This window comes from Micromonospora aurantiaca ATCC 27029 (assembly GCF_000145235.1).
In the GTDB taxonomy this organism is placed as follows: Bacteria; Actinomycetota; Actinomycetes; order Mycobacteriales; family Micromonosporaceae; genus Micromonospora; species Micromonospora aurantiaca.
Genome location: NC_014391.1, coordinates 951,511 through 1,064,523 on the forward strand (window position 1 = coordinate 951,511; position 113,013 = coordinate 1,064,523).

Genomic DNA, 113,013 nt, shown 5'->3' on the forward strand with positions numbered 1-113,013 from the left:
GCTGGCCTGCCGCAAGGCCGGGCTGGTGCCGCGCGAGGTCGCCGACATGTCCGCGGTGCGCGGCCTCGGCTCGACCGGCGCGCCGCTGCCGGCCGAGGGCTTCACCTGGGTGTACGAGAACGTGAGCGACCGCCTCCAGCTCCAGTCGCTGTCCGGAGGCACGGACGTGTGCACCGGGTTCGTCGGCGGCGTGCCGCTGCTGCCGGTGTACGCCGGGGAGATCGCCTGTCGGGCGCTGGGCGCGAAGGTGGAGGCCCGCTCGGCCGACGGCAGCGCGGTGATCGGGCAGCTCGGCGAGCTGGTGATCACCGAGCCGATGCCGAGCATGCCGGTCGGGTTCTGGAACGACCCGGACGGCGCCCGCTACCGGGAGGCGTACTTCGAGGTCTATCCCGGGGTGTGGCGGCACGGCGACTGGATCACCGTGAACGAGCGCGGCGGGTGCGTGATCACTGGCCGGTCCGACGCCACGCTCAACCGGGGCGGCGTACGCCTCGGCACCGCCGAGTTCTACTCGGTGGTCGAGGGGCTGGACGAGGTGGTCGACTCGGTCGTCGTGCACCTGGAGGACGACGAGGGCGGCGCGGGCGAGCTGCTGCTGTTCGTGGTGCTCGCCGAGGGCCTGGAACTCGACGACGAGATGCGGCGCAAGATCTGCCGGGAGCTGCGTACCGCGCTGTCGCCGCGGCACGTGCCGGACGAGATCCACCAGGTCCGGGCCGTGCCCCGCACGCTGAGCGCGAAGAAGCTGGAGGTGCCGGTCAAGAAGATCCTGACGGGCACCCCGGTCGACAGCGCGGCGGCCAAGGGCGCCTTGGCCAACCCCGAGTCCCTGACGGCGTTCGCCGCCCTGGCCCAGCGCCGGGCCACCGCCGACAGCCCCGCCCCCCCTCGCTGATCTCGCACTCTCCGCCCCGCCGCCCCGCCGCCCGCCCGTTGATCTTGCACTTTCCGCCCCGGCGAAGGGGGCGAATCACCCGTCCCGAGGGCCGAAACTGCAAGATCAACGGGGAGGGGAAGGGGCGGGCGTCAGGCCAGGGTGTGGGTGGTCTTCTCGGTTTCGGCGCGGGAAGGCAGGCGGGCCGGGTCGGGGTGGGCGCACGCGACCACGCTGGCGCCTGCGGTCAGCGGGGTGAGCAGCCAGTCGACCGGGTCGGGGTGGGTGGTCACGTCGACCAGGAGGCGATCGCCCTGAGCCAGGCCCAGCTCGGTGGCGCGAGCCTGTGCGCGGGCCAGCAGCGCCGCGTCCGCCTCGCCACCGGCCGGGTACGGCGTGAAGTGGTCGCCGTGTCCGCGTACCGCGGAGACGAAGTCGGTGCAGCCGGCCGGCACCTGCCGCATCGGCAGCGCGAACGGGTCGAGCGCCAGCGCGTACCGCTCGCCGGCCGGCCACCCGGCCGCCTCGTCCACCCGGCCGACGGCCACGAACAGTGCCTCCACCGGGCCCGGCGTGCCGGTCACTGTGAGCTTCGCCGACCAGCAGCCGAGCAGCACCGCGGCGGTCTGCCAGTGCGGCGGCAGCAGCACCCCGGCCGCGTCGCCGGGCGCGGCGCCGACCTCGTCGGTGAGCAGGTTCGCGGTCTTCGCCACCCAGTTCGCGAGCGTCGCTCCGGAGAGTTCGGTGCGTTCGCCGGTGGCGTCGTCGTACCAGGTCAGCAGCGGTCGGGTGGGGTCGGTCGCGATCGCGTCGGCGAACACCCGGGCAATGTTGTCGGCCATCGGCGCGAACGATACGCGCCCCGCGTGCGTACTCGATGACAGCGACAAGTCGGCGTACCGTCGGGTCGCGGTCAGCGCCTCGCGCCCGGCCCGGCGTAGGCTTGCCGAGAGTGTTATTCCCCACAACTGCGCCACCTGAGGAGTCGCCCCGTGACCGCCGGTCGCCCGCCCCGCGTTCTCATCGACGCCACGAGTGTCCCCGCCGACCGTGGCGGCGTCGGTAGATACGTCGACGGACTGCTCGGCGCGCTGGGCCGGGTCTGCGGCACCGGCGTCGACCTGGCCGTGGTCAGCCTCCGCACCGACCTGGAGCGCTACACCCGGATGCTGCCCGGCGCGGAGGTGATCCCCGCCCCGGCGGCGGTGGCGCACCGGCCGGCCCGGCTGGCCTGGGAGCAGACCGGCCTGCCGCTGCTGGCCCAGCAGGTCGGCGCCGAGGTGCTGCACTCGCCGTTCTACACCTGCCCGCTGCGGGCCGGCTGCCCGGTGACTGTCACCGTGCACGACGCGACGTTCTTCACCGAGCCGGAGCACTACGACAAGTCGCGCCGGACGTTCTTCCGCAGCGCGATCAAGACCTCGCTGCGCCGGGCGAACCGGGTGATCGTGCCGAGCAAGGCCACCCGCGACGAGCTGATCCGGCTGCTGGACGCCGACCCGACCCGGATCGACGTCGCCTACCACGGTGTCGACCAGGACGCGTTCCACGCGCCGGGTGACGAGGAGAAGGCACGCGTCCGGGCCCGCCTGGGGCTCGGCGACAGCAGCTACATCGCGTTCCTCGGGGCCAAGGAGCCGCGCAAGAACGTCCCCAACCTGATCCGCGGCTGGGCCCGGGCGGTGGCCGACCGGCCGAACCCGCCCGCGCTGGTGGTGGCCGGCGGCCAGGGCCACGACGACGACATCGACCGCGCGGTGGCCGAGGTCCCGTCGCACCTGCGGCTGCTGCGCCCGGGTTACCTGCGCTACGCCGACCTGCCCGGCTTCCTCGGCGGCGCGCTGGTGGCGGCGTACCCCTCGTACGGCGAGGGCTTCGGCCTGCCGATCCTGGAGGCGATGGCGTGCGCCGCCCCGGTGCTCACCACGCCGCGCCTGTCCCTGCCCGAGGTGGGCGGCGACGCGGTGGCCTACACCAGCGAGGACCCGGACCAGATCGCCACCGACCTCGGTGCCCTGCTGGACGACGAGCAGCGGCGGCTGTCGCTGGCCAAGGCCGGTTTCGACAGGGCCAAGGAGTTCACCTGGGAGTCCAGCGCGGAGGTCCACATCGCGGCGTGGCGACGGGCCCGGTCCTGAGCGTCGGCTGCCGGTCCCGGGCGACCGACCGTGACGGCTCGCCCGCTTCGGGCATGATGTGCTGATGTTCTACGCCGTCATCCCGGCGGGCGGCAGCGGCACGAGGTTGTGGCCGTTGTCCCGTGCCGGCCATCCCAAATTCCTCCACCCGCTGACCGGCACCCCCGCCTCGCTGTTGCAGGCCACTGTCGACCGGTTGTCGCCGTTGACCACTCCGGAGCGCACGCTCGTGGTCACCGGGGCCGCGCACGCCGCGGCGGTGGCTCGGCAACTGGCTGGCCTGCCGGAGGAGAACATCCTGGTCGAGCCGTCACCGCGCGACTCCTGCGCGGCGATCGCGCTGGCCGCCGCGGTGATCGCCGCCCGGACCCCGGACGCGGTGATGGGCTCGTTCGCCGCCGACCACCTGATCGGCGACCCGGCCCGGCTGGCCGAGGTCGTGCGGCAGGCCATCCGGGGCGCGGAGCAGGGGCTGCTGATGACTGTGGGCATCACCCCGACGCGCCCGGAGACCGGCTACGGCTACCTGGAGACCGGCGAGCCGGCGGGGGACGGCCCGCTGCGCCCGGTACGCGAGTTCAAGGAGAAGCCGGCCGCCGAGGTGGCCGAGGTGTACGTCCGCTCCGGCCGGCACCTCTGGAACGCCAGCATGTTCGTCTGGCGGGTGGACGTCTTCCTGTCCGAGCTGGCTCGTCAGCAGCCGGAGCTGCACGCCGGGATCACCGCCATCGCGGCGGCCTGGGGCACCCCGGAGCAGGACGACGTGCTCGGCCGGATCTGGCCGACGCTGCCCCGGATCTCCGTCGACTACGCGGTGATGGAGGGCGCGGCGACTGCGGGCCGGGTGGGTACGGTGCCCGGCGACTTCGGCTGGAACGACGTGGGCGACTTCCACACGCTCGGCGAGGTGCTGCCCGCCGACGGCGCCGGCAACGTGGTGCTGGGCGGTGACGCGAAGCCGGGCGTGCTGCTGCACGACACCACCGGCACAGTGGTGGTGCCGCACTCCGGGCGGCTCGTGGCCACCGTCGGGGTGCACGACCTGATCGTCGTGGACACCCCGGACGCGCTGCTGGTCTGCCCGCGTGACCGCGCGCAGGACGTGAAGAAGATCGTGGACGAGCTGAAGGAACGCGGCGAGGAGGGCCTGGTCTGATCCGCCGGGCCGCCGGGACGCGTCCGGCGGCGCGGCGCGGTAAAGCCGCTCAGCCGCCGGCGCGGCGGGCCAGCACCGCGAGCGCCGGCGGCACGAGCTGAGCCGTGGCGTGGGCGAGCGGCTCGGGCAGCCGGTCCGGCGGGAACCAGCCGAGCGCCTCGGACTCCGCGCTGACCCGCTCGACCGCGCCCGCCGGGGCCAGGGCGGCGTACCGGACGTCGTAGTGGAACGACCCGCCCTGGCAGGCGACCTGGTGGATGTCCACGTCGATCGGCTCCGGCTCGACGGTCAGGCCGGTGATGCCGGACTCCTCGGTGGCCTCGCGCAGCGCGGCGGCCACGAGCGTCCGGTCGCCGGGCTCGCAGTGCCCGCCGAGCTGCATCCACCTGCGGATCTTGCCGTGCAGGCAGAGCAGCACCCGGCCGTCCGGGTCGAGCACCAGCGCGCTCGCCGTGACGTGCCCGGCCCGGTGCGTCCGGCTCATCGCCACCGGCCCGTCGGCCAGCAGCGCCAGGGTCCGGTCCCGGGCGGCGTCGGCGGCGGGGCTGGTCGCCGTCCAGCGGCTCAGCGTCGCGACGGCGTCGGCGTGCAACTCGGTGTACGGGATGAGATCGGGCACCCGGACACTCTACGAGCGCGCCCTCCGTACCCTGGCGCGGTGACCCTGCGACTCGTCGAGTTCCTGGTGGCCGGCAACGAGGCGAGCGACCTCCTGCCGGTGCGGTCGGCCGCGCTGCTGCGGGCGCACGGCGCGCGCCGCGGCTTCTGGACGGTGCTGGACGAGGGGCCGGTCGAGCAGTGCCTGGCGCTGCTGTTGGAACGCGACGACGGCCACTGGGTGGCGCACCACGTACCTGCCGATGCCGGCCGCGAGAACGGCCGCACCGAGGACGGCGAGGCGCTCGCCCACCACGACGGGTGGGTGTACGTCTTCGGCTCGCACTTCGGGTCCAAGCGCGGCCCGCTGCGGCCCCGGCGCGCGTTCGTGGCCCGGTTCCGGGAGGACGAGGCCGTGGCCGGGCCGCTGCCGGTGCACGTGGTGCGCAACCGCTTCCGGCTGCACCGGGCGGTGAACGACGCGCTCGCCGCCGCCCCGCTGACGCTGCTGCCGCCCGGTGACCGGGTCCGGGAGCGGTTCATCGTGGAGACACTGGCCCGGGGCACCGCCCGCGCCAAGAGCTGGGTGACCCGGCTCGCCGCGGACGACCTGCCGGTCAACGTCGAGGCGGCAGCGTTCACCCCGGCCGGTACGGCGCTGCTGGGGCTGCGTTTCCCGGTGACCGCCGCGGGGGAGCCGGTCTACGTCGAGCTGGCCGGCGTACCGGAGATGTTCGACGACCCGGAGCACTCGGGTGACCTGCGGGCGCTCGGGGCGTACGCGCTGACCGGTGTGACGCCGCCCGGGGCGCTCGCCGGCTTCCGCGCGATCACGCCGACCGGCGACGGCGGCTACGCGGCGGTGACCGGGTCGATCGACGCGCTGGGCAAGGGTTCGGTGCTGTTGGACGACCATCCGCACGGTGGTGAGGTGACCTCCCGGCACGTGCGGTTCCGGCACGACGCGGGCGGGGGCGCCCTGGTGGCCGGGGAGGTGGTGGCGGAGCTGGCGCCGTTCCATCACGTGGAGGGGCTGGCCGAGCTGGCGGGACGCTGCTACTACGTCACGGACGAGGACCACCGGGTGGCGCTCTGGATCGGATGAGCGAGGGCCGGGCGGCACCCCTGCGACTGATGTCGCAGACCCTCGTGGTGCCACCCGGCCACGCCCGTCAGCCGGCGTCCGGGTCGACATTGCGCCCCGGCGTCGGCGGGCAACAGAGAGTTTGCCGAACCGGCCCGCCCAGCGTCGAGGTTTTTCACCTGACGCTTAAAGATGGAGATTAGTACCGGCGGGTACAGTGCGAGGTGTGGCGGGCACCCCCGCCGTCCGCACGGGAGCAGCAACCCATGTTGAAGATCATTTTCTCGGGCGAGGACGTTCTGCGGACCCGGGTCGCCCCGGCCGCGGACCCGCTCTGGGAGCTGGTCCTCAGCCTGCACCTGCTCCAGGGGCGCAGCCGGGATCCGATGATGACCACGTGGCGGCGCACAGTGGCGCACGGCCTGCGGACCGACACCGACGCCGAGCAGTACCGCCTGCTGCTCGCGCTCAACCCGCCGCGTGGCTACTTCCCCGACTTCCTCACCCCGTTCGCCAGCCGCGAGGGCTTCCAGGCCGGGCTGGACGCGATCCGGGGTACCTCTGTGGACATGCTGCGCCGCGACCTGACGCTGCTCGCCGGGGAGACCACGCTGCCGTCGTCGGCCACCTCGCTCGCCCGTGGCGAGCCGGATACGCTGCACCACCTCACCGACGCCATGGCGCGGTACCAGTCGCTGGCGGTCACGCCCTACTGGTCCCGCGTGCAGGCGGCGGTCGAGGCGGACCGGGCCCGGCGTGCGCGCGCCATGCTCGACGGCGGCGCCGAAGGGCTGCTGGCCAGCCTGCGGCCGAACATGCGCTGGGTGTCGGGTGTGCTGGAGGTGCTCGACTACCCGGACACCCGGGAGCTGCACCTGGACGGCCGGGGGCTGCTGCTCGTCCCGTCGTTCTTCTGCTCGCGTACCCCGGTGGCGCTGGTCGACCCGACGCTGCCCCCGGTGCTGGTCTACCCGGTCGACCGGCTCGCCGGCCTGACGCCCGCGTCCGGCGCCGCCGCGTCGCCGCAGGGCGAGGCGCTCGCCGCCCTGCTCGGCCGTACCCGCTCCCGGGTGCTCCAGGCCGCCGACGAGGGCTGCACCACCGGCGAGATGGCACGCCGGCTGCGCATCTCCGCCGCCGCGGCCAGCCAGCACACCACTGTGCTGCGCAACGCGGGACTGCTGGTCAGCCGGCGGGACCGCAACACCGTCCTGCACACGCTCACACCGCTGGGCCGGGCCGTCCTCGACGCCTGAGCACGCCCGCCGGAGTCAGAGCGCCAGCGTGGCGCTCGCGGTGCTGCCGGACGGGGGCGGGAGCAACGTCGAGTCGACGCCCTCGGCGGCCAGCGCGGCGCGCAGGCGTTGCAGGTCCGCGCCGACCCGGACCAGGTCCGCCGGGTCGACGGGGGCGGGCGCCGCGCCGAGTAGCAGGCCGGTGGCCGAGGCGGGCCAGCCGGGCACGGTGGCGGCGAGTCCGGCGCGTACCTCGTCGTCGGTGACGTGGGTGAAGACGGTGCCGGGCGCGACCACGTCGGCCACCGCGTCGATCGCCCGCCGCACCGCGGCCGGATCGGCGGGCTCGGGGCCGATCCGGTCCGCGAGCGTCGCCGCCGCCCGCAGACCGGCGGCGCGCGCCTCGGCCGTGCCGAGCGAGAACAGGTCCATCGAGGCGTCGCGCACGAGCGTGCGGGCGCCCTCGTCGTCGTCCCGGGTCGCGGCGAGGTAACCCCGGACCACCGCGACCGGCACCTGGTCGCACTTGCCCTTGATCAGCTCACCGGCGGCGGCGAGTTCGTCGACCACCGCCATCTGGGTGACGGACAGCTCGTTGCCGTACGGGTCGACCTCGCCCCGGTGGTCACGGATCGCCGGCATGCCGGCCACCCCGAGCGCCACGTCGGTGAGCCCGTTGCGCCACGGGCGTCCCATCGTGTCGCTGACGATCACTGCGACGTCGAGGCCGTACCGGTCGCGCAACGCGGCGCGCAGCGCCCGGGCGGACGCGTCCGGGTCGACGGGCAGCAGCACCAGCCTGGTCTTGTCCACGTTCGAGGCGTCGATGCCGGCGGAGGCCATCACGAACCCGTGGTGGGTCTGCACGATCCGGGTCGCGCCCCGGGTCGCCACCACCCGGGCGGTCTCCCCGGCCAGGATGCGGTCCCGCTCGGCGAGCCGTTCCGGGCCGTCGGCCGGCACGTCGACCAGCCGGCCCTCCGCCTTCGACACGATCTTGCTGGTGACCACCAGGACGTCGTGGTCGCGCAGCCAGGGCGCCGCGCCGGTGATCAGCGCCGCCAGGTCGTCGCCCTCGGTCACGTCACCGATGCCCTGCACCGGCAGGATCTCCAGCCTCACATCAACTCCAGCGCGGCGCGCACCATCGCGGCGGTCGCCGCCTCGTCGGTCATCCGCAGCGGCGCCGCGCGGACGGTCACGTCCGGCACCACAGTGCCCTCGTCCTCCGGCGCGACCAGCCAGCCGTCGAGCAGCCCGCCCGCCGGCCGGGCGCCGTAGAGGCCGCCCACGCCGGCCGCGCTGCACTCCACGCCGAGCACGGCGAGGCAGCGGTCGGCCATGCCGCGTACCGGCGCACCGCCGATGATCGGCGACACCCCGATCACCGGGGCCGGGCCGCCGGCAACCGCGTCGCGCAGCCCGGGCACCGCCAGCACCGGGGCGATGCTCACCACCGGGTTGCTCGGCGCGATCAGCACCACGTCCGCGGCGGCGATCGCCTCGACCACGCCGGGCGCGGGCTTCGCCGCGTCCGCGCCGACGAAGACGAACCGGTCGGTGGGTACGCCGGCCCGATACCGCACCCACCACTCCTGGAAGTGGATCGCCCGCCGGCCCTGCTCGTCGGTGACGACGGCGTGGGTCTCCAGGCGGTCGTCGGTGGCGGGCAGCAGCCGTACGCCCGGCTGCCAGCGGGCCGCCAGTGCCTCGGTGACCTGGGACAGCGGATAGCCGGCGTTGATCATCTGAGTGCGCACCAGGTGAGTGGCGACGTCCTTGTCGCCCAGACCGAACCAGCTCGGCTCCGCGCCGTACGCGGCCAGCTCGTTCTTCACCGTCCAGGTCTCGCCCGCCCGGCCCCAGCCCCGCTCCGGGTCGGCGCCGCCACCGAGCGTGTAGAGCACGCTGTCCAGGTCGGGGCAGACCTTCAGCCCGTGCAGCAGCAGATCGTCGCCGACGTTGACCACTGCGGTCACCTCGGCGCCCACCTCCCGGGCGTACGCCCGCACGCCGAGCAGGAAACGGGCGCCCCCGATGCCGCCGGTCAGTACCACGATGCGCATGGCGTCCATCCTTCCGCACGCGCCGCCGTCGATCGTCCGGTGGCCGGAGAGACTACGCTCACTTCGGCAACTGTCCGCTTTCGTCCCCTGGGGGAGTCCGTGACCAGCCCCGCCGAGCCCGCGTCCGGCGACGCCGCGCAGGCCAGCCAGTTGATCAAGCCGTTGCGCGAACTGGCCGCGCTCGTCCTTCTCGGCGCCAACGCCGTGCTGCTCTTCGTCGGCCTGCTGCGCCTGCTGCCGATCGACGACTACAGCACGTCCACCGGCCGGGCCGGGAGCACGTATTTCACATTCATCGGCCTGGAGTCGACGGTCCTGCCGGTGCTCGCCGTCCTGATCGCCACAGTGATCCTCCCGGTCGTGCCGAAGGCCAAGCTGATCACGCAGGTGGCGCTCGTCGAGTACGCCGTGTCCGCCGTGTTCGGCGCGCTGACGTTCCTGATCTGGCTGGTCGGCCGGCTCGCCGACGGCGAGGTGCTGGACGCGTTCCTCGGCCTGCTGACCCGCGCGGCGTGGCTGGCGATCTTCGCGGTCGCCGCGTTCGTGGTGTTCAAGATCTGGCGCACGCTCTACTACGTGCCGAAGCCCAAGCCGCAGCCGGGCGTGTACGGCCAGGCCCAGCCCGGCTGGCCGCAGCAGCCGGGTCAGCCCGGCGGCTACCCCGGTCCGGGTGGCTACCCGCAGCAGCCCGGCCAGGGCTACCCGCAGGCCGGCTCGCCCCCGCCCGGCTGGCCGCAGCAGCCCGGCCCGTACGGCCAGCCGCAGTCGGCGCCGCCGTTCAACACCGCCCCGCCGCACGCCCCGCACTCCGGTCCGCCGTCCGCCGACCCGCAGTCCGGTGTCCCGTTCGCCGGGCCGCAGCAGGCGCCGCAGTACGGCTCGCCGCACCACGCGCCGCCGTTCGGCCAGCCGCCGTCGGCCGACCCGACGCAGGCGATCCCGCGCCAGTCCGCCGAGCCGGGGGCGCCGTCGCCGGCCGCCGACGACGAGCGCACCCAGCGGTTCGACCGCGAGGACCCGAACCAGCCTCGCTGAGCCCCGCGCGGCGGGCGACGGAGATCGTCGTCCGCCGCCACCTGGGCCGCCACCGTCGCCCGCCGCTGTGCGGCAGCTCACCCGGGTCGTCCCGGTGCCCGGACCGCGGCCGGGGGCGGGCATCCGGCCGTCCGGCAGCGCTTAGGCTGGGCGGATGGTTGATCGCAGCGACCCCGAACCGACCGAGGCGAGCATCCGGCGGGCACTCGGGCGGGCCGCCACCGGCCGGGCGCTCGACGCCGGCGAGGCGGGCGCGCTGCTCGCCGCTCGCGGGCCGATGCTCGACGACCTGCTCCGGATCGCCTCCGACATCCGCGACGCCGGGCTGCGCGACGCCGGGCGGCCGGGCGTGGTGACGTACTCGAAGAAGGTCTTCATCCCGCTCACCCGGCTCTGCCGGGACCGCTGCCACTACTGCACGTTCGCCACCGTGCCGCACCGGCTGCCCGCCGCCTACCTGGAACGCGACGAGGTGCTGGCGATCGCCCGCGAGGGCGCCGCGCAGGGCTGCAAGGAGGCGCTGTTCACGCTCGGCGACCGGCCCGAGGAGCGGTGGCCGGCGGCCCGCCGGTGGCTGGACGAGCGGGGGTACGACTCGACGCTGGACTACCTGCGCGCCTGCGCGGTGGCGGTGCTGGAGGAGACCGGCCTGCTGCCCCACCTCAATCCGGGCGTGCTCACCTGGTCGGAGTTGCAGCGGCTCAAGCCGGTCGCGCCGAGCATGGGCATGATGCTGGAGACCACCGCCGGCCGGCTCTGGTCCGAACCGGGCGGCCCGCACTTCGGCTCACCGGACAAGGAACCCGCGGTACGCCTGCGGGTGCTCGACGACGCCGGCCGGGTCGGGGTGCCGTTCACCACGGGAATCCTGATCGGCATCGGCGAGAACCGGGCCGAGCGGGTCGACGCGATCTTCGCGATCCGCCGGGCGATGCGGGAGTACGGCCACCTCCAGGAGGTGATCGTGCAGAACTTCCGCGCCAAGCCGGACACCGCGATGCGCGGCATGCCCGACGCCGAGCTGCACGACCTGGCCGCCACAGTGGCGGTGGCCCGGGTGCTGCTCGGCCCGAAGGCCCGCATCCAGGCCCCGCCGAACCTCATCGCGGGCGAGTACGACCTGCTGCTGCGCGCCGGCATCGACGACTGGGGCGGCGTCTCCCCGGTCACGCCCGACCACGTCAACCCGGAGCGGCCCTGGCCGCACCTGGACGAGCTGGCGGCGCGTACCGCGAGTGCCGGGTTCACGTTGCGCGAGCGGCTGACCGTCTACCCGGAGTACGTCCGGGCGGGCGAACCGTGGCTCGATCCGCGCCTGCTGCCGCACGTCACAGCGCTCGCCGACCCGGCCACCGGGCTCGCGGTCGAGGCGGCCCGCCCGGAGGGACGGCCCTGGCAGGAGCCGGAGGAGGTCTACGGCGGCCGCACCGACCTGCACGTCACCATCGACGTCACCGGCCGGACCGACGACCGGCGGGGCGACTTCGACAGCGTGTACGGCGACTGGGCCGAGGTGGCCGGCAAGGTGGCGCCGGAGGCGCGCGCCGGCGTACCAGTGGGCGGTGGCGCGGACGCCGATCTGCGCGCGGGCCTGCGGCTCGCCGCTGACGACCCGGCCGCGCTGCTGACTCCGGCGCACGAGGCGAAGGCGCTGGCGCTGTTCGGCGCGGACGGCCCGGCGCTCGACGAGCTGTGCCGGCTGGCCGACGACGCGCGCCGGGACGCGGTCGGCGACGACGTGACCTACGTGGTCAACCGCAACATCAATTTCACGAACGTCTGCTACGTGGGCTGCCGGTTCTGCGCGTTCGCCCAGCGGGAGAGCGACGCCGACGCGTTCCGGCTCTCGCTGGAGCAGGTCGCCGACCGGGCCGAGGAGGCGTGGACGGCCGGCGCCACCGAGGTCTGCCTCCAGGGCGGCATCGACCCGAAGATGCCGGTGACCGGGTACGCCGACATCGTCCGCGCGATCAAGGCGCGGGTGCCGGACATGCACGTGCACGCGTTCTCCCCGATGGAGATCGTCACCGCCGCCGCGAAGGCCGGCGTGCCGGTGCGGGAGTGGCTGCTCCAGCTCCGCGAGGCCGGGCTGGACACCATCCCGGGCACCGCCGCCGAGATCCTCGACGACGACGTGCGCTGGGTGCTCACCAAGGGCAAACTGCCGGCCTCCGCCTGGGTCGACGTGGTGAGCACGGCCCACGAGGTGGGCATCCGGTCCAGCTCCACGATGATGTACGGCCACGTGGACCACCCGGGCCAGTGGCTCGCCCACTTCCGGGTGCTGGCCGGCGTGCAGGACCGTACCGGCGGGTTCACCGAGTTCGTGGCGCTGCCGTTCGTGCACACCAACGCGCCCATCTACCTGGCCGGCATCGCCCGCCCGGGACCGACATGGCGGGAGAACCGGGCGGTGCACGCGATGGCCCGGCTGCTGCTGCACGGCCGGATCGACAACATCCAGTGCTCCTGGGTGAAGCTCGGCGACGAAGGCACAGTGGAGATGCTGCGCGGCGGCTGCAACGACCTGGGCGGCACGCTGATGGAGGAGACGATCTCCCGGATGGCCGGCTCGGGCAACGGGTCGGCCCGTACCGAGGAGCAGCTGCGGGCCATCGCCACCGCCGCCGGGCGGCCGTTCCGCAAGCGGACGACCGCGTACGGTCACGCCCGCGCCTGAGGTCGAACCTTTCCCCGCCGCGCGCCGTACCTGTGGATGCCGGCGGCGGTTTCGGCGAGGACCGCCGCCGGTGACCCCGAACCGGGGCCCGGCGGTGTCCGGGCGCCCGGCCCGCTGCGGCGCTGCGGCGCCGGTCCGGAAAGGTTGCCGATGAGCACTGACGAGACCACCGACGCGCCGAAACGGCGGACTTGGCCGCGATTGACCCGCAGGCAGACGCTCACCGCCGCGGCGAGCGCCACACTGGGCGCCGCCGCCCTCACCGTGCCGGGCCTGTCCGCCGCCCAGAACGCCCCCACGGCGAGCCGGCGCGACGAGCCGATCGTGGTCCACCTCCGCGACGCCGCGGCCGGCGTCATGGACGTCTTCGTCGGCACCACCCGGGTCGAGGTACGCGACCGCGGCCTGGCCGACCGCCTGGTGCGCGCCGCCGGCCGGCGCTGATCCACCCTCCACCGGCGCGGGCTCCCGGCGCCGGTTCCGACTTCCGTTCCCCCGACGAAGGTGCGTCCGCCATGTCCTCTCACCGCGAGGCCCCGGAGATCGCCAAGGATCCGGTCGCCGACAGTTCCGACCTGTACGCGTTCGTCACGCCGAGCCAGCCGGACACGGTCACGTTGATCGCCAACTACGTGCCGGTGCAGCTCCCGTCCGGCGGCCCGAACTTCTTCGAGTTCGGTGACGACGTCCGGTACGAGATTCACATCGACAACGACGGCGACGGTTATCCGGACGTCACCTATCGTTTCGAATTCACTACCGAGATCACGAACCAGAACAGTTTTCTCTACAACACCGGGCCGATCGAGTCGCTGGAGAGCAAGAACTGGAACCGGCGGCAGTTCTACCGGCTGACCCGGATCGCCGACGGCCGCGCGCGTGTGCTGGCGCACAAACTGCCCTGCCCGCCGTGCAACGTCGGGCCGCTGTCCACGCCGAACTACCAGAACCTGGTCCGGCAGGCGACGTTCAAGCTGTCCACCGGTGAGAAGGTGTTCGCCGGGCAGCGGGCCGACGGTTTCTTCGTCGACCTGGGCGCGGTGTTCGACCTGGGTACGCTGCGGCCGTTCCAGCAGCTGCACGTCGCCGGCAAGAAGCTGTTCCGGGACGAGGGCGAGCCGGTGAACGCGCTGGACCGGCTCAACGTGCACAGTCTCGCCGTGCAGGTGCCGCTCAACCAGGTACGCCGCAAGGCGGCCCGCTACGGCTACGCCGACCGCGCCTCGACCATCGGGGTCTGGACCAGCGCGTCCCGCCAGCAGGTGCGGGTGCTGGGTGACCGGGTCGCCGCTGATACCGCGGCCGGACCCTTCACGCAGGTGTCGCGGCTCGGTAACCCGTTGTTCAACGAGGTCATCGTGCCGATGTCCAGGAAGGACGTCTGGAACACGCTGCCGCCGTCGGAGGACAAGCGGTTCGCCGGGTTCGTGGAGCGGCCCGAGCTGGCCGGGCTGCTGCCGGCGCTCTACCCGGGTGTGTTCCCCAATCTGGACGCGCTGAACAAGTCCAAGAAGCCGCGTGCCGACCTGGTGGCGATCCTGCTCACCGGCGTCCCGGCCGGACTGATCGACGGCTTCGCCAACACCACCGGTGACGTGCAGGCGGACATGCTGCGGCTGAACACGGCGATCCGGCCCAGCCGCAAACCGGACCGGTTCGGTGTGCTCGGCGGCGACCTGGCCGGCTTCCCCAACGGCCGCCGTCCCGCCGACGACGTGGTGACGATCGCGCTGCGCGCCATCGCCGGGCTGACCGTGCCGCTCGTCGACAAGACGTTCCGGCCGGACGCCGCCGCCGCGGCGGTGACACCGGGCCTGAGCGCGGCCGACGTGACAGCGCCGTTCCTGGCCGACTTCCCGTTCCTCGGCACGCCGTACGACGGGTTCGGCAACCCGCAGGCGAAGAAGTCCTGACGGGAGCCGGCGAATGTCACACCATCACGATCTCGGCCCGTCGGAGGTCGGCAGCGTCGTGCTCGACCTGGGCGGCGACCGGGGCGCGCTGATCATCCACACCGGGCGGGACCTGCACGGCCGGGAGATCGAGATCAGCCGCGTGGACCTCGACGGCCCGCGGACCCACTCCGCCGTACGCGAGCGGCACGTCCGGGACGGGGTGTTCCACAGTGCCGTCTACCCGGATCTGGAGGCGGGTGTGTATACCGTCTGGTGGGACGAGAGTACGTCCGCCGGCGCGATCTCGGTCACCGGTGGGTCGATCGCCGAATTCGTTTGGCCCACCAGCTCACCAGCCCGCTTGGACTGATCCGTCAGTCGCGCCGGAACCCGCGCCCCGTCCACATGATGGACGGGGCGCGGTCGGCGTTGGACGGCTCGACGGGCGGTACAGCGGGAAGCGGGTTACCCTTTGCCCCACCAATTCTGATCTTGGTGCGAGCGGCCGGCGGGGGCGTCCGGCCGGCCTGCCGGCGATGCGCCACGGCAGAAAACTTCCGGCAACTCGCCGGGGAGGGCGTTACTCGTCCGGGGTCTGAATCGATAGGGCAGGTTGCGAGGCTACGGGCGACCGCGGCGGTCGTCACGGACGTGTCGGGAGGGCGACTCCATTATCAAGTTTGGCTTGACGGCGCACGCATTACACGCGTGTAATTTGAATGGGGTTGTTCGCGCGGAACGCAACAAATGGTGACCGTACGGACAGGCACGCCTTTCGCGTGGGGGGTTGCAGCGGCGAATGACGCCGGTGCGCGACAAGGAGGCAATCGATGGACGGCCAGCTCGAGGTGGCCGACCTGCTCGGGAACGCGCCGGAGTGGCAGGAGCGAGCGCTCTGCTCGCAGACCGACCCGGAGGCGTTCTTTCCCGAGAAGGGCGGCTCGACCCGCGAGGCGAAGCGCATCTGCTCGCGGTGCGAAGTGAAGACGGAATGCCTGGAGTACGCGCTCGGCCACGACGAGCGGTTCGGGATCTGGGGTGGCCTCTCCGAGCGGGAGCGGCGCAAGCTCAAGCGGCGGGTCGCCGCCTGATCCACGTACGGGTCCACGGGCGGTGGGGGCCGCCCGGACCCGGGTCGCTGTCCGGCCGGCGCGTCCGGCCGGGTGGCGGCGCCTGTCCGGTCAGCCGGTCAGGCCAGCTCGTCCGGGTCGACCCCGAGCAGATTCGCCACCTGCTCGATGATCACGTCATGCACCAGGTCGGCGAGGTCCTCGCGATCCATCGCGCGGAACTCCAGCGGTCGCCGGTAGAGCACGATCCGCGGCGGCACCTCCTGGCGGCCGGGCCGCCCGGGCAGCAGCCGGGCGAGCGGCACCTCGCCGTCCTCCAGCACGTCCGAGTCGTAGACGTTCAGATCCGGCGGGACGTCCTCGACCGCGAACTCCACCCCGGCCAGCTCCTTGGCGAACCGGCGTTCGAGCGTCTCCACCGTGTCGAGCACCAGATCGTCGAAGACCTCGGCCTTCGTCCGCGCCAGCGGCACCGTGGCCGGCACCAGCCGCCCGCGCAGCCCGCGACCGTGCCGGTCACGGTGGGTGCGCCGGCCGGAGCCGGGGCGGCGGTTCTGGGGGCTCGTCATGACGCACAGGGTAGCCCGCATCGGCGGTCCACCCGCCGTCGCGCGGCCGTCCGGCGTGCCGCTGCGCCGATCGGAGGAATTGTGATCACCATGACGGGCGTGTCGTAACGCGAAGCGGTGCGCCGGACCCGGTAATGGGGATACCCTGCCGCCGTGAGGTCACCACGGCGCTGCTCCCGTAACGGCTGCCCCCGGCAAGCGGTCGCCACATTGACCTATGTCTACAACGAGTCGACGGCGGTGGTGGGCCCGCTCGCGGCGTTCGCCGAACCGCACACGTACGACCTGTGTGAGCCGCACGCCCGTAGCCTGACCGCCCCGCGCGGCTGGGACGTGGTGCGGCACGAGGGCGAGTTCGAGCCGCCGCCGCCCACCACCGACGACCTGGTGGCGCTGGCCGAGGCGGTACGCGAGGCCGCACGCCCCGCCCCGCCCCGTCCTCCGGAGGACGAGCCCGCCAAGCCCCAGACCCCCCAGCAGGGCCGCCGGGGCCACCTCCGGGTCATCCCACCCCACCACTGACCGACCGCCGTTCAGGCCCGCGGGCCCCGGCCCTCCACCGGTCGATCATGAAGTTGACGGCGTTTTCGATCTCCCTGAGTGCCGCTAACTTCATGATCAACGGGGTGGGCGCCGGGATGGGTGGCGCGGTCAGTGGCCCAGGAAGCGGTTGAAGAGATCGGCTCGGCGGGACGGGCGGGCGGTGCGGTGCTCGCTCTGGTCGGCTGAGGACATCACCCTCAGGCCGGTGTTCATGGCCAGCCAGCGCAGCGGCTCCGGTTCCCAGTGGGGGGAGCGGTGCCCGACCCAGGGCAGCGCCGTGAGGTCGCTCTCCACGCCCCGGATCAGGTCGGCGAGCGTACGCCCGGCGAGGTTGCTGGTGCCGACGCCGTCACCGACGTAGCCGCCGGCCCAGGCCAGCCCGGTACGCCGGTCCAGCCCCACCGACGCGGCCCAGTCCCGGGCCACGCCGAGCGGCCCGCCCCAGGCGTGCGTCACCGGCACGTCCGGCCCGAGCACCGGGAACAGCTCCCCGAGCGCCCGGCGCAGCGCCGCGAACACCCGCGGCTCCCGGTCGAAGCCCTGCCGGACCCGGGAGGCGTAGTGGTAGGGCGCGCCCCGCCCGCCGAACGCGAGCCGGCCGTCGGCGGTGCGCTGGCCGTACACGATGACGTGCCGGTAGTCGGAGAACGTCTCCCGCTCCGCCAGCCCGATCCGCGCCCACGTCTCCTCGGGCAGCGGCGGGGTGGCCACCATCAGCGAGTAGACGGGCGCCACGGTCCGCCGCTGACCCGGCAGCCCCGGCGTGTAGCCCTCCGTCGCACGCACCACCACGGGCGCCCGGACCACGCCCGCCGGGGTCACCGCCGCGCCCGGCCGCAGCGCGGTCACCGGGGTGCGCTCGTGGATGCGTACGCCCCGGCGCTCCACCGCCCGGGCCAGGCCCCGGACCAGCTTCGCCGGGTGTACGGCCGCGCAGTGCGGGGTGTACGTGCCGCCGCGTACCCCCTCGGCGTTGCAGCGCGCGGCGGCCTTGGCGGCGTCGAGCAGCGTCAGGTCGTCGTCGGTGAGCCCGTGCGCGTGGGCCTGGGCGACCTCGGCGCGGGCCCGCTGGAGCTGGGCCTCGCCGCGCGCGAGCATCACCGTGCCGCCGGCCCGCCAGTCGCAGTCGATGCCCTCGGCGGCGGCGACCCGCCCCACCTCGGCGACCGTGTCGTGCATGGCCCGCTGCATGGCCAGTGCCCGGTCCCGGCCGTGCCGCCGGGCCAGCGCCGGCAGCGACGTGGGGAACAGCGCCGAGCACCAGCCGCCGTTGCGCCCCGACGCGCCGTACCCGGCGATCTCCCGCTCCAGCACGACGACGCGCAACGTGGGGTCGGCCTCGGCCAGGTACCAGGCCGTCCACAGCCCGGTGTACCCGGCGCCCACGATCGCCACGTCGGCGTCCGTGTCGCCGGGCAACCCGGGTCGCGGTGTCAGCGGTTCGTCCAGGCCGGACAGCCAGTACGACAGACGCCGGTAGTCGGTCATCGGCGTCAGAGCCGCGACCACGCCTCGGTCAGCACCGCGCGCAGGATCTGCTCGATCTCGTCGAAGTGCTGCTGGTCGGCGATCAGCGGCGGGGCGAGCTGCACCACCGGGTCGCCCCGGTCGTCGGCCCGGCAGTAGAGCCCGGCGTCGAACAGCGCTGTGGACAGGAAGCCGCGCAGCAGCCGCTCGGACTCGGCCTCGTCGAACGTCTCCCGGGTCGTCTTGTCCTTCACCAGCTCGATGCCGTAGAAGTAGCCGTCGCCCCGGACGTCGCCGACGATCGGCAGGTCGTGCAGCTTCTCCAGGGTGGACCGGAACGCGCCCTCGTTCGCACGGACGTGCCCGATCAGGTCCTCCCGGGCGAACACCTCCAGGTTGGCCAGCGCGACCGCGCAGGAGACCGGGTGGCCGCCGAACGTCACCCCGTGCGCGAACATGCCGGTCTCGGTGAGGAACGGCTCCATCAGCCGCTCGCCGGCGATCATCGCGCCGAGCGGGGCGTAGCCGGAGGTGATGCCCTTGGCGGTGGTGATGATGTCCGGCTGGTAGCCGTAGCGCACGGCGCCGAAGTACTCGCCGAGCCGGCCCCAGGAGCAGATCACTTCGTCGCTGACGAGCAGCACGTCGTACGCGTCGCAGATCTCGCGTACCCGCTCGAAGTAGCCGGGCGGCGGCGGGAAGCAGCCGCCGGAGTTCTGCACCGGCTCCAGGAAGACGGCGGCGACCGTCTCCGGCCCCTCCCGCTCGATCGCCCGGCCGATCTCGTCGGCGGCCCAGCGGCCGAACGCCTCGGCGTCGTCGCCGTGCTCGGGGGCCCGGTAGAAGTTGGTGTTCGGCACCTTGATGCCACCGGGTACCAGCGGTTCGAAGTCGGTCTTGATGCCGGGCAGGCCGGTGATCGACAGCGCGCCCATCGAGGTGCCGTGGTAGGCGATGTAGCGGCTGACCACCTTGTGCTTGGTGGGCTTGCCGGTGCGCTTGAAGTAGGCCCGGGCCAGCTTCCACGCCGCCTCGACGGCCTCGGAGCCGCCGGTGGTGAAGAAGACCCGGTTCAGGTCGCCGGGGGTGAGCGTGGCGATCTTCTCGGCCAGCTCGACGGCCTTCGGGTGGGCGTACGACCAGAGCGGGAAGTAGGCCAGCTCGCCGGCCTGCTTGGCGGCGGCCTCGGCCAGCTCGGCGCGGCCGTGACCGGCGTTCACCACGAACAGCCCGGCCAGCCCGTCCAGGTAGCGGCGGCCCTGCGCGTCCCAGACGTACGCGCCCTCGCCCCGGACGATTGTCGGAACCTCGCCGGCCGGGTAGCTCGCCATGCGGGTGAAGTGCATCCAGAGATGGTCGGTGGCGTTGGCCATGTCAGCCCCATCGGGTCTCGGGCCGGTCAGGGGTGACACCGGCCGCTCTGCCCACGGTTATCCCACAGGCGATGCCGATAAGGCAAGCGAACAAGCTTCAGCGCGACGGATTCAGCGCCATATCACTTTCCTGCCGACGGAATCCGCATCAGGCGGTGCCCCAGCTGTAGGTCTGCTTGCGCAGCTTCAGGTAGACGAACGCCTCGGTGGAGAGCACCCCGGGCACGCCGCGCAGCTTCTGGAGGATCTCCAGCAGGTGTGCGTCGTTGCGGCAGACCACCTCGGCCAGCAGGTCGAACGAGCCGGCGGTGATGACCACGTAGTCGATCTCCTCGAACTCGGCCAGCCGGTCGGCGACGGGTTCCAGGTCGCCGTCGGTGCGCAGCCCGATCATGGCCTGGCGGGGGAAGCCGAGCTGGAGCGGATCGGTGACCGCGACGATCTGCATGACGCCCGCGTCGAGCAGCCGTTGCACCCGCTGGCGTACCGCCGCCTCGGAGAGGCCGACCGCCTTGCCGATGCTCGCGTACGGGCGGCGCCCGTCCTCCTGGAGCTGCTCGATGATCTGCTTGGCCACGTCGTCGAGCAGAGCGTGATTGGCTCCTTCACGCACCGTGACCCGGCGGGCGCCGTTGGAGTTCTCCTGGTGCCGGTTGACCATCGACGCTCCTCGTGTCCGATTCTCCGTGTTGAGCGTAGTGCCCCGCGCAGTCTGGCGTATTTCGTGGCGACTGGCTATTCCGGCAACGGAATCCCTTGTGAGAGAGGTTTTCTCATGTCAGGATCAGTCGTCCATCGCCACTGACCCTCCCGCCGGCGCGCCGCCCCCGTCCCGCCGCCGACGATGCCCCCCAAGGAGTCGTCACATGCGTAGTCCCCTCCGGCCCCTCACCCGGCGTGGTCTGCTCACCGGGACCGTCGGCTCGGCCGCGCTGCTCGCCACCGCGGGCACCCTGGCCGGCTGCGGGACCAATGGCGCCCAGCAGACCGAAGCCGGATGCAAGAGCGAGGATCTGTCCGCCACCGAGAAGAAGGTCGCCTTCTCGAACTGGCCGCAGTACATGGACACCGACGAGAAGGACGAGTCCAAGCGCCCCACGCTCGATGCGTTCGTCGCCGCGTCGGGCATCCAGGTGACGTACACCGAGGACGTCAACGACAACAACGAGTTCTTCGGCAAGGTGCGCAACCAGCTCGCCGGGTGTCAGAGCACCGGCCGGGACATCATGGTGCTCACCGACTGGATGGCCGCCCGGATGATCCGCCTCGGCTGGGTGCAGAAGCTCGACAAGTCGAAGATGCCCAACGTCGAGGCGAACCTGCTGTCGTCGCTGCGCGGGCGCTCCTTCGACGCCGAGACCCAGCTCGCGGTCCCGTGGCAGTCCGGGCTGGCCGGGCTCGCGTACAACGCGAAGGTCGCCAAGGAGATCCGCACCGTCGACGAGCTGCTCACCCGCCCCGATCTCAAGGGCAAGGTGACAGTGCTGTCGGAGATGCGCGACACCATCGGCCTGCTGCTCCAGTCGCTCGGCCACGACCCGGCCAAGTTCACCCCGGCCCAGTTCGACGACGCGCTGAACAAGCTGAAGAAGGCGGTGGACAGCAAGCAGATCCGGCGGTTCACCGGCAACGACTACGCGCCCGACCTGGCCAAGGGCGACATCGCCGCGTGTATCGGCTGGTCCGGCGACGTCGTGCAGCTCGGCTTCGAGGACGACAAGATCAAGTTCGTGGTGCCCGAGTCCGGCGTGATGCTCTGGTCGGACAACATGCTGGTGCCGAACAAGGCCACCCACAAGGCCAACGCCGAGGCGTTGATGAACCACTACTACGACCCGGCGGTGGCGGCGAAGCTGGCCGCGTACGTCAACTACATCTGCCCCGTGCAGGGCGCGCAGGCCGAGATGGAGAAGATCGACCCGGATCTGGCGACCAACCCGCTGATCTTCCCGGACGACACGATGCTGTCCAAGGCCAAGGTCTTCATGGCGCTCGACGAAGCGCAGGAGAAGGAGTACGAGACCAAGTTCCAGCAGGTGATCGGCGCGTGAAGGGGCAGCAGACCCCGGCCGGTGACCTGCGACTGGTCGACCTGACCAAGCGGTTCGGCGTCTTCACCGCCGTCGACGACCTCACCCTCACGATCCCGCAGGGCTCGTTCTTCGCCCTGCTCGGCGCGTCCGGCTGCGGCAAGACCACCACACTGCGGATGATCGCCGGGCTGGAGCAGCCCACGAGCGGGCAGGTGCTGCTCGGCGAGCAGGACATCGCCGGGCTGCGGCCGTACAAGCGGCCGGTGAACACCGTCTTCCAGAGCTACGCCCTCTTCCCGCACCTGGACATCCACGAGAACGTGGCGTTCGGGCTGCGCCGCCGCGGCATCCGCAAGGTGAGCGACCAGGTGGAGCGGATGCTCGCCCTGGTGCAGCTTGAAGGGTACGGGCGGCGCCGCCCGGCCCAGCTCTCCGGCGGCCAGCAGCAGCGCGTCGCGCTGGCCCGGGCGCTCATCAACCACCCGCAGGTGCTGTTGCTCGACGAGCCGCTCGGCGCGCTCGACCTCAAGCTGCGCCGGCAGATGCAGATTGAGCTGAAGCGGATCCAGACCGAGGTCGGCATCACGTTCGTGCACGTCACCCACGACCAGGAGGAGGCCATGACGATGGCCGACACGGTCGCGGTGATGAACGCCGGCCGGATCGAGCAACTCGGTGCGCCCGCCGACATCTACGAGTACCCGGCCACCGCGTTCGTGGCGAACTTCCTCGGCCAGTCCAACCTGCTCGCCGCCGAAGCCGGCGGTCGCGCCGCCGACGACGTGCTGGTCACGGCGCACGGCTCGCGCTTCTCGGTGCCCGCCGGGCGGGCCCGGCTCACCGACGGGCCGGCCTTCCTCGGCGTACGTCCGGAGAAGCTGCACCTGGCCGACGGCCCGGACGGGGTGCCGGCCGGGCACCAGCACGTCGGCGGCATCGTCACCGACACCTCCTACGTCGGGGTGAGCACCCAGTACCTGGTGCGCACCGCGTGGGGCAGCGAGCTGTCCGCGTTCGCCGCGAACAGCGGGCTGGGCGGCCGCCTCGCCGTCGGTACGGCGGTGACCGCGCACTGGGATCCGCGGCACGCGTTCCTGCTGCCCCGGGCCGCCGGTGAGGACGACCAGACCGCGCCGCTGCTCGACGAGCCGCCGGTGGGTGCGTCGGCATGAGCGCGCTGGCCCACGTACCGACCTCCGCCGGGAAGCCGGTGCCGCCGCCGGTGCGGCGCGGGCGCAGCCGCCTCCTGCCGTACCTGTTGCTGCTGCCCGGCGCGGTCTGGCTGCTCGTCTTCTTCGCGCTCCCGCTGGTGCAGCTCGCCTCGGCCAGCCTCTACGACCCGGCCGGCTCGCTCTCCACCGGGTACGCCATGACCTGGGCGTTCAGCAACTACCCGGACGCGTTGCAGGCGTACTGGCCGCAGTTCTCCCGGTCGTTCCTCTACTCGGCCATCGCGCTGGTGCTCGCGTTGCTGATGGGCTATCCGCTGGCGTACGCGATCGCGCAGAAGGCCGGCCGGTGGAAGAACCTGCTGCTGGTCGCGGTGGTCGCGCCGATGTTCACCAGCTTCCTGGTGCGCACGCTGGCCTGGAAGACCATCCTGTCGGACAACGGCGCGCTGGTCGGGCTGCTGCGCGACGTGCACCTGCTCGGCCCGGACGGCCGGCTGCTCGCCACCCCGATCGCCGTTGTGCTCGGCCTGACGTACAACTTCCTGCCGTTCCTGGTGCTGCCGCTGTACGCGAGCCTGGAGCGGCTCGATTCCCGGCTGCTGGAGGCGGCGAGCGACCTGTACGCGAGCCCGCTGCGCGCGTTCGCCAAGGTCACGCTGCCGCTGTCGATGCCCGGTCTGATCGCCGGCACGCTGCTGTTCTTCATCCCGGCCACCGGTGACTACATCAACGCCGAGCTGCTCGGTACGCCGAACGAGTACATGATCGGCAACGTCATCGACTCGGCGTTCCTGGTCCGGCTGGACTATCCGCAGGGCGCGGCGCTGTCGTTCCTGCTGATGGCCGCGATCCTGGCGATCGTCTTCGTCTACCTGCGGAAGGCCGGCACGGAGGAGGTTCTGTGAGCGCGAGGAGCGCAGCGAAGCGGAGCCCCGCAGTCGCGAACGAAAGGCGGGCGCTGTGAACGGACTCAGGCGCTGGCTCGCCGACCGGTGGGTGATGGGCGTGGCACTGCTCGTCCTCGGCTACCTGACGCTGCCGATCATGGTGGTCGCCGGCCTGTCCTTCAACCGGCCCTCCAGCCGGCTCTCCTACGACTTCAACGAGTTCACGCTCGACAACTGGAAGCAGCCCTGCGCCACCTCGGACATGTGCGACGCCGTGGTGCGCAGCATGCAGATCGGCCTCATCGCCACGGTCGTCTCCACGCTCCTCGGCACGCTGATGGCGTTCGCGCTGGTCCGGCACAGCTTCCGCGGCCGCTCCGGGCTCAACGGGCTGATCTTCCTGCCGATGGCCACCCCGGAACTCGTGATGGGCACCTCGCTGCTCGCCCTCTTCGTGGCCGCCGGGGTGCCGCAGGGCTTCTGGACCATCGTCATCGCGCACGTCATGTTCTGCGTGTCGTTCGTCGTGGTCACCGTGAAGGCCCGGCTCTCCGGCATGGACCGGCGGCTGGAGGAAGCCGCGATGGACCTGTACGCCAGCGAGTGGCAGACGTTCCGCCGGATCACGCTGCCGCTCGTGCTACCCGGCATCGTGGCCGCCGCGCTGCTGGCGTTCTCGCTCAGCTTCGACGACTTCATCATCACGAACTTCAACGCCGGCACCACTGTCACGTTCCCCATGTACGTCTGGGGCGCCTCCCAGCGGGGCATCCCGCCGCAGGTGAACGTGATCGGCACGGCCATGTTCGTGATCGCGTTGCTGCTGGTCGGGGCCACCTCGCTGCGCGGGCGGCGGGCGCGACGGGCCGCCCTCGCGATGGTTGCCACACCGGCGGGCAAGCCATGACACTCCCGCATACCGGCCGGGCGCTGGCCGACGCCGCGCCCGTGTCGTACTGGCTGGACCGCCCGGCTCGCCCCGACCCGCTGCCGCCGCTGACCGGGACGCACACCGCCGACCTGCTCGTGGTCGGCGGCGGGTACGCCGGGCTGTGGACCGCGCTGCTCGCAAAGGAGGCCGACCCGGACCGCGACGTCCTGCTCGTCGACGCGGGCACGTGCGGCTGGGCGGCGTCCGGGCGCAACGGCGGGTTCTGCGCCGCGTCGCTCACCCACGGGCTCGCCAACGGCGTCGAGCGGTTCCCCGGCGAGATCGGTGAGCTGGAACGGCTGGGCCGGGAGAACCTCGACGCCATCGCCGCCACCGTGGCGAAGTACGACATCGACTGCGACTTCGAACGCACCGGCGAGCTGGCGGTTGCCGTCGAGCCGTACCAGCTCGACGGGCTCGCCGCCGACGCCGAGCTGGCCCGCCGGTACGGCCACGACGTGCGGCTGCTCGACCGAGACGAGGTACGCGCCGAGGTGGCGTCGCCGACGTACCTGGGCGGGATGTGGGACCGCGACCGGGTGGCCCTGCTCGACCCGGCGAAGCTCGCCTGGGGACTGCGCCGGGCCGCGCTCGACCTGGGCGTACGCGTGCACGAGCACACCCGCGTCACCGGCCTGGCCAGCGACGGCGCCGGGCTGCGCGCCACCACGGCGGGCGGCGCGGACGCGGCGCCCGGCGCGGTACGGGCGCGGCAGGTCGTGCTGGCCACGAACGCGTTCCCGCCGCTGCTGCGCCGGCTGCGCTCCTGGATCGTGCCGGTCTACGACTACGCGCTGATGACCGAGCCGCTGACCGGGGCGCAGCGCGACGCGATCGGCTGGCGGCACCGGCAGGGGCTCGCCGACACCGGCAACCAGTTCCACTACTACCGGCTCACCGCCGACAACCGGATCCTGTTCGGCGGCTACGACGCCGTCTACCACTACGGCAACCGGGTGGCGCCCGTGCTGGAGCAGCGCGAGGCCACCTTCACCACGCTGGCGTCGCACTTCTTCGCGACCTTCCCGCAACTCGATGGCCTGCGGTTCAGCCACCGCTGGGGTGGCGTCGTCGACACCTGCACCCGGTTCTGCGCGTTCTTCGGCACCGCGTACTCCGGACGCCTGGCGTACGCCGCCGGGTTCACCGGGCTCGGCGTCGGCGCGACCCGGTTCGGGGCCCGCGTGACGCTCGACCTGCTCTCCGGCACTGACACCCCGCTGACCCGGCTCGACCTGGTGCGCCGCAAGCCGCTGCCGTTCCCGCCGGAACCGGCCCGGTCCGTGGGCATCAACCTCACCCGATGGTCGCTCGCCCGCGCCGACGCGCGGGACGGACGGCGCAACCTCTGGCTCCGTACTCTCGATCGTCTTGGACTGGGGTTCGACTCCTGATGCGTATCCTCCTCGTCGGCGCCGGTGGCGTCGGCTCCGCCGCCGTATCCATCGCCGCCCGCCGTACCTTCTTCGAGATCATGGTGGTCGCCGACCACGACCCGGCGCGGGCGGCGCGGGCCGTCGCCGGACACGGCGACCGGTTCGTCGTCGCCACAGTGGACGCCGCCTCCGCCGACGCGGTGGCCGCGCTGTGCCGGGAACACCGGATCACGCACGTGCTCAACGCGGTCGACCCGCGCTTCGTCATGCCGATCTTCGACGGCGCGTTCGCCGCCGGGGCCGACTACCTCGACATGGCGATGTCGCTGTCCCGGCCGCACCCCGAGCACCCCTACGCCGAGACCGGGGTCAAGCTCGGCGACGAGCAGTTCGCCGTCGCGGAGCGGTGGGCCGCCGCCGGACGGCTCGCGCTCTGCGGCATCGGCGTCGAACCGGGCCTGTCCGACGTCTTCGCCCGCTACGCCGCCGACGAACTCTTCGCCGAGATCGACGAGATCGGGGTACGCGACGGCGCGAACCTCACAGTCGCCGGGTACGAGTTCGCGCCCTCGTTCTCCATCTGGACCACCATCGAGGAGTGCCTCAACCCGCCGGTGATCTGGGAGGCCGGGCGCGGCTGGTTCACCACCGAACCGTTCAGCGAGCCGGAGGTGTTCGACTTCCCGGCCGGGATCGGCCCGGTCGAGTGCGTCAACGTCGAGCACGAGGAGGTGCTGCTCATCCCGCGCTGGGTGCCGGCGAAGCGGGTCACCTTCAAGTACGGCCTCGGCGCCGAGTTCATCGAGGTGCTGCGCACGCTGCACAAGCTCGGGCTGGACTCCACCCAGCCGGTGCGCGTACGCGGGGTCGACGTGTCGCCGCGCGACCTGGTGGCCGCCGCGCTGCCCGACCCGGCCACGCTCGGCGACCGGATGAGCGGCAAGACCTGCGCCGGCACGTACGTCACCGGCACCGGGCCGGACGGGCGGCCCCGCCGCGTCTACCTCTACCACGTGGTCGACAACGAGTGGTCGATGGCCGAGTACGGCCACCAGGCGGTGGTCTGGCAGACCGCCGTCAACCCGGTCGTCGCGCTGGAACTGCTCGCCACCGGCGCCTGGTCCGGCACGGGTGTGCTCGGCCCGGAGGCGTTCCCGCCGACCCCCTTCCTGGACCTGCTCACCGGCTACGGTTCGCCGTGGGGGATGGAGGAACGATGACCCGGTACGGCCCGATGTACGGTCCCGACATCACGTTCCTCGGCGTGCCACCGTGCACAGTCGAGGAACCGGTCACGTACGCCGACGCGGACGTGGTGGTCATCGGGGCGCCGTTCGACGGCGGCACCTCGCACCGGCCGGGCACCCGGTTCGGGCCGTCCGCCATCCGGCAGGCCTGCTACCTGCCGCACGACGGCTCCCGTCCGTCGCTGGCGCTGCGCGTCGACGGGCTGAAGGACCTGTGCGTCTACGACGCCGGCGACGTGGAGATGTTCAGCGGCGACATCGAGCGCTCGCTGGCCGCGCTGGAGACCGCCGTGCACGCGGTCGCCGCCGCCGGGGCGATCCCGGTGGTGCTCGGCGGTGACCACTCCATCGCGCTGCCCGACGCCACCGGCGTGGCCCGGCACCACGGGCTCGGTCGGGTGTCGCTCGTGCACTTCGACGCGCACGCCGACACCGGCGACGTCGAGTTCGGCTCGCTGCACGGCCACGGTCAGCCGATGCGCCGGCTCATCGAGTCCGGCGCGGTACGCGGCGACCGCTTCCTGCAGATCGGGCTGCGCGGCTACTGGCCCGGCCCGGACACGCTGGCGTGGATGGCGGAGCAGCGGATGCGCTCGTACGAGATGACCGAAGTCGTGGCGCGCGGCCTGGACACCTGCCTCACCGAGGCGTTCGGCATCGCGACCGACGAGTGTGAGGGCGTGTTCCTCTCCGTCGACGTGGACGTGGTCGACCCGGGCATGGCACCCGGCACCGGCACGCCCGAGCCGGGCGGGTTCACCTCCCGGCAACTGCTCGACGCGGTGCGCCGGGTCTGTTACGAGCTGCCGGTGGTCGGGCTGGACGTGGTCGAGGTAGCCCCGCCGTACGACCACGCCGACATCACCGCGTACCTGGGCAACCGGGTGGTGCTGGAGGCGTTGTCCGCGATAGCCCGCCGCCGCCACGACGCCGCCGGCGGACCCCCGTGGAACCCCACCCAGCCGCTCCTGGACAACCGCTGACTGGTAGTCCGGGATGTTTAGCCCGGGCTATAGTCGGGGCATGGGTGCGGACGGGAAGCGCTGGTCGGTGCGGGTCACCGGAGAGGTCCGGCACTGGCTGCGCGACCTGCGGGACCACGACCCGTCGTCGTACGAGAGCGTCCGGGTGGCGGTGGACAAGCTGGCCGAGGTCGGGCCGGGGCTGGGTCGCCCGCTCGTGGACACGCTGCGTGGAAGCAGTCTCCGTAATCTGAAGGAGCTGCGGCCCCGCTCCGGTCGGGACGTGGCTATCCGGGTGCTGTTCGTCTTCGATCCCTGGTCGCAGGCGGTCCTCCTGGTCGCCGGCAACAAGGCGGGCAACTGGACCCGCTGGTACCGGCAGCACATTCCGGCGGCGGAGGTTGCCTACAAGGCTTGGCTCGACAGCGAGCGCGAGCGAAGGGGGGAGTCGTGACGGAGTTCTATCACTGGGACGAGGTCCGCGCCGAACTCGGCGGTGACGACGAGGCGTACGAGGCGGAGCGCGCCCGGACCGACGCGTGGGTGAGCGCGTTCCACCTGGCCGAGGAGCGCAAGCGGCTGGGGCTCACCCAGCGGCAGGTCGCCGAGATCATGGGGGTCACGCCGGGCCGGGTCAGCCAGATCGAGAACGGCGACCTCGACGTCAACGAGGTGGCCACGCTGAGCCGGTACGCCAATGCCCTCGGCGCCCGGCTGCGGATCATCTTCGACTACGGCGACGACCTCCGGCAGATCGCCTGACCGGAGGCCGCCGATGCGGTCAGGGGCGGGCGCAGTGGGGGCGCAGGCGTACGCGTTCGGTGGTTTCGGTGAGGGAGTTGGGCTCGATCACCAGGCGGGCGATGGTGGTGGCGGGGCCGGGGCGGAATCTGCCCTGGTCGGCGGGGATGGTCGCGGTCCAGGTGCCGGCGGTGCGGTCGTCGGTGCACGCGCCGATCACGCCGAATCCGAAGCCGGTGACCGAACCGCGCCGTACCCGCTGCTCCAGGTGCACCTCGATGTACGCGAGGCCGCGCTCGGCCCCGCAGTCGAACCGGCCGCCGACGGTGGCGGTGTGCGCCCGTACGTCGGCGGCGCCGAACCAGTTGACGGAGATGCTGGGGGAGGCGGCCGGGGCGGCGACGGCGGCGCCCGGCGCGAGCCCGAGCGTGGCGGCGGTGGCCAGGGCGGTGAGGCCGGCGGCGAGCACTGGCTGTCGGACCGGGTTCATGCGCGGTCTCCTGTCGGGCGGTGGTGGGACGCGTACTCCGAAGTGGACGGCGTCAGCATCCCACCGCCGCGATGCCCGCGAGCTGCAAGATCTCGGACAGATCAGCGGTTCAGATGGGACCGGATGAGGAAGCGGACGCCCTCCGGGGCCTCCAGGGAGAACCCGCTGCCCCGGCCGGGCACCACGTCGACGGTGAGCCGGGTGTGCCGCCACAGCTCCCACTGGGCCTTCGACATCCAGAACTCCACCGGCTCGGGCACCCCGTCGACAGCCAGCGAGGCGAGCAGCACGTCCGAGCCGCCGGTGCGGAACTCACCGGCCGGGTAGCACATCGGGGCGCTGCCGTCGCAGCAGCCGCCGGACTGGTGGAACATCAGCGGGCCGTGCTGCCCCCGCAGCGACCGGATCAGGTCGGCCGCCGCGGGGGTCAGGGTCACGGTGTCGCCCATCAGAAGAAGCCCAGCTTCTTCGGCGAGTAGCTGACCAGCAGGTTCTTGGTCTGCTGGTAGTGCTCCAGCATCATCTTGTGGTTCTCCCGGCCGATGCCGGACTGCTTGTAGCCGCCGAACGCCGCGTGCGCCGGGTACGCGTGGTAGCAGTTCGTCCACACCCGGCCGGCCTGGATCGCCCGTCCGGCCCGGTACGCGGTGTTCAGGTCCCGGGTCCACACGCCCGCGCCGAGCCCGTACAGCGTGTCGTTGGCGATCTTCACGGCGTCGTCCAGGTCGGCGAAGGAGGTCACCGACACGACCGGGCCGAAGATCTCCTCCTGGAAGATCCGCATCGAGTTGTCGCCCTCGAAGATGGTCGGCTGGACGTAGTAGCCGCCGGACAGCTCGCCGCCGAGGTCGGCCCGCTCACCGCCGGTGAGGACACGAGCGCCCTCCTGCCGCCCGATGTCCAGGTAGGACAGGATCTTTTCCAGTTGGTCGTTGGACGCCTGCGCGCCGACCATCGTGTCGGTGTCCAGCGGGTGCCCCTGCGTGATCTGCCGGGTCCGGTCCACGGCGGCGGCCAGGAAGTCGGCGTAGTGGCCCTGCTGGATGAGCGCCCGCGACGGGCAGGTGCACACCTCGCCCTGGTTCAGGGCGAACATGGTGAAGCCTTCGAGCGCCTTGTCCAGGAAGTCGTCGGAGGCGGCGCTGACGTCGTCGAAGAAGATGTTCGGGCTCTTGCCGCCCAGCTCCAGCGTGACCGGCCTGATGTTCTCGCTGGCGTACTGCATGATCAGCCGCCCGGTGGTGGTCTCGCCGGTGAACGCCACCTTCGCCACCCGCGGCGAGGACGCGAGCGGCTTGCCCGCCTCGACGCCGAAGCCGTTCACCACGTTCACCACGCCCGGCGGCAGCAGGTCGCCGATCAGCGAGAGCAGGTAGTGGATCGAGGCGGGTGTCTGCTCGGCCGGCTTGAGCACCACCGCGTTGCCGGCGGCCAGCGCCGGGGCGAGCTTCCACACCGCCATGAGGATCGGGAAGTTCCACGGGATGATCTGCCCGACCACGCCGAGCGGCTCGTGGAAGTGGTAGGCGACTGTGTCGTCGTCGAGTTCGCCGAGCGAGCCCTCCTGCGCCCGGATCGCGCCGGCGAAGTAGCGGAAGTGGTCGATCGCGAGCGGGAGGTCGGCGGCGAGCGTCTCGCGTACGGGCTTGCCGTTCTCCCACGTCTCGGCGATCGCGAGGGACTCCAGGTTGTCCTGCATGCGGTCGGCGATCCGGTTGAGGATCAGCGAGCGTTCGGCGACCGACGTGCGGCCCCACGCGTCGGCCGCGCCGTGCGCCGCGTCGAGCGCCTTCTCCACGTCCTCGGCGGTGCCCCGGGCCACCTCGCAGAAGGTCTGCCCGGTCACCGGGGTCGGGTTCTCGAAGTACTTCCCACCGTGCGGCTTCACGTACTCGCCGCCGATGTAGTGGTCGTAGCGGGACTGCCAGTGGGTGGGGGCGTCGTAGCGCGTCATGGGTACCTCCGCCGTCCGTCTGGGGTGGATGGCGGGCAGGCTAGTTTCCGGGACGTTGCAGGAACGTTGCGCGCGGCAGCGCGTACTCCTCGGCGAGCTGGCGGGCCCGCGCGACAGCGAGCGGCCGGCGGGGCGCGCCCGGCGGCAACGCCCGGGCCAGGGCCTGCCAGGCGGCCAGGTCGTCGGATCCGGCCGCCGTCGCGGTCCAGGCCGCGAGCAGCCCCGGGTCGGCGCCGGCCAGCACGGCGGCGCGCAACTGGCCGTCGACCAGGCGGCGCAGTCGCGCGACTCCCGGCGCGTCCGACAGGGGCAGCAGGGGCCCGGGGTACGCGCGCAGCGCCGCCGCCGGATCGCCACGTTCCAGCAGTTCGGTGACGGTACGGAAGTCGGCGCGCACGGCCGGCCGCAGCCGGTACGGGCGGGAGTCGAGCAGTTCCTCGCCGAGCACGCGGCGCAGCCGGGACAGCTCGGCGCGCAGCGTGACCGGGTGCCGCCTGTCGTCGCCGTACAGGTCGAGGCCGAGCTGTTCCCCGGTGCGCCCCTCGGGATGGTCGACCAGCAGCACCAGCAGCTCGCTGTGCCGCCGGCCGAGCCGGATGCGCCGGCCGCCGACGCGCAACTCCGCCTCGTCACGTCCGAGCGCCGACACGTACGCCACGTCCGGCGCGGCGGGCGCGGCGCCGGCCAGGAACGCCTCGGCGGCCCGGGCGGTGGCCCGGACCAGGGCGAGGCTCTGCGGGTTGGCCAGGTGGTCCCCGCCGGTGATGTCGACGGCGCCGAGCAGCGCGCCGCTGGCCGGGTCGTGGATCGGCGCGGCGGCGCAGGTCCAGCGCTGCACGGGCCGGACGAAGTGCTCGGTGGCGAAGATCTGCACGCCGTGGTCGACGGCGAGGGCGGTGCCGGGGGCGTTCGTGCCGGCGTGGGCCTCGTCCCAGCGGGCTCCCGGTACGAAGTTCATCCGCTCGGCGTGCCGCAGCACCCCGGGATGGCCCTCCACCCAGAGCAGCCGCCCGGCGGCGTCGCAGACCGCCATCAGGTGCGCGCCGTCCTGCGCGATGCCGCCGAGCAGGTCGCGGAACAGCGGCATCACCCGGGCCAGCGGGTGCGCGGCGCGGTACGTCTCCAGCGCGTCGTCGGCGAGGTCGACCGGCGCGGTGGTCTCCGGGTCGAGCAGCGCGGACCGCTCCCAGGATCGGGCCACCACCTCCCGGACCCGGCCGGAGGTGGTGCCGGCGGCGAGGAACGCCTCGTGGGCGGCACCGATCTGCGCGATCCGCTCCACCGGATCCGCGCCGAACTCCAGGGCGAGCCACGGGTCAGCCACCAGCGCCTCCTTCCACCCATCGTGACCCACCTCACCCCCGAGCGCCAATGCGTGATCCGGGTCACTTGAGCGGTGCTCGCGCCGCCCGCGTACCGGACGAACGGCCCAGACGGCCCCACGCCGGTTGTCGCAGCGTGGCCCGCGTGGAGGATGGCTGCTGCGGACGCTTACGGAACCCTTAACTCCGGCCTGCGAAGGTGTGCCGGACGACGAGGGAAGACACGGGGGAGCGCAACGGTGCGGGTGCTGGTGGCGGACGACGAGCGGCTCTTGGCGGACACGGTCGCCGAGGGGTTGCGACGGTTCTCCATGGCTGTCGACGTCTGCTACGACGGGGACGGCGCGCTGGAACGGATCGGGGTCAACCGGTACGACGTGGCGGTGCTGGACCGGGACATGCCCGGCGCCACCGGCGACGACGTGTGCCGGAGCCTGGCCGGGTCGGACGCCGGCACCCGCGTGCTGCTGCTCACCGCCGCCGCCGGCATCCGGGACCGGGTCGCCGGCCTCGGGCTCGGCGCCGACGACTACCTGACCAAGCCGTTCGCGTTCGCCGAGCTGGTGGCGCGGGTGCAGGCGCTGGGCCGCCGGTCCACCCCGGCCCTCCCGCCGGTGCTGGAGCAGCAGGGTGTGGTGCTCGACGTGGCCCGGCACTCCGCGACCCGGGACGGCAGCCCGCTCGGGCTGAGCCCGAAGGAGTTCGCCGTCCTGCACGTGCTGATGCGGGCCGGTGGCCGGGTGGTGAGCGCCGAGGAGCTGCTGGAACAGGCGTGGGACGAGTTCGCCGACCCGTTCACCAACGCGGTCCGGGTGACGGTGATGACCCTGCGCAAGAAGCTCGGCCAGCCGTCCGTCATCCACACGGTGCCGAAGGCCGGCTACCGGATCGGCGAGCCGGAGTGAGCCCCCGCCGCCGCATCCTGCTGGTCGGGGTGCTCGCCCTGCTCGCCGGGTTCATGCTGCCCAACCTGGTCAAGTCGCTGCTCGAAATGGTGTGGGGGCAGGCCGAGCGGTTCTGCGGCCTGGCCACGATCGGCGCGGTGTGCGAGCCGGGCCGCCCGTTCGTCCCGCTGCTGCCCATGCTCATCGAACTGCTGGTGCTGGTGGCCATCGGGTTCGCGGTGTGGGGCGCTGCCCGCTGGTGCCTGCGCCCGGTGCACGACCTGGCCGCCCCGATCGCGAACCTGGGGCCGCAGAACCTCGGCTACCGGATCCGGCGCGGCGGCCGGGACGAGCTGGCCGGGCTCGGCCGCGCGATCGACGGCATGCTGGACCGGGTCACCGCCGGATACGAGGGACAGCGGCGGTTCGCCGCGAACGCCTCGCACGAACTGCGTACGCCGCTCGCGGTGCAACGCACCCTGATCGAGGTCGGCATGGCCCAGTCGCTCACCGGCGAGCAACTGGAACTGCTGACCGCCCAACTGCTCGCCACGAACGAACGCAACGAGCGGCTGATCGAAGGGCTGCTCGCGCTCAGCGAGAGCGACCAGGGCCTGCGGTCCTCCACCCCGCAACGCCTCGAACAGATCGTCAGCGGCGTGCTGGCCGCGTACGCCGACCGGGCCGCCGAGGCCGGCGTGACGGTGGAGGCCCAGCTGTCGCCCCGGATCGTGACCGGCGAGCGGGTACTGCTGGAACGCCTGGTTACGAACCTGGTGGAGAACGGCATCAAGTACAACCGCGAGGGCGGCCGGCTCGTCGTCACGGTCGGCGGCGACCCCGCGCTGACCGTCATGAACAGCGGGCAGAGCGTCCCCGCCGAGGCGGTCGACGGGCTGTTCGAACCGTTCCGGCGTCTCGCCCGGGACCGGACCAACCAGGGCGGCGGCGCCGGGCTCGGCCTGGCCATCGCCCGCTCCATCACCCAGGCGCACGGCGGCATCATCGCCGCGCGTCCGGGGCCGGACGGCGGCCTGCGGGTCGACGTCCACCTGCCCCCCGTGGGCTGACCACCCCACACACGACTCCGGGAGCCGCCGTCGCGGCGTCCCGCGATGACACCTGCCCGAGGACGGGACCGGCGGCGCCGCCTCCCACCCGCAGACGGCCGGAGAGGAGACCGCAGTGCCGACCCGTACCGAGGGGAACGCGCCGCCCGACGGCCGGGTGCTCTGGGCCGACGTGGCGAAGGGCGCCTGCATCGTGCTCGTGGTGCTGTGGCACGTCGTCGTCAAGGACTACCTGCGCGTCGACTGGCGGGTCGGCCTGCCGGTGCCGGGTGCGTGGGGGCTGCTCGGCGAGCAGTTGCTGCCGCTGCGGATGCCGTTGTTCTTCGCGCTCTCCGGCATCTTCGCGGCGAACGCGGTGGCCCGCCCGTGGCGGGTGGCCGGGCGGCCCCGGATCGCGCGCAACCTCTACCTCTACGCGATCTGGCTGCTCATCCACACCGCGCTGCTGGCGTCGGCACCGGACTTCCCGACCGACCGGGCCACCGACAGTGGTGAGCTGCTGGCCCAGCTCACCGTGACGCCCTCGAATTTGTGGTACCTGTACGCGCTGGCGCTCTATTTCGCGATCGCGAAGGCGCTGCGCCGGGTGCACCCGGCGGTGCTGCTGACCGCTGCGGGCGCGCTGTCCGCGGTGGCGGCGACCGGGCTGCTGGACAGCCCCGGGAACCGGGGGCAGGTCTACCAGAACCTGGTGTTCTTCCTGGCCGGCGTGCACCTGCGGCCGTACCTCACGCGGTGGGCGGACGGCACCAGCACCCGGCGGCTAGCCGGCAGCGGCGCGGCGTACGCGATCGGGCTGGCCGCCATGGCGCTGGCCGGCGCGCAGAGGTGGCCCGGCGTGTACCTGCTCGTCTCCGTGATCGCTGTGGCGTTCGGGCTGACCGCCGCCGCCCGGCTGGCCCGGCACCGCCTGGCCGGTCCGGCGCTGGCCCGGCTCGGCCGCCGCACGCTTGGTGTCTACGTGATCCACATGCCGGTGCTGGCGCTGCTGGACCGGCTCCTCGCCGCACCGGTGGCCGGCCTGCCCGGGCCGGCCCGGGCGCTGCTGGTGACCGTCTACCCGGTCCTGCTCACCGCGCTCGTGCTGGCACTGAGCCTCGCCGCGCACCGCTGCCTCACCGCGCTCGGCGCGCACTGGCTGTTCGACCTGCCGCGCCGCCGCGCCCACTCGAATCCCGAAGGAGAGACCATGCCCCGAATCGACGCGCCGGTACTGCCGGACCGAACACATGTCGAGGAGGCCGCCCGCGTGCTGTCCGGCCGGGTGGTGCGTACCCCGGTGCTGCACAGCCCGGCGATCGATCGCCTGGCCGGCGCCCGGATCCTGCTCAAGGCGGAGAACCTCCAGGACGGCGGCTCGTACAAGATGCGCGGCGCGATGCTGGCGGTCGGCCGGCTCGCCGCCGCCGGGCACACCGGCGTTGTCGCGCAGAGCACCGGCAACCACGCCGTCGCGGTGGCGCTCGCCGCGCGGCGGCACGGGCTGGCCGCGACCGTCGTGCTGCCGGAGGACGCCGCGCCGGTGAAGGTGGACCGGGCGCGGGCCGCCGGGGCCCGGGTGGTCCGGGCCGGCACCACAGTGGAGGAGCGCCTCGCAGTCGCCCGGCGGATCGCCGAGGTGGAGGGCCATCCGCTGGTCGACGCGTACGACCACCCGGACGTGGTGGCCGGTCAGGGCAGCGCGAGCCTGGAACTGATCGAGGAGGCGGCGCGACGCGGCACACCGCTGGACGCGCTCGTGGTGCCGGTGGGCGGGGGCGGCGGCATCGCCGGTGCCTGTCTGGCGGCGGCCGGAACCCCGATCGAGGTGTACGGCGTGGAGCCGCTCGGCTGCGACTCGCTGGCGCGCAGCCTGGCCGCCGGACGGCCCACACCTGTCGCCCCGGCGCCGAGCCTGGCCGACGGTCTGCGTCCCGGCTGCGTCGGCGACCTGCCGTTCGCGGTGGCCCGCAACCGCGTACGCGGGGTGGTCCGTGTCGACGACGACGCGATCGCCGAGGCGTTCCGGCTGCTCCTGCTGGACCTGAAGGTGCTCGTCGAGCCGTCCGGCGCGGCCGCGCTGGCCGGCGCCTTGCGCCTCGGCGAGGCGACCGGCGCGGGCGGCGTCGCCCGTCCCGGGGGCGGGGCGCCGTGGCCACCCGAGGGCAGGCGGCAGATGACTGTCGGCGTGGTGCTGACCGGCGGAAACGTGGAAGCGGACCTGGTGGCCCGGCTGGCGGGCGACCGGATGACAGTGGGAGCGGCGGCATGAGAGAGACAGTGCGGATCGGTGTCGTGTTCGGAGGCCCGTCGGCGGAACACGAGGTCTCCTGCGCCTCGGCGCTCGGCGTGGCCCGGGCCCTGGCCGAGCAGGGGCACCGGGTGGTGGCGCTCGGCATCACCCGTACCGGCGGGATCCGGCTGCTGCCCGAACCGGTGCTCGCGCAGCACCTCGGCACCGTGACGGCCGGGCGGGCGATCGACGACCGGCTGCCGGTCACCGGTCCGGCGGTCGAGCTGCGACGCGGAACGACAACCGGCACCGTCGCGGTCGGCGCGGCCGACGCCCCCGCGACTGTGCACGCCGAACTGGACGTGGTGTTCCCGGTGCTGCACGGCCCGTACGGCGAGGACGGCGTGGTGCAGGGGCTGCTGGAGTCACTGGGCGTGCCGTACGTCGGGTGCGGCATCCTCGCCTCCGCAGTCGGCATGGACAAGGTGGCGATGAAGCGGGCGCTGCGGGCCGAGGACGTGCCGACCACGCCGTACGTCTGGTTCGACGAACCGACCTGGCGGGCCGCGTCCGACCCGGAGAAGCTGGTGGTCGGGCTGCGCGGGCCGCTGTTCGTCAAGCCGGCCCGGATGGGCTCTTCGATCGGGATCTCCCGGGTGGCCGACGGCGACGACCTGGTCGCCGCCGTGGAGGAGGCGTTCCGGCACGACCACGTGGTGCTCGTCGAGCAGGGCGTGACCGGCCGGGAACTGGAGTGCGGCGTGCTCGGCGGCTGGCAGCCGGAGGCGTCGGCGGTCGGCGAGGTCCGGGTCGCGGGCGGCTGGTTCGACTACCGGCAGAAGTACTTCGGCGACGCCGACCCGATGATCGTCCCGGCGCCGCTGCCGGACGAGGTCACCGAGCGGATCCGCGAGCTGTCGGTGCGGGCGTTCACCGCGATCGGCGGCTGGGGCCTGGCCCGTGTCGACTTCCTCTACGACGAGACCACCAGCGACCTGTTCGTCAACGAGCTGAACACGCTGCCGGGCTTCACCGCCCACTCGATGTACCCGAAGGTGTGGGCCGAGTCCGGCGTCGCGTACCCCGAGGTGGTGGACCGGCTCGTCGCGCTCGCCTTCACCAGGCACGCGGCCCGGCCGTCGCGCGAACACCCCGGGGGTACGCCGTGATCCTGCTCTCCGACCCCCGGGTCGCCGCGGTGTCCAGCCGGGACGACGGCGAACCCCTGGTGGACCTGCGCGAGGTGCCCGGGCTGCGGGTGGACGGGCGGGCCGCCGACCCCGCCGGGGCGTACGCCCGGGTGCGGCTCGGGGTCGCGGACCGGTTGCTGGCCGCGCAGCGCGCGCTGCCGGCCGGGCTGCGCCTGCTCGTGGTCGAGGGGTACCGGCCGTACCGGGCGCAGCTCGACATCTTCACCGGCTACCGGGACGAGTTGCGGCGGCGCCACCCGGACTGGCCGGCGGACCGGTTGCACCGGGAGACCACCAAGTTCGTCTCGCCGGTCGCTGTGGCCCCGCACAGCACCGGCGGAGCAGTCGACCTCACGCTGTGTGACGCCGACGGGGTGGAGTTGGACATGGGCACAGCGCTCGACGCCACCCCGGAGGAGAGCGCCGACGCCTGCTTCACCGCGGCCCGGCACATCCCGGTCAGCGCGTGGGGCGCAACCGGAACGTGCTGGTGGCGGCGCTGAGCGGCGCGGGGCTGGTGAACTACCCGACGGAGTGGTGGCACTGGTCCTACGGCGACAGGTACTGGGCGCTGATGACCGGAGCGCCACACACCCGCTACGGTCCGCTGTAGCCCGCGCATCCGGGTGAACGGTCCGGCCCTCCCGTCCGTACCACGCGTCGAACGACAGCGACGACGGGAGAGAACGTGAGGGTGCAGCGCAAGCACGTGATGGCGGCGACTGTGGCGGTGACCGCCACTGTGGCGGTCTCGGTGGGCACCGGACTGGGTTTCGCGGACACCGCGCCGGTCGGGCGGTCGGTCTGCGCCGGGTCGGTGACCTTCTCGGCCGAGGGCGGACCACCGGCCGCGACAAGTGACAGGTTCCCGGTGGGCACCCGGCTGCGGGTGACGAACCTGGACAACCGCAAGGTGGCCACGGTGACGGTGACCGGGCCGTCCGGGAGCTGCGTGCTGCTGAACGCCGCCGCCATGGACCTGGTACGCGAGCCGGGCAAGAACGTCGTCCGCCGCAACGTGGTGGAACGCCTCGACGGCGCCGCCGCCCCGGCGCCCGGTGCGCAGCCGGGTGAGACCCGGCCGGGCGCGGCGCAGCCGATCGGCGGCAGCGTCTGCTCCGGCGCGCTCACGTTCTTCGCCGAGGGCGGGGCGCCCGCAGCCACCAGCGGCCAGTTCCCGCTCGGCACCCGGCTGCGGGTGACGAACCTGGACAACAACAAGGTGGTGACCGTGACGGTGACCGGGCCGTCTGGTAGTTGCGTGCTGCTGAACACGGCGGCCATGGACGCGATCCGGGAACCCGGCAAGAACCTGGTCCGGCGCAACACTGTGGAGCTGCTCCGCTGATCCTCCGGGCGGAACACCATGGGCCGGTCCTGGGGGAGATCGGGCCCATGGTGTCCCACGTCCGGGGTCAGCCGAAGGCGGCCGCCAGGATGTCGAGTCCCCGGCCCAGCTCGTCGTCGGAGATGACGAGCGGAGGCAGGAACCGCAGCACGTTGCCGTAGGTGCCGCAGGTCAGGGTGAGTAGCCCGGCCGCGTGGCAGGCCGCCGAGATCGCCGCCGTGGCGGCCGGGTCCGGGGTCAGCGTGCCCGGCACCACGATCTCCATCGCGAGCATCGCGCCCCGGCCGCGTACCTCTGCCACGCGCGGGTCACCGGCGGCGATCGTGCGCAGCCGCTCACCCATCACCGCGCCGATCCGGCGCGCGGCCGCGGCCAGGTCCAGCTCCCGCATCGTCTCCATCGACGCGAGCGCGGCGGCGCAGGCGATCGGGTTTCCGCCGTACGTGCCGCCGAGGCCGCCGACGTGCACCGCGTCCATCAGGTCCGCCCGGCCGGTCACAGCCGCCAGCGGCAGGCCGCCCGCGATGCCCTTCGCCAGCGTGATCAGGTCCGGCTCGACGCCCTCGTGCTCGCAGGCGAACCAGTCGCCGGTGCGGCAGAAACCGGTCTGGATCTCGTCGGCGACGAACACCACCCCGGCCGCCGTCGCCCACTCGCGCAGCGCCGGCAGGAAACCCTGAGCGGGTACGACGAAACCGCCCTCGCCCTGGATCGGCTCGATCAGCAGCGCCGCCACGTTCTCCGCGCCCACCTGCTTCTCGATCATCTCGATCGACCGGGCCGCCGCGGTGGCGCCGTCGAGCCCGCCGTCGCGCAGCGGGTACGACATCGGCACCCGGTAGACCTCACCGGCGAACGGCCCGAACCGGTGCTTGTACGGCATGTTCTTCGCGGTCAGCGCCATGGTCAGGTTGGTCCGGCCGTGGTACGCGTGGTCGAACACCACCACAGCGGGCCGCCCGGTCGCGTGCCGGGCGATCTTCACCGCGTTCTCCACCGCCTCGGCGCCGGAGTTGAACAACGCCGACCGCTTCCCGAAGCCACCCGGCGTCAGCGCGTTGAGCTGCTCGCAGACCGCCACGTACGACTCGTACGGCGCGACCATGAAGCAGGTGTGGGTGAAGCGTTCGACCTGCGCGCGTACCGCCTCGACCACGCGCGGCGCGGAGTTGCCCACGTTGGTGACGGCGATGCCGGCCGCGAAGTCGATCCACTCCCGGCCGTCCACGTCGGTGATCGTGCCGCCGCCCGCCCGGTCCACGTACGCGGGGATCGTGCTGCCCACGCCCCGCGCCACCGCCTCGACCCGGCGCTTGTGCAACTCCTCGCTCGTGGCCACCGGGATCAGCCCTCGATGTTGTGCATGACGTGCTTGACCCGGGTGTAGTCCTCCAGGCTGTAGACCGACAGGTCCTTGCCGTGGCCGGAGTGCTTGAAGCCGCCGTGCGGCATCTCCGAGACGAACGGGATGTGCGTGTTCACCCAGACGCACCCGAAGTCCAGCCGCCGGGTCATCCGCATGGCCCGGCCGTGGTCGCGCGTCCACACCGAGGCGGACAGGCCGTAGTCCACGCCGTTGGCCCAGCGCACCGCCTCGTCCTCGTCGGAGAAGCGCTGCACGGTGATGACCGGCCCGAACACCTCGTCCTGGATGATCTCGTCGGCCTGGCGGACGCCGGAGACCACTGTCGGGGCGTAGAAGAAGCCACGCTCGCCGACCCGGGCACCGCCGGTGGTGACGTTCGCGTGGTCCGGCAGCCGGTCCACGAAGCCGCTGACCCGGGCGAGCTGGTTGGCGTTGTTCAGCGGGCCGTAGAGCACGTCCGCGTCGTCCGGCGCGCCGGTGCGGGTGTTGCGGGCCTGCTCGGTCAGCGCGGCCACGAAATCCTCGTGGATGCCCGGACCGGTGAGCACGCGGGTCGCCGCCGTGCAGTCCTGACCGGCGTTGAAGTAGCCGCCCATCGCGATCGCCTCGGCCGCCGCCGCCACGTCCGCGTCGTCGAAGATCACCACCGGGGCCTTGCCGCCCAGCTCCAGGTGGGTCCGCTTCAGGTCCGGCGCCGCCGCGGCGGCCACCTCCATGCCCGCGCGGGTCGAGCCGGTGATCGACACGAGCTGCGGGGTCGGGTGGGAGACCAGCGTACGGCCGGTGTCGCGGTCGCCGCAGACCACGTTGAACACACCCGGGGGCAGGTGCTCGGCGGCGATCTCGGCCAGCAGCAGCGTCGACACCGGCGTGGTGTCCGACGGCTTCAGCACCACCGCGTTGCCGGCCGCGAGCGCCGGGGCGATCTTCCAGACCGCCATCATCAGCGGGTAGTTCCACGGCGTCACCTGGGCGCAGACGCCGATCGGCTCGCGCCGCACGTACGAGGTGTGCCCGGCCATGTACTCGCCGGCCGAGCGCCCCTCCAGCAGGCGCGCCGCCCCGGCGAAGAAGCGCAGCTCGTCCACCGCGGGCGGCAGTTCCTCGTCGGCGGTGAGCTGCCGGGGCTTACCGGTGTTGCGGACCTCCGCGTCGACCAGCTCGGCGGCCCGCGACTCCACCGCGTCGGCGAACTTCAGCAGCGCCCGCTGCCGCTCGGCCGGTGTGGCGTCCCGCCAGGTCTCGAACGCGGCGGAGGCGGCCTTCATCGCCGCGTCCACATCCGCCGCGCCGGAGACCGGGGCCTGGGCGAAGACCTCGCCGGTGCACGGGTCGATCAGGTCGGCGTAGCCGCCGTCCACCGGGTCGACGTACTCGCCGTTGACGAAGTTGCGCAGCTGCTGCTGGTCGCTCATCAGAAGTCTCCGAGAGGGTGGCCGGGGAGAGGGTCAGCGGAGGTTATCGCAATCTGACTGCCATCTTGGCTACTAAATCCGAGGCAGACAAGGGTTTGAGCAACTGTTTCCGCGTGGGCGTCTGTGGTCTAGGCTGCCGGTCGTGGAGCCGAGAGCCTTCTACGTCGCCGGTCGCCCCGCCCACGGCGAGGACGAGCTGACAGTCACCCACCCGTACGACGGGCAGCCGGTGGGGCGTACCACGCTCGCCACGGCCGACCAGCTCGAAGCCGCAGTCGCGGGCGCCGCCCGGGTGGCCGCGGAGGCCGCGGCCCTGCCCGCGCACGCCCGCGCGGCCGCCCTGGACCACGTCTCCCGCCGGCTCGCCGAGCGGGCCGACGAGGTCGCCGCGCTGATCACCGCCGAGAACGGCAAGCCGGTCAAATGGGCGAAGGCCGAGGTCGGGCGCGCGATCTCCACGTTCCGGTGGGCCGCCGAGGAGGCCCGCCGCTTCTCCGGCGAGCTGCAACGGCTCGACACCGACCCCGCCGCCACCGGGCGGATCGCCCTGGTCCGGCGCGTGCCGCGCGGCCCGGTGCTCGGCATCACGCCGTTCAACTTCCCGCTCAACCTGGTCGCCCACAAGGTCGCCCCGGCGCTCGCCGTCGGCACCCCGATCGTGGTCAAGCCCGCCCCGGCCACCCCTCTCACCGCGCTGCTGCTCGGCGAGATCCTGGCCGAGACCGACCTGCCCGAGGGCATGTTCTCGGTGCTGCCGCTGCCGAACGAGCGCGCCGCCGAACTGGTCACCGACCCGCGGCTACCGGTGGTGTCGTTCACCGGCTCCGGACCGGTCGGCGCGGCCATCCGCCGGGCCGCGCCGGACAAGCACGTCACGCTGGAACTCGGCGGCAACGCGGCGGCGGTCATCTGCGAGGACTGGGCGGCGGACGAGGACCTGACCTTCGCCGCGCACCGCATCGCCACGTTCTCCAACTACCAGGCCGGGCAGTCGTGCATCGCCGTGCAGCGGGTCTACGTGCACGAATGGCTCTACGACGGCTTCCTGCCCCGGCTCGTCGCGGCGGTGCAGGCGCTGCGCACCGGCGACCCGCGCTCCGAGCTGACCGACGTCGGCCCGCTGGTGTCGGTCGAGGCGGCGCAGCGCGTCGAGACCTGGGTGGACGAGGCGGTCGCCGCCGGCGCCGTCATCGAGACCGGCGGGCGGCGCGACGGCGCCACCTACCCGCCCACTGTGCTCAGCGGCGTGCCGACCGACGCGAAGGTGTGCGCCGAAGAGGTGTTCGGACCGGTGCTGGTGGTCGCCCCGGTCGTGAACGACCGGGCCGCGTTCGCCGCCGTCAACGACTCGGCGTACGGCCTCCAGGCCGGCGTCTTCACCCACCGGCTCGACGTGGCGTTCGACGCCGCCCGCACGCTGGAGGTCGGTGGCGTGATCGTCGGGGACGTGCCGTCGTACCGGGCCGACCAGATGCCGTACGGCGGGATGAAGGGCTCCGGGGTCGGGCGGGAAGGGCTGCGCAGCGCGATGGACGACTACACCGAGCCGCGGGTCACGGTGCTGACCGGCGTGGCCCTCTGACCGCTCGCCCGCCGCTCACCAGGTGCCGTCGTCGCGGACCCGGGCGGGGGCGCGGCCGAGCAGCAGGGTGGTGAGGGCGGCGTCGATGTCGGCGCCGAGGAACCACTCGCCGGCCTGGTCGAGGGCGAAGATCCGGCCGTGCTCGTCGATCGCGAGGATGCTCTCCTGACGTTCGCTGCCGAGCGGGAAGAGACGGGCGCCCAGGACGGCGGCGAAGTCGGCGAGGGAGTCGGCGGTGTGGGCGGCCCGCAGCGGATTCGTAGTGAACCGGCTGATCCAGACCTGCTCGCCGGGCCCGCGCCGTCGGCTCAGGACGGCCGGGAACGCGGTGAGCGCCGCCTCGGCGGCGGGGAACGCCTCGTGCCGGTGATGCTGCCCCGCGACCGCCTTCGTCTCGGTCATCGCGCCCATCGCGAGTGCCTCGTTGAACATGCTGATCTGCCAGCCGCCGTCCATGAGGGCGTGGGCGACGTCGTCAGGAAACCGCCCGGGTTGAATGACCTCGCGCGGCTCCGGGCGCCATTCCTCCACGAAGGCGAGGTCGGACCACGGCAGTACCGCGAACCGCACCAGGAACCGGACGCACGAGTCGCAGGGAAGATCCGCTTGTCCGCCCTGGGGGTCGCCAGGCTCACGACTGCGATAGACCTCGATTCGGCTACTGGCGAGCAGGTCGCGCGCGTCCTCGATGGACAACGGCGGCAGACCCTCGGCGGCTCGGCGGTGGTCGTGCTCGTAGAGCGCATCGGAGACGACGATCATCTCGGCGTGCCGTTCCCCGCCGCGTACCAGATGCCCCGCCGGTAGTTCGTCCAGATAGGACTGCACCAGCGGATGGTGGCGTACCTCGATCGCGCCCTTCGCGCCCTGCGCGACGTGCTGCCGGCCGTCGAGCGTGAGGTGCGCCGCCGCGCCGGGCGTGGGCAGGCGGGTCAGCTCACGCAGCAGTTGGGCGGCCGGGTCGACGGTACGCGGCGGGCGCGGTTCGGCCGGACGCCGCTGCCGGTACATCCGCTCGACCGCCGCGGCCGGCACCCGTGGCCACGTGGACACCTCGCCGGTCTCCTTGTCGATCACAGTGGTCGGCAGGTCGCCGGGGAGCGCCCGGGCCTCGGTGGACACGACGGAACTCACCACGTAGCCCAGGTCGAACTCCTCGACCTCCGGCGTGCAGGGAAAACCGAGGCGGTCGGAGTCCCGCCGGGCCCACACCGAGGCGATCTGCTCGGCCTGCTGTCGCTCGATCACCACCTGAAATTACCGGACCCCACGGATTTCGTGGCACCCGGTATGGTCGGCCCTACCCACGGTGACGGAAGGGGAGCGACGGTGGCCGAGAGTGCGGACCGGGATGCGAACCGTGCACTGCGCGCGCGATTCGACGAGGTGTACGGCCAATACCAGCGCTTGCGGTCCGGTCTGGACGATCTCCAGACCAAGCTGGCCGAGTTGCGGGTCACCGAACGCTCCGACGACGGTCAGGTGACCGCCGTCGTCGGCGCGCGAGGCGAGCTGATCAGCGTCGAGGTGAGCCCGGCGGCGTTCCAGGACCGGGACGCCCGTGCGTTGAGCCGGAAGATCACCGAGACCGTGCTGCGCGCCTCCACCGCGGCGAGCGCCGCCACCCGCGAACTGGTCTCCGGATACCTGCCGCCGGGCTCCCCTTCGGTCGAATTCCTGCGTACCCATGACTTCGGCGCGCTGCTCGGCCGGGCTGACTCCGTGCTGGCCCGCGGCGAGTGACAGGTGGCCGGGGGAGAGATCTGGCTGGACCCGGACCGGGCCCGGCGCGGCGGGGCTGACCTGGCGCTGTCGGGGCGGGCGGTGAGCGCGGCCCGGCGGGAGACGGGCGAGCCGATCGCCCACGCGAGCGCGCAGCGGCCCTGGGGCCGCGACGACATCGGCGCCGCGTTCGACAAGCACTACCAGGGCTACGCCGAGACGCTGCTGCGCGCGTGGGAGCTTCTCGGCCGGTCGCTGGAGGTGCTCGGGTCGGACGTCGTCCGCTCGGTCGCGGCCACCGTGGAGACGGACCTGAGCAACGCCCGTGACCTCGGGAAGATCCCGCAGCAAGGGCACAACCCCCATCGGCCCCGGCGCTGACCACCGGAGGACCCGCGCGTGAGCATGCTGCCCAGCCCGATCCCGCACCCGCTCGACTTCTGCCCGTGGGACCTGCCCGGCTGGATCTACGAGGCGCTCGACTGGGTGGTCGGCGTCGAATGGCCGGAGGGCAACGAGCGCGCCGTCTGGGACCTGGCCGACCAGTGGTACGGCGTAGCAGGCGTCCTTGCCCGTCCGCGCGACGACGCGATCACCGCTGCCGGCGAGGTCAAGAGCGGGTACGGGGGAGTCGGCCTGGTCGCCGGCGCGTTCGACACGGCGTGGCACAAGCTCGCCGAAGGCCAGGACGCTCCACTGCACGTCCTGGTCGCGGCCACAGACGAGCTGGCACGTCTGGTGGACTCCTGCGGCTGCGACATCGAGGGCGCGAAGCTGGAAGCCTGGATCGAGCTGGGCATCCTGGTCGTCGAGTTGCTGTCCCTGGCGGTCGCCACAGTGCTCACCCTGGGCGCCGCCTCACCGGCGGCGGCCGCTGCGATCACCGCCACGCGGGTCGTGGTGCAGCAGATCTTCAAGCGGCTGGTGGCCCAGCTCGCCCGCAAGGCGGTCAAGCAGGGCCTCAAAGAGGCGGGCGAACGCGCTGCCAAGGAGGTGGCCAGGTCCGGTGCCCGCACGCTGGCTCGACGGGCCGCGATCGGCGGTCTGCTGGAGGCCGGTCAGGAGGCGGGCACCAGCCTCGGCACGCAGGCGTACCAGAACTCCACCGGCCGGCGGGACGGCCTCGACCTGACCGACGTGAGCACGTCGGCTCTCGGCGGATTCGCCGGCGGCGCGGTCGCGCCATTGGCCGGGCTGGGCCGGCACGCCAACGGGCGGTTCGCGGAGATCGGCGAGCGGTTCGGGCGGGAGATGGCCGGGGAGACGCTCGCCGAGACCGCGGCGGGTCTGGCGACCGGCCAGGGGCCGTCGCTGGAGGATCTGGCGCGCGCGGCTGCCTCCGGCGCCACCGGTTCCGCCACCAACCAGGCGGACACGGCACTGCAACGCCGCCTCGACGGGCAGCTGAGCGGGTTGACGGTGTCCCCGGTCAGCCTGGACGTGCCGATCGCCGCCGATCCCGTCGGGCTGATCCCGGCCCAGCGGGTCGCCGAGCCGGTCGTGCAGGGCAGCGACACGATCGCCGGCGCCGTTCCCGTGACACCCACACACGTCACGCCCCAAGCCACCGGTCCGCACCCGCTCGCCGTGGACCTGCCGCTTCCGGCGCCGGATCCCACGACGACGCCGCCGCACAACGATGTCGTCCCGCACGACGTGGCACGTCCGACGGTCACCACGAGCCCCACGTTGTCCTCGGTGATCACGGAAGCGCCCGTCGCCACGCCCCCGTCAACCGCGCCCGGAGTCCACAGCGGCGCGGTTCCGGTGGCGACGCCGGTCGACCACCCCACGCCGTCCTCGACCAACCCGATTCAGGCGGCAGCCGCACCGGCGACACTCCCTGCACCGCCCGCCAACCACCCGCAGATCGCGGCGCCACCAACGGCGGACCGCGCCGCCCCCGTCAGCAATGGAGGTCAGGCGGGACCGCCTCCGGTCTCACCGGTCAGCCCGCAGACGGGGCCGCACCCGGGAGCGTCGACCATCGGGCCCGAGCCCCGGCCGGGGCCGAACCCCCGTTTTCCGCTGCTGGAGTCCTTGGCTCCGCCCCGCACTCCTACCGACTCCCCGGGGCCCCACCCGGGCCCGCCCCATGTCCAGGCGTGGCCCCGTGAGACCGCTGAGCAGCGCGCCGCGCGGCTGAAGGCCGATCGGGAGGGTCTGGACCGGCGGCGCTACCAGGGCTATCTGCAGTCCCAGCGTGCCTTGCACGAGGAGAACAGACGGGAGGCGCAGATCAGGGAGCTGCGTGATCTCGCCGAACAGCATTACGAGGCGGCGCGTTGGCTCCTCATGCAGGCCCACGAGCTGCGCCAAGCCGGGCGGCACGAGCTCGCCGACAGGCACGTGTGGGAGGGCCGGCGGCGAGAACGCCTGCACTACCGAGCCGTCGACGAGGTGGAGGCGGTCCGTGCCGGCCAGCGGCTGCCGCGCGAGGTGATGGTCGAGGACGACCTCGACTTCTACCGCATCAACGACGACGTGGCGGACCTGGCCGTCGGCGCGGTGGAGACGGCCGACCACTCCGCGCTCACCGGTCACGGACACCCCGAGCCGATCGACAGGTCCCGGCCGTACGGCCGCCGGGGAGGACTCCGGCCTCCGCTCGCGCTGCACCAGACCGACCTCGAACGGCAGATGCCCCGCAACCCCGACGGCAGCGTGACGCGTACCGCCGATCCCCGGCGCGGTGGCTGGTTCCGCCTCGCGAACGACGGCGGACCGGCGGCCGACGCCACCCGGGGGATCAACTGCCTCGACTGCACGCTGTCGCTGTTCGAGACCTGGGTCCACGGACGGCCGCGCGTCGCGGCGCCGCGTACGTTCGACGGCTACCTGCACGGCGACGTGAACCGGCCGGTGGGCGGCGAGGCGGACGGACCGCTGCGGGTCGAGCAGACGACCGGCGGCCGGTTCCAGAACCTCTGCCGGCCGGATCGGCCCGGGATCACCGGCCGGGACCGGCAGTTGTTGGTGGACGGCGGTTACCGGGACCTGTACGCGCAGCTCGCGTCGGGCGGTCACGGCAGTTACGCGTTCCTCATCACCAGCTTCGAGGGCGGCGGATCGCACGCGTGGGTGGCGTTGAACCAGAGCGGCACGATCCTCTTCCTCGACCCGCAGACGGGCGAGGTGGCGGACCGGCCGATCTACCACCACAGCGGCCGTCCGGCCCGCAGCAACGTGGTCGGCGTCGACGCTCTGGTGCTCGGCCCCGACGGCCGGCCGATGCCGCTCGCCGGCCGCCCGCCCGGCACCTACAACGTCCTGCCCGAGCCGCTACCCCGTCCGGCGCCGCCACGGCCGCCGGCCCCGCCGCCGATCGCAGACGGCCACGTCCCGGACTTCAACCACGTCCACCTGCTCGGCGAGTCCACCACCATCTACCGCCGGGGCGACGGACCGCTGCCGGGGAGCGCGCCGCCGGTCGAGCCGGAACCCGACCGGGTACGCGAGGACCACCGGCAGGCGCACGCCGACCGGATCGCCGCCGGGCTCTACGTGCGCGACGCGCTCGCGCAGAGCGGGAACCTCGACGACGCCTTCGCCGCCGGGGTGACGCCCGTCGAGCTGGCGCAGCACGCCGACGTGCCGACGTTGCGGCGGCTCGTACCGGCGCTGGACGAGAGCGGTGCGGCCGACCTCACCCGGTTGTTCGCCGACCCGCGCGTGCAGCGGATGCTCGACCAGAGCTGGGAGGCGCCGCCGCGACGCGAGGAGTTGCTGGCCGAGACGCTGGTGCGGCAGCTCGCGGAGCGGCCCGACCTGGTCCGGATGATCCTGGCGACGCCGGAACTCGCCAACTCGCTGACCGCGCGGCCGCTGACCCTGCATCACCTGGCCAGCCACCAGCAGGCCATCGATGTACTCGGCGAGGTCATCAACGACATAGCCGAGTACGGGGCGGACGCTGTCGTAGCGCATGAACCATTGACGCCTCAACCGACGCCCATCACTCACGAGCAGCGTCGACTCGTCGATTCGGTGGCGTCCCGCCGTCAGTCGAGACTGCAACCTGGGTTTGATGAAAGGCGACGTCATGATGAGGTCTACCGCCTTGCATACGTTGACCGGCTGTATGCGGATGCGGTGGTCGCCCAGCAGGAGCTGAACAGGCTTGCCATCAAGCTGGCTGCACACGGCGGCACGCCCGGCTGGCGGACCGAGCCCAAGAGCCGAGAGCGTGTCCTCGACAAGCTGGAAGGTGAGTACGAGAATGACGCGTCCCAGCTCAAGGACTTGGCCGGCGCCAAAGTGCAGTTCGACAGCGTCGATGCGGTTTACCAGGCACTCGGCCGTCTAGCAGTCGACCCGGAGGTCGTGATTCTGCACATCAAGGATCGTTTCCTCAATCCGCAGGCGAGCGGTTATCGGGACCTACTGCTGAACCTCCGGATGTCGAACGGCCATGTAGGAGAGCTTCGGCTGCACCTGGTGTCGCTCGATGACATCGCAGAGTGGGAGCATTCGTTGTACGAGGTTCGGCGCGACCTCAGCGCGGCGGCAGAGATCGAGGGCAGGCCGTTGACACAGGGGGAACGTGCGATTCGGGACGGACTCCTCCGGCGAGTGCAGGACGCTTACTGGAGCAAGGTGCAAGAGAGCCTTGGGGAGGAGCCACCGCGGTGAGTCAGGTAGAGGGCTTGCGGCTGCCGAAGTTCTTCGATTACTTCGGCTCCCCCCTGAAGCTCGTAGCCACGGCCGATGGCGGCGTCGCAGGCTGGAGGCTCTCCAAGGACACAGGGGGCTGGCGCGAGGCCAACAATCTCATCGACAAGGTGCTCTTCACCGGCGGTGACGAGATCAGTGAGATCTCGCGGGATGAGTTCGTACAACTCACTGAACACGAGCGAGGCCGCTATCTGAATGGCGACGGGCCGATCTTCGCTCTCTACGAAACCGTCCGGGCGATCGAGGACACGCTCCAGCAGGAACGCCGGTACCCGACGCCGCAGGAGCAGGCGCTGATCCGGGGAGTCCGGCGGCGGACCTTCGTGATGTTCGAGGAGCAGCTCCAGCAGGCCGGTGACCCGGCCGCCGACCCCACCATCGCCTCCTGACAGCGGCCCGGAACGCCATGCCCTCCACCGGCGGCCCGCCCGTGCCCCACCTGCCGCCCGCCGACGTGGCGGAGGCGCGACGCGTACAGGAGGAGTTGCGGTCCCGGGTGGACCTGATCGGGCCCGGTCCTGCCGCGCCCGCGACGGTGGCCGGGCTGGACGTGGCGTACGCGCAGGACGGTGACCTGCTCGCAGCGGCCGTCACGGTCCTCGACGCGGCCACCCTCGACGTGGTGGACGAGGCGGTGTGCGTGGGGCGTCCCGCCTTCCCGTACGTGCCGGGACTGTTCGCGTTCCGCGAGATGCCGGCGTTGCTCGCCGCGCTGGACCGGCTCACCACCCGTCCGGAGCTGTTGGTCTGTGACGGCCACGGGCTGGCGCACCCGCGCCGGTTCGGGCTGGCCTGTCATCTGGGCCTGGTGACCGGGCTGCCCACGATCGGGGTGGGCAAGACGCCGCTCGTCGGCTCGTGGACGGGCCCCGGTCCCGAGCGTGGTGACAGCGCCGACCTGTGTGACGAGGGCGAGGTGGTCGGGCGGGTGCTGCGGACTCAGGACGGTGTCCGGCCGGTCTTCGTGAGCGTCGGGCACCGGATGGGGTTGGACGAAGCGGTGGAGCGGGTACTGGCACTGACGCCCCGGTACCGGCTGCCGGAGACCACCCGTACGGCCGACCGGCTGTGCCGGCGGGCGCTCGCCGATGCAGGCGCGTCGGGCGGTGACCTGGGCGGGCGGTGATCGCGTGGCGCTGCACACATGTGGCGTGCTCGATGCGCGGGTGCCTGGAGGGGCCGGTAGTAACCTGACCGGCGGATCCGGTCCGGACGCAACGGTGAGGTGGAGATGTCGGCAGGGCGGCACGCGGCGCGGTGGGCCATGGTCGGCGCGCTGCTGGGTGGCCTGATCGCCGTCCCGGCGTCACCGGCGTCGGCCCGGGACGACCGGGTGGGACTGCGCGCGGCGAAGAGCTTCACCGCCGGTGGTCCGCCCGGGACGGTGGCGGTCGAGGTGCGCAAGCGCACGGACGGCTGCGTGCAGTTGCGTACCGCGGTCGGGCTCCGGCTGGAGGGCCTGCGGGCGGACCAGGTCCGGGTGCAGGTGGCGTCCGGCGGCCGATGGGTGCCGGTGCAGGTCTCCGGGGACGGCGGCGCCGTCGCCACCGCCGCGGTGGCCCCGGTCGACCGGCCGCTGTGCAAGGGCAAGGGCGTCACCGTGCGTTACCGGGTGTCCTTCCTGGCCGGGGCCGTCGGCGGCCGGCTGGAGCTGGCCGGTGAGGCGAGCGCCGCGAACGGCGACGTGCTCGGCCGCGCCGGCGGGTCGGCCCGGCTGGTGGGCGCGCCGACGCCGAGTCCCAGCCCGTCCCGTAAGCCCTCGCCGACGCCCAGCGCGAGCGAGACCACGCCGGCCGAGGCGACCGACACGTCGCCGGTGGCCGCCGCCGTCGCCCCGGCCACCGCCGCGGCCGACGACTCGTCGTTCGGAGGTTCCATGATCATGTGGTTCGGTATCGGGCTGGTGCTCGTCGGCGCCGCCCTCATCGTCCTGCTGCTGCGCCGCAACCGCGCCGACCGCAGCGGTGGCGGCGTGGACGCCGGCCTCCCGCCGGTCCCGCTGCCGCGCAGCACCACCACCTACCGCTCCGGCACGCCCGGACCGGCCCCCACGGTGTACGGGGGCGCGACACCGCCCCGCCCGGCCGGCAACGTGTACGGCGCGCCCGCGCCCGCTCCGACGCCGCCGGCCCCGCCTGCCGGGGATGCGACGAGCGTCTTGCCCCGCTTGCCGGACTGAGCCGGAACCCGACCCGGTCCCGGGGTTACCGTGACTGTGGGTGGTCATGCCGTGACCCGGTAGCCGCCACCTGCCCGGCCGGAGGACGGAACACCGGGGCCGAACGGGGCCCGGTGCCGGGGCCGCTCGGCCGATAAGATCGCGTGCGCCGATCGGCACCGCCGACCGGTGAGACCGCATACGTGGAAGGAGCCGCGCCGTGGCCCTGGACCCGCAGTTGCTCGACATCCTCGCCTGCCCGGACACGCACCACGCCCCGCTCGACTACGACGCGCAGGCGCAGACGCTCACCTGCACCGAGTGCGGTCGCATCTTCGAGGTCCGGGACGACGTCCCGGTGCTCCTGCTGGACGAGGCGCGCGGTGGACCCGCCGCCGACGACGCGCGGGGCGGGTCGTCGCGGTGATGGAGGGTACGGCCGGGGTCAGCGGCCACCGGCACGCCGACGAGGCCCTGCTGGACGACGCGGCGCAGCTCTCCGAGCGGGATCCGGGCGGCATGCTCCGGTTCACCGCGTCCGCGGGCGCCCAGGTGCGCGAGTCGGCGGCGCTGGCCGCCGAGGCGAACCTGTCGGTGCTCGCCGACGACGGGCGACCCCGCGCGGTGGTCATCGCCGGCATCGGCACCGCCGGGCGTACCGGTGACGTGCTGGCCACCGTCGCCGGGCCGCGCTGCCCGGTGCCGGTCATCCCGCACCGCAGCGCCGGCGTGCCGGGCTGGGTGGGCGCGGCGGACGTGGTCATCGCGGTGAGCGCGTCGGGCCGCAGCCCGGAGGCGCTGGGCGCGGCCGAGGCGGCGCACCGGCGCGGTGCCCGGCTGGTCGCGGTCGGCGCGCCCGACTCGCAGCTCCAGTCGGTGGCCGAGCGGGCCCGCGCGCCGTTCATCCCGGTGCCCCGGCGCGCGCCGGCCCGGGCCAGCCTCTGGGCGCTCACCGTGCCGGTTCTGCTGGCCGCCCGTACCCTCGGGCTCGTGAAGGTCAACGAGGCGGATCTGGCCGAGACGGCGGCCCGGCTGGACGCCGACGCCGATCGATGCCGGCCGACCGCCGAGTCCTTCGTCAACCCGGCGAAGTCGCTGGCGCTCGGCCTGTCCGGTTCGATCCCGATCGTGTGGGGTTCGTCCCCGCTGGCCACCGTGGCCGCCCGGCGGTTCGGTGACACGTTGTCCGCGAACGCCCGCTACCCGGTGGTCGCCGGTGCGCTGGGCGAGGCGGGCCGGGGCCGCGTCGGCCTGCTCGACGGCGTGTTCGGCGGTCTGGCCGAGGGCGAGCGGGACATCTTCGCCGACCCGGGCGACGACGAGCCCGACGGCACCCGGCTACGGCTGGTGCTGCTGCGCGACGGCGGGCTCAACGCCGACGACGACACCGACGAGCCGCTGGCGGTCGAGGAGCGCCGCGCGGACGCGGTGCAGACGCTTGCCGAGCGGCGCGGGGTGCGCTGCGACGTGGTGACCGCCGAGGGCGGCTCCGCGCTGGAGCGGCTCGCGTCGCTGGTGGCGGTCCCCGACTTCGCCTCGATCTACCTGGCCCTGGCGCACGGGCTGGACCCGATGGCGGTACCGGCAATCACGGAGATGAAGGAGCTGGCAAACCAGTGAGCACACGGGGCATCGAGCGAGGCGGGGAATGAGCGCAAACGGGGGCACGAAGGCGATCGTCGCCGCCCTGGCGGCGAACCTCGGCATCGCCGTCACCAAGTTCATCGCGTTCGCCCTCACCGGCTCGTCGTCGATGCTGGCCGAGTCGATCCACTCGGTGGCCGACTCGGGTAACCAGGGCCTGCTGCTGCTCGGCGGCCGGCGGGCCAAGCGGCAGGCCACGCCGCAGCACCCGTTCGGGTACGGCCGGGAGCGCTACATCTACGCCTTCATCGTGGCGATCGTGCTGTTCAGCATCGGTGGCCTGTTCGCGCTCTACGAGGCGTACCACAAGGCGTCCGACCCGCACCCGATCGACAACTGGCAGTGGGTTCCGGTGGTGGTGCTGGTCGCGGCGATCGTGATGGAGAGCTTCTCCTTCCGTACCGCGATCAAGGAGTCGAACCTGGTCCGGGGCAAGCAGTCCTGGGTCCGGTTCATCCGTCGCGCCAAGGCGCCGGAGCTGCCGGTGGTGCTGCTGGAGGACTTCGGCGCCCTGGTCGGTCTGGTCTTCGCGTTGTTCGGCGTCGGCATGACGCTGATCACCGGAGACGGCATGTGGGACGCCGCGGGCACCGCGATGATCGGTGTGCTGCTGGTGATCATCGCGATCACGCTGGCGATCGAGACCAAGAGCCTGCTGCTCGGCGAGGGTGCCGAGCAGAGCGAGCTGGACAAGATCGAGCAGGCTGTGACCAGCGGTCCCGAGGTCGAGCGGATCATCCACATGAAGACGCTCTACCTCGGCCCCGAGGAGCTGATGGTGGCCGCGAAGATCGCGGTGCCGGCCTGGGAGACCGCCCAGGACCTGGCGCGTGACATCAACGCGGTCGAGGCGCGGATCCGCCGCGAGGTGCCCACCGCCCGGGTGATCTACCTGGAGCCGGACATCTACTCGCCCGCCGCCGAGCGGGCCGGCACCGGGCAGGCGGCGGACACCGCCGTCCCGGAGGCCGTGACCAGTGGTGGGGCGCAGCCGGCCGACGAGGTGGCCGGGCGGCCCGGGAGCTGACCGATGGAGTTGTTGCAGGGCCGGATCCGTGACTACGCCTGGGGCTCGCGCACCGCGATCGCCGAGTTGCAGGGGCGGCCGGTGCCGAGCAACGGGCCGGAGGCGGAGCTGTGGCTGGGCGCCCACCCGGGCGCCCCGGCCACTGTGCAGCGCGACGGCCGACCGGTCAGCCTCACCGAACTGCTGGTGGCCGAGCCGGGCCACTGGCTGGGTGAGCGGCTGGTCGGCCGGTTCGGCACCCGGCTGCCGTTCCTGCTGAAGGTGCTGGCCGCCGACGCGCCGCTGAGCCTCCAGGCGCATCCGGACGCCGAGCAGGCCCGCGCCGGGCACGCCGCCGACGTGGGGCGGGTCAACTACGTCGACCCGTACCACAAGCCGGAGTTGCTGGTGGCGCTCTCGGAGTTCGACGCGCTGTGCGGCTTCCGCGATCCGGGGGAGTCGGCGGCGGCGATCGCCGCGTTCGGCGTACCCGCGCTGGAGCCTGTGGTGGCGGCGTTGCGCGACGGGCCGGCGGGGCTGCGGGAGGCGGTACGCCTGCTGTTGAGCTGGCCCCGGGCGGAGCGGGCGGGGCTGGTGGCGGCCGTGCTGGCGGCGGCGGAGGCCGGGCCGGCCTCGGCGGACGCCGAGCTGGTCCGCACGCTCGCGTCGGGCTATCCGGCCGACCCGGGCGTGGTGGTGGCGTTGCTGCTGCACCACGTCCGGCTGGCGCCCGGCGAGGGCATCTGGATGCCGGCCGGGAACCTGCACGCCTACCTGCGCGGCACCGGCGTCGAGATCATGGCGGCCAGTGACAACGTGCTGCGCGGCGGGCTGACCCCGAAGCGGGTCGACGTGGACGAGCTGCTGCGGGTGCTCCGGTTCGAGGTGCTGACCCAGCCGGTGCTGCGGCCGGAGCAGGTGGAGCCGGGGGTGCTGACCTGGCCGGTGCCGGTGGAGGACTTCGCGCTGCACCGGGTCGAGGTGGCTGCCGGGTCGCCGGGGGTGCGGCTGACGCTGCCCGGACCACGTGTGGTGCTCTGCCGGGCCGGGAAGCTGACCGTTGACGACGGCGTGGGCGTGGTGACGCTGGACGCGGGTCAGGCAGCGGTCGGTACGGCGGCCGGTGGCCCGCTGACGGTGGGCGGGGCGGGCGAGGCGTTCGTCGCCACTTGCGGCATGCACTGATCTGCGCAAGTCCGACTTTCCCGAAATAGCTTGACGGTCACGCTGCGTGGTGTGACTCTATGGGTACGCAGCGTTGTCGCGACGAAGGTCCGGTGACGTGCGGGGGAACCAAACCGGGGGGATGCGCGGGGCGGCCGGGCCGTGGGTGGAAAGTCCGCTCACGACCGACCGCCCCGTGCGCTGTCCGCCGACCGGCCGATTGCGCGGTCGGCCAACCGGGCACGGGTCGAGTGGCCCGCGAGCGTAAGGTGGAAGGCTGCGCACCACCATCGTTCGACAGGAGCTTCCATGACCAGCACCCTCCCGGCGGCCTCCAGCGGCGCGTCGTCGCAGGCCCGGCCGAGCACCCTCGCCGAGGGCGACTACAAGGTGGCGGATCTGTCGCTCGCCGCGTTCGGGCGCAAGGAGATCCGGCTCGCCGAGCACGAGATGCCCGGCCTGATGGCGATCCGGCGTGAGTTCGCCGAGACCCAGCCGCTGGCCGGCGCCCGCATCACCGGTTCGCTGCACATGACCGTTCAGACCGCCGTCCTGATCGAGACCCTTGTCGCGCTCGGCGCGCAGGTCCGCTGGGCGTCCTGCAACATCTTCTCCACCCAGGACCACGCCGCCGCGGCGATCGTGGTCGGCCCCGAGGGCACCCCGGAGGCCCCGGCCGGCGTGCCGGTCTACGCCTGGAAGGGCGAGACGCTGCCGGAGTACTGGTGGTGCACCGAGCAGGTGCTGGCGTGGCCCGACGGGCAGGGCCCGAACATGATCCTGGACGACGGCGGCGACGCCACCCTGCTCGTCCACAAGGGCGCCGAGTTCGAGAAGGCGGGCGTCGTGCCGCCGGTCGAGTCCGCCGACTCCGAGGAGTACGCGGTCATCCTCGAACTGCTGCACCGCTCGCTGGCCGAGGACGGCCAGCGCTGGACCCGGATCGCCGCCGGCATCAAGGGCGTCACCGAGGAGACCACCACCGGTGTGCACCGGCTCTACGAGATGCACCGCGCCGGCACGCTGCTCTTCCCGGCCATCAACGTCAACGACTCGGTGACGAAGAGCAAGTTCGACAACAAGTACGGCTGCCGCCACTCGCTCATCGACGGCATCAACCGCGCCACCGACGTGCTGATCGGCGGCAAGATGGCTGTCGTCATGGGCTACGGCGACGTGGGCAAGGGCTGCGCCGAGTCGCTGCGCGGCCAGGGCGCCCGGGTCGTGGTGACCGAGGTCGACCCGATCTGCGCGCTCCAGGCGGCGATGGACGGCTACCAGGTCGCCACGCTCGACGACGTGGTGGAGCAGGCCGACATCTTCATCACCGCGACCGGCTGCTTCGACGTCATCACCAACGAGCACATGGCCCGGATGAAGCATCAGGCCATCGTGGGCAACATCGGCCACTTCGACAACGAGATCGACATGGCCGGCCTGGCCAAGCGCAGCGACGTGACCAGGGAGAACATCAAGCCGCAGGTCGACGTGTGGCGCTTCGACGACGGCCACGCCATCATCGTGCTCTCCGAGGGCCGCCTGCTGAACCTGGGCAACGCCACCGGCCACCCGAGCTTCGTGATGTCGAACTCGTTCGCCAACCAGACGATCGCCCAGATCGAGCTGTTCACCAAGACCGAGGAATACCCGATCGGCGTCTACGTGCTGCCCAAGCACCTGGACGAGAAGGTCGCCCGGCTGCACCTGGACGCGCTCGGCGCGAAGCTGACCACGCTGACCAAGGAGCAGGCCGCCTACCTGGGCGTCTCCCCGGAGGGCCCGTTCAAGTCGGACCACTACCGCTACTGAGTTCCGCGCTCCCGGAGGGACCGGGGTCGGCCGCCGCGCGGCCGTCCCGGTCCTTTTCGCGTACGGGGGGAGTCCGGCGGATGTCGAGCCGGGTGACGTTACCCGGATCGGCTTGACGTTTGCTGTGAACAGGAGCAAGGTATGGCTGCCCTAAGTTAACTGAGGCAAGCCTGACTACGGAGTATCCATGTTCGCCACGTACCTGATCGGCCTGCGCGAGGGCCTGGAAGCGACCCTCGTGGTCAGCATCCTCGTCGCCTTCCTGGTCAAGTCGCAGCGCCGGGACCGGCTGCCGCAGGTGTGGGCCGGCGTCGGCCTGGCCCTGGCGCTCTCCGTCGGCTTCGGCTCCCTGATCCAGTACACCTCCACCTCGCTGCTGCGCACCTCCGAGTCGCGCGAGCTGTTCGAGGCGGTCACCTCGGTCGCCGCCGTGGTCTTCGTGACCTGGATGATCTTCTGGATGCGCCGGGCCGCCCGCACCATCGCCGGTGAGCTGCGCGGCAAGCTCACCGACGCGCTCGCCGTCGGCTCCCTGGCGGTCGCTGGCATGGCGTTCCTCGCCGTGATCCGCGAGGGTCTGGAGACCGCGCTGATCTTCTACGCCGCGGCCGAGAGCGCGGCCGGCGGAACCGGGCCCGGCTCGCTGCTCGCCCTGGCCGGGGGTATCGCCACCGCCGTCGTGATCGGCTTCCTGCTCTACCGCAGCGCGGTACGGATCAACCTGAGCCGGTTCTTCACCTGGACCGGCGCGCTGCTCATCCTGGTCGCGGCCGGCATCCTCAAGTACGGCGTGCACGACTTCCAGGAGGCCGGCGTGCTGCCCGGCCTGAACGACCTGGCCTTCGACATCTCGGGCACGCTCGACCCGGGCTCCTGGTACGGCGCGCTGCTCGCCGGCATGTTCAACGTCACCGCCGCGCCGACGGTGCTGGAACTGGTCGCCTGGGTCGCGTACGCGGTGCCGGTGCTCGTCCTCTTCCTGCGCAAGCCGGCCAAGCCCGCGAAGCCGGTGCAGCCCGACGAGCCGGTTCAGCCCGACGAGCCGGCCGCCGACACGTCCGCCGAGACGTCCGCCGCGCCAGCCGGCGCCGCCGCCGTTCCGTCCCCCCGCTCCTGACCCGCCCGTTTCCGAGGAGACCCCGCACGATGCGTACCACTCGACTCGTCGCGCCCGCCGCCGCCGGGCTGCTCGCCGTCGCCGGACTGACCGGCTGCGGGGGCGGTGACGACGCCGACGCCACGAACGGCGGGCCGATCGCCGTCAAGGCCACCGACACCGTCTGCGAGGTCGGCGACACCGAGATCGACGCCGGTCAGGTGACCTTCAAGGTGACGAACACCGGTTCCAAGGTCAACGAGTTCTACGTCTACGCGGCCGGTGACCGGGTGATGGGCGAGGTGGAGAACATCGCCCCCGGGCTCAGCCGCGAGCTGCGGGTCGAGCTGACCGCCGGCACGTACGAGACGGCCTGCAAGCCGGGGATGAGCGGCCGGGGCATCCGGGGCGCGCTGAAGGTCTCCGGAACCGCCGCCACAGTCGCCCCCGACGCCGCGCTGACCCAGGCCACCGAGAGCTACCAGCGGTACGTGCGCAGCCAGACCGCCGCGCTGCTGACGAAGACCGAGGAGTTCGTGGCGGCGGTCAAGGCGAACGACGTGGCCAAGGCCAAGGCGCTGTACCCGGTGGCCCGCACCTACTGGGAGCGGATCGAGCCGGTCGCGGAGAGCTTCGGCGACCTCGACCCGAAGATCGACGGCCGCGAGGAGGTGGTCGAGGAGGGCATGGAGTTCACCGGCTTCCACCGGATCGAGAAGGACCTCTGGACCACCGGGGACGTCAGCAAGGACGGCCCGATCGCCGACCGGCTCCTGGTCGACGTGAAGGCGATCGTCGCCAAGGCGGACGCCGAGAAGCTCACCCCGCTCCAGCTCGCCAACGGCGCCAAGGCGCTGCTCGACGAGGTCGCCAGCGGCAAGATCACCGGCGAGGAGGAGCGTTACTCGCACACCGACCTCTGGGACTTCAACGCCAACCTGGAGGGCTCGAAGGCGGCGATCGCGGCGCTGCGCCCGGCGCTGGAGCAGCGCGCGCCCGACCTGGTGAAGCAGCTCGACAGCGAGTTCGCGAACGTGGAGGCAACCCTCGGCAAGCACCGGGACGGCGACGGCTGGAAGCTGCACACCCAGCTCGGCAAGGCCGAGCTCAAGGAGCTGTCGGACGCGGTGAACGCGCTGGCCGAGCCGGTCAGCAAGGTCGCGGCGGCAGTCGCGCGATGACCGGCCCGGCCGGTGGTGACGCGACGAGCGAGCCGAACCGCGAGCGGACCGGTCGCGGCCTGTCCCGCCGCCGGGCGATGACCCTGGCCGGCGTCGGTGTGGCCGGCGTCGCCGGGGTGGCGGGCGGCGCTGGCGCGCTGCTCGCCGGCGGGAACGAGGCCTCAGCCACCGGCTCCGCCGCCGGGTCGGTGCCGTTCCTCGGCGAGCACCAGGCCGGCATCACCACCCCGGCCCAGGACCGGCTGCACTTCGTCGCGTTCGACGTGGTCACGAAGGACCGGGACCGGCTCGTCGCCATGCTCCAGGAGTGGACCGCCGCCGCGGCCCGGATGACCGCCGGCAAGGACGCCGGGGTGATCGGCGCCGTCGGCGGCATGCCCGAGGCTCCGCCGGACGACACCGGCGAGGCGCTCGGACTGCCCCCGTCGCAGCTCACCCTCACTGTGGGCTTCGGGCCGACGCTGTTCCGCGACGCGCAGGGCCGGGACCGCTTCGGCATCGCCGCCCGCCGCCCGGCCGCCCTCGCCGACCTGCCGCACTTCGCCGGGGACGCGCTCAGGCCGGAGCTGTCAGGCGGAGACCTCTGCGTTCAGGCCTGCGCCAACGATCCGCAGGTGGCGGTGCACGCCATCCGCAACCTGGCCCGGATCGGCATGGGAGTGGTGAGCGTCCGCTGGTCGCAGCTCGGCTTCGGGCGTACCTCGTCGACGTCGCGGGACCAGGCCACGCCGCGCAACCTGTTCGGCTTCAAGGACGGCACCGCCAACCTCAAGGCCGAGGACGCGGGCCTGCTCCGCGACCAGCTCTGGGTGCAGCCCGGTGACGGCCCGGAGTGGATGACGGGTGGCTCCTACCTGGTCACCCGGAAGATCCGGATGCTGATCGAGACGTGGGACCGCAGCCCGCTGGCCGAACAGGAGATGATCGTCGGGCGGACCAAGGGCAGCGGCGCGCCGCTGGGCCTCCGGGACGAGTTCGACGAACCGGACTTCGCCGCGAAGGGCGACGACGGGGAGCCGCTCATCGCCGACACCGCACACGTACGGCTCGCCCACCCGGACGCGAACAACGGCGCCCGCCTGCTGCGCCGCGGCTACAACTTCGTGGACGGCTCGGACGGGCTGGGCCGGCTCGACGCCGGTCTGTTCTTCATCGCCTATCAGCGGGATCCGCGCCGGCAGTTCGTGCCGATCCAGACCCGGCTGGCCCGCAACGACGCGATGAACGAGTACCTGCGGCACGTCTCCAGCGGCCTGTTCGCCTGCCCGCCCGGCGTACGCGACGCCGCCGACTGGTGGGGGCGAGGGCTGTTCGGCTGAGCCCGGCTCAGCGGCGCACCGGATCGGGGGCGGCCTCCGGCGCCGCGGACCGCAACCGGCCGACGGCCGGCGCGGCGGGACGCAGGGTGGCCGGCGCGACGGCGTGCGGCACCGCGGCCGGGGGCGGGACCAGCTCCGGCCAGAGCGTGGCGGTGACCGCCCGGGCGCGGCCCAGCCGGAGCGCGGCCCGGCGCCCCCGCTCGGCCAGCACGGCGGACAGGTAGACCCAGTCCGGCGCGGACCACGGCGGAGGCGGCGAGGTGACCGCCGCGGCCTCCACCCACAACGCCCGGCCCAGCCGGGAACGGTCCGGCTCGGCGAGCTGAGGCAGCCGGTCCAGATACTGCCGGACGGCCAGCGCCAGCCCGTCGTCGAACCGGGTCAGGTCGAGCGTGGTCGCCCAGGCCAGCAGCGGCGGCGGAGCCGGCGGCAGCGGCCGCCACAGCGCGGCGCCTCGACTGTGCACCACGAGCGTGCCGGCGACCAGGTCACCCAGCCGGCGGCCGCGCGGGTCGGTGAGCATCACCGTGACGCTCGCCGCCCAGCTCAGCAGCGGCAGCACCAGCCCGGGCCACTCCACCGCGACGCCCACGAGCGCCCGGGTCAGCGACTGGCCCACCCCCACCGGGCCGCCGTCGGCCCGCACCACCCGCAGCCCCACGGCCAGCTTGCCCACCGTCCGGCCACCGGCGAAGCGCTCCATCACCACCGGATAACCGAGCAGGACCAGCACCAGCAGCACGACCTGGAGCGCGCCGGCCAGCGCGGCGTCGAGGAGGTCGCCCAGCAGGGCGAGCGCCACCATGGCCAGCACTGCGCCGAGCAGCAGGAACAGCACGAGCTGGATCACGGCGTCGATCAGCAGGGCGAGCACCCGGGAGCCCAGCCGGGCCACCCGGACGTCCAGCTCCACCGCCTCGCCGCTGACCAGACCGGCGTCGGCCCAACTGGGCGGTGGGGGAGGTTGCGCGCGCACCCCGACAGTGAACACCATGGACGCCGAACGGGGGAGGGTGAGTGGATCTCGACGCGTACGTGGCCGAGCACGGCGCCGAATGGCGGCGGCTGGAACACCTGACCGGCCGGCGTCGCCTCGACGCGGCCGAGGTCGACGAACTGGTGGCGCTCTACCAGCGCAGCGCCACACACCTCTCCGCGCTGCGCGCCCGGGCACCCGAGCCGACGCTGGTGAACCGCCTGTCCCACCTGGTCCTCGCCGCCCGGGCCCGGGTCACCGGCCGCCCCCGGCTGTCCTGGGCGGCGGTGGGCCGGTTCCTGGCCGCCGACCTGCCCGCCGCCCTCTACCGGGCCTGGCCGTGGTGGTGCGGCGTGGCCACGGCGTTCAGCGCCCTGAGCGCCTTCCTCATCTGGTTCGTCGCCGGTAACCCGGACACCGCCGCCGCGTTCGTCGGCCCCGAGGCCGCCCGGCAGCTCGTGGACTCCGGTTTCGCCGGCTACTACACCGAGTTCGCCGCGCCCACGTTCGCGTTCCACCTGTGGACGCACAACGCCTGGCTGGCCGCCCAGTGCCTGGCCGCCGGCGTGCTCGTGGTACCGGTGCTCTGGCTGCTGTGGCAGAACGCGCTGAACATCGGCGTGGTCGGCGGCGTGATGATCTCCTACGGCCGGGCGGACGTCTTCTTCGGCATGATCACCCCGCACGGACTGCTGGAGCTGACCGGCATCTTCGTCGCCGCCGGGGTCGGACTGCGGACCGCCTGGGCCTGGATCGCTCCGCCCGCGCACCTCGGGCGCGGCCGCGCGGTCGCCGAGGCGGGACGGCTCGCCGTCGTGGTCGCCGCCGGCCTGGTCGGCCTCTTCGCGGTCTCCGCGCTGATCGAGGCGTTCGTGACCCCGGCGCCGGTGCCGATCCCGCTGCGGGTGGCCGCCGGCGCCGCGGTGTGGCTGGCCTTCCTGGCGTACGCGCTGGTGCTCGGCCGGCGCGCGGTCAGAGCTGGCCGAGAGACTTGAGCCGCAGATAGGTGTCGGCGACGGCCGGGGCCAGCCGGTGCCCCGGTACGTCCACCACAGTCACGCCGTAGCGCGACAGGGCGGCGCGTACCCGGTCCCGTTCGGCCAGCGCCCGCCACGCCGACGCGGCCGCGTACGGGTCGTCCGGGCCGGCCGGGGTGGCAGTGGCGAGCCGGTTCAGCACCGGGTCGCCGGCCGCGGCCAGCACCACCCGGTGCCGGGTCGCCAGCCGGGGCAGCACCGGCAGCAGCCCGTCGCCGATCGCGCCCGCCTCCAGCGCGGTGAACAGCACCACCAGGCTGCGCTGCCGCTCCCGGCGCAGCACCTCGGCGGCGATCAGCTCGAAGTCGGTCTCGGCCAGCGCGGGCTGCAACGGCGCCACCGCGTCGACCAGCCGGGCGAGCAGCGCCGGACGGCCGCTGCCGGTCACCCGGGCCCGGATCTCCGTGTCCGCCGCCAGCAGGTCCACCCGGTCACCGGCCCGGGCGGCGAGCGCGGTGAGCAGCAGCGCCGCGTCGATGGCGGTGTCCAGCCGCGGCTCGTCGCCGAGGCGTACCGCCGACGTGCGGCCGGTGTCCAGGACGCAGACCAGCCGCCGGTCCCGCTCCGGGCGCCAGGTGCGCACCAGCACGTCGGCGCGGCGGGCGCTGCCCCGCCAGTCGATCGAGCGGACGTCGTCGCCCACCGCGTACTCGCGCAGCGTGTCGAACTCGGTGCCGTGACCGCGCCCCCGGGTCACCTGCACGCCGTCGATGACCCGCAGCCGGGCCAGCTTCTCCGGCAGGTGCCGGCGGGAGTCGAAGCGCGGCAGCACCCGCAGCGTCCACTGTGGCGTGGCGGGATGCCCGGCGCGTTGCCTCGCGCCCAGGCGCATCGGCCCGAGCGAGCGTACGGTCAGCGCCACCGCCGGCCGGTCGCCGCGCCGGGTCGGGGTGAGCCGGACCGGCAGCGTGGCGGTGCCACCGGGCGGCACGGTGAGCAGGCGGTCCGGCGGCACGTCCGGGCGCGCCCCGGCCGACGGCACCCAGGCGTCGCGTACCTGGGCGTGGAGCGTGCGATCGGTGGGGTTGGCCAGGTGCAGGGTGACGGTGGCGGTGCCGCCGAGGCGGACCGTCCGCTCCCCGGACCGGGTCACCGTGAGCGCGTCCGGCGGGACCGCCATCGCCCGGTCGAGCAGCACCAGCAGCAGGACCGTCGCGGTCAGTACGGCGACGCCGAGGAACGGCGCCGGCCAGGCCGGCAGGGTCAGCGCGCCCGCGCCGAGCAGCAGACCCGCCCGCCAGGTCATCGCGGCGTCGGCACGGTGGCCAGCACCGAGTCCAGCACGGCGTCCACAGTCACGCCCTCGAGTTCCGCCTCCGGACGCGGGCGCAGCCGGTGCCGCAGCGTGGGCCGGGCGACCGCCTTGACGTCGTCCGGGGTGACGTGGTCGCGGCCGGCCAGCCAGGACCACGCCTTGGCGGCGTTGAGCAGCGCGGTGGCGCCCCGGGGGGACGCGCCCAGCTCCAGCGCCGGAGCGGACCGGGTGCCCCGGCACAGGTCCACGATGTAGCCGAGCACCGGCTCGGCCACGTGCACCATCCGCACCTCGGCCCGGGCGGCGGCCAGGTCCGACGCGTCGGCCACCGGGCGTACGCCCGCGGCACGCAGGTCGCGCGGGTCGAAGCCGGCGTGGTGCGCCCGCAGCACGCCCAGCTCCTCCTCGCGCTCCGGCAGCGGCACAGTCAGCTTGAGCAGGAAACGGTCGAGCTGCGCCTCGGGCAGCGGGTAGGTGCCCTCGTACTCGACCGGGTTCTGGGTGGCCGCGACGATGAACGGGTCGGGCAGCGGGCGGCGCTCGCCCTCGACGGAGACCTGCCGCTCCTCCATCACCTCCAGCAGCGCCGACTGCGTCTTGGGCGGGGTGCGGTTGATCTCGTCGGCGAGCAGCAGGTTGGTGAAGACCGGCCCCTCCCGGAACGTGAACGCGGCGGTGCGCTGGTCGAAGATCAGCGAGCCGGTGACGTCGCCGGGCATCAGGTCGGGGGTGAACTGCACCCGCTTGGCGTCCAGGTCGAGCGCGGCCGCCAGCGTCCGCACCAGCAGCGTCTTGGCCACTCCCGGTACGCCCTCCAGCAGCACGTGCCCCCGGCAGAGCAGGGCGATCACCAGGCCGGTCACCACGGCGTCCTGCCCGACGACGGCCTTGGCGACCTCGGCGCGCAGCCGGTGCAGGGCGGCGCGGGCGCCGGACGGGGCGGTGGTCGTGACGGGTCCGGTCACCGGGTGTCTCCTTCGCTGGGATGCGGGGCCAGGGTACGGGTCAGGACGTCCAGTTCGCGGGCCAGCTCCAGCAGCTCGCGGTCCTTCTCCGGGGCGGGGCCGTGGAGCAGGTCGGCCACCCGTTCCGGGTCGGCGCCGGCGCGCTCGGCGACCCGGGCGGCCACCTCGTCGTCGGGCGTGCCCGGGGGCAGGTTGAGCCGGGTCGTCAGCCGGTCCAGCGCGGCGTCGCGCAGCGTCGCGGCGACGGTGTCCCGGGCGCCCGCCCGGCGGTAGAGCCGCGCCCGGCCGCGTACCGTCTCGGCGGACCGGACGGTCACCGGCAGCGGCTCCGACACCGGCGGCCCGAGCCGGCGGGCCCGCCAGAGCACCACGAGCAGGCCGGCCAGGGCGAGCTGCACCATGAGGGCCCAGAACCACTGCGGGAAGGCGCCCCAGAGCGGGTTCTCCCGCGGCGGGTCGGCGCGGTCGGGCGGGTCGGGCCGTTCCGACCTGCCGCTGCCGGCCGGGGCGGGCTCCTCGGTGAACGGCTCCGGGGACCAGCTCGGACCGGTCGGGGCCGACGCCGGCTCGGGCAGGTCGAGCCAGACCAGCGGGCGGTCGCCGCCGAGCAGGCCGGTGGCGAGGGCCTCGTTGCCCCACTCGCCGATCCGGTCGTTGCGGAACGGGTCGCTGGCGCCGGCCAGCACCACCTCGACCCGGCCGGGGACGCGCAGCAGCGCGCCGCCGTAGCAGTGGTCCACCTCGGCCGGTCCGGCGTACCGCTGGAGGTCGATCGCCGCCGTGCCGGCCCGGACCGCCTCGGGCAGCGGGCAGGGCGTGCCGTCGGCGTCCGGCGGCACCGCGCGGGCGGCCCAGCGCCCGCCGGCCGGTTCGACAGGGGTGTCCAACTCGGCGAGCACCCGCCGGGACGGCTCGACGAGCACCAGCCGGCTGCCGGGCGGCAGGGTGGTCAGCCCGTCGAGCAGGTCCGGGTGCACCAGGCCGGGCGCGGGCACGAACAGCGTGCTCGGCCCGGCCCCGGCGGTACGCAGCGCCGCCGCCAGATCCGTCTCCCGGCGTACCGGCACGCCCTGCGTCCGCAGCGCCTCGGCGAGCCGGCTGGCGCCGTCGTCGTCGGTGGCGACCGGGGACAGGAAACCGGGCTCGTCGGCGTCGGGCCGGTCGACCGCGCGCAGCACGAGCGTGGTCACGATCAACAGCACTGCGAGCCCGAGCGGGACGATCAACCGGTACGGACGCCGGCGTGGCGCCGCCGTGGCCGCCGCCGTCACGGTCTCCGGTACGACTGTGGCCGTCACCGCGGCTCCTCCCCGGTCAGCTCGCGGCTCAGGTCGGTGGCGAGTTCACGCATCCGCCGGTCGTGCGCGGCGGTCGCGGGACGCTGGGCGTACCAGAGGTCGGAGAAGATCGCCCCGGCCGCGTGCAGCGTCGGCCGGACCTGCGGCCGGTTACGGGCCGCCGCCTCGGTCAGCTCGACGACGGTGAGCCCGGGGCGGGGTTCCACCACCTGCCGGACGACCAGCAGCCGGACCATCTCGCGCAGGCGCTCCCGGACCGCCTCGGCGTACCGGCCCTCGGCCGCCAGCCGGTCGGCCGGCCCGAGCCCGCCGGCCGGCACGGGTTCCGGGGTCCGGGGCGCGGGCAGGCGTACCGGCGGCGGATCGGTGCGCTTCCGGCTGCGCCGCCGGAACCGAGGCAGGCGGAACCGGGGTAGGCGGAACCGGGGCAGCCGTGGACGCCGCCACCGGGGGAGACTGAACCGGGGCAGCCGGCGGGGCACCCAGGCCGGGAAGAAGTACCAGCCCAGCGCCGCCAGCAGCGCGACCGCCAGCAGGATCAGCGCGACCAGCGGCAGCGGCACCACGTCACCGAGGGCCGCGACCGTCTCGGTCCACCACCGGCTCACCGGTGCGCCGCCAGCAGGACCGGCTCGGGCACGTCGGCCGGCGCGCGGGAGAGCCGGATGTCCAGCCCTTCGGTGCGGACCCGGGTCTCCAGGTGCAGCACCGCGTCCAGGCAGGCGAGCGCCGGGTACGCCAGCGCGTTCACAGCGGTGAACGCGGCGATCGTCACCGGCAGCGCCCAGGCCGAGACGTCGAACAGGCCCAGCATGGTGAGGCCCTGGTAGAGACCCAGCCCGATGCCGAGCCGGATCAGCCACCAGCCCAGGTAACCCAGCAGCCGTATCGCGGCGGCCCGCGCGCTGACCCGGCCGGCCAGGCGTAGCGCCCGCCAGGGCACCAGGTGCGCGGGCACCCCGTCCAGCACCAGGACCGGCACCACCAGGCCGAGCAGCGCGTACGCCGGGAACCAGCCCGGCCCGGTCAGCCCGGCGGCGGCGACGGTCAGCCCGACCAGGACGGCGGCCGGCAGTGCCGCGCCGAGCCGGGCGCCGCGCAGCAGCTCCGACGGTGCGGGACGGCGCCCCAGAAGCGCCGCGCCGGCGCCGCGAGCCGCAGGGGCGCCGAGCAGCGCGACGATCGCGGCCTCGGTGCCCGCGCCGGCCGCCAGCAGCAGCCAGTACGCGGGGAGGGAGTCGCCGAACTCCGCCGGCCACCAGAACGGCGGTTCGGTCCCGGCGAGCATCCGCAGCGGGTGAAGCACCGCCTGTTCGGCGAGGGCCAGCAGCAGGGCGAGCGGGACGAGCACCCGGGCCTGGTCGCGCAGCAGCAGCACGGCCGCGTCGAGCAGCTCGCCGACGGTCAGCGGACGGCGCGGCAGCACCGCGGTCGGGCCGGCGTCGGGCACGCGTACTCCTGGGCGGGGCGAGCGGAGGTGGCGGGCGGGGCGACGCCCGGGGGATCATGGTTGCACGGCGGGTCCGCATCCGGTGGACCCGTCCGCCCCGGCGCGCCACGCTGGGCGGCCACGCCGACTTGCTGTGGTGCGCGGGGCCGCTCGGCGCTACGGTCTCGTGGAGACGCCGAACACTCCAGACGAACGGGGATGGAACGATAAACCCCATGAGAGCCCGGGTACTCGTGGTCGACGACGACCCCGCCCTCGCCGAGATGCTCGGCATCGTGCTGCGCAGCGAGGGCTTCGTGCCGTCCTTCGTCGCGGACGGCGAACGGGCGCTGGCCGCGTTCCGCGACAACCGACCCGACATCGTCCTGCTCGACCTGATGCTGCCGGGCATGAGCGGCATCGACGTGGCCCGCGCCATCCGGGGCGAGTCCGGCGTGCCGATCGTGATGCTGACCGCCAAGAGCGACACAGTCGACGTGGTGCTCGGGCTGGAGTCCGGCGCCGACGACTACGTGGTCAAGCCGTTCAAGCCCAAGGAGCTGGTGGCCCGGATGCGGGCCCGGCTGCGCCGCGGCGAGGACGTGGCGCCGGAGATGCTGACCATCGGCCCGCCCGGCAACCAGATCACCATCGACGTGCCGGCCCACACGGTCAGCCGCGACGGCGAGGAGGTGAAGCTGACGCCGCTGGAGTTCGACCTGCTGGTCGCGCTCGCCCGCAAGCCGCGTCAGGTCTTCACCCGCGAGGTGCTGCTGGAGCAGGTCTGGGGCTACCGCCACGCGGCGGACACCCGCCTGGTCAACGTGCACGTCCAGCGGCTGCGCGCCAAGATCGAGCCGGATCCGGAGCGACCCGAAATCATCCTCACCGTGCGGGGCGTGGGCTACAAGGCGGGTACCGGATAGCCTGGTCAGCACTGTGGTGACCACCCCGATGCCCGACCCGCCGACCGCCGCGCCCCGCCGGCTCCACGCCGTGCGGGCGATCTGGCTCGCCCTGACCGGCCGGGTCGCCCGGCTGGTGGCCGCGGTGCACCAGGCGTGGCGGCGGTCGCTCCAGGTCCGTGTGGTCACCATCACGCTGGTGGCGTCGAGCCTGCTGGTGGGCGGTTTCGCCTATCTGATCGCTGACAAGATCACGAGCATCCTGCTGGAGAACGCCGAGACCGACGTGCGGCTGCGGTTGAGCAACGGCAGCGAGTACGCGGCCAAGCAGTTCAACCTCTACAGCCAGCCGCAGGAGGCGCAGCTCCAGAACACCATCGACGGCACCGTCAACTACCTGGCCGGCGGAGACCCCACCCAGACCAGCGGCGTGGTGGTGGCGATCACCGCCGACAACTTCGCCGAGTTCATCGAGCCGCGTACGACGCCCGACGTGCCGGTGGGCGCGGTGATCGGCGACGAGCTGCGGGCCACAGTCGCCTCCGGCAAGGTCGCACACCAGATCCGTACCGGCTCGCTCGGCGGCGAGCGGACGAAATACCTGGTCTACGGCTCCCCGGTGCCCACCAAGTTCGGGCAGGTCGAGCTCTACTACCTCGTACCGCTGGCCCGGCAGGACGCGACGGCGGCCGACGCCCGGGCCACGGTGGTCGCCACCGGCGTCGCGCTGGTGCTGCTGCTCGGCCTGCTGGCCGCCCTTGTCACCCGCCTGGTGGTGACGCCGGTACGGGTGGCCGCGCGCACCGCGCAGCGGCTCTCCGCCGGCCTGCTCGACCAGCGCATGGTGGTCTCCGGCGAGGACGACCTCGCCCTGCTGGCCGCCTCGTTCAACCAGATGGCGACGAACCTGCAACGGCAGATCCTCCGGCTGGAGGAGATGTCCCGGCTGCAACGCCGGTTCACCTCAGACGTCTCGCACGAGCTGCGGACACCGCTGACGACGGTACGGATGGCAGCCGACCTGATCTTCGCCGAGCGCGACGAGTTCGACCCGGCGGTGGCCCGCAGCGCCGAGCTGCTCCAGGCCGAGCTGGACCGGTTCGAGGAACTGCTCACCGACCTGCTGGAGATCAGCCGGTTCGACGCCGGCTTCGCGGTGCTGGACAGCGAGCCGACCGACCTGGTGCCGGTGGTGCACCGGGTGACCGAGCGGCTGGCCGGGCTGGCCGAGCGGGTCGGGGTGACCATCGAGCTGGACCTGCCGGACACTCCGGTGATCGCCGAGGTCGACCCGCGCCGCGTCGAGCGGGTGCTGCGCAACCTGGTCGGCAACGCGGTCGAGCACGGCGAGGCCAAGCCGGTACGGATCACCCTGGGCCAGGACCAGAGCGCGGTGGCGATCACCGTGCGGGACCACGGGGTCGGCCTCAAGCCGGGGGAGGAGAAGCTGGTGTTCAACCGCTTCTGGCGGGCCGACCCGTCGCGCGCCCGGCAGACCGGCGGCACCGGGCTGGGCCTGTCGATCAGCCTGGAGGACGCCCGCCTGCACGGCGGCTGGCTGGAGGCGTGGGGCGCGCCGGGGCAGGGCGCGCAGTTCCGCCTCACCCTGCCGGCCCGGGCCGGGGACCGGCTCACCACCTCCCCGCTGCGGCTGGTGCCGGCCGACGCCACGGTGCCGTTCGGCGGCCCCCGCGACGGCGGGCTGCCCGCCGTCGGGCCCGGCGGCGGCGTCGCGGCGCTGACCGCCGGACCGGCCGGCGGAAGCGACCACGCGGAGGCGCGGCCGTGAACCGCCGCGTCCTGGCCCTGCTGCTGACCGGCGCGCTGCTGCCGGCCGCGCTCGCCGGGTGCGGCATCCCGGACCAGACGGACGTGCAGGTGGACGGCTCGGTGCCGGCCGCCGAGTCCGGGGCGCTCAACGGCAGCCCGGCCCGGCCGCCCGAGCCGGCCGACAGCAGCGAGCCGGTGCCCTTCATCGAGAACTACCTGCGGGCCGCCGCGGCAGGGGAGCGCGACCAGGCGTACGCCCGGGCCCGGAAGTTCCTCGCCGCGGAGGCCCGCGACCTGCTTCCCGGCAAGCCGCAGACCAGCGAGGTCGAACTGACAGTGGTGCGGCTGCGGGAGAAGCCGGAGAGCACGCCGCCCAACAACCAGGGCACCAGCACCGTGACGCTCAAGGTGCAGCAGGTGGGCGTGCTGCGCGCCGACGGCACGCTCGGCCCGCCGGTGGCGAGCGAGACGCAGTACGCCTTCGAGCTGCGCCGGGCCGAGCAGGCCGGTACCGGCCTGCTGATCACCGAGCTGCCGAACGTGCTGCTGGCCAGCGACTCGGCGATGCGCGAGTACTACCGTCCCCGCACCGTCTACTTCTGGAACACCGACCTGACCCGGCTGGTGCCGGACCAGCGCTACCTGCCCTCGTCGGCGCCGACCGAGCGCCGGATCACCGAGGTGATGAAGTGGCTGGCCGACCGCCCGTCGGACTGGCTGGCCCCCGGCGTGACCGGGCTGCCCGACGGCACCCAGCTGATCAACAATGCGACCGGCGCCGACGGCCACTGGGAGATAAACCTGAACATGCCGGGCGCCAACGAGCAGCGGCTGACCCGGCTCGGCACTCAGCTGGCATGGTCGCTGTCGGACCTCGACGGCCAGGTCGACCTGAAGATCCAGAACCAGAAGCGGCTCACCGTCGACCTGCGGCGGGAGCGCGTCTCCACCGCCGCCTATCCACGCGGCGGCGATCCGATGCGGTTCGCCGTCTACGACGGCGCCGTCCGCCCCCTGGCGTTCGGCAACGAGTCGCGTGCCGCCGTTCCGCTGCCGCCCGCGGAGAACCGCAACGTGGTCTCCGCGTCGCTCGCCCGCGCCGACGACCAGGTGCTCGCCGCGCTCGTGGTGACTGGGTCGGACAACCGCAGGCGGCTCAAGGTGGGCACCGGTCCGGAACCGGTCGCGATGCTCAGCCCCGGCGACCGTACGTTCCGGGCGATGAGCCGTCCCACCTGGCTGCGGTCGCTGAACAAGGCCCGCCCGGCCGGTCTGGTGGCGGCGGACGGCCGGCTCTACCGGTTCGACGGCGCGGGCAGGATGAGCGAGATCCCGCTGTCCGTTCCCGGGCCGGTGACGGCTGTGGCCGGTTCCCTCGACGGCCACCGGATCGCGCTGGCCTCCGGCGGCGCGGTCTTCGTCGCCGCGGTGAGCGTCGACGGTGGCGTGGTCAGCCTCGGACAGCCCCGCCGGGTGACCACGCTGCTCACCGGCGTGACAGTGGTGGACTGGGTGGCGGAGAACGAGCTGGCGCTCGCCGGCAACGAGGCGGACCGGCGTTCGGCGATCCACCAGCTCAGCGTCGACGGTGCCTGGGAGACCCCGCTGGCGGTGGAGATCGGCGCCCCGGTGACCCAGCTCGCCGGCTATCCGGGCGGCGGCGACCGCGGCCTGGCCGCGTTCTCGTTCATGTTCGAGACGGACGGCGCGGCCTGGCGGAACAACCCGTTCGACTACGTGAAGCGGGAGCAGGTGCTCGACGTCCCGTCGGGCAGCCGGGCGACCAACCCGACCGCGCCGTTCTTCCTCTACTGAGCCGTCCGTGCGTGACCTGGGCGGGCTCTGGTCGGACCTGGCCGACCTGGTGCTGCCCGCCGGGTGCGCGGGCTGCGGCGCGGGATCGGTACGGCTGCGGCACGGCTTCTGCCCCGGCTGCGTGCGGGAGCTGGAGTCGCTGCGTCCCGCACCTGCCCGGCCCGATCCAGCTCCGCCCGGCCTGCCGCCCTGCGTCGCGCTCGGCCCGTACGGCGGCGCGCTGCGCGAGGGTCTGCTGGCGTACAAGGAACGGGGCCGGCACGGGCTGGCCCGGCCGTTGGGCGCGCTGCTCGCCGAGGTGGTCGCGGTGGCGGCAGGGCAACCCGGCCCGGTCACGCTCGTGGCGGTGCCCGACACCGCTCGCGCCGCCCGGGCCCGCTACGGCGACCACCTCGACCGGCTCGTCCGGCCGGCGGCGGCCCGGTTACGCGCGGCCGGCTGGCCGGTACGCGTGCTGCGCCCGCTGCGGGCGCTGCCCCGGACCGACTCGGTGGCGCTGGACAGCGCCGGGCGGGCCGCCGCGGCCGAGGAGGCGTTCCGGTTGCGCCGCCCGTCGGCCGGCCACCGGCCGGGGGAGACGGTCGTGCTGCTCGACGACATCGTCACCACCGGCGCCACGCTGGCGGCGGTGAGCCGGATGTTGCACCGCGCGGGAATGACGCCAAAGGCCGCGGCCGTGCTCGCCGCAACGCAAAAGCGGCACCGTCGGTGACGCTTCGTGTATCCGTTTCACCCCATGGTGTATGAGCTGTTAAATTTCGCGACCGCCTTCGGCAACCAGGGGTGACGGTTGGCCGTACAGGAGTTAGCGTTTCGGTGTCGGGGGTAGTGAGGGTCAAACCTTCCCCCGGCACTGGAAGGAGGCGTAGCCGAACAACACCGGTCGACGCCGAGCGGGGCCCTCCCGGGTGCGTCGACCGGATGATCCGGACCGAACGACCGTCCGAACAAGGGAGGTCACGTGGACATCGTGGTCAAGGGCCGTAACGTCGAAGTGCCGGACCATTACCGGGTGCACGTAGCCGAGAAGCTCGCGAAGATCGAACGCTACGACCAGAAGCTCATTCGCGTGGACGTCGAGTTGTTCCACGAGCGCAATCCACGCCAGGCGGACACCTGCCAGCGGGTGGAGATCACGTGCGTGACGCGCGGCCCGGTGATCCGGGCCGAGGCCTGCACGAACGACTTCTACAGCGCGCTCGACGCCGCCATCGCCAAGCTGGACACGCGATTCCGCCGCGCGGCGGACCGTCGCCGGGTACACCGCGGACGGCATGCGCCGATCTCCGTGGCCGCCGCGACCGCCGGCCTGCCGGTTGCCGACCTCGACGGGCCCGGACTGGCGGCGCTCGACGGCCACGGCACCGCCATAGCGGTCGCGGAACGCCCCGACGAGAGCGGCCACACCGAACCCGACGACCAGCCGTGGCACATCGCCCGGGCGAAGGTCCACCCCGCCGAACCGATGACCGTCGACGACGCGCTGTTCCAGATGGAACTGGTCGGCCACGACTTCTACCTGTTCCAGGACAAGGAGTCCGGCCGCCCGAGCGTGGTCTACCGGCGGCACGCGTACGACTACGGGATCATCCAGCTCGACACGTGACCCCTTGACCGGTGAGTACGGGCCCCCGCGCGGGGGCCCGTACTCAGTTCTCGTCGGTGGCCAGCCGGCCGTAGACCACCGAGTCGACACGGGCGCCGTCCGGGCCGGGCAGCCGGCCGCGCAACAGACCCTCCCGCCGGAAGCCGGCCCGTTCCAGCACCCGCTGCGAGGCGACGTTGTCCGGCCGCGTGCCGGCCCACAGCCGGGCCACCCCGATGCCGAACGCCCACCCCGCGACCAGCTGGACCGTCCGGGCCGCCAGCCCGCGCCCGCGCGCCTCGGGCAGCAGGCTGTAGCCGATCATGGCCTGCCCGGTGGCCGGCTCGTCGTAGAACAGCGCGCAGCCGCCGACGACAGCGCCGGTGACCGCGTCGACGATCGCCAGGTCGGCGGCCTCGCCGGCGAGCCAGCGGCTCGCCGCCAGCCGGCAGCGGCGCGCGAGCGCCGCCCGCTCCGGCGCCACCGGCGGCACCCGGTTCGCCACCACCTCCGGCAGCGAGTGCAGCCGGTACAGCGCGTCCGTGTCCGCCGGCTCCACCGGGCGCAGCGTCACCACGCCGTCGGTGAGCCGGCCGTCCGGCAGGTCCGGCAGCAACCGGGCGAGCGGCCCGGGCGGGTCGTCGGCCAGCCGCACCCAGGCGATCAGATCCTGGCGTACGCCGTCGCCGTCCGCGCCCGCCGCCCGGCGTACGCCCTCGTGCCGGTAACCGCAGGCGAGCGCGATGCGCTGGCTCGCCACGTTCTCCGTGCGGGTGAGCAACTCCAACCGGGCCGCCCCGGCGGCGAACGCCTGCTCGGTCAGCAGCCGGGTGGCGGCGGTGGCCACGCCCCGGCCGCGCGCCGCCGCTCCCACCCAGTAACCGATCTCGTACGTCGCCCGCTCCGCGCTGAGCCGGGTCAGCCCGATGCTGCCGAGCAGCCGGTCGCTCGCCGGGTCGGCGATCGTGTACGCCGCACCGCCCGCCGCCCACGCCGCGGGCGCGCCCTCGGTGACCCACCAGCGAGCGGCGTCGGAGTCGTACGGGTCGGGCAGCAAGGGCATGAACCGGCGGATCTCCGGATCGGCGCACCCGGCCACCATCTCGGGCACGTCCGCGAGGTGGCACGGCCGCAGCCGTACGCCGTACCCCTCGATCGTCTCCGGCGTCATGCCAGGTCGCCCGGCAGCAGGCCGCCGATCCACGCGTCCTGCCGCTCGCCGCGGTGCTGGACGCCGCCACGCAGCGTGCCCTCGACGGTGAACCCGGCCTTCTCGGCGGCCCGCCGCGAGGCGGTGTTGCCCACGTTCGCCCGCCACTCGATCCGGGCCAGGCCGAGCGTGGTGAAACCCCAGGCGCACACCGCGGCGAGCGCGGCCGGCAGGTAGCCCCGGCCGCGGGCGTGCGGCGCGGTCATGTAGCCCACGTCGGCCACCAGCGGGTCGTTCGGCAGCAGGCGCAGGTCGATCGACGCGACGTAGCGGTCGTCCGGATCGGCCACGGCGAACGTCACTGCCGTTCCCCGCGCCCAGGCCGGGCGCACCAGGTCGCGCAGGAAGCCCTCGGCGTGCTCCGGCCGGTACGGGTGCGGCACCGTGGTCCAGCGGATCGTCTGCTCGTCCTGGCAGGTGCGGGTCACCGCGGCCAGGTCGCGTTCCTCCAGCGCGCGCAGCCGCAGTTCGGTGTCGCCTGCGGTGGCGAACAGGACCGGCTGCGGCCGGCCGAAGACCGCCGCGCGGCGGGCCTGGAGCGTGTCCGGGCCGTAGGGGACCGGGTCGCCGGCGGCGGCGACCTCCCCGGGGAGCAGCGAGCCGATCCAGCCCTCGGGCCGGCCGCCGGGGCTGGGGTCGGCAAGCCGCAGCTCACCCTCGATCCGGAAGCCGGCGCGCAGCGCGACCAGCCGGGAGGCGTGGTTGCCGATCTCGGCCTGCCAGGTGAGCCGGCGCAGCTTGAGCGCGTCGAACGCCCAGCGGGCGAGCGCGCGGGTGGCGCGGACCGCGACGCCCCGGCCCCGGGCCCACGGCGCGGTCCAGTAGCCCACCTCGGCCGACTCCCGCGCGCGGTCGACGGAGACCAGGCCGAAGGAGGCGAGCAGCTCACCGGTGCCGGCGTCGCAGACCGCGAAGAGCGCACCGGTGCCCTCGGCCCAGGCGGTGGCGCTGATCGTGGTGACGTACTCGCTCGCGTGCTCCGGAAGGTACGGGCGAGGTACGGTGGTCCAGCGCTGGATGTCCGGATCCTGGCAGGCACGGTGCACCGCGTCGGCGTCCTCCGCGCGCCACGGGCGCAGCAGCAGGCCGTCCTCGATGATCTCCACAGGCTCCATTCGAGCCATCGTGCCGGATCGTTCGCGCACGGCGTAACCCGATTAGCGGCCGGTGGCGCACGGTCGCGGCGTTATGTCGGGTTCCGGAGCCCGGACCGCCGCCACCAGTGACCATCGTCGCGTCGGAGCGCCTACGATGGTTCGAGACCGTCTAGGGGAGCGTTGATCCGTGTCGATTCTGGAAAAGTTCCTTCGCGCCGGCGAGGGCCGCATGGTGCGTCGGCTGAAGGCCATCGCTGCCGCCGTCAACTCGATCGAGGACGACTACGTCAACCTCAGCGACGACGAGCTGCGCGCCATGACCGACCAGTTCAAGGAGCGGCTCGAGGATGGCGAGACCCTCGACGACCTGCTGCCCGAGGCGTTCGCGGTGTGCCGGGAAGCCGCCTCGCGGGTGCTCGGCCAGCGCCCCTACGACGTCCAGGTGATGGGTGGCGCGGCGCTGCACTTCGGCAACATCGCCGAGATGAAGACCGGTGAGGGCAAGACGCTCACCTCGGTCATGCCGGTCTACCTGAACGCGCTCGCCGGCAAGGGCGTGCACGTGATCACGGTGAACGACTACCTGGCCGAGCGCGACGCCGCCTGGATGGGCCGCGTCCACGAGTTCCTCGGCCTGCAGGTCGGCGTGGTGCTGCCCAACCGGCCCGCCAGCGAGCACCGCGCGGCCTACGAGTGCGACATCACCTACGGCACCAACAACGAGTTCGGCTTCGACTACCTGCGCGACAACATGGCCTGGTCGAAGGACGAGCTGGTCCAGCGCGGCCACTTCTTCGCCGTGGTCGACGAGGTCGACTCGATCCTGATCGACGAGGCGCGTACCCCGCTGATCATCTCCGGTCCGGCCGAGCACTCCGCCCGGTGGTACCAGGAGTTCGCCGCCGTGGTGGCCCGGCTCCAGCCCGGCACCGACGGCGAGGGCGACTACGAGGTCGACTACGCCAAGCGCACCATCGCGATCACCGAGCGCGGCGTGGCCAAGGTGGAGGACCGCCTGGGCATCGACAACCTGTACGAGTCGGTGAACACCCCGCTGGTCGGCTACCTGAACAACGCGATCAAGGCCAAGGAGCTCTACAAGCGCGACAAGGACTACATCGTCAACGACGGTGAGGTCCTGATCGTCGACGAGTTCACCGGCCGCATCCTGCACGGCCGCCGCTACAACGAAGGCATGCACCAGGCGATCGAGGCCAAGGAGGGGGTGGAGATCAAGCAGGAGAACCAGACGCTCGCCACCATCACCCTCCAGAACTACTTCCGCCTCTACGAGAAGCTCTCCGGCATGACCGGTACCGCCCAGACCGAGGCGGGCGAGTTCAACAAGGTCTACAAGGTCGGCGTCGTGACCATCCCGACGCACCGGCCGATGGTCCGGCTCGACCGGCCCGACGTCATCTACAAGACCGAGAAGGCCAAGTTCAACGCCGTCGTCGAGGACATCGCCGAGCGGCACGTGCAGGGCCAGCCGGTGCTGGTCGGCACCGTCTCGGTGGAGAACTCCGAGATCCTGTCGCACATGCTGCGCCGCCGCGGCATCCCGCACTCGGTGCTGAACGCGAAGTTCCACGCCAAGGAGGCGGAGATCGTCGCGCAGGCCGGGCGCAAGGGCGCGGTCACCGTCGCCACCAACATGGCCGGCCGCGGTACGGACATCCTGCTCGGCGGCAACCCCGAGTTCCTCGCCGCGAACGAGCTGCGCCAGCGCGGGCTCGACCCGGTCGAGCAGCCGGAGGAGTACGCCAAGGCGATGGAGGAGATCCTCCCGACCTGGAAGCAGGCGTGCGACGTCGAGGCGGAGGAGGTCGCCGCCGCCGGTGGGCTCTACGTGCTGGGCACCGAGCGGCACGAGTCCCGCCGGATCGACAACCAGCTGCGCGGTCGCGCCGGCCGGCAGGGTGACCCGGGCGAGTCCCGCTTCTACCTGTCGCTCCAGGACGAGCTGATGAAGCGCTTCCGGGCCGGCGCGGTCGAGGCCGTGATGGACCGCTTCAACATCCCGGAGGACGTGCCCATCGAGTCGAAGATGGTCACCCGCCAGATCAGGAGCGCCCAGGCCCAGATCGAGGGCCAGAACGCCGAGATCCGCAAGAACGTCCTCAAGTACGACGAGGTGCTGAACAAGCAGCGCCAGGTGATCTACGCCGAGCGCCTCCGGGTGCTCAACGGCGAGGACCTGTCCGACCAGGTCCGCAACATGATCGACGACGTGGTGACCGCGTACGTGGTCGGCGCGACGAGCGACGGCTACGCCGAGGACTGGGACCTCGACCAGCTCTGGTCGAGCCTGAAGCAGCTCTACCCGGTGGGGATCACCGTCGAGGAGCTGGAAGAGGAGGTCGGTTCCCGCTCGGGCATCGACCAGGACTTCCTGCTCGCCCGCCTGAAGGAGGACGCGCACGCCGCGTACGACAGGCGTGAGGAGAGCCTCGGCGAGGAGGCGGTGCGTCAGCTCGAGCGCATGGTCCTACTCCAGGTGATCGACCGTAAGTGGCGCGAGCACCTCTACGAGATGGACTACCTCCAGGAGGGCATCAGCCTGCGGGCGTACGCCCAGCGCGACCCGGTCATCGAGTACCAGCGCGAGGGCTTCGACATGTTCGCCTCCATGATGGACGGCATCAAGGAGGAGACGGTCGGCTTCCTCTACAACCTGGACGTCCAGGTCGAGGAGGCGGAGCCGGAGGCCGAGGAGGTGCAGCTGCTGGAGAAGCCGGTGGAGATCCGGGCCAAGGGTCTCAACCGCGCGCCGCAGCAGCAGGGCCTGCAATACTCCGCGCCCGCCGTGGACGGCGAGGCCGGCCGGGGTGCCCCGGTGATCGAGCGGCCGGAGCAGCAGGCGCCGGCGCTCGGCATCGGCCAGCAGTCCTCGGAGCGCCCGGCCGCCACCACGCCGCGCCGTGCGCCGGCCGGGGCGAGCGGCCAGGCTGTGGCCGCCAGCACCGCCCGGCGGGCCGCGCCCGGCCAGGTCGACGGTGGCGAGGGCCCGTCCCGTAACGCGCCCTGCCCGTGTGGCTCCGGCCGCAAGTACAAGCGCTGCCACGGCTCGCCCAACGGCGGCAACTGACCCCGAACACCCACGACGGGCCCCGGCCACCAAGGCCGGGGCCCGTCGCCGTCCCCCCCGTCCTCCCTCGCGCCCTCACTCGGTCGATCTTGCAATTGCGGCCCCTGTTGTGACCGATTCATGCCGGAATCGGGGGTACGAAAGTGCAAGATCGCGGGGGTTTGGTGGGGTGGGGTGGGGTGGGGTGGAGATCCTCGTTTGGCTGGTTGTTGCGGCGAACCTCCCGTTGAGCGAGATTGGCGTTCCGCTTGGTGGGAGCGGTGGAGATCTTGGTAGGAAAGGGCCCCTATGAGGGCCGTTTGGTACCAAGATCGCTCCGGGTGCCGGGCGTCCGCACACCGATCGGCCCGGGTGGCCGCGCGCGTCGGGCCAGGTCGGGGAGGCGATGGCCGGGCTCAAAGGACGTCCAGGACCTGGCACAGCCAGGTGCCTCGACGGCGTTCCAGGCGTATCGCCACCGCCCAGCTCGCGCCGCCGGCGCCCGCGAACACGGCGGTGGCCTCGACCGCACCCGCGCGCGGTTCGCACACGCGCAGGCGCCGCAGCAGCAGCGCCGGCCGGGCGGTACGGCGGCGGACCGGTGTCACCCGGCGGGCCGCGCGGGTCAGCTCGGCTGCCACCGGGCCGGCCGACTCGGGCAGGCAGAGCGGCCGGAGCTGACCGGGTGGGCGGAAGCCGTTGACGATCTCCAGGAAGGTGCGCACGAACAGGTGCGCGGCTCGCGCTCCCTCGGGTGTGGCGGAGGCGAGGGCTGACGCCTGCGCCCCGGACCAGCGGGGCCAGGCGGTCGCCGGGTCCGGTGCTCGACCGGCGGGGCGTGTGGCGGCACGGCGGCGTGGGTCGGCCAGGTCGAGCGTGAGCTGACCGACGGGACTCCAGAGCGGTTCCTCGTCGGTGCACGGCGGGTCGAGCGGCGGGGCGGGCCGGAGACGGACCGGCGGGCGGGGTGCGCGGGGACGGCGGGTGTCGACCATCTCGAATCCTTGCGTTTGCCTTCGTTTGCCTCCGACAGGATCTCATCTTCCCGGACGTGGACGATCGCCGTCAATGGCCCACGGTCCCCGGGCGGTCACTCCTCGTCGCGCTCGCCGAGCGGGTTGCCGCGTACCCATTCGGCGGTCTCGGCGTACTTGCGCTCGATGTATTCCTCCAGCCGGGTGCGCTCGACCCGCCACTGGCCCCGGCCACCGATCTTGATCGCGGGCAGTTCGCCGCTGCGGACCATGTGGTAGACCTGCGAGTCCGAGACGTTCAGCTCGGCGGCGACGTCGGACAGCAGCAGGAACCTCGACTCCACGGTGTGACTCCCGGGGTTGATTGCGTTTGCTTCAGTTTGCCACTACCTGGTGACATCGCCGCGCGCCCGTTGGGGAGACACACCGGCGGGAGACTTCACCCGCGCGGGTGCCGGGTGTATGACGGTCTCGGCGTACGGCATGATCGGCGCCCGGAGTCGGCGTCCGCCGACGATCGGCCTGAGTGTGGGAGTGACCGGTGACCGACGAGCTTGTCCGGGTGTACCTGCCGGCGACCGTTCCCATGCTCGCCCGGCTGCGCGAGGAGGGGCTGAGCGCCGAGGCGGCGCACGCGGTGACCCCGGAGCTGCGCGAGTGGTACGCCGAGGGTGACGAGGAGGAGCTGGAGTACGTGGCCTTCACCCGGGCCGCCCAGGACGCGTTGCTCCTGCTCCGGCACGACCCCGCCGCGCCCCGGCGACGGGTGGTGGTCTCGGCCGACCTGCCGGCCCGTGCGGTCGAGCGGGTCGGCGGCGAGCTGGGGTCGAGCGTGGTCCGGCCGGTCGGACCGGTACCCGTGAAGTCGGTCGCCGCGCTGCACGTGGACGGCGCGGACGCGGTCGAGGACGTGGCCGCCGCCGTCGACGTGGTGGTGGAGGCCCAGGCCGGTGACCCGGACGCCCAGTTCACAGTCGACGGCGCCGAGGACCACGAACTGGAGTGGTACGACGTGACCGAGCTGGACCTGCTGCTGCGCGAAGCGGGCTGACGGCGCGCGGTTCAGGCCGCGGGCTCGTCCTCGTCGTCGTCCACCGGGCGCGGCCCGAGCGTGCGCCCGAAGACGATGAGCGTGGTCAGCGCGCCCACGAAGAGCACCCAGATCCCGTTGTCCACCCGCGAGGTGCCCAGCGCGGTCTGCGCCACCTCGTCGGCCTCGCTGAGCGCCGCGGCCAGGTCGAGCAGCCCACGGCCGCCGATCCGGATGATCACCTCGGTGAGCAGCAGGAGCAGGCCCGCGCCCGCCCCGGCGACCAGGTAGGCCGGCCAGCGCAGCGGCGACGCGGCGCCGTCGCGGCGCTCCGCCCGGCGCCGGGACCAGGTGAGATAGAGGTACGCGGCCAGGCCGGCGAGCAGCCCGGCGAGCAGCGACTCGGTACGCGAGACCCACTTCGCGGCGTCGAGCACCGACTGCTGGGTCTCCCCGGCGCCGAACAGGTCGGAGAGCGGGTCGCGGGCGCGGCTGAACAGCACCACGAAGATCTGCGCGGTGAGCGTGGCGAGGGTGACCGCCCCCACCACCCGGGCCTGGCGCGCACCGGCCATCGCCCCGCCGATGATCGCTGCCGCCGCCGCGGTACCGGCGATCGTGTTCGTGGTGGCGTTGTCCGCGTACGTCAGGTTGATCGCCACCGCGGTGACGAGCCCGACCAGGAGGCCGGTGCCGACGGCGGCCAGGAAGCGCAGCGTGGCGCGGCCCAGCCGGTTGGTCGCGAGCAGGGCCACCGTGGCGCCGGTGACCAGCGCCGCGGTGATGACGCCGGGCAGCGCGTACGCGGAGAGGCTGATCGCGGTGACGCCTGCCGCCGTGGAGTGGATCGCCTCGCGGGTGGACCAGAGCATGGCGGCCAGCCACCCGGCCGAGATCAGGGCGAGCACGATCGCGCCCGGCGCGAACTCCGGCCGCCCACCGGTGACAGTGCCCTCGTCCGCGTGCCCGGCTGCTTCCTCGCCGGAGGACGTCTCGACGGCGGTCCCGTCGCCCGTGGTGGGCTCGACGGCCTCGGGCTGATCCGTCTCCGCGGCCGTGGAGCTGCCGGGCTGGTTGCTCATCGTCTTCCCTTCGACGGTCGCCGGATCTTCCCGCGCCGGGCGGGGCAGGTCACCGGTCATCCAGCGTACGCGGCGTGCCGCCGCTCCCCGGGCGGGCCGTGTGCCGTCCGCGCCTTGATCGACTGCAGTGCGCCGATGTGGCGGCATCCCGAGGGCTCGGATGCCGCCGTCCCCCCGAGGTGGAGTCGATCAAGCGGTCCGCGCGGGTGCCGACGAATCGTCGATGAACGGGGGTTGCGATCCGATGTTTCGTCGGATGTGAGTGGGTTGAGCCGACGGTCCCGAGATGATCCGGCTGTCCGGTGTGGCGGGGAGGCGCGGCCCGCGGGGGCGTCTCGTGACAGAATCGGGCCAGGTCCCGCCGCCGCTGACCCCGCGGTGTCCGGCGTCCGGCCGCCGGCCGGCGCCAGCGGGTCCGGTTTCGCCGTCGCCGTCGAGATCGCCAGGAGCCTGTGATGGACGCCGTGTTCTCCGTACCCGAGCCGCTCAACGAGCCGGTACACACCTACGAGCCCGGCAGTGCCGACCGGGAACGGCTCCAGCGGCGGCTGGCCGAACTGGCCGCCGAGCGGATCGAGCTGCCGATGACGATCGCGGGCGAGCGCCGGATGGCCGGCGGCGCGTCGATCGACGTGGTGCAGCCGCACAAGCACGCGCACGTCCTCGGCGTCACCGGGCACGCCACCCACGACGACGCCCGCGCCGCGGTCCGGGCCGCCAAGGACGCCGCTCCGATGTGGCGGGCGCTGCCGTTCGAGGAGCGGGCCGCGATCTTCCTGCGCGCCGCCGACCTGCTCGCCGGCCCCTGGCGGGACACGCTCAACGCGGCCACCATGCTCGGCCAGTCCAAGACCGCCGTCCAGGCCGAGATCGACGCGGCGTGCGAGCTGATCGACTTCCTCCGGTTCAACGTGCACTTCGCCCGGCGGCTCCTGGCCGAGCAGCCGCTGTCCTCGCCCGGGGTCTGGAACCGCCTCGACCACCGGCCGCTGGAGGGGTTCGTCTACGCGATCACCCCGTTCAACTTCACCGCGATCGCCGGCAACCTGCCGTCCGCGCCGGCCATGCTCGGCAACACTGTGGTCTGGAAGCCGTCCCCGACGCAGCAGTTCGCGGCGCATTTCACCATGCGCCTGTTCGAGGCCGCCGGCCTACCGCCCGGTGTGATCAACATGGTCACCGGGCGCGGTGAGGAGGTCTCCGAGGTGGCGCTGGCCGACCCGGACCTCGCAGGTATCCACTTCACCGGCTCGACCAAGGTGTTCCAGCACCTGTGGAAGACCGTCGGCGACAACATCGCCCGCTACCGGGGCTACCCCCGGCTGGTCGGCGAGACCGGCGGCAAGGACTTCGTCGTCGCGCACCCCAGCGCCGACGTGGACGCGCTGCACACCGCGCTGATCCGGGGCGCCTACGAGTACCAGGGCCAGAAGTGCTCGGCCGCCTCGCGGGCGTACGTCCCGCGATCGATCTGGGAGGGCGGGCTGCGCGACCGGCTCGCCGCCACCGCCGACTCGCTGACCTACGGCGACGTGACCGACTTCAGCAACTTCGGCGGCGCGGTGATCGACGACAAGGCGTTCGGCCGGCACACCGCCGCGCTGGAGCTGATCAAGGGCGACGACTCCTGCCGCATCCTGGCCGGCGGCACCGCCGACGACTCGGTCGGCTACTTCGTCCGGCCGACGCTGTTCGAGTGCTCCGACGCCGCGCACGAGACGTTCACCACCGAGTACTTCGGGCCGATCCTCGGCGTGCACGTCTTCGACGACGCCCGCTTCGACGACGTGGTCACCCAGGCCGAGTCGATCGCGCCGTACGCGCTGACCGGGTCGATCTTCGCGACCGACCGCCGGGTGGTCGACCAGGTGGCGGAGAAGATGCGGTACGCCGCCGGCAACTTCTACATCAACGACAAGCCGACCGGCGCGGTGGTCGGGCAGCAGCCGTTCGGCGGAGCCCGGGCCAGCGGCACCAACGACAAGGCGGGCTCCTGGCACAACCTGGTCCGCTGGATGTCGCCGCGGACGATCAAGGAGACGTTCGTCCCGCCGACCGATCACGTCTACCCGCACATGGGCTGAGGCGCTCCGAGAGGGCCCGTCCCGGCCGGGGCGGGCCCTCTTCCTCATCCGACAGTGCACATCGGACCCGTCATCGGGTGCCGAAATGAGCAAATCCTGGACGCCAGAGCCGACAAAGTGGCAGCTTAGAGGGCATGGCGGAATCCGGAGTCAACCCGACGGCAGCAGCTCTGCTCGGTCTGCTGCACGACGGCCCGATGACTGGCGGCCAGTTGATGGCCGCCGCTGAGCGCCGGCTGGCGCCGTACTGGTCGATGACCCGCAGTCAGGTCTACCGGGAGCTGCCGGTCCTGGCCGAGAAGGGTCTGGTGCGTCTCGGCAAGCCCGGGCCGCGGATGAGCCAGCCGTACGCGCTGACGGCGGCCGGGAAACGGACATTCTCCCGCTGGCTGGCGGAGAATCCCGGCAAGGACACCATCCGTAACCCGATAGCGCTACGGATCGCGTTCGGTGACCTGCACTCGTCGAGCCAGCTCAAGAACCTGTACGCGACGGCGAACGAGTACCACACCGAGGCGCTGGCGGCGGTGCGGGAGCAGGTCAAGAACGCCAAGAAGGAAGGCGACAGCTACGACGCCAGCGCGCTGGAGTTCGCCGTCGCCTACCACAAGGCGGCGCTGTCCTGGCTGAAGACCGCGCCCGTCGGCTGACCACCTGCGTCGACCAGGCAGTAGTCTTGTCTGTCGTGACCGCTGCCGATTACGCCGAACAGCTCAAGGACCTCGACGCCACGCTGCGCAACATCGAGGCTGTGCTCGACCTCGACAAGCTGCGCGAGCAGAAGGCCCGGCTGGAGCAGGAGGCCTCCGCCCCCGACCTCTGGGACGACCAGGCCAAGGCGCAGCAGGTGACGTCGCAGCTGTCGTACGTCAACGGCGAGATCACCAAGCTCGGTGACCTGCGCTCCCGGCTCGACGACGCCGGGGTTCTGCTGGAACTCGCCCAGGCCGAGGACGACCCGGGCGCGCTGACCGAGGTCGAGTCGGAGATCACCGGGCTGACCAAGGCCATCCAGGAGATGGAGGTCCGGACGCTGCTCTCCGGCGAGTACGACTCGCGGGAGGCGCTCGTCGCGATCCGGGCCGGCGCCGGTGGCGTGGACGCCGCCGACTTCGCCGAGATGCTGCTGCGGATGTACCTGCGCTGGGCCGAGCGGCACGGCTACCCGACCGAGGTCTACGAGACCTCGTACGCCGAGGAGGCGGGCCTGAAGTCGGCCACCTTCACGGTGAAGGTGCCCTACGCCTACGGCACGCTCAGCGTGGAGTCCGGCACGCACCGGCTGGTGCGGATCAGCCCGTTCGACAACCAGGGCCGCCGGCAGACCAGCTTCGCCGGGGTCGAGGTGCTGCCGGTCACCGAGCAGACCGACCACATCGACATCCCGGAGAACGAGGTCCGGGTGGACGTCTACCGGTCGTCCGGGCCGGGTGGGCAGAGCGTCAACACCACCGACTCGGCGGTGCGGCTGACCCACATCCCCACCGGCATCGTGGTGACCTGCCAGAACGAGAAGTCCCAGCTCCAGAACAAGGCGTCCGCGATGCGGGTGCTCCAGGCCCGGCTGCTGGAGCGCAAGCGGCAGGAGGAGGAGGAGAAGCTGGCCGGCCTGAAGACCGGCAGCACCAGCTCCTGGGGCGACCAGATGCGCTCGTACGTCCTGCACCCGTATCAGATGGTGAAGGATCTGCGTACCGAGCAGGAGACGGGCAATCCGTCCTCGGTCTTCGACGGTGACCTGGACAGCTTCATCGAGGCGGGAATCCGCTGGCGGAAGCAGCAGCAGCTCAGCGCTGACAGTGCGTGATCACGGTTGGACGCAGCGCGTCATCGATCTCGGTCTGACCGGGTAAATCGATGACGCGCACCGCTTCGGCGGGGCGTGGGGCTTGGCTCTGCGGTTACACCGCGTAGACTACCGACCCGTGATTCAGCTTGAGCAAGTGACGAAGACGTACCCGAAGGCGTCCCGGCCTTCGCTCGACAACGTGTCCGTCTCGATCGAGAAGGGCGAGTTCGTCTTCTTCATCGGTCCATCCGGCTCCGGCAAGTCCACCATCATCAAGTTGCTGCTGCACGAGGTCACGCCCAACAAGGGCCGGGTCGTCGTCAACGGCAAGGACGTCACGTCGATGCGTTCCTGGAAGCGACCCCACTTCCGGCGTTCCATCGGCTGCGTCTTCCAGGACTTCCGGTTGCTGCCGAACCGCACCGCGTACGAGAACGTGGCGTTCGCGCTGGAGGTGATCGGTAAGACGAAGGCGGTCGCCCGCCGGGTCGTGCCGGAGGTGCTGGAGCTGGTCGGTCTCGGCGGCAAGGAGCACCGCTACCCGCACGAGCTGTCCGGTGGTGAGCAGCAGCGTGTCGCGGTGGCCCGGGCGTTCGTCAACCGGCCGCTGATCCTGCTGGCCGACGAGCCGACCGGAAACCTGGACCCGGACACCTCGATCGAGATCATGCGCCTGCTGGACCGGATCAACCGCACCGGTACGACCGTCGTGATGGTCACGCACGACTCCAACATCGTGAACCAGATGCGGCGCCGGGTCATCGAGATCGAGAGCGGCCGCATCGTGCGCGACCAGGCCCGGGGCGTCTACGGCTGAGCCGGCCGACGTTCCGTAGACCCTGACGACGAAACCTCACGCCGGAGAGCCGGAGGATATCCCGATGCGGATGAAGTACGTCCTGTCCGAAGTACTGGTCGGGCTGTGGCGCAACGTCACCATGACCATCGCCATGATCATCACTATGGCGGTGTCGCTGTTCATGCTGGGCGGCAGCGGCCTTCTCTACCAGAAGGTCGGCGACATGAAGGACCTCTACTACGAGAACGTCGAGGTCTCGATCTTCCTGAAGACCGATGCCACCAAGGAACAGGTCGACGCGCTGGGCCAGCAGCTCGGCCAGGACCCGCTGGTCAAGGACTCGACGTACGTCAACAAGGAGCAGGCGTACGAGCGCTTCCAGCAGATGTACGCCGACGCCCCGGACCTGGTCAGCGCCGTCAAGCCGGACCAGCTTCCCGAGTCGTACCGGGTGAAGCTGAACGATCCGGAGCAGTACAAGGCGATCTACGACAAGTACAAGGCCACCGAGGGCATCGACACGATCGTCGACCAGAGCAAGCTGCTCGACAAGGTCTTCGGCGTGCTCAGCGGGTTCCAGAACGGCGCCCTCGCGATCGCCACCGTGATGGCCATCGCCGCCCTGCTGCTCGTCGCGAACACCATCCAGGTGGCCGCGTACAGCAAGCGGCGTGAGGTGGCGGTCATGAAGCTCGTCGGCGCGTCGAACTGGTTCATCCAGGCGCCGTTCGTGCTGGAGGCGGTGGTGGCCGGTCTGTTCGGCTCCATCCTGGGCCTGCTCGCGTTGGTCGGGGTGAAGCTGCTGTCGGCCGGCAGTTCGATGGCGGCCCTGGAGGGCCTCATCACCCCGATCTCCTGGTCCGAGATCTTCCTGACCTTCCCGCTGATGGCCGCCGTCGGTGGCGTGGTCAGCGCGGTCACCGCCTGGGTCACGCTCCGCTTCTACCTGCGGGTCTAGTCACCTCGTACGGCTCACCGAGGGCCCTTCCGCGCCGGAATAAACGGCGCGGGAGGGCCCTTGTGGTTCCGGTAGCATGATCTCCGCTCGCCGGCCGGTGGCCGGTGAGTCGATCAGGAAGGGGGTGGCGCCGATGCCACGGGAAAAGGGTCGCAAGGTGGTCGCCTCCAACAAGAAGGCGCGCCACGACTACGCCATCCTCGACACGTACGAGGCGGGCATGGCGCTCACCGGCACCGAGGTCAAGTCGCTGCGGGCCGGGCGGGCGTCGCTCGTGGACGCGTTCGCCCAGGAGCGTGACGGCGAGATCTACCTGCACGCCATGCACATCCCGGAGTACGCCCAGGGCACCTGGACAAATCATGAGCCCCGGCGTACCCGGAAGCTGCTGCTGAACCGGCTGGAGATCGATCGGCTGCTGGGCAAGCTCAAGGAGAGCGGCCTGACGCTGGTGCCGTTGCAGGTCTACTTCTCCGACGGCTGGGCCAAGGTGGAGATCGGCCTGGCGCGGGGTAAGAAGTCGTACGACAAGCGCCAGGACCTCGCCAAGCGGGACGCCGACCGGGAGATCGCCCGGGCGGTGGGCCGGCGCGGCAAGGGCATGGCTGAGTGATACGTCCGGTTCGTCCGGTAGCCCGCGTCGAGCGGGCCTCGGGATGAAACCGGTTGCGCCAGGCGTTAGGCTTGGTGTGCTGCCGACAGGGGCAGCGCTTCGAGGGGGTGACTGGTTTCGACTTCGTACGCAGCGACAGGGGAAGCGAGCCGAGGAAGCCGACGTCGTCTCGAGAATCGGTCGTCGGAAACCAATAAGCGCCAAGAACAATCGCGCTGACTTCGCTCTCGCCGCCTGAGGCGAGTAGCAAGTCTGTCGGCCTGGGAGCGCCTTCGACCCAGTTAGCCGGCATCAGCTAGAAGGCTGGCCAATCGGACCCGGTCGCGGGGTCCGTGCGGCGAGATCAATCAGCGACTGGGCCCGTCACACCAACTTGCTCGCGTGAGCGGTGGGGCCGAGTAGAGGCATAGCGAGCTGCGCTCGGAGAAGCCCTGACAAACCGGCGAAGGACCCGGGTTCGATTCCCGGCACCTCCACCACACGGCCTGTGCGCCCCGGTCCACCCGGACCGGGGCGCACAGTCGTCTCTGGGGCCGCCGTCTCTGGGGCCTGCGGGGCGGCTGGGGCCGGTGAGGCCCGAGAGGCAGATGAGGCGGCGCCGACCGCTGGACAGGCCCTCGAACCAGGTCCACCATCGCCATACGGGTTCGCACCCAGCAGCGGGAGGTGTCCCATGGTCACCAGTCCGATCCAGCAGCCGACCGCCGTGCTCCCGAGCGCCGTCGGTGACCTGCGCGCCCTCGGGCGGGCACCGGCCACCGGGCCGCGCTGGCGGGAGCGACTTCTCACCGATCTGGACCCCGTCCGGCGGGGCTTCACCGAACACGTCCGCGTCACCGAGGGAGTGGGTGGGCACTACGCCGACCTGGTGCGCGCCGCGCCACGGCTGGACCGGGGCGTACGCCTGCTGGTCGGCGAGCACGCCGCGATCAGTGCGGCGCTGGCCGCGCTCCAGCACGCCGTACGCCTGCCCGGGGTGTCCGCCGCGGAGGTGCGGGCCCGCACCCGCGACCTGGTGCGCGCGCTCGACCGGCACCGGCGGCACGGCGCCGACCTGCTCTGGGAGGCGTACCAGGCCGACCTCGGCGGCGAGGACTGAGCCGGGGGAACCGGTCGGGACGGGCAGGCGTCCAACCCGTATGCGTCGCGTGCTCGCCCTGCTCGGGATCCCGTTGCTGGCCCTCTCCGCCTGCGCCACGCCCGGCGCCGATCCGGGGACGGCCCCGCCCGCCGGCCCGGACCAGCGGCCCGCGTTCACCGAGCGGGCCGAGGAGGTGGCGGCGGGCTGGCGGCCCGGGCCGGGCTGGCGCGACGGGTACGTGCCGCTCCAGGACGCCACAGTGCTCACCGGCGACCCGGGCTTCACCGAGGAGACGAAGACGGCGTTCGGCGCCGGCTGGTACCGGGACCAGATCCCGATGCCGGCCGACGTGCCGAAGGACGGCACGATCCGGTTCCCCGACGGCACGCTGCGGGTGCCGCTGGTGAGCGCCGCCGACGCGTACGCCGAACTCCACCAGGGCGACCCGCCGCCCTGCGACGGGCGCCCGGCCGCACCGGACCCGGCACCGACCGGGCGGCCCGGCCCGAACGACCCGGTGTCGACCTCGGCGCCGGGCGCGTGCGTGGCGCTCACCGTGACCGGGGTACGGCTGGGCACCGCACCGGTCTGGACCAGCCGAGGGCGTGCCGAGGTGCCCGCCTGGCTGTTCACAGTGGACGAGCTGGCCGTACCCGTGGCGCGGATCGCTGTCGCACCGCGCGTGACCGGCCGGGCCCCCGGCGGCACGGTGCCTGCCCGGCCGCTCCCGGCGGGCCTGGTGTCCGCGCAGCAGCTGCGGGCGGTCGACGGCGACCGCATCGACTACCTGCTCGGCGTCGGCGCCTGCGACGGCCCGCCCACCCCGCTGGTGCTGGAACGGCCGGACGTGGTGGTGATCGGCGGCGCCGTCGTTACGCCCACCGGCCCCTGCACCGCCCAGCTCGTGATGAAGCCGGTGAGCGTCACGCTCACCGCCCCGCTCGGCGGCCGGGCCGTGCTGGATGCCGCCAGCGGCGCGCCGCTGACCGTCCGGCCCGGCTGAGGCTCACAGGATCCGCGGCACGTCGGTGCTGATCGGCACCGGCAGCACCGTCGGCCGGTCCGCGCCGAGCGCGGCGGCGAGCGCCGCACCGAGCCCGTCCGGCGTGGTCACCTCACCGGCGCAGCCGTAGCCGTGCGCCACCGCCGTCACATCCAGCCCGGGCAGGTCCAGCGCCGGCACACCAGGCGTGTGCTTCAGCTCGGCGAACGCCTTGAGGATCGCGTACTGCTGATTCACCGGGACCACGACGGCGAGCGGCAGGCGCAGCCGCGCCGCCGTCCACAGAGCCTGGACCGAGTAGTGGAACGAGCCGTCGCCGACCACCGCGACGACCGGGCGGCCACGCCCGGTGTCGCGTTCGGCGAGCGCCATGCCGACCGCCGCCGGCAGCCCGAAGCCGAGACCGCCGCTGGCCATCGTCAGGTACGAGCGGGGCCGCTCGATCGGCAGCCGGCGGCGCAGCGCGGCCAGGTTGGACGGCGACTCCTGCACCAGCACCCCGTCCGCCGGCCACGCGGCGGCGAGCGCGGCGAACAACGTGTCGGCGCTCGGCGGGTCGGCCGGCTCCGGCAGGGCCGGCTGCGGGCGCGGTGACGGCGCCGCCCGGTCGGTCGGCGGCAGCAGCTCGCACAGCGCGGCCATGGTCAGCCCGGCGTCGCCGAGCAGGCTCTCCCCGACCGGAGCGCGGGCCGCCTCGTCCGGGTCGTCGGTGACGTGCAGCAGCCGCGCGTCACCGGGCAGGTAGTCGCCCGGCACGTGCGGGTAGTAGCGGAACACCGGCGCGCCCACCACCAGCACCACGTCGTGGCCGCGCAGCGCCTCCGACAGCGGCCCGATCGCGTACGGCAGCACGCCCCGGAAGTGCGGGTGGCGCTCCGGGAACACGGCGCGCTCCGGCGCCGGGGCGGCCCAGACCGGGGCGGCCAGGTGTTCGGCCAGCGCGACCGCGTCCGGCCAGGCGTCCGACCGGTCCACCGCCGCGCCGAGCACCAGCGCCGGGGCGCGGGCGGCGGCCAGCGCGCCGGCGAAGCTCCGCAGCCGGTCCGGGTCCGGCGCGATCCGGGTGGCGACGGTACGCACCTGCGGCGGCGGGTCGGCCGGACGGTCCCAGTCGTCCATCGGCAGGGAGAGGAAGACCGGCCCGGCGGGTGGTTGCACCGCCGAGGCGTACGCCCGCATGAAGGCCGCCGGGATGTCCTGCGCGCGGGCCGGCTCGTGGGCCCACTTGACGTACGGCTGGGCCAGCTCGACCGCCCGGGGGCTGGCCAGGCGTGGCTCGATCAGCAGCATCTCGCGGGTCTGCTGGCCGGCGCTGACGATCAGCGGGGTCCGGTTGTGCCAGGCGGTGACCAGGTTGCCCATGCCGTTGCCGGTGCCCGGCGCGGTGTGCAGGTTGACGTGCGCGGGCCGGCCGGTGCCCTGGGCGTAGCCGTCGGCCATCGCGACCGCCGACGCCTCCTGGAGCGCGTGCACGTAGTGGAAGTCGTCCGGGAAGTGCTGGAGGAACGGCTCCTCGGTCGAGCCGGGGTTGCCGAAGACGGTGGTCAGGCCGAGCGCGCGCAGCAGGTCGTAGGTCGCCTCCCGCACCGTCGCCATCGCCGGCTGCCTCCGTTCCGCACGCGGATGCCGGAGCCGGCCCGGTGCCCAGTCTCCCGACCAGCCGAATCTATCGGGCCGAAGGCGACTTTTCGGGTGCTTCCCGCGCTCAGGGCAGCGGGAACGGCAGCTTGATCCCGTCCAGGGCGCTTCCGCACTCGCACTCCCGCTCGGTGGGCAGCGCGGCGACGGCGTCCAGCAGCAGCCCGCGCAGCCGGTCCGTGTTCTCCGCGAAGACGCGGAACACCTCCTCGTGGGTGACCGACTCGCCCGCCTCGACCCCCGCGTCCAGGTCCGTCACCAGCGCGATCGACGTGTAGCAGAGCGCCAGCTCGCGGGCCAGCACCGCCTCCGGGTGGCCGGTCATGTTGACGATCGTGCCGCCCATCGAGGCGAACCAGCGCGACTCCGCCCGGGTCGAGAAGCGCGGACCCTCGACCACGACGACGGTCCCGCCGTCCACCGCCGGCACGCCCCGACCGGCCGCCGTGTCCAGCAGCGTGCGCCGCCCGGCCGGGCAGTACGGGTCGGCGAACGACACGTGCACCGCGCCCCTGTCGTAGTAGGTCTGCGCGCGCCCGCTGGTGCGGTCGATCAACTGATCCGGCACCACGAACGTCCCCGGCCCCAGCTCCGGCCGCAGGCCACCCACCGCACAGGGCGCCAGCACCTGGCGTACGCCGAGCGACCGCAGCGCCCACAGGTTGGCCCGGTACGGGATCAGGTGCGGCGGGTACCGGTGATCGCGCCCGTGCCGGGGCAGGAACGCCACCCGGCGACCGCCCACCTCGGCGACCGTGATCGGGCCCGACGGCTCGCCGTACGGAGTGTCCACCACGTGTTCCACCCCGTCGAGCAGGGCGTAGAGCCCCGACCCGCCGATCACCGCCAGTTCGGCCTGCGCCGCCATCCGGCCCTCCCTCGATCCGTCGTGATCACCCGCCCGTCAGACCTTAACCAGCGGGCCGGACGCAGGCTATGGTGCGTGACATGGCGTTGACAGGGTGGACGGTCGACGGCCTCGGGCCCGTACGGGCGCGCGGCTGACGGGTGTCGGACATGCAGAGTGAGGGGCAGGCGATCGGTGGCCGAGCCATGGAGTCGATGACCGGACGACTGCTGGTCGCGACACCGGGGCTCAAGGATCCGAACTTCGACCGTACGGTCGTGCTGCTCGTCGCCCACGAACCCGGCGGCGCCCTCGGGGTGGTGCTGAACCGGGCCACCGAGGTCTCCGTGGCCGACGTGCTCGGCGACTGGAGCGACCTCGCCCGCGACCCGGCAGTGCTGTTCGAGGGCGGCCCGGTGCAGCCCGACTCCGCCATCTGCCTGGCCCGGATGCGGCACCCCGTCCGGCCGGTCAAAGGCTTCCACCGCGTCTCCGGCGCGGTCGGCACCATCGACCTCTCGGTCGACCCGGAGAAGCTGCGCGAGGCCATCGGCGGCATCCGGGTGTTCGCCGGCTACTCCGGCTGGGGTGCCGGGCAGGTGGAGCGCGAGATCGAGGAGGGCTCCTGGTTCGTGTTCGACGCGCTGCCCGGCGACGCCTTCGTCGACCGGCCGGATGATCTCTGGCCGATGGTGCTGCGCCGGCAGGGCGGCATGCTGGCCGCGGTGGCCCACTTCCCGCCGGACGTGGCGCTGAACTGAGCCGGGTGCGGGTGACCCCGCGAGATGACCATGCCGGGCGGCGTGTGTATAGTTCTGTCCGTGCCCGGGCGACCGGGGACGACCGCAAGGGGCCGTGGCGCAGCTGGTAGCGCACCACACTGGCAGTGTGGGGGTCAGGGGTTCGAGTCCCCTCGGCTCCACCCAAGCGAAAAGCCCTGGTGAGAGATAATGCCTCCCACCAGGGCTTTTGTCATTCGTCGATTTCTCGGGTCGCAATGTGCCAGACCCGTGCCAGATCAGGCGCTGAGCTTGCCTCGCGCCTCTTCGATCAGGGCGTCCAACGCGGCGGCGATGGCGTGATCGCGGTCACGGGTCGCGTGCTGGTAGATGATCGCTGCCCGGGTGCTCGAATGGCCGATGCGCGCCATCAGTTCTTTGAGCGTCGCGCGGCTCTGTGCTGACCATGTGCTGCCGGTGTCACCTTCGAAGGCCGCACCACCAGCTAACCGTGCCGGACGGGTGCGGTGCGCGGCCCGCGGAGGCACTGAAGCAGGCGCAGCAGATCGGGCCACGTCTCGACCAATGCGGCGTCCCGGTCCGGGGCTTCGGCGATCCGTAGCACTGCCTCGTTCATCGCGCCGGAGAGCAAGGTGGCAGTTGCCTCGGGCGAGTTGACCTCAAGGTGCCCGGCTGCTGCCAGCGTGGCCACCGCCTCGGCCAGGTGGTGCCCGGAAGCGGCCGCGTCCTGGCTGCGCCACGTGCGCCAACCCATCACCGCGGGCGCGTCGACCAGCAGGATCCGCCGGTGTGTGTCGTCGACACTGGCGGTGAGGAACGCCCGGCAGCCGGCGACCAGGCCGTCCCATGGATCGGCGACCGCTTCGGCAGCGCTGGCGACCGCAGCGGCGACCCGCTGTTGCGCGGCGGCTGCGACGGCTTCGAACAGGTGCTGCTTGTTGCGGTAGTGATGGTAGACCGCACCCCTGGTCACCTGGGCTGCGGCGGCCACCTCCTCCAAGCGGACGGCCGTGTAGCCGCGTTCGGCGAACAGGGCAGTCGCGACGTCCCGGATGCGCCGGCCGGTGATCTCGCTCTGCTCCTTGGTGGCTCGCGCCATGCCGCACTCTTCCTTTACATGCTCCGTGTATGTATATTCCTTTACCTGCACAGTGTATGTAAAGGAGTTCGCCATGACACTCGCCAGCTCGTACCCGGTCCTCATGACGACCGACGTGACCTCGGCTGCGGCCTTCTACCGCGAGCACTTCGGGTTCCAGCCGACCTTCGAGACGGAGTGGTACGTGAGCCTGCGCCGCGACAACTGGGAACTGGCGGTGCTGGACAGCAGCCACGAGACCATCCCGGCGGCCTACCGCGGGCCGGTCGCCAGTGGGATGCTGCTCAACCTGGAGGTGGACGATGTCGACGCCGAGTGGGAGCGCCTGCGGCACCTGGAGGTCGTGCTTCCCGTCCGGACCGAAGAGTTCGGACAGCGGCACTTCATCCTCGCCGGCCCGGACGGTGTCCTGATCGACGTCATCACCAACGTGGAACCTGCGGAGGAGTACGCGGACAGGTTCATCTCCTAGCATCTCGCAGGCAAACGGCGCTCAAGCGGCGCGGCCCGCGAGCACCAACGCCCAGCACAGCGCGCCGAACCCGGCCGTGCTCGCCAGCGTCCGCACCACGTTCCAGGTGACCCAGGCGGACTCGAAGCGCTCCCGAGCCGCAGCGAGATCGGCGGAACCAGCCGCCGCGAGCGCATCGTTCAACGGCACGTTCACCGCCACGGTGACGACCAACATCACCAGGTACAGCGCGAGCCCGGCGACGATCCACGGCAGCGCCGGCCGGGCCGCTCCGCGCCACGCCAGCACCGCCGCGAGCGCGGCCAGCACCGGCGTACCCAGGAACGCCAGCAGGAACCAGCCGTTGACGATGGTGACGTTGATGCGCTGCATGGCGTCCACGAACGTGCGGTCCTCAGCGCCGCGCAGCGCCGGCATCACGGCGTACGCGAATGCGGCGAACAGGCCCGCCATCAGCCCGGCCCCGACTGTGGCGCCGGCCAGCGTCAGTTGTTGTACGAGTCGCATGTCCTCATCGAACCGCCGCGCGGTGAGACGGCCCATGGCCAGGACGCGCGATCCTGTGTTCAATCGTCTCGTGGACGCCGTTTCCGGTCTGCTCGACGGTCCCCGTGCGCGGGGCGCCTTCCTGCTGCGTTCGATCCTCACCCCGCCCTGGTCGATGCTGATCCGGGACGAGGCGCCGCTCACGCTCGTCGCCGTGGTGCGGGGCGACGGCTGGATCGTGCCGGAGGAGGGCCGGGCCGCGCGGCTGACCGAGGGTGACGTGGCGATCGTGCGCGGGCCGGGCCCGTACACGGTGGCGGACGACCCGGCCACGGCGCCGCAGGTGGTCGTGCACCCGGGCCAGCGCTGCACCACTCCCGACGGGCGCGAGCTGTTCGCGATGACGCGGTGGGGCGTACGCACCTGGGGCAACGGGCCGGACGGCCGGACCGTGCTGCTCACCGGCACGTACCCGGTGCGGGGCACCGTCGGGCGGCGGCTGCTGGACGCGCTGCCGCCGCTCGCGGTGGTGCGGCGCGAGTCCTGGGACACGCCGCTGGTGCCGCTGCTGGCCGCCGAGATCGTCAAGGACGATCCCGGCCAGGAGGCGGTGCTGGACCGCCTGCTCGACCTGCTGCTCATCGCCGCGCTGCGGGAGTGGTTCGCCCGGCCGGGCGCCGCCGCACCTGCCTGGTACCGGGCGTACGCCGATCCGGTGGTCGGCCGCGCGCTGCGCATGCTGCACGACGACCCGGCCCGGCCGTGGACGGTGGCATCGCTCGCCGCGGAGGTGGGGATGTCCCGGGCGGCGGTGGCCCGGCGGTTCACCGCGCTGGCCGGCGAGCCGCCCATGGCGTACCTGACGGGCTGGCGGCTGGCGCTCGCGGCCGATCTGCTCCGCGAGCCCGGCGCCACAGTCGGCGCGGTGGCCCGGCGGGTCGGCTACGGCAGTTCGTTCGCCCTGAGTGCGGCGTTCAAACGCCGGTACGGCGTGAGCCCGCGCCGGCACGTCGACCCGGATAGATTGGCCGGATGACTGTCGACCTGTTCGCCGGCGTCCCGGTGCGCGATCTCGCGGTGGCGACGGACTGGTACGAGCGGCTGTTCGGCGCACCGCCGCAGTTCCGGCCAAACGACAGCGAGGCGGTGTGGGAGCTGGCCGAGCACCGCTACCTCTACGTCGACGTGCGGCCCGAGCACGCCGGTCACGCCATGCAGACGGTCTTCGTCGACGACCTCGACTCCCGCGTCGCGGCGATCACCGCCCGTGGTCTGACGCCGACAGCGCAGGAGACCTACGACAACGGGGTCCGGAAGGTGATCTTCCATGACCCGGACGGCAACGAGATCGGCTTCGGCGGCGGCCCGGCCTGACCGGGCCGCCGCCGGACCTCAGCGCGCCCGGTACGCCTTCGGCAACCGCATCCCGCGCTCGGCCATGAGCTGCCGCACCCGGTTCGGGTAGTCGGTGATGATCCCGTCGACGCCCATGTCCATGAGCGCCGCCACTGTGGGCATGTCGTCGCAGGTCCAGGGGATGACCTTGAGCCCCCGCGCGTGCGCGTCGGCGATCATCCGGCGGTCCGGGTAGAAGCGGAAGTTCGGGTCGGCGATCGTGCCGTTCTGCGGGAACCCGTAGTTCGGGGACAGCGCGGTCACGCCGGGGGTCGCGGCGGCGGCCCGGACGAAGTCGCCACCGAAGTCGTCCACGTCCAGCCCGCCCAGCCACGGCGACGCGCCCGGCTTGCCGACCTGGAGGAAGTCGTAGTTCGTCAGCGCCACGAGCGGCCAGCGCGGTGCGAGCCGGTGCATCTCCCGCAGCGCGCCCCAGTCGAAGGACTGGATGGTGACCTGCCGCTCGATGCCCGAGCGCCGGATCTCCTCGAAGACCCGCCGGACGAACAGCTCACGCGGCGCGGTCTGCTCGGGCGCGCCCGCCTCCACCTTGGTCTCGATGTTGAGCGTGATCCCGTGCGCGCGGTAGCGCTTCACCAGGTCGAGCACGTCGCGCAGCTCGGCCATCCGGACACCGGCGATCTGCTCCTGCTCGGGGAAGCCGGGCAACTGCTGGTAGCCGCAGTCCATGGTCTTGATCTGCGCGAGCGTGAGGTCCTTGATGTACTTCCCGACGTACGGGTAGGCCGGGTCGCCGGGCCGCACCGGGGCGGTGTCGCGGCACTTCTGCGCGCTGACCTGCCGGTCGTGCGTGACTACCACCTTCTCGTCCCGGGTGACCTGGGTGTCCAGCTCCAACGTGGTGACGCCGAGGCGCATCGCCTTGGCGAACCCGGCGAGTGTCTCCTCGGTGGTCATCCCGATGCCGCCACGGTGGGCCTGAAGGTCGAAGTGGGTCCGCTGCGGCGGTACGCCGGGACGGTCGGCCGGACCTGCGTGGGCGACGCCCGGCACGGCGAGCACCGCGCCGGCGACGAGTGCCGTCACGAGCTGACGGGTGGACATGGAGAAACCTCCGCTACCTCGGTTGTCGTTCGCGCAGCCGAAGCTAGGTGCGGAGTCGGTGCCCGCCGTGGCGTCGAGGTGAGGAGCGGATGAACGGTCGCCGGACGGCTGCCGGTGGGCCGGGCCGCGGTCGTCCGCGGCCCGGCCTGCGACGTCAGCGGGGACGCCGCGTCTTCGGCAGGTCGAACTGGTCAGCCCGTCGGCAGTCCTTCGGACCGCCGATCGCCTGCGGGCCAACCTCGTCGAGGGCCTTACGGGCGCGCTGGCGGCCCAGGTTCCAGGCGTACCAGGGGTCGGGCTCGGCGAGGTCGTCGGCGATCCAGCTCAGCGTGCACCGGCGTACCGGGTCGGGGAGCTTGGCAAGCGCCGGGGTGGCGTCGGCGGACAACGCCCGCAGGTACCAGGCGTCGATCTTGCCGGTCTGTTCGTACCGCAGCGTGTTGCGGCGGGCGACGTAGTCCTCCGGGTTGAGCACGGCCAGGCCGAGCAGCATCGCCACGGCCAGCGCGAGCGTGGTGCCGGGAATCCACCGGCCCCGCCACTTGACGCCGGCCGCGATGATCATCAGGAAGACCGTGCCGAGCAGCATCTCGAACGCCATCACGAAGATCCGCTCGCCGGTGAAGCTGTAGACCTTCTGGTACGTCCACATCCGGGACAGCGCCGACGCCACGATCACCACGCTCAGCGCGCTGATCAGCCCGAGCAGCACGCGCAGCATGATCCGCTCGACCGGCCGCTCCCGGCGTGCCCAGCGGCTCACCCCGCCGAGCACCGCCACGGTCAGCAGCGTGACGAAGAGCAGCTGCCAGAAGCCGCTACGCGCGTACTCGGCGTAGCTGAGCCCGGCGACCCGCTGCACGTGCTGCTGCCCGCCGAAGAGCGTGGTGAACTGCACCACCACGAACCCGGCGAACAGCAGCGTGAGCGCGCCGATGGCCGGGGCCCACTCCAGCAGGCCGAGACGGCGCTCACCCTCGCGATCCAACGTGGACAGGTCGGGTGGCGCGGCGAGCGTGTAGAGCGCGGCGACAGCGATCAGCCCGCCCACCACTGCGAGGAACAGCCAGCCGAACACCGTACCGAGGTTGATCTCGGGGACGAGCGAGCCGAGCGCCTCGGAGAACGCCGCGTCGGCCGACGCGAGCAGGCTGCCGAAGACCACGAGCACCACGACCGTGGCGACCACCGAGACGGTCACCTTGCGTACCGTCGCCTCCTGCGGCGAGGCGGTGATGTGCCGGCGTACCCATGGCAGGCCGCGCAACGCCGCGAACGGCGTCGCCACCAGGCCGAACAGGACCGAGCGCACCAGCCGCCCGCCGATGATCGCGAGGGTGGCGCAGCCGAGCGCGCCGAGCACGCAGAACGTCACGAGCCACCAGGCGTTGCGGAACGCCGGCACGGCGATCAGGGCCAGCGCGGCCGCCGCCCACCCGGCCCGGATGAGCTTGTCGGCGCGCGGCAGCTCCGCGGTCTTCGACCGGACCGCCAGCACCACCGCGAGCGTGAGCGTGAGCCACCCCAGGAACCAGCCGACGCCGACGCGGCCCAGCGGCACGAAGACCGCGCTGCCGACCGCGGCGGCCAGCACCGCGAGCGGCACGGCCCGCCCGGTCGCTGCCTTCGGGCCCGGCCACCGCGCGCCGAGGAACGAGGTCCGCGGCACCTGAGGTCGCGGCGCCCACGTCGGCGCCTGCGGGTGCCCGCTCCACCCCATTCCGGGGTACGGCGGCGCGGGCACCGGCCCACCGCCGTGCGGAGGCGGCGTGCCCGGAGCACGTTGCGCACCCGGCGCGGACGGCGGCCCGGAGCCCGGCTGCGTGCCCGGCGCTGCCGATGACCCGGAGGCCGGCTGCGTGCCCACGGGAGCGGCAGGCGTCTGCGAGGCCCTCGCCGGGTCTGAGGTCGCGGAAGTGGCCGTCTGCGGAGCGCCGTCGCCGGGACGCGCGCCGGCCTCACCGGAGCCGGCCGTGGCCGCCCCCGCTGCGTCGGCGCTCGCGACGGACGGCTTCGAGCCGGCCGCCTGGGTGGTGCCCGGAGCGGCGTCCGGCGGGGCGGCGACGGCCTCTCCGCCCGTCGGCCGGTCGGCCGGTGCGGCGGCGGGCTTTCCACTACCTGTCGCTGCCGTCGCAGCGCCCTCCTGCGGGGAGCGCTCGGCGGCGGGCGCTGTGGCCTGGGCGGGCACCGCCGCCGCAGGCTGGCCGGTCGCCGTTTGCTGGCCGGTCGCCGGGACCAGCGGGAGGAACAACGCGTACCCCTGGGTGCCGGGTGGCACGGTGACCGGAATCGCCCAGCCGGGCTGCCCCTCGGCGCCCGGCCAGGGCACCGGCGCGGGAGCGCCCTCCATCGTGGGCAGGACCAGCAGGTACGGCTGTGCGGGGGCGGGGACGTCGCCCGGCGCGGGCCCGGCCGCGGGGGCGGCGCGGGACGGCTCGGGGGACGGGGCCGGCTCGGACAAGGGACGCTCCTCGATCACAGGGTTTCGTCACTGTAGGGCCCATCAGGTGTCCGTCGCCGCCCCGGTTGTCCGTTCGGTCATGCCGCCCCGGCCGATCGGCGTGGATCGAACCTTTGGCGGCTCGCGGCCGTACCAGTGCGCGGGAGGTCGATCACATGGCCGCACGTCGCGCGCTCGCCGCGCTCGCCGCCGTCGCCGCGACGGTGCCGCTGACCGCCGCGCCGGCCGCGGCGCACGGTGCGCCGACCAGCCCGCTGAGCCGGGCCGCCGCGTGCGGGCCCGAGGGTGGCCGGGCGCAGACGCCCGCCTGCCGGGCCGCGGTCGCCGCCGGAGCGGCGGTACGCGAGTGGGACAACATCCGGGTGGCGCGGATCGACGGGCGGGACCGGGAACGCATCCCGGACGGGGAGCTGTGCAGCGGCGGGCTGTCCGCGTACCGGGGACTGGACCTGGCGCGCGCCGACTGGCCCGCCACCACGCTCACGGCCGGTGCCCGGCACACGTTCCGTTACCGCACCACCATTCCGCACCGGGGCACGTTCCGGTACTACGTCACCACCGGCTCGTACTCGCCTCGGCGCTCGCTGACCTGGGCGGATCTGGAGGAGAAGCCGTTCCTTCAGGTCACCGACCCGCCGATCCGCGCGGGCGCGTACGAGATGCGGGGGCGGCTGCCGGCCGACCGTAGCGGCCGGCACATCGTCTATGTGATCTGGCAGAACTCGGACACCCAGGACACGTACTACTCCTGCTCGGACGTGATCTTCCGGGCGGCACGCGGTGCGTCGGACCCGCCGTCGGCAGCGCCGAAGGCGAGCGCGTCGCCCCCGCGTACCCTCGCCGTTCCGGCGGCCGACGACGAGCCGGCGGTGCCGGTCGCGACGGTGACCGACGGCGGACCGCTGTCCCGGCCGCTCCTGGTCGGCGCGGCGGCGCTCGTCGTCGCGCTGCTCGCGGCGGCGGTGGTCGGACTGCGACGGACCGGCGGGCCGCCGCCCGGGCGGCCGTGCGGTGTCCGCAACCACCGCGCCGGGCGGCGCCGCATCTGGTGACTCAGCCGAGCAGGCGCTCGATCTCGGCCAGGTCGTCCCCGGCGAGGTCGAGGTTGTTCAGCGCGGCCACGTTGCCCTCCAGCTGCCCGACGCTGCTCGCGCCGATGATGAGGCTGGTCATGCGCGGGTCGCGCAGCGCCCACGCCAGGGCGAGCTGGGCCAGGGTCTGCCCGCGCCGCTGCGCCACCGCGGCGAGCCCTCGGACCGTCGCCATCGTCTCGTCGTCGAGGTCGCTCTCGTTCAGGAAGACGCTCGTGCGCACCCGGGAGTCGGCCGGGATGCCCTTCAGGTAACGGTCGGTGAGCAGGCCCTGGGCGAGCGGGCTGTACGCGATGCAGCCGGCGCCGACGCTCTCCAGCGTGTCCAGCAGGCCGTCGCTCTCCGTCCAGCGGTTCATCATCGAGTACGACGGCTGGTTGATCAGCAGCGGCGTGCCCAGGTCGCGGAGGATCGCCGCGGCCCGCTCGGTCTGCTCCGAGTCGTAGTTGGAGATGCCCACGTAGAGTGCCTTGCCGGAGCGGACGATCGCGTCGAGCGCGCCCATCGTCTCCTCCAGCGGAGTCTCCGGGTCGAACCGGTGCGAGTAGAAGACGTCGACGTAGTCCAGCCCGAGGCGGCGCAGCGACTGGTCCAGCGACGAGATCAGGTACTTGCGCGAACCCCACTCGCCGTACGGGCCGGGCCACATCAGGTACCCGGCCTTGCTGGAGATCACCAGCTCGTCCCGGTACGGCTTCAGGTCGGTGGCGAGCAGCCGGCCGAAGTTCTCCTCCGCCGAACCGGGCGGCGGGCCGTAGTTGTTCGCCAGGTCGAAGTGGGTGATGCCGAGGTCGAAGGCGCGGCGGACGATGTCGCGCTGCCGCTCGAAGGGGCGGTCCGGTCCGAAGTTGTGCCACAGGCCGAGGGAGATGACAGGCAGCTTCAGCCCGCTGCGGCCGGTGCGCCGGTAGATCATCTCGTGGTAACGGTCGTCGCTGGCGAGGTAGGTCACCAGGCCATTCTGTCCGGACCGGAGTGCGCACGCAGCGGCGCGGGTACGTTCGGCCTCATGCGTTACGTGCGGCTCGACACCCCCAAGCCCATCTCCAAGATCGGCCTCGGCACCTGGCAGTTCGGCTCCAAGGAGTGGGGCTACGGCCCCGAGTACGAGCGCCGCGCCGCCGAGATCGTCCGGCGGGCGCTCGACCTGGGCGTCACCCTGTTCGACACCGCCGAGCTGTACGGCTTCGGCCGCAGCGAGCGCATCCTCGGCGCGGCCCTGGGCGACGACCGGGCCAAGGTCGTGGTCGCCACCAAGATCTTCCCGTTGCTGCCGGTCGCGCCGGTGGTGCAGCAGCGCGCTGTCGCCTCCGCCGCCCGGCTCGGCGTCGACGGCATCGACCTCTACCAGGTGCACCAGGCCAACCCGGTGGTCGCCGACACCACCACCATGCGCGGCATGCGCTCGTTGCAGGACGTCGGGCTGGTCGGCGAGGTCGGCGTCAGCAACTACGGCCTGCGCCGGTGGCGGTTCGCCGAGGCCGCGCTGGGCCGCCGGGTGCTGAGCAACCAGGTCCGCTACAGCATGATCGACCGCGGCCCCGAGGAAGACCTCATCCCGTACGCGGAGCAGGCCGGCCGGATCGTCATCGCGTACTCCCCGCTGGCGCAGGGTTTCCTCTCCGGCCGCTACGACGCCACGAACCCGCCCGCCGGGGCGGTACGCCGGGCCAACCCGTACTTCCTGCCGGAGAATCTGGAACGCGGCACCGCGCTGATCGCCACGCTGCGCGAGGTCGCCGACGCGCACGACGCGACGCCGAGCCAGATCGCGCTCGCGTACGTGCTGCGGCACCCGAACGTGGTGGCCATCCCGGGTGCCTCCGGGGTCGAGCAGATGGAACGCAACGCGGCCGCCGCCGAGATCGACCTCGCCGACGACGAGTACGCCGCACTCGTCGCCGCCGCACACGCGTTCCGCCCGGTCACCGGGCTGGCCGCCGTACCCCGGATGGTCCGCGCCCGCCTGGGCGGGTGAGCCGGCCGGAATCTCCCCGGCACGGGGGAGCCGGACCGGTACGACGGGGCGGACAATGACCGGGTGACGGTCCGGGGGGTGTTCGCGCCGCTGGTGCGCGCCAGCACCTGGCGCCGTGCCGTGTTCCTGCTCCTCGGTGGCGTGCTCGCCCTGCCGTACGCCTTGCTGGCGGTGGTCTTCGCGCAGATGCTGGGGAACGCGACAGCGCCCCGCCCGCTCGTGCTCGGCCTGCTGCTGGTGGCTGCCGGGCTCGCCGTGGTGCCGGTGTTCCTGGCCGGCAGCCGGGCGCTGGAGATCGCCGCCGCCCGGGCGCTGCTCGCCGTCGACCTGCCGGAGCCCGCGCCCGGGCACCGGATCGACCGGGAGACCCGGCTGCGCGCCGCGCTCTGGATCGCCCTGCACCTGGGCACCGGCGCGGTGGTGTGGTTCGCCGCGATCAGCGCGTTCCCGATGGCGCTGGTCTTCGTCGCCGGCCTGGCCGGGATGGACACCGGCGCCGTGGCGGACCAGCGGTTCGGCCCCGTCGACCCGGCGCACCCGGTCCAGGCCGGGCTGGCCGGCCTGGCCGTGCTGGCCGGGCTCGGCTACGCCGTGGCCGGCCTGGGCGCGCTCGCCGCCTCGATGGCGCCGGTGCTGCTCGGCCCGGCCCAGGCCGAGCGGATCGCCGCGCTGGAGGCCCACGCGGTACGGCTGGCCGAACGCAACCGGCTGGCCCGGGAACTGCACGACTCGGTCGGCCACGCCCTGACCGTGGCGACCCTCCAGGCCGGCGCCGCGCGGGAACTGCTCGACACCGACCCCGAGTTCAGCCGGCGGGCCCTGACGGCCATCGAGGAGACCAGCCGGCGCGCCATGGACGACCTGGACCACGTCCTCGGGTTGCTCCGCGAGGCCGGTGCCGTGACGGCACCCGCGCCGCACTCAACGCTCGCCGGACTCGACCGGCTGGTCGCCGCGGCCCGCGCCGCCGGGCTGGACGTCGAGTCCCGGGTCGACGGAGCGCTCGACGCGCTGCCCGCCGTGGTGTCCCGCGAGGGCTACCGCATCGTCCAGGAAGGGCTGACGAACGCGGCCCGGCACGGCCGCGGACCGGTCGCGCTGCGAGTCGCCGTACCCCCGGAAGGGCTGGCGATCGAGCTCGTCAACAGCGTGCGCGGCGCCGCCGGGCCGGCCCGCGGCGGGCGCGGGCTCGACGGCATGCGGGAGCGGGTGCTGCTGCTGGGCGGCCGGCTGGACGCCGGCCCCGACGGGGATCGCTGGCGCGTCCGGGCCACCCTGCCGGTGCCGAGAGGGGATGTCCGGTGACCATCGACGTGCTGATCGTCGATGACGACGAACTGATCCGGGTCGGCCTGCGGGCGATCGTGGACGCCCAGCCGGACCTGCGTGTCGTCGGCGAGGCGGCGGACGGGGCCCAGGTGCCGCCGCTGGTCGCGAAGCTGCGACCGCGGGTGGTGCTGATGGACGTGCGGATGCCGGCCATCGACGGCATCCAGGCCACCCGCCGGTTGCTCGCCGCCTCCGCCGACCCGCCCCGGGTCCTGGTGGTCACCACGTTCGCCAACGACGAGTACGTCTACGAGGCGCTGCGCGCCGGGGCAGCCGGTTTCCTCCTCAAACGGGCCCGCCCGGCCGAGGTGGTGCAGGCGATCCGGGTAGTGGCGGCCGGGGATTCGCTGCTGTTCCCGGCCGCCATCCGGCAGCTCGTCGACACGTACGGGCGGCGCGACGGCGACCGGCTTCGCGCCGCGCGCCTGACCGAGCGCGAGGCCGAGGTGCTGCGGCTGATGGCCGCCGGCCTGTCCAATCCGGAGATCGCCGCCCGGCTGGTCGTCGGCGTCGAGACGGTGAAGACGCACGTCGGGAACGTGCTGGCCAAGCTCGGGGTCCGGGACCGGACCCAGGCGGTGGTCGCCGCCTACGAGTCGGGCTTCGTGATCCCGGCCGGCTGACCGGTCCCTCCCGTGGGGGAGCGGGTCCACCCCGTGGCGGGAGGGAACGTGCGCCCGGCCGGTCCAGGCTGAGGGCATGACGACGACCACCACCTCCGCACCTCCCCGGGACACCCGCACCCGGCTGGACCCGGCCGCCCCGCTCGCCGCCGCCTGGCTCGGCGGCTGGGGCGTGCTCGCCCTGCTGTCGGCGCTCACCGGCGCCGGCTACCCGTTCGGCACGAACGACCCGCACGGCGGGGACGCCGCCGGCCTGCTCCAGTTGCTGCCGGACGCCGTCGGCCCGCCGCTGTTCGCGGTGGTCCTGCTGACCGGCGCCGTCGCCGCCCTGGCCATGACCGGCCCGGCCCGGCTGCAGTCCCGCCCGGTGCGCCTGCTGATCACCGGGTACGCCTCGATCGTCGCCCTCGCGTTGGCGGTGGTGGTGCCCGGGATGCGGGTGCTCGCCCTGCTCGGCTACGCGCCGATGCTGATCATCGGGGCGCCGTTCGGCTGGCCCTCGGTGGACTACGCCGACGTCTTCACCTGGCCGCTGTTCGCCCGGCTGGCTGCCCTGGCCGGGGGGATGCTGCTGGCCGGCGCGCTGCTGCGCTGGCGTCGCCGGATCGCCGACGGGTCCGCTCCGGGCTGGACCGCGCCCGCTGCGGCCGCCCGGTGGGGCCGGTGGGCGACGTGGACGGCGGCCGTCGTCCCGGTGCTCTACGCGTTCACCCGGTTCGCCTGGCTGGCCGGTGTCCCGCTGGGAATGTCCCGGGAGACGCTCGCCGAGATGCGGGCCGACGGTGCGATCTGGGCCGGCGCGGGGCTGGGCGCGTTCGCCGTGGTCGGCGCGGTGCTCACGCTCGGACTGGTGGCCCGCTGGGGAGAGCGGTTCCCGCGCTGGATGCCCGGGCTGGCGGGCCGGCGGGTGCCGGTGCTCCTCGCGGTGATCCCGGCCGGGCTGGTCGCGCTCGCCGTGCTGGCGGCCAGCCTCGACCTGCTCGCCGCGCCGCAGTTCGCCGAGCTGATCAGGGAGGGCAACGCCGCCGCCCTGCCGATGGTGCTGTGGCCGGTCTGGGCGGTCACGCTGGCCGGTGCCGCGTACGCGTACCACCTGCGACGTCGCGCCTGAGACGCCGCCCGGAGGATCGGTCCCGGCACGGGGCGGGACCGACCCCCGGGCGGTACGCGAATTCTGAGCTAGCGTGGATCGGGTGACCGCTCCCAACCAGGTTTCCCCGGTCCCGCCCGCCGACCTGCCGAGCACGCTCGGCGAGTTGCGCGCTACCGGCCACCGCTACCGCACGGTCAAACAGGAACTCCGAGACAACCTCCTCGCCCGGATGGGCTCCGGCGAGGACCGCTTCCCCGGCATCGTGGGCTACGAGGACACGGTGCTGCCCGAGGTCGAGCGCGCGCTGCTCGCCGGGCACGACATGGTGCTGCTCGGCGAGCGCGGGCAAGGCAAGACCCGGCTGATCCGTTCGCTCGGCGCGCTGCTGGACGAGTGGACCCCGGTGATCCCCGGCTCGGTACTCAACGAGCACCCGATGCACCCGCTCACCCCGGCGTCCCAGGCGCTCGTCGACTCGGCCGGCGACGACCTGGCGATCGGGTGGCTGCACCGCTCGATGCGGTACGGCGAGAAGCTCGCCACGCCGGACACCAGCGTCGGTGACCTGATCGGCGACGTCGACCCGATCCGCCTCGCCCAGGGGCGCACGCTCGGCGACCCGGAGACCATCCACTTCGGGCTCGTACCGCGTACCAACCGGGGCGTCTTCGCCGTCAACGAGCTGCCCGACCTGGCCGAACGCATCCAGGTGGCGCTGCTCAACGTGCTGGAGGAACGCGACATCCAGGTCCGCGGCTACCAGCTACGGCTGCCGCTGGACCTGCTGCTGGTGGCCAGTGCCAACCCGGAGGACTACACCAACCGGGGCCGGATCATCACGCCGCTGAAGGACCGGTTCGGCGCGGAGATCCGTACCCACTACCCGCTCGACCTGGACCTGGAGCTGGCGCTGATCCGGCAGGAGGCCGACCTGGTCGCCGTCGTGCCGGAGCACGTGCTGGAGGTGCTGGCCCGGTTCGCCCGCGACGTGCGGGAGTCGCCGTCGGTGGACCCGCGCTCCGGTGTGTCCGCCCGGTTCGCCATCGCCGCCGCGGAGACGGTGGCCGCCGCCGCGCTGCGCCGTTCGGGTCTGCTGGCCGGTGCTTCTGCCGGCGCTGGTGCCGGCGTCGGTGCCTCGGGTGGGGCGGCTGGGGCGGCGTCCCGGCCGGAGGCGCCTGTGGCCCGGATCGGGGACACCGTGTCGGTGACCTCCACGCTGCGCGGCAAGGTCGAGTTCGAGAGCGGCGAGGAGGGACGCGAGATCGAGGTGCTCGCGCACCTGCTGCGTACCGCCACCGCCGAGACGTTCCGCGCCCGGCTCGCCGGGCTCGACCTGTCCGGCTTCACCGCGATCGTCGCCGAGGGCGGCGCCGTCGAGACCGGCGAGCTGGTCTCCTCGTCCGAGCTGCTGCGCCAGGTCGGCACCGTGCCGGGGCTGGCCAAGGTGCTCGACCGGCTCGGGCTCGGCGACGCGCCCAGCCCGGAGGAGGCGGCCGCCGGCATCGAGTTCGTGCTGGAAGGGCTGCACCTGACCCGCCGGCTCGGCAAGGACGTCACCGACTCCGGGCGCACCGTCTACGGGGACCGGGACTGACAGTGGCCGGCGGCAACCGCTTCCGGTACGGGCAGTGGCGCGGCGGACCCGACCCGCTCGCCCCGCCGTACGACGTACGCGCCGCTGTGGACGCGGTCGGCTCGGACGTGCTCGCCGGCGGCAGCCTGCGCGAATCGCTGCGCGAGCTGCTGCGACGCGGCCCGCAGGGGCGTGGCGGGCTCGACGACCTGGCCGCCCGCGCCCGCCGCCTGCGCCGGGAGGCGCTGCGCCGGGGCGACCTCGACGGCGCCGTCACCCGGGCCCGGGCACTGCTCGACCAGGCGCTCGCCGCCGAACGCGACGAGCTGCGCGGCCGCGACGGCGACGACGCCCGGTTCGCCGAGGCCGTGCTCGACAACCTGCCCCGCTCCACCGCCCGCGCGGTGTCGGAGCTTTCCGAGTACGACTGGGCCAGCGCCGAGGCGCGGCAGACGTACCAGCGGATCCTCGACGGGCTGCGCGGCGACGTGCTGGAGCAGCGATTCGCCGGGCTGCGCGACGCGGCACGGGCCACGGCCGACCCGGCCGTCCAGCGGCAGCTCGCCGAGATGATGCGCGACCTCAACGACCTGCTCGCCCGGCACGCCCGCTCCGAGGACACCACCGACGCGTTCGCCGAGTTCATGCGCCGCCACGGCGAGTTCTTCCCGGAACGCCCCAGGGACGTCGACGAGCTGATCGACGTACTGGCCCGGCGGGCCGCCGCAGGTGAGCGGCTCATGCGGTCGCTGTCGGACCGGCAACGTGAGGAACTCGCCGGGCTGATGCGTCAGTCGCTCGGCGACCGGCTCTCCGGTGAACTGTCCCAGCTCGACGCGCACCTGCGGTCGCTGCGGCCGGACATGAACTGGCAGCGCGGCGAGCGGGTCCGCGGCGACCAGCCCCTCGGCTACGGCGAGGCCACCGGCGCGCTGGACGAGATCGCCGAACTCGACGAGCTGCTGGACTCCCTCGACCAGGACCAGCCCGGCGCCACGCTCGACGACGTCGACGTGGAGGCCGTCGCCCGTACGCTGGGCCGGGACGCCGCCGACGACGTACGCCGGTTGCAGGAGCTGGAGCGCGAACTGCGCCGCCAGGGCTGGGTCACCCGCGACGCGGACGGGCTGACGCTCAGCCCCAAGGCGCTGCGCCGGCTCGCGAGCACTGCGCTGCGGCGCGTCTTCTCCGACCTGACCGCCGGCCCGCGCGGCCAGCACGACCTGCGCACGGCGGGCGCCGCAGGCGAGGTGAGCGGGGCGTCACGCCCCTGGGAGTACGGCGACGAACAGCCGCTGGACGTGGTGCGCACGCTCACCCGGGCGGTACGACGGGCCGGTCCCGGAGTGCCGGTGCCGCTCGCTGTCGAGGACTTCGAGGTGGTGGAGACCGAACGGCGGGCGTCGGCGGCGGTGGTGCTGTGCGTCGACCTGTCGTACTCGATGATCTCGCAGGGCCGGTGGGGTCCGATGAAGCAGACCGCGCTGGCCCTGTCACACCTGATGGCGACCCGGTTCCCGCAGGACGCGCTGCAGATCGTCGGCTTCGGCCGGGAGGCGATGCCGCTCACCCAGCAGGAGCTGGCGGCGGTGGAGCCGGACATGCAGCAGGGCACCAACCTCCAGCACGCGCTGCGGATCGCCGGCCGGCACCTGCGCCGCCACCCGGGTGCCGAGCCGGTGGTGCTGGTGGTCACCGACGGCGAGCCGACAGCACACCTGGACCCGGAGGACGGCGAGGCGTACTTCCACTGGCCGCCGCTGCCGGAGACGATCTCGGCGACGATCCGGGAGGTGGACCGGCTGACCCGGTACGGCGCGACGCTCAACCTGTTCATGCTGGGCGACGATCCGGGGCTGCGCCGGTTCGTGGATGCGGTGGCGCGGCGTTCGGGTGGCCGGATGTTCACCCCGGACCTGGACGACCTGGGCGAGTACGTCGTCTCCGACTACCTACGCGCCCGCCACGGCCGCCGCTGAGCTTGCGCCCGCGCGCCTGCGCCCGCGCGTCCTCTCGCCCGCGCTCTCGCGCTCGCGCTCTCGTCGATCTTGGAGTTGTGGTGCCCATGATGCCCGTCTTGCGGCGTTCGCGAGGTGCCACGACTCCAAAATCGGCGGGCCTCTCCTAGAGCCTTGGCGAGTCCTCGCCAGCTCGGGCACAAGAGCCGCCCAGGATCCCCCGGGGCATCCGCGATCTTGCACTTTCGTACCCCGCAAACCGCGCGAATGGGGCACCCGAAGGGCTCGAACCGCAAGATCGCGCAGGTGATCCGGGGTGCCGTCCTCTCGCCCGGGTCAGCCCTGCCTGGCTCGGGTCGATCATGAAGTTGACGGTGTTTGGTGTCCGGTTTGTCGGCGTCAACTTCATGATCGACGGCGCGGGGGCGGGTGCGTGTGGTGCGATCCGTGCTGACCTGGGCGGGTGTGTCTGGTTCGGGGGTGGTGGGTGGCACTCTGGGGGTGGAATCGCGGGCGGGTGGGTGGCGTTGTATCCGGGTGAACGGCCGAGCAAGGCTCGCCCCGCGAGTGGGGTGGTATCTGCAAGGCCTTGGGAATCATCCCGGGGCGGCTGGTCGTTGAGTGAGGTTCCGGCGACGTGAGCCGCGGGGAATCATCCTGGCCGGCTGGTCGTTGGACACGGTTCCGACGACGTGAACCCGCGCCGCTTTCTGGTGGCGTGTTGAGCCTCCGGGAATGGTGGCGGGTGGCGGGTCGTTGAACATGCTTCCGGCGCCGCGACGAGGCATCCCCCTGCCCTCGCGAGCAGCCGGATCCCCCGAAGACTTTCTTGAGCGCCTGACGGTGCCCACGCATCCCCGTTCCCCCGCGGGGTGTGTCGACCCCCGAATGGAGCACTTCTGATGAACACGATTCTGCGTAAGAGCATTCTGGGTGTTGCTGGTCTGGCTTTCACCGGTGGCGTGTTCGCCGGTCCGGTGGCTGCGCACGCGGCGGAGACCACGCACGTGGCGAAGCCGGTCAGTGTGAGCGTGCAGGGTGACAAGCTGATCCCGCACGGTGTGCAGGGTGAGCAGTCGCGTATCGACCTGAACGACGAGCAGACCAAGAACGTGAAGGCGATCATCGCGGCGACGAAGAAGGCCGGTATGGACGAGCGTGCCGCGGTCGTGTCGATCGCGACGGCGTTGCAGGAGTCGAAGCTGGAGAACCTCGGCCACCTCGGTGACCGTAACGACCACGACTCGCAGGGCCTGTTCCAGCAGCGCCCGTCCAGTGGTTGGGGCACGGTGGAGCAGATCACCGACCCCGAGTACTCCACGACGGCGTTCCTGAAGGGTCTGAAGCAGGTCGACGGCTGGCAGGACATGCCGCTGACCAAGGCCGCCCAGACCGTCCAGGTGTCGGCCTACCCGGACCACTACGCCCAGTGGGAGCAGCAGGCCGCCGACCTCGTCGCCCAGCACTGGAACAGCTAAGACCAACAAGTGAGACCAAGCTGAAGGCCGGCACCCCGAACCAACGGGGTGCCGGCCTTCACGCGTCTGGGTGAACCGGGCACGGTAGCCGGGGTGCCCGCAGCGGCTGCGAGGGTTGGATGCGG

Annotated in this window: 106 protein-coding genes, 1 tRNA gene and 1 other RNA gene (2 of these 108 cut by a window edge); 74 read left to right on the forward strand and 34 right to left on the reverse strand. The window is 72.9% G+C overall.

What is annotated here, in order from left to right:
- On the forward strand, positions 1-898 hold the 3' end of the coding sequence (locus MICAU_RS04715) for an acetoacetate--CoA ligase (protein ID WP_013284147.1). It extends 1,094 nt beyond the left edge of the window; 898 of the gene's 1,992 nt are visible here — the last part of the coding sequence; the start codon falls outside the window, past its left edge; its stop codon occupies positions 896-898.
- Positions 899-1,029: 131 nt separating this feature from the next.
- Here the strand turns inward: MICAU_RS04715 and MICAU_RS04720 are convergent, their stop codons facing one another.
- Complete coding sequence (locus tag MICAU_RS04720; protein WP_013284148.1) at positions 1,030-1,719, reverse strand: TIGR03089 family protein; 690 nt, start codon at positions 1,717-1,719, stop codon at positions 1,030-1,032.
- Positions 1,720-1,869: 150 nt separating this feature from the next.
- Between MICAU_RS04720 and MICAU_RS04725 the strand changes: the two genes are divergently transcribed.
- On the forward strand, positions 1,870-3,015 hold the full coding sequence (locus MICAU_RS04725; RefSeq protein ID WP_013284149.1) for a glycosyltransferase family 4 protein: 1,146 nt from the start codon (positions 1,870-1,872) through the stop codon (positions 3,013-3,015).
- Positions 3,016-3,079: 64 nt separating this feature from the next.
- Positions 3,080-4,171: a mannose-1-phosphate guanylyltransferase gene (locus MICAU_RS04730; RefSeq protein WP_013284150.1), complete on the forward strand. Its 1,092-nt coding sequence runs from the start codon at positions 3,080-3,082 to the stop codon at positions 4,169-4,171.
- A 49-nt stretch (positions 4,172-4,220) separates the two neighbouring features.
- Here the strand turns inward: MICAU_RS04730 and MICAU_RS04735 are convergent, their stop codons facing one another.
- Positions 4,221-4,790 (reverse strand): NUDIX hydrolase, encoded by a 570-nt coding sequence (locus tag MICAU_RS04735; RefSeq protein WP_013284151.1) that lies wholly within the window; start codon positions 4,788-4,790, stop codon positions 4,221-4,223.
- Positions 4,791-4,829: 39 nt separating this feature from the next.
- On the opposite strand from MICAU_RS04735, the gene MICAU_RS04740 reads away from it, so the two are divergent.
- Entirely contained in the window at positions 4,830-5,873 is a 1,044-nt protein-coding gene (locus tag MICAU_RS04740; protein WP_013284152.1) for a hypothetical protein, read from the forward strand.
- 245 nt (positions 5,874-6,118) lie between these two features.
- On the forward strand, positions 6,119-7,108 hold the full coding sequence (locus MICAU_RS04745) for an ArsR/SmtB family transcription factor (RefSeq protein WP_013284153.1): 990 nt from the start codon (positions 6,119-6,121) through the stop codon (positions 7,106-7,108).
- 15 nt (positions 7,109-7,123) lie between these two features.
- On the opposite strand, the gene MICAU_RS04750 is transcribed toward MICAU_RS04745, so the two are convergent.
- Complete coding sequence (locus MICAU_RS04750; protein WP_013284154.1) at positions 7,124-8,209, reverse strand: coenzyme F420-0:L-glutamate ligase; 1,086 nt, start codon at positions 8,207-8,209, stop codon at positions 7,124-7,126.
- Complete coding sequence (gene cofD / locus MICAU_RS04755) at positions 8,206-9,153, reverse strand: 2-phospho-L-lactate transferase (protein WP_013284155.1); 948 nt, start codon at positions 9,151-9,153, stop codon at positions 8,206-8,208. The genes MICAU_RS04750 and cofD overlap by 4 nt, the downstream gene beginning before the upstream one ends.
- 99 nt (positions 9,154-9,252) lie before the next feature.
- Between cofD and MICAU_RS04760 the strand changes: the two genes are divergently transcribed.
- From MICAU_RS04760 to MICAU_RS04785, 6 genes are all read left to right on the forward strand, one after another.
- Positions 9,253-10,188, forward strand: coding sequence for a hypothetical protein (locus MICAU_RS04760; protein ID WP_013284156.1), 936 nt, complete (start codon positions 9,253-9,255; stop codon positions 10,186-10,188).
- A 154-nt stretch (positions 10,189-10,342) separates the two neighbouring features.
- On the forward strand, positions 10,343-12,868 hold the full coding sequence (locus tag MICAU_RS04765; RefSeq protein ID WP_013284157.1) for a bifunctional FO biosynthesis protein CofGH: 2,526 nt from the start codon (positions 10,343-10,345) through the stop codon (positions 12,866-12,868).
- A 150-nt stretch (positions 12,869-13,018) separates the two neighbouring features.
- Positions 13,019-13,312: a hypothetical protein gene (locus tag MICAU_RS04770; protein WP_013284158.1), complete on the forward strand. Its 294-nt coding sequence runs from the start codon at positions 13,019-13,021 to the stop codon at positions 13,310-13,312.
- Positions 13,313-13,383: 71 nt separating this feature from the next.
- Positions 13,384-14,781: a DUF4331 domain-containing protein gene (locus tag MICAU_RS04775; RefSeq protein ID WP_013284159.1), complete on the forward strand. Its 1,398-nt coding sequence runs from the start codon at positions 13,384-13,386 to the stop codon at positions 14,779-14,781.
- Between the two features lie 13 nt (positions 14,782-14,794).
- The gene (locus tag MICAU_RS04780) at positions 14,795-15,133 is read left to right on the forward strand and encodes a hypothetical protein (RefSeq protein ID WP_013284160.1); all 339 of its coding nucleotides are present in this window, start codon (positions 14,795-14,797) and stop codon (positions 15,131-15,133) included.
- Between the two features lie 460 nt (positions 15,134-15,593).
- On the forward strand, positions 15,594-15,854 hold the full coding sequence (locus MICAU_RS04785; protein ID WP_013284161.1) for a WhiB family transcriptional regulator: 261 nt from the start codon (positions 15,594-15,596) through the stop codon (positions 15,852-15,854).
- 98 nt (positions 15,855-15,952) lie between these two features.
- On the opposite strand, the gene MICAU_RS04790 is transcribed toward MICAU_RS04785, so the two are convergent.
- Positions 15,953-16,402 carry a metallopeptidase family protein gene (locus tag MICAU_RS04790; protein ID WP_018787548.1) on the reverse strand — a complete coding sequence of 150 codons (450 nt, stop codon included), beginning with the start codon at positions 16,400-16,402 and terminating at the stop codon, positions 15,953-15,955.
- 153 nt (positions 16,403-16,555) lie between these two features.
- On the opposite strand from MICAU_RS04790, the gene MICAU_RS04795 reads away from it, so the two are divergent.
- Positions 16,556-16,924, forward strand: a complete 369-nt coding sequence (locus tag MICAU_RS04795; RefSeq protein WP_013284163.1) for a DUF3499 domain-containing protein — start codon at positions 16,556-16,558, stop codon at positions 16,922-16,924.
- Positions 16,925-17,053: 129 nt separating this feature from the next.
- Here MICAU_RS04795 and MICAU_RS04800 read toward each other — a convergent pair whose 3' ends face one another.
- The 3 genes from MICAU_RS04800 to MICAU_RS04810 form a co-directional block, all read right to left on the reverse strand.
- A complete protein-coding gene (locus MICAU_RS04800) occupies positions 17,054-18,433 on the reverse strand; it encodes an NAD(P)/FAD-dependent oxidoreductase (RefSeq protein WP_013284164.1) in 1,380 nt (459 codons plus the stop codon).
- Positions 18,434-18,438: 5 nt separating this feature from the next.
- Positions 18,439-19,785 carry an aspartate aminotransferase family protein gene (locus MICAU_RS04805; RefSeq protein WP_013284165.1) on the reverse strand — a complete coding sequence of 449 codons (1,347 nt, stop codon included), beginning with the start codon at positions 19,783-19,785 and terminating at the stop codon, positions 18,439-18,441.
- 148 nt (positions 19,786-19,933) lie between these two features.
- Entirely contained in the window at positions 19,934-20,446 is a 513-nt protein-coding gene (locus MICAU_RS04810; RefSeq protein ID WP_013284166.1) for an Lrp/AsnC family transcriptional regulator, read from the reverse strand.
- A 205-nt stretch (positions 20,447-20,651) separates the two neighbouring features.
- Here MICAU_RS04810 and MICAU_RS04815 point away from each other — a divergent pair, with 205 nt between their 5' ends.
- From MICAU_RS04815 to MICAU_RS04855, 9 genes are read left to right on the forward strand one after another with little or no spacing between them, the layout of a single operon-like run.
- A complete protein-coding gene (locus MICAU_RS04815; protein ID WP_013284167.1) occupies positions 20,652-21,836 on the forward strand; it encodes a polyamine ABC transporter substrate-binding protein in 1,185 nt (394 codons plus the stop codon).
- Positions 21,833-22,990: an ABC transporter ATP-binding protein gene (locus tag MICAU_RS04820; RefSeq protein ID WP_013284168.1), complete on the forward strand. Its 1,158-nt coding sequence runs from the start codon at positions 21,833-21,835 to the stop codon at positions 22,988-22,990. Before MICAU_RS04815 ends, MICAU_RS04820 begins: the two co-directional genes overlap by 4 nt.
- Entirely contained in the window at positions 22,987-23,895 is a 909-nt protein-coding gene (locus MICAU_RS04825) for an ABC transporter permease (RefSeq protein WP_013284169.1), read from the forward strand. The genes MICAU_RS04820 and MICAU_RS04825 overlap by 4 nt, the downstream gene beginning before the upstream one ends.
- Positions 23,896-23,950: 55 nt before the next feature.
- Positions 23,951-24,784: an ABC transporter permease gene (locus MICAU_RS04830; protein ID WP_013284170.1), complete on the forward strand. Its 834-nt coding sequence runs from the start codon at positions 23,951-23,953 to the stop codon at positions 24,782-24,784.
- Positions 24,781-26,202: an NAD(P)/FAD-dependent oxidoreductase gene (locus MICAU_RS04835; RefSeq protein ID WP_013284171.1), complete on the forward strand. Its 1,422-nt coding sequence runs from the start codon at positions 24,781-24,783 to the stop codon at positions 26,200-26,202. Before MICAU_RS04830 ends, MICAU_RS04835 begins: the two co-directional genes overlap by 4 nt.
- On the forward strand, positions 26,202-27,404 hold the full coding sequence (locus MICAU_RS04840) for a saccharopine dehydrogenase family protein (RefSeq protein WP_013284172.1): 1,203 nt from the start codon (positions 26,202-26,204) through the stop codon (positions 27,402-27,404). The genes MICAU_RS04835 and MICAU_RS04840 overlap by 1 nt, the downstream gene beginning before the upstream one ends.
- Positions 27,401-28,414: an agmatinase gene (speB, locus tag MICAU_RS04845; protein WP_013284173.1), complete on the forward strand. Its 1,014-nt coding sequence runs from the start codon at positions 27,401-27,403 to the stop codon at positions 28,412-28,414. Before MICAU_RS04840 ends, speB begins: the two co-directional genes overlap by 4 nt.
- A 40-nt stretch (positions 28,415-28,454) precedes the next feature.
- Positions 28,455-28,847 carry a type II toxin-antitoxin system RelE/ParE family toxin gene (locus MICAU_RS04850; protein ID WP_041798810.1) on the forward strand — a complete coding sequence of 131 codons (393 nt, stop codon included), beginning with the start codon at positions 28,455-28,457 and terminating at the stop codon, positions 28,845-28,847.
- Positions 28,844-29,155, forward strand: coding sequence for a helix-turn-helix domain-containing protein (locus tag MICAU_RS04855; protein WP_013284175.1), 312 nt, complete (start codon positions 28,844-28,846; stop codon positions 29,153-29,155). The genes MICAU_RS04850 and MICAU_RS04855 overlap by 4 nt, the downstream gene beginning before the upstream one ends.
- Before the next feature lie 19 nt (positions 29,156-29,174).
- Here the strand turns inward: MICAU_RS04855 and MICAU_RS04860 are convergent, their stop codons facing one another.
- From MICAU_RS04860 to MICAU_RS04875, 4 genes are all read right to left on the reverse strand, one after another.
- Positions 29,175-29,624 (reverse strand): hypothetical protein, encoded by a 450-nt coding sequence (locus MICAU_RS04860; RefSeq protein ID WP_013284176.1) that lies wholly within the window; start codon positions 29,622-29,624, stop codon positions 29,175-29,177.
- 101 nt (positions 29,625-29,725) lie between these two features.
- On the reverse strand, positions 29,726-30,073 hold the full coding sequence (locus tag MICAU_RS04865) for a DUF779 domain-containing protein (protein WP_013284177.1): 348 nt from the start codon (positions 30,071-30,073) through the stop codon (positions 29,726-29,728).
- Positions 30,073-31,578 carry an aldehyde dehydrogenase gene (gene adh, locus MICAU_RS04870; protein ID WP_013284178.1) on the reverse strand — a complete coding sequence of 502 codons (1,506 nt, stop codon included), beginning with the start codon at positions 31,576-31,578 and terminating at the stop codon, positions 30,073-30,075. Before adh ends, MICAU_RS04865 begins: the two co-directional genes overlap by 1 nt.
- A gap of 40 nt (positions 31,579-31,618) precedes the next feature.
- Positions 31,619-32,902 carry a sigma-54-dependent transcriptional regulator family protein gene (locus tag MICAU_RS04875; RefSeq protein WP_013284179.1) on the reverse strand — a complete coding sequence of 428 codons (1,284 nt, stop codon included), beginning with the start codon at positions 32,900-32,902 and terminating at the stop codon, positions 31,619-31,621.
- 237 nt (positions 32,903-33,139) lie between these two features.
- Here MICAU_RS04875 and MICAU_RS04880 point away from each other — a divergent pair, with 237 nt between their 5' ends.
- The 7 genes from MICAU_RS04880 to MICAU_RS04905 all read left to right on the forward strand — a co-directional run bounded on the left by MICAU_RS04880 (position 33,140) and on the right by MICAU_RS04905 (position 39,604).
- A complete protein-coding gene (locus MICAU_RS04880) occupies positions 33,140-33,805 on the forward strand; it encodes a response regulator transcription factor (protein WP_013284180.1) in 666 nt (221 codons plus the stop codon).
- The gene (locus tag MICAU_RS04885; RefSeq protein ID WP_013284181.1) at positions 33,802-34,854 is read left to right on the forward strand and encodes a sensor histidine kinase; all 1,053 of its coding nucleotides are present in this window, start codon (positions 33,802-33,804) and stop codon (positions 34,852-34,854) included. Before MICAU_RS04880 ends, MICAU_RS04885 begins: the two co-directional genes overlap by 4 nt.
- 115 nt (positions 34,855-34,969) lie before the next feature.
- Positions 34,970-37,105 carry a pyridoxal-phosphate dependent enzyme gene (locus MICAU_RS04890; protein WP_013284182.1) on the forward strand — a complete coding sequence of 712 codons (2,136 nt, stop codon included), beginning with the start codon at positions 34,970-34,972 and terminating at the stop codon, positions 37,103-37,105.
- Positions 37,102-38,235 carry a D-alanine--D-alanine ligase family protein gene (locus MICAU_RS04895; protein WP_013284183.1) on the forward strand — a complete coding sequence of 378 codons (1,134 nt, stop codon included), beginning with the start codon at positions 37,102-37,104 and terminating at the stop codon, positions 38,233-38,235. The genes MICAU_RS04890 and MICAU_RS04895 overlap by 4 nt, the downstream gene beginning before the upstream one ends.
- The gene (locus MICAU_RS33365; protein ID WP_280512922.1) at positions 38,232-38,759 is read left to right on the forward strand and encodes a M15 family metallopeptidase; all 528 of its coding nucleotides are present in this window, start codon (positions 38,232-38,234) and stop codon (positions 38,757-38,759) included. The genes MICAU_RS04895 and MICAU_RS33365 overlap by 4 nt, the downstream gene beginning before the upstream one ends.
- Positions 38,723-38,869 (forward strand): M15 family metallopeptidase, encoded by a 147-nt coding sequence (locus MICAU_RS33370; protein ID WP_280512923.1) that lies wholly within the window; start codon positions 38,723-38,725, stop codon positions 38,867-38,869. The genes MICAU_RS33365 and MICAU_RS33370 overlap by 37 nt, the downstream gene beginning before the upstream one ends.
- A 75-nt stretch (positions 38,870-38,944) precedes the next feature.
- Positions 38,945-39,604, forward strand: a complete 660-nt coding sequence (locus MICAU_RS04905; protein ID WP_013284184.1) for an RlpA-like double-psi beta-barrel domain-containing protein — start codon at positions 38,945-38,947, stop codon at positions 39,602-39,604.
- A 67-nt stretch (positions 39,605-39,671) separates the two neighbouring features.
- Here the strand turns inward: MICAU_RS04905 and gabT are convergent, their stop codons facing one another.
- Entirely contained in the window at positions 39,672-40,943 is a 1,272-nt protein-coding gene (gene gabT / locus MICAU_RS04910) for a 4-aminobutyrate--2-oxoglutarate transaminase (protein ID WP_013284185.1), read from the reverse strand.
- Positions 40,944-40,948: 5 nt separating this feature from the next.
- Positions 40,949-42,385 (reverse strand): gamma-aminobutyraldehyde dehydrogenase, encoded by a 1,437-nt coding sequence (locus tag MICAU_RS04915; protein ID WP_013284186.1) that lies wholly within the window; start codon positions 42,383-42,385, stop codon positions 40,949-40,951.
- 142 nt (positions 42,386-42,527) lie between these two features.
- Here MICAU_RS04915 and MICAU_RS04920 point away from each other — a divergent pair, with 142 nt between their 5' ends.
- A complete protein-coding gene (locus tag MICAU_RS04920; protein ID WP_013284187.1) occupies positions 42,528-43,967 on the forward strand; it encodes an aldehyde dehydrogenase family protein in 1,440 nt (479 codons plus the stop codon).
- 15 nt (positions 43,968-43,982) lie between these two features.
- Here the strand turns inward: MICAU_RS04920 and MICAU_RS04925 are convergent, their stop codons facing one another.
- Positions 43,983-45,218: an SUKH-3 domain-containing protein gene (locus tag MICAU_RS04925; protein WP_013284188.1), complete on the reverse strand. Its 1,236-nt coding sequence runs from the start codon at positions 45,216-45,218 to the stop codon at positions 43,983-43,985.
- Positions 45,219-45,296: 78 nt separating this feature from the next.
- On the opposite strand from MICAU_RS04925, the gene MICAU_RS04930 reads away from it, so the two are divergent.
- From MICAU_RS04930 to efeB, 14 genes are all read left to right on the forward strand, one after another.
- Positions 45,297-45,710, forward strand: coding sequence for a YbaB/EbfC family nucleoid-associated protein (locus tag MICAU_RS04930; RefSeq protein ID WP_013284189.1), 414 nt, complete (start codon positions 45,297-45,299; stop codon positions 45,708-45,710).
- 3 nt (positions 45,711-45,713) lie between these two features.
- Positions 45,714-46,070: a hypothetical protein gene (locus tag MICAU_RS04935; RefSeq protein ID WP_013284190.1), complete on the forward strand. Its 357-nt coding sequence runs from the start codon at positions 45,714-45,716 to the stop codon at positions 46,068-46,070.
- Positions 46,071-46,094: 24 nt separating this feature from the next.
- On the forward strand, positions 46,095-50,321 hold the full coding sequence (locus MICAU_RS04940; RefSeq protein WP_244879770.1) for a toxin glutamine deamidase domain-containing protein: 4,227 nt from the start codon (positions 46,095-46,097) through the stop codon (positions 50,319-50,321).
- A complete protein-coding gene (locus MICAU_RS04945; RefSeq protein ID WP_013284192.1) occupies positions 50,318-50,752 on the forward strand; it encodes a hypothetical protein in 435 nt (144 codons plus the stop codon). Before MICAU_RS04940 ends, MICAU_RS04945 begins: the two co-directional genes overlap by 4 nt.
- A 17-nt stretch (positions 50,753-50,769) precedes the next feature.
- Positions 50,770-51,489, forward strand: a complete 720-nt coding sequence (gene nfi, locus MICAU_RS04950; RefSeq protein WP_013284193.1) for a deoxyribonuclease V — start codon at positions 50,770-50,772, stop codon at positions 51,487-51,489.
- 105 nt (positions 51,490-51,594) lie between these two features.
- Positions 51,595-52,542: a hypothetical protein gene (locus MICAU_RS04955; protein WP_013284194.1), complete on the forward strand. Its 948-nt coding sequence runs from the start codon at positions 51,595-51,597 to the stop codon at positions 52,540-52,542.
- 199 nt (positions 52,543-52,741) lie between these two features.
- A complete protein-coding gene (locus MICAU_RS04960) occupies positions 52,742-52,948 on the forward strand; it encodes a Trm112 family protein (protein ID WP_013284195.1) in 207 nt (68 codons plus the stop codon).
- A complete protein-coding gene (locus MICAU_RS04965) occupies positions 52,945-54,141 on the forward strand; it encodes an SIS domain-containing protein (RefSeq protein WP_030271147.1) in 1,197 nt (398 codons plus the stop codon). The genes MICAU_RS04960 and MICAU_RS04965 overlap by 4 nt, the downstream gene beginning before the upstream one ends.
- A gap of 28 nt (positions 54,142-54,169) precedes the next feature.
- A complete protein-coding gene (locus tag MICAU_RS04970; protein ID WP_013284197.1) occupies positions 54,170-55,192 on the forward strand; it encodes a cation diffusion facilitator family transporter in 1,023 nt (340 codons plus the stop codon).
- A gap of 3 nt (positions 55,193-55,195) precedes the next feature.
- Complete coding sequence (gene manA / locus MICAU_RS04975) at positions 55,196-56,356, forward strand: mannose-6-phosphate isomerase, class I (protein WP_013284198.1); 1,161 nt, start codon at positions 55,196-55,198, stop codon at positions 56,354-56,356.
- 288 nt (positions 56,357-56,644) lie between these two features.
- Positions 56,645-58,144 (forward strand): adenosylhomocysteinase, encoded by a 1,500-nt coding sequence (gene ahcY / locus MICAU_RS04980; RefSeq protein WP_013284199.1) that lies wholly within the window; start codon positions 56,645-56,647, stop codon positions 58,142-58,144.
- 187 nt (positions 58,145-58,331) lie between these two features.
- The gene (gene efeU, locus MICAU_RS04985; RefSeq protein WP_013284200.1) at positions 58,332-59,261 is read left to right on the forward strand and encodes an iron uptake transporter permease EfeU; all 930 of its coding nucleotides are present in this window, start codon (positions 58,332-58,334) and stop codon (positions 59,259-59,261) included.
- Between the two features lie 29 nt (positions 59,262-59,290).
- A complete protein-coding gene (efeO, locus tag MICAU_RS04990) occupies positions 59,291-60,421 on the forward strand; it encodes an iron uptake system protein EfeO (RefSeq protein ID WP_013284201.1) in 1,131 nt (376 codons plus the stop codon).
- The gene (efeB, locus tag MICAU_RS04995; RefSeq protein ID WP_013284202.1) at positions 60,418-61,740 is read left to right on the forward strand and encodes an iron uptake transporter deferrochelatase/peroxidase subunit; all 1,323 of its coding nucleotides are present in this window, start codon (positions 60,418-60,420) and stop codon (positions 61,738-61,740) included. Before efeO ends, efeB begins: the two co-directional genes overlap by 4 nt.
- Before the next feature lie 7 nt (positions 61,741-61,747).
- On the opposite strand, the gene MICAU_RS05000 is transcribed toward efeB, so the two are convergent.
- The gene (locus MICAU_RS05000) at positions 61,748-62,716 is read right to left on the reverse strand and encodes an RDD family protein (protein WP_225319573.1); all 969 of its coding nucleotides are present in this window, start codon (positions 62,714-62,716) and stop codon (positions 61,748-61,750) included.
- 41 nt (positions 62,717-62,757) lie between these two features.
- On the opposite strand from MICAU_RS05000, the gene MICAU_RS05005 reads away from it, so the two are divergent.
- Positions 62,758-63,711 carry a stage II sporulation protein M gene (locus tag MICAU_RS05005; protein WP_013284204.1) on the forward strand — a complete coding sequence of 318 codons (954 nt, stop codon included), beginning with the start codon at positions 62,758-62,760 and terminating at the stop codon, positions 63,709-63,711.
- Here MICAU_RS05005 and MICAU_RS05010 read toward each other — a convergent pair.
- Genes MICAU_RS05010 through MICAU_RS05030 form a run of 5 tightly spaced genes read right to left on the reverse strand, consistent with a single transcriptional unit; the run spans position 63,689 to position 68,721 of the window.
- On the reverse strand, positions 63,689-64,999 hold the full coding sequence (locus MICAU_RS05010) for a DUF58 domain-containing protein (RefSeq protein ID WP_013284205.1): 1,311 nt from the start codon (positions 64,997-64,999) through the stop codon (positions 63,689-63,691). The two genes, MICAU_RS05005 and MICAU_RS05010, sit on opposite strands and share 23 nt — an antisense overlap.
- The gene (locus tag MICAU_RS05015; RefSeq protein WP_013284206.1) at positions 64,996-65,973 is read right to left on the reverse strand and encodes an AAA family ATPase; all 978 of its coding nucleotides are present in this window, start codon (positions 65,971-65,973) and stop codon (positions 64,996-64,998) included. Before MICAU_RS05015 ends, MICAU_RS05010 begins: the two co-directional genes overlap by 4 nt.
- On the reverse strand, positions 65,970-67,271 hold the full coding sequence (locus MICAU_RS05020) for a DUF4350 domain-containing protein (protein WP_013284207.1): 1,302 nt from the start codon (positions 67,269-67,271) through the stop codon (positions 65,970-65,972). The genes MICAU_RS05015 and MICAU_RS05020 overlap by 4 nt, the downstream gene beginning before the upstream one ends.
- Positions 67,268-67,879, reverse strand: a complete 612-nt coding sequence (locus MICAU_RS05025; RefSeq protein WP_013284208.1) for a DUF4129 domain-containing protein — start codon at positions 67,877-67,879, stop codon at positions 67,268-67,270. The genes MICAU_RS05020 and MICAU_RS05025 overlap by 4 nt, the downstream gene beginning before the upstream one ends.
- On the reverse strand, positions 67,876-68,721 hold the full coding sequence (locus MICAU_RS05030; RefSeq protein WP_013284209.1) for a hypothetical protein: 846 nt from the start codon (positions 68,719-68,721) through the stop codon (positions 67,876-67,878). Before MICAU_RS05030 ends, MICAU_RS05025 begins: the two co-directional genes overlap by 4 nt.
- Before the next feature lie 215 nt (positions 68,722-68,936).
- On the opposite strand from MICAU_RS05030, the gene mtrA reads away from it, so the two are divergent.
- The 5 genes from mtrA to hpf all read left to right on the forward strand — a co-directional run bounded on the left by mtrA (position 68,937) and on the right by hpf (position 74,796).
- Positions 68,937-69,626 carry an MtrAB system response regulator MtrA gene (gene mtrA / locus MICAU_RS05035; RefSeq protein WP_013284210.1) on the forward strand — a complete coding sequence of 230 codons (690 nt, stop codon included), beginning with the start codon at positions 68,937-68,939 and terminating at the stop codon, positions 69,624-69,626.
- Between the two features lie 28 nt (positions 69,627-69,654).
- Complete coding sequence (mtrB, locus tag MICAU_RS05040; protein ID WP_013284211.1) at positions 69,655-71,394, forward strand: MtrAB system histidine kinase MtrB; 1,740 nt, start codon at positions 69,655-69,657, stop codon at positions 71,392-71,394.
- Positions 71,391-73,190, forward strand: a complete 1,800-nt coding sequence (locus MICAU_RS05045) for an LpqB family beta-propeller domain-containing protein (RefSeq protein ID WP_013284212.1) — start codon at positions 71,391-71,393, stop codon at positions 73,188-73,190. The genes mtrB and MICAU_RS05045 overlap by 4 nt, the downstream gene beginning before the upstream one ends.
- A gap of 7 nt (positions 73,191-73,197) precedes the next feature.
- On the forward strand, positions 73,198-73,902 hold the full coding sequence (locus MICAU_RS05050; protein WP_013284213.1) for a ComF family protein: 705 nt from the start codon (positions 73,198-73,200) through the stop codon (positions 73,900-73,902).
- A 249-nt stretch (positions 73,903-74,151) separates the two neighbouring features.
- Complete coding sequence (gene hpf / locus MICAU_RS05055; RefSeq protein WP_013284214.1) at positions 74,152-74,796, forward strand: ribosome hibernation-promoting factor, HPF/YfiA family; 645 nt, start codon at positions 74,152-74,154, stop codon at positions 74,794-74,796.
- Positions 74,797-74,839: 43 nt separating this feature from the next.
- Here hpf and MICAU_RS05060 read toward each other — a convergent pair whose 3' ends face one another.
- Positions 74,840-75,946 (reverse strand): GNAT family N-acetyltransferase, encoded by a 1,107-nt coding sequence (locus MICAU_RS05060; RefSeq protein WP_013284215.1) that lies wholly within the window; start codon positions 75,944-75,946, stop codon positions 74,840-74,842.
- Complete coding sequence (locus tag MICAU_RS05065) at positions 75,943-77,100, reverse strand: GNAT family N-acetyltransferase (RefSeq protein WP_013284216.1); 1,158 nt, start codon at positions 77,098-77,100, stop codon at positions 75,943-75,945. Before MICAU_RS05065 ends, MICAU_RS05060 begins: the two co-directional genes overlap by 4 nt.
- Before the next feature lie 169 nt (positions 77,101-77,269).
- On the opposite strand from MICAU_RS05065, the gene secA reads away from it, so the two are divergent.
- The gene (gene secA / locus MICAU_RS05070; RefSeq protein WP_013284217.1) at positions 77,270-80,170 is read left to right on the forward strand and encodes a preprotein translocase subunit SecA; all 2,901 of its coding nucleotides are present in this window, start codon (positions 77,270-77,272) and stop codon (positions 80,168-80,170) included.
- A 395-nt stretch (positions 80,171-80,565) separates the two neighbouring features.
- Here the strand turns inward: secA and MICAU_RS05075 are convergent, their stop codons facing one another.
- Together MICAU_RS05075 and MICAU_RS05080 are read right to left on the reverse strand one after the other, a co-directional pair.
- Entirely contained in the window at positions 80,566-81,144 is a 579-nt protein-coding gene (locus MICAU_RS05075) for an Rv3235 family protein (RefSeq protein ID WP_013284218.1), read from the reverse strand.
- A gap of 95 nt (positions 81,145-81,239) precedes the next feature.
- Positions 81,240-81,467, reverse strand: coding sequence for a helix-turn-helix domain-containing protein (locus MICAU_RS05080; protein ID WP_013284219.1), 228 nt, complete (start codon positions 81,465-81,467; stop codon positions 81,240-81,242).
- A gap of 197 nt (positions 81,468-81,664) precedes the next feature.
- On the opposite strand from MICAU_RS05080, the gene MICAU_RS05085 reads away from it, so the two are divergent.
- Positions 81,665-82,174 carry a DUF6912 family protein gene (locus MICAU_RS05085; protein WP_013284220.1) on the forward strand — a complete coding sequence of 170 codons (510 nt, stop codon included), beginning with the start codon at positions 81,665-81,667 and terminating at the stop codon, positions 82,172-82,174.
- 11 nt (positions 82,175-82,185) lie between these two features.
- Here MICAU_RS05085 and MICAU_RS05090 read toward each other — a convergent pair whose 3' ends face one another.
- A complete protein-coding gene (locus tag MICAU_RS05090; protein ID WP_013284221.1) occupies positions 82,186-83,235 on the reverse strand; it encodes a hypothetical protein in 1,050 nt (349 codons plus the stop codon).
- A gap of 455 nt (positions 83,236-83,690) precedes the next feature.
- Here MICAU_RS05090 and pruA point away from each other — a divergent pair, with 455 nt between their 5' ends.
- The 9 genes from pruA (at position 83,691) to MICAU_RS05130 (ending at position 91,562) form a co-directional block, all read left to right on the forward strand.
- The gene (gene pruA / locus MICAU_RS05095; RefSeq protein ID WP_013284222.1) at positions 83,691-85,319 is read left to right on the forward strand and encodes an L-glutamate gamma-semialdehyde dehydrogenase; all 1,629 of its coding nucleotides are present in this window, start codon (positions 83,691-83,693) and stop codon (positions 85,317-85,319) included.
- A 134-nt stretch (positions 85,320-85,453) separates the two neighbouring features.
- Positions 85,454-85,969, forward strand: coding sequence for a PadR family transcriptional regulator (locus tag MICAU_RS05100; RefSeq protein ID WP_013284223.1), 516 nt, complete (start codon positions 85,454-85,456; stop codon positions 85,967-85,969).
- Between the two features lie 35 nt (positions 85,970-86,004).
- Positions 86,005-87,126 carry a peptide chain release factor 2 gene (gene prfB / locus MICAU_RS05105; RefSeq protein WP_013284224.1) on the forward strand — a complete coding sequence of 374 codons (1,122 nt, stop codon included), beginning with the start codon at positions 86,005-86,007 and terminating at the stop codon, positions 87,124-87,126.
- A 118-nt stretch (positions 87,127-87,244) separates the two neighbouring features.
- Positions 87,245-87,925 (forward strand): cell division ATP-binding protein FtsE, encoded by a 681-nt coding sequence (gene ftsE / locus MICAU_RS05110; RefSeq protein ID WP_013284225.1) that lies wholly within the window; start codon positions 87,245-87,247, stop codon positions 87,923-87,925.
- Positions 87,926-87,989: 64 nt separating this feature from the next.
- Positions 87,990-88,865: a permease-like cell division protein FtsX gene (ftsX, locus tag MICAU_RS05115; RefSeq protein ID WP_013284226.1), complete on the forward strand. Its 876-nt coding sequence runs from the start codon at positions 87,990-87,992 to the stop codon at positions 88,863-88,865.
- A gap of 133 nt (positions 88,866-88,998) precedes the next feature.
- Entirely contained in the window at positions 88,999-89,478 is a 480-nt protein-coding gene (gene smpB / locus MICAU_RS05120; RefSeq protein WP_013284227.1) for an SsrA-binding protein SmpB, read from the forward strand.
- Between the two features lie 103 nt (positions 89,479-89,581).
- Positions 89,582-89,957, forward strand: a transfer-messenger RNA (tmRNA) gene (ssrA, locus tag MICAU_RS31700).
- Positions 89,958-90,151: 194 nt separating this feature from the next.
- Positions 90,152-90,577: a hypothetical protein gene (locus MICAU_RS05125; protein ID WP_013284228.1), complete on the forward strand. Its 426-nt coding sequence runs from the start codon at positions 90,152-90,154 to the stop codon at positions 90,575-90,577.
- A gap of 40 nt (positions 90,578-90,617) precedes the next feature.
- Positions 90,618-91,562, forward strand: a complete 945-nt coding sequence (locus MICAU_RS05130; RefSeq protein WP_013284229.1) for a hypothetical protein — start codon at positions 90,618-90,620, stop codon at positions 91,560-91,562.
- A gap of 3 nt (positions 91,563-91,565) precedes the next feature.
- Here MICAU_RS05130 and mdlC read toward each other — a convergent pair whose 3' ends face one another.
- Positions 91,566-93,158, reverse strand: a complete 1,593-nt coding sequence (gene mdlC, locus MICAU_RS05135) for a benzoylformate decarboxylase (RefSeq protein WP_013284230.1) — start codon at positions 93,156-93,158, stop codon at positions 91,566-91,568.
- 109 nt (positions 93,159-93,267) lie between these two features.
- Positions 93,268-94,068: an S-methyl-5'-thioadenosine phosphorylase gene (locus MICAU_RS05140; RefSeq protein ID WP_013284231.1), complete on the reverse strand. Its 801-nt coding sequence runs from the start codon at positions 94,066-94,068 to the stop codon at positions 93,268-93,270.
- A gap of 149 nt (positions 94,069-94,217) precedes the next feature.
- On the opposite strand from MICAU_RS05140, the gene MICAU_RS05145 reads away from it, so the two are divergent.
- Entirely contained in the window at positions 94,218-94,808 is a 591-nt protein-coding gene (locus MICAU_RS05145; protein ID WP_013284232.1) for a YqgE/AlgH family protein, read from the forward strand.
- An 88-nt stretch (positions 94,809-94,896) separates the two neighbouring features.
- Positions 94,897-94,969 (forward strand) — tRNA-Ala (locus tag MICAU_RS05150).
- Between the two features lie 96 nt (positions 94,970-95,065).
- Here MICAU_RS05150 and MICAU_RS05155 read toward each other — a convergent pair.
- Positions 95,066-95,197: a hypothetical protein gene (locus tag MICAU_RS05155; protein ID WP_041798816.1), complete on the reverse strand. Its 132-nt coding sequence runs from the start codon at positions 95,195-95,197 to the stop codon at positions 95,066-95,068.
- 74 nt (positions 95,198-95,271) lie between these two features.
- Entirely contained in the window at positions 95,272-95,961 is a 690-nt protein-coding gene (locus tag MICAU_RS05160; protein ID WP_244879722.1) for a TetR family transcriptional regulator, read from the reverse strand.
- On the opposite strand from MICAU_RS05160, the gene MICAU_RS05165 reads away from it, so the two are divergent.
- The gene (locus MICAU_RS05165) at positions 95,960-96,358 is read left to right on the forward strand and encodes a VOC family protein (RefSeq protein WP_013284234.1); all 399 of its coding nucleotides are present in this window, start codon (positions 95,960-95,962) and stop codon (positions 96,356-96,358) included. The two genes, MICAU_RS05160 and MICAU_RS05165, sit on opposite strands and share 2 nt — an antisense overlap.
- A 21-nt stretch (positions 96,359-96,379) precedes the next feature.
- Here MICAU_RS05165 and MICAU_RS05170 read toward each other — a convergent pair whose 3' ends face one another.
- Positions 96,380-96,865: an anthrone oxygenase family protein gene (locus MICAU_RS05170; protein ID WP_041799175.1), complete on the reverse strand. Its 486-nt coding sequence runs from the start codon at positions 96,863-96,865 to the stop codon at positions 96,380-96,382.
- 70 nt (positions 96,866-96,935) lie between these two features.
- On the opposite strand from MICAU_RS05170, the gene MICAU_RS05175 reads away from it, so the two are divergent.
- Positions 96,936-97,880, forward strand: a complete 945-nt coding sequence (locus MICAU_RS05175; RefSeq protein WP_083791303.1) for an AraC family transcriptional regulator — start codon at positions 96,936-96,938, stop codon at positions 97,878-97,880.
- Positions 97,877-98,218 carry a VOC family protein gene (locus tag MICAU_RS05180; RefSeq protein WP_013284237.1) on the forward strand — a complete coding sequence of 114 codons (342 nt, stop codon included), beginning with the start codon at positions 97,877-97,879 and terminating at the stop codon, positions 98,216-98,218. Before MICAU_RS05175 ends, MICAU_RS05180 begins: the two co-directional genes overlap by 4 nt.
- 18 nt (positions 98,219-98,236) lie before the next feature.
- On the opposite strand, the gene MICAU_RS05185 is transcribed toward MICAU_RS05180, so the two are convergent.
- Together MICAU_RS05185 and MICAU_RS05190 are read right to left on the reverse strand one after the other, a co-directional pair.
- On the reverse strand, positions 98,237-99,304 hold the full coding sequence (locus MICAU_RS05185; protein WP_013284238.1) for a glycerophosphodiester phosphodiesterase family protein: 1,068 nt from the start codon (positions 99,302-99,304) through the stop codon (positions 98,237-98,239).
- Positions 99,305-99,458: 154 nt separating this feature from the next.
- Positions 99,459-101,765 carry a DUF4153 domain-containing protein gene (locus MICAU_RS05190; RefSeq protein WP_013284239.1) on the reverse strand — a complete coding sequence of 769 codons (2,307 nt, stop codon included), beginning with the start codon at positions 101,763-101,765 and terminating at the stop codon, positions 99,459-99,461.
- Positions 101,766-101,920: 155 nt separating this feature from the next.
- Here MICAU_RS05190 and MICAU_RS05195 point away from each other — a divergent pair, with 155 nt between their 5' ends.
- On the forward strand, positions 101,921-102,817 hold the full coding sequence (locus MICAU_RS05195) for a lytic polysaccharide monooxygenase auxiliary activity family 9 protein (RefSeq protein WP_013284240.1): 897 nt from the start codon (positions 101,921-101,923) through the stop codon (positions 102,815-102,817).
- A gap of 1 nt (position 102,818) precedes the next feature.
- Here MICAU_RS05195 and mgrA read toward each other — a convergent pair whose 3' ends face one another.
- Positions 102,819-103,808, reverse strand: a complete 990-nt coding sequence (mgrA, locus tag MICAU_RS05200) for an L-glyceraldehyde 3-phosphate reductase (RefSeq protein ID WP_013284241.1) — start codon at positions 103,806-103,808, stop codon at positions 102,819-102,821.
- A gap of 57 nt (positions 103,809-103,865) precedes the next feature.
- On the opposite strand from mgrA, the gene MICAU_RS05205 reads away from it, so the two are divergent.
- The 8 genes from MICAU_RS05205 to MICAU_RS05240 all read left to right on the forward strand — a co-directional run.
- Positions 103,866-104,834 (forward strand): aldo/keto reductase, encoded by a 969-nt coding sequence (locus MICAU_RS05205; RefSeq protein ID WP_013284242.1) that lies wholly within the window; start codon positions 103,866-103,868, stop codon positions 104,832-104,834.
- A 63-nt stretch (positions 104,835-104,897) separates the two neighbouring features.
- Positions 104,898-106,139 (forward strand): sensor histidine kinase, encoded by a 1,242-nt coding sequence (locus tag MICAU_RS05210; RefSeq protein ID WP_013284243.1) that lies wholly within the window; start codon positions 104,898-104,900, stop codon positions 106,137-106,139.
- Positions 106,136-106,786: a response regulator gene (locus MICAU_RS05215; RefSeq protein WP_013284244.1), complete on the forward strand. Its 651-nt coding sequence runs from the start codon at positions 106,136-106,138 to the stop codon at positions 106,784-106,786. The genes MICAU_RS05210 and MICAU_RS05215 overlap by 4 nt, the downstream gene beginning before the upstream one ends.
- A 76-nt stretch (positions 106,787-106,862) precedes the next feature.
- A complete protein-coding gene (locus MICAU_RS05220) occupies positions 106,863-107,897 on the forward strand; it encodes a hypothetical protein (RefSeq protein WP_013284245.1) in 1,035 nt (344 codons plus the stop codon).
- A gap of 73 nt (positions 107,898-107,970) precedes the next feature.
- Entirely contained in the window at positions 107,971-109,473 is a 1,503-nt protein-coding gene (locus tag MICAU_RS05225; protein ID WP_013284246.1) for a magnesium chelatase ATPase subunit I, read from the forward strand.
- 2 nt (positions 109,474-109,475) lie between these two features.
- Positions 109,476-111,431, forward strand: a complete 1,956-nt coding sequence (locus MICAU_RS05230; protein WP_013284247.1) for a VWA domain-containing protein — start codon at positions 109,476-109,478, stop codon at positions 111,429-111,431.
- An 881-nt stretch (positions 111,432-112,312) separates the two neighbouring features.
- The gene (locus tag MICAU_RS05235; protein WP_013284248.1) at positions 112,313-112,888 is read left to right on the forward strand and encodes a hypothetical protein; all 576 of its coding nucleotides are present in this window, start codon (positions 112,313-112,315) and stop codon (positions 112,886-112,888) included.
- A gap of 119 nt (positions 112,889-113,007) precedes the next feature.
- Positions 113,008-113,013, forward strand: partial view of a hypothetical protein gene (locus tag MICAU_RS05240; protein WP_013284249.1) — the 5' portion only. The gene runs 489 nt beyond the window's last position; the window shows 6 of its 495 coding nt (coding positions 1-6); it begins with the start codon at positions 113,008-113,010; its stop codon lies beyond the right edge, outside the window.

What these genes read in the sequence shown, in the direction of transcription:
- MICAU_RS04720 (WP_013284148.1), bottom strand. Translation starts at nt 1,719, where the DNA reads ATGGCCGACAACATTGCCCGGGTGTTCGCCGACGCGATCGCGACCGAC.
- MICAU_RS04730 (WP_013284150.1), top strand. Translation starts at nt 3,080, where the DNA reads ATGTTCTACGCCGTCATCCCGGCGGGCGGCAGCGGCACGAGGTTGTGG.
- MICAU_RS04745 (WP_013284153.1), top strand. Translation starts at nt 6,119, where the DNA reads ATGTTGAAGATCATTTTCTCGGGCGAGGACGTTCTGCGGACCCGGGTC.
- cofD (WP_013284155.1), bottom strand. Translation starts at nt 9,153, where the DNA reads ATGCGCATCGTGGTACTGACCGGCGGCATCGGGGGCGCCCGTTTCCTG.
- MICAU_RS04765 (WP_013284157.1), top strand. Translation starts at nt 10,343, where the DNA reads ATGGTTGATCGCAGCGACCCCGAACCGACCGAGGCGAGCATCCGGCGG.
- MICAU_RS04770 (WP_013284158.1), top strand. Translation starts at nt 13,019, where the DNA reads ATGAGCACTGACGAGACCACCGACGCGCCGAAACGGCGGACTTGGCCG.
- MICAU_RS04775 (WP_013284159.1), top strand. Translation starts at nt 13,384, where the DNA reads ATGTCCTCTCACCGCGAGGCCCCGGAGATCGCCAAGGATCCGGTCGCC.
- MICAU_RS04780 (WP_013284160.1), top strand. Translation starts at nt 14,795, where the DNA reads ATGTCACACCATCACGATCTCGGCCCGTCGGAGGTCGGCAGCGTCGTG.
- MICAU_RS04785 (WP_013284161.1), top strand. Translation starts at nt 15,594, where the DNA reads ATGGACGGCCAGCTCGAGGTGGCCGACCTGCTCGGGAACGCGCCGGAG.
- MICAU_RS04790 (WP_018787548.1), bottom strand. Translation starts at nt 16,402, where the DNA reads ATGACGAGCCCCCAGAACCGCCGCCCCGGCTCCGGCCGGCGCACCCAC.
- MICAU_RS04800 (WP_013284164.1), bottom strand. Translation starts at nt 18,433, where the DNA reads ATGACCGACTACCGGCGTCTGTCGTACTGGCTGTCCGGCCTGGACGAA.
- MICAU_RS04805 (WP_013284165.1), bottom strand. Translation starts at nt 19,785, where the DNA reads ATGGCCAACGCCACCGACCATCTCTGGATGCACTTCACCCGCATGGCG.
- MICAU_RS04810 (WP_013284166.1), bottom strand. Translation starts at nt 20,446, where the DNA reads ATGGTCAACCGGCACCAGGAGAACTCCAACGGCGCCCGCCGGGTCACG.
- MICAU_RS04815 (WP_013284167.1), top strand. Translation starts at nt 20,652, where the DNA reads ATGCGTAGTCCCCTCCGGCCCCTCACCCGGCGTGGTCTGCTCACCGGG.
- MICAU_RS04825 (WP_013284169.1), top strand. Translation starts at nt 22,987, where the DNA reads ATGAGCGCGCTGGCCCACGTACCGACCTCCGCCGGGAAGCCGGTGCCG.
- MICAU_RS04835 (WP_013284171.1), top strand. Translation starts at nt 24,781, where the DNA reads ATGACACTCCCGCATACCGGCCGGGCGCTGGCCGACGCCGCGCCCGTG.
- MICAU_RS04840 (WP_013284172.1), top strand. Translation starts at nt 26,202, where the DNA reads ATGCGTATCCTCCTCGTCGGCGCCGGTGGCGTCGGCTCCGCCGCCGTA.
- speB (WP_013284173.1), top strand. Translation starts at nt 27,401, where the DNA reads ATGACCCGGTACGGCCCGATGTACGGTCCCGACATCACGTTCCTCGGC.
- MICAU_RS04850 (WP_041798810.1), top strand. Translation starts at nt 28,455, where the DNA reads ATGGGTGCGGACGGGAAGCGCTGGTCGGTGCGGGTCACCGGAGAGGTC.
- MICAU_RS04860 (WP_013284176.1), bottom strand. Translation starts at nt 29,624, where the DNA reads ATGAACCCGGTCCGACAGCCAGTGCTCGCCGCCGGCCTCACCGCCCTG.
- MICAU_RS04865 (WP_013284177.1), bottom strand. Translation starts at nt 30,073, where the DNA reads ATGGGCGACACCGTGACCCTGACCCCCGCGGCGGCCGACCTGATCCGG.
- adh (WP_013284178.1), bottom strand. Translation starts at nt 31,578, where the DNA reads ATGACGCGCTACGACGCCCCCACCCACTGGCAGTCCCGCTACGACCAC.
- MICAU_RS04895 (WP_013284183.1), top strand. Translation starts at nt 37,102, where the DNA reads ATGAGAGAGACAGTGCGGATCGGTGTCGTGTTCGGAGGCCCGTCGGCG.
- MICAU_RS04915 (WP_013284186.1), bottom strand. Translation starts at nt 42,385, where the DNA reads ATGAGCGACCAGCAGCAGCTGCGCAACTTCGTCAACGGCGAGTACGTC.
- MICAU_RS04940 (WP_244879770.1), top strand. Translation starts at nt 46,095, where the DNA reads ATGCTGCCCAGCCCGATCCCGCACCCGCTCGACTTCTGCCCGTGGGAC.
- nfi (WP_013284193.1), top strand. Translation starts at nt 50,770, where the DNA reads ATGCCCTCCACCGGCGGCCCGCCCGTGCCCCACCTGCCGCCCGCCGAC.
- MICAU_RS04955 (WP_013284194.1), top strand. Translation starts at nt 51,595, where the DNA reads ATGTCGGCAGGGCGGCACGCGGCGCGGTGGGCCATGGTCGGCGCGCTG.
- MICAU_RS04970 (WP_013284197.1), top strand. Translation starts at nt 54,170, where the DNA reads ATGAGCGCAAACGGGGGCACGAAGGCGATCGTCGCCGCCCTGGCGGCG.
- manA (WP_013284198.1), top strand. Translation starts at nt 55,196, where the DNA reads ATGGAGTTGTTGCAGGGCCGGATCCGTGACTACGCCTGGGGCTCGCGC.
- ahcY (WP_013284199.1), top strand. Translation starts at nt 56,645, where the DNA reads ATGACCAGCACCCTCCCGGCGGCCTCCAGCGGCGCGTCGTCGCAGGCC.
- efeU (WP_013284200.1), top strand. Translation starts at nt 58,332, where the DNA reads ATGTTCGCCACGTACCTGATCGGCCTGCGCGAGGGCCTGGAAGCGACC.
- efeO (WP_013284201.1), top strand. Translation starts at nt 59,291, where the DNA reads ATGCGTACCACTCGACTCGTCGCGCCCGCCGCCGCCGGGCTGCTCGCC.
- efeB (WP_013284202.1), top strand. Translation starts at nt 60,418, where the DNA reads ATGACCGGCCCGGCCGGTGGTGACGCGACGAGCGAGCCGAACCGCGAG.
- MICAU_RS05010 (WP_013284205.1), bottom strand. Translation starts at nt 64,999, where the DNA reads ATGACCTGGCGGGCGGGTCTGCTGCTCGGCGCGGGCGCGCTGACCCTG.
- mtrA (WP_013284210.1), top strand. Translation starts at nt 68,937, where the DNA reads ATGAGAGCCCGGGTACTCGTGGTCGACGACGACCCCGCCCTCGCCGAG.
- mtrB (WP_013284211.1), top strand. Translation starts at nt 69,655, where the DNA reads ATGCCCGACCCGCCGACCGCCGCGCCCCGCCGGCTCCACGCCGTGCGG.
- MICAU_RS05060 (WP_013284215.1), bottom strand. Translation starts at nt 75,946, where the DNA reads ATGACGCCGGAGACGATCGAGGGGTACGGCGTACGGCTGCGGCCGTGC.
- MICAU_RS05065 (WP_013284216.1), bottom strand. Translation starts at nt 77,100, where the DNA reads ATGGAGCCTGTGGAGATCATCGAGGACGGCCTGCTGCTGCGCCCGTGG.
- MICAU_RS05075 (WP_013284218.1), bottom strand. Translation starts at nt 81,144, where the DNA reads ATGGTCGACACCCGCCGTCCCCGCGCACCCCGCCCGCCGGTCCGTCTC.
- MICAU_RS05090 (WP_013284221.1), bottom strand. Translation starts at nt 83,235, where the DNA reads ATGAGCAACCAGCCCGGCAGCTCCACGGCCGCGGAGACGGATCAGCCC.
- pruA (WP_013284222.1), top strand. Translation starts at nt 83,691, where the DNA reads ATGGACGCCGTGTTCTCCGTACCCGAGCCGCTCAACGAGCCGGTACAC.
- MICAU_RS05100 (WP_013284223.1), top strand. Translation starts at nt 85,454, where the DNA reads ATGGCGGAATCCGGAGTCAACCCGACGGCAGCAGCTCTGCTCGGTCTG.
- ftsX (WP_013284226.1), top strand. Translation starts at nt 87,990, where the DNA reads ATGCGGATGAAGTACGTCCTGTCCGAAGTACTGGTCGGGCTGTGGCGC.
- smpB (WP_013284227.1), top strand. Translation starts at nt 88,999, where the DNA reads ATGCCACGGGAAAAGGGTCGCAAGGTGGTCGCCTCCAACAAGAAGGCG.
- MICAU_RS05125 (WP_013284228.1), top strand. Translation starts at nt 90,152, where the DNA reads ATGGTCACCAGTCCGATCCAGCAGCCGACCGCCGTGCTCCCGAGCGCC.
- MICAU_RS05130 (WP_013284229.1), top strand. Translation starts at nt 90,618, where the DNA reads ATGCGTCGCGTGCTCGCCCTGCTCGGGATCCCGTTGCTGGCCCTCTCC.
- mdlC (WP_013284230.1), bottom strand. Translation starts at nt 93,158, where the DNA reads ATGGCGACGGTGCGGGAGGCGACCTACGACCTGCTGCGCGCGCTCGGC.
- MICAU_RS05140 (WP_013284231.1), bottom strand. Translation starts at nt 94,068, where the DNA reads ATGGCGGCGCAGGCCGAACTGGCGGTGATCGGCGGGTCGGGGCTCTAC.
- MICAU_RS05145 (WP_013284232.1), top strand. Translation starts at nt 94,218, where the DNA reads ATGCAGAGTGAGGGGCAGGCGATCGGTGGCCGAGCCATGGAGTCGATG.
- MICAU_RS05155 (WP_041798816.1), bottom strand. Translation starts at nt 95,197, where the DNA reads ATGGCGCGCATCGGCCATTCGAGCACCCGGGCAGCGATCATCTACCAG.
- MICAU_RS05165 (WP_013284234.1), top strand. Translation starts at nt 95,960, where the DNA reads ATGACACTCGCCAGCTCGTACCCGGTCCTCATGACGACCGACGTGACC.
- MICAU_RS05160 (WP_244879722.1), bottom strand. Translation starts at nt 95,961, where the DNA reads ATGGCGAACTCCTTTACATACACTGTGCAGGTAAAGGAATATACATAC.
- MICAU_RS05170 (WP_041799175.1), bottom strand. Translation starts at nt 96,865, where the DNA reads ATGCGACTCGTACAACAACTGACGCTGGCCGGCGCCACAGTCGGGGCC.
- MICAU_RS05180 (WP_013284237.1), top strand. Translation starts at nt 97,877, where the DNA reads ATGACTGTCGACCTGTTCGCCGGCGTCCCGGTGCGCGATCTCGCGGTG.
- MICAU_RS05185 (WP_013284238.1), bottom strand. Translation starts at nt 99,304, where the DNA reads ATGTCCACCCGTCAGCTCGTGACGGCACTCGTCGCCGGCGCGGTGCTC.
- MICAU_RS05195 (WP_013284240.1), top strand. Translation starts at nt 101,921, where the DNA reads ATGGCCGCACGTCGCGCGCTCGCCGCGCTCGCCGCCGTCGCCGCGACG.
- MICAU_RS05205 (WP_013284242.1), top strand. Translation starts at nt 103,866, where the DNA reads ATGCGTTACGTGCGGCTCGACACCCCCAAGCCCATCTCCAAGATCGGC.
- MICAU_RS05220 (WP_013284245.1), top strand. Translation starts at nt 106,863, where the DNA reads ATGACGACGACCACCACCTCCGCACCTCCCCGGGACACCCGCACCCGG.
- MICAU_RS05235 (WP_013284248.1), top strand. Translation starts at nt 112,313, where the DNA reads ATGAACACGATTCTGCGTAAGAGCATTCTGGGTGTTGCTGGTCTGGCT.